Origin of the sequence: Hydrogenophaga sp. (genome assembly GCF_025699295.1) — a bacterium.
Lineage (GTDB): Bacteria > Pseudomonadota > Gammaproteobacteria > Burkholderiales > Burkholderiaceae_C > Hydrogenophaga.
Window position 1 is genome coordinate 1 of the sequence record NZ_JAILWB010000006.1, and the last position, 111,352, is coordinate 111,352.

Here is a 111,352-nt window from a genome sequence, read left to right on the forward strand (position 1 = left end):
TTTCCAGGACCCGCCGGCCATCGCAAGACGCCCCCCAAATGGGGGTAGGTGGGTGTGGGGCGGTGGTAGGGGGTAATCAAGTATTCATTCCAAAGGTTGACCCAGCATGGATAGTCAAACGAAAGCTTGCCCTTGGGGCCCAATCGAAGATTTTCGGACACTCGATGAGTTCGAAAGATTCGTAGCATGGATGCAGGGACAAGTGGGGGCGGGCGCCGCGAAGGAAGTTCCCGTGACGATTCCGTATGTTGGCGCTTCGAGCTTCACCGAGAAGTGGTACGTGCATGTCGCAAGCGGCGGGGTCTGGTGCGTCGCGTCGCCGGGTGGGCCTTTCACAGGCATCTTCGAGCCAGCTCGGTGAAGGGTGGATACCCGAATCAACGAATTTCGCTGTCCGCGATGAGTACATCGTGCTAAAGCCCTTCAAGGTGGAAGAAAGCAGGGTCATGCCATGGTTCGGGCAACAGGGGATGGGAATTCAGTATGAAACCAGTAAAGGCGTGGAAAAAAACCATACAAAAACTCCTTGAAGATAAATTTCTAGAAGAGGTCTCACCATGAAATTTAGAAGCATTGAAGTTGCGGAGTACGTCGCCGACGATTTCGAGCGTCCATTGAGTACGCTTAACCAAGCGGGACTGGATCGTGTCTATTTTCTTGTCAAGAAGGCCTTGGCCGACATTGAATGGCCAGAATGGGAGGTGGCAGGACGACGATTTCATTCCAAAAATGGAAACGAGCCTTTTGGCTTCGAAGACGTGAACGGCAAGCTCTACATCTATTCGGAGGAGCGCGGGATACGCAGTGCGATCGCAATTTTCAAAGATGATCATCTTGCAGCAAAGTATTTCGTCTGGTTGATATCAAAGGGAGAACGTTCGATCAATTGGGATCTATTTCCAGACAAGTTGCCTTGAACGCGTGGCCGAGTTGCTTCAAGCCGAGGTCATTAGCACAGGCCACGGCAGGGCCATGGTTGCAATTCACTACACAATAAGCAGATATTGCCAGTGCCGAAGGAACATCTCAAACCCCAGTGCATCACCGGCGACAGACCTCATATCGACACAAACTAAAAGCTTCTATGGAGCGAGTTCGGCGTTGATCGGCATAGCACACGCTGCGCCTGCGTGTCTGATCCGCGGCATGGAAACCAATGAGCAGACTATAGATGCGTATCACCCAACGAAACAGTGAGCAGGGAAACTGCGATGTCTCATCTTCAGTTGCCCGGGATAAGCAGTACATATCGATGGAATGATGGTTCAGGACGCTGCTCTCCTACCCAATGCTTTAGAGCGTTTGGCTCAGCCAGCAGAGCAAAGAGCATCGCCTGATACAACTGACCTTGCAATTCGAGACGAATGCATCATTGCCAGACCATTCAAGGTTGAAGAAAGTCGATCAATGCCTTGTTTTGGTCAATCTGGAATGGGGCTTCAGTACGAAACGTTCACTGGTGCAAAAATGCCAGTCTCGGAAGTTGTCCTGACTGTGAAATCAATGATGGTGAGATTAGGTAAAAAAATGACAAATTTTATGTTTACTCAAAGCAGCGCGGGAATCGCAGCGTTATTGCGATATTTAAGGATGGCCATATGGCCAAAAAATACTTTGCATGGCTAGTCTCAGAAGGAGAAAAATCAATAGACTGGCCGCTTTTCTTGAAGATGTTGCGTTAGCAGAGCGGCGCGCCACTTGCGGAGCAAGAGATGCACGCATAAACCACATAAACACAACATGACTGCAGGCTCGCGTGCGCCCTTCACAATTAGCCGCACCGACCCCAAATCAAATCGGAAATGAAGAGGGTGATCAATGAATTTGTTGGAACAAATTATCTGAAAAGGGTGATCCCATGAGCATGAAAGCCATTTTTTGTTCCCGAATATGTCGCCGACGAATTCAACCGCCCGCTTGAGCACCCTAGTGAACGCCCAAATGCAGTTGGACTCAGCATTGCACGCGTCTACCGACTGATAGCGGAAGCTCTGAAAGACATCTCTTGGCCAGACTGGGAAATAGAAGGCCGCATGTATCACTCTCCAAACGCCATAGAGCCGTATGGAATTGAATGCACGGACGGCAAGTTCTACATATATGCTGAACAACGTGGTCAACGAAGTCCCATTGCTGTTTTTAAAAGCGCCCATATGGCAGCAAAGTATTTTGTGTGGCTGGTGTCCGGGGAGAAGGCAAAAATAGACTGGTCGTTATTCCTCGACATGGAACCTTGAAAGGAAAGCTATTCGTCCTACGCACGTCAAATAGGAAGGTTATCGACGATATTCCGGCACCTCGCTTCCGTCAAAGCACGACAAGGTTCGATTTCATGACATCAACAATACAAGCGCAACCCATTGCAGTCGAAGAGGGCGCCCGATTTTTTGAAATCGCGGTCAAACATTTCGTCATGGATCCCACCGGCATCCCTGCTGAGTCCTGCCTAGCATGTGCCGCCTGGATGGCCGGCACACTGTTGTTCCGATTGGAAGTAAACCCTGAAATCGATGCGCCACGGGGTAGTATCGTGTTAAACGAGGGTGTCAACCAACGCCTGCCCGAACTTGCTCACTTCGTTACCAAGCATGCTAGCTATGGAATGGCTCCAGACCCCGATATCGATAGAGCCAACCCAAAGGGCAGTTCACCAAAGTTGCGCTTTTCACTCGCGGATACGCAGGACATTTTGGACCCGATCTACCTAAGCTACGCCAAGCGGAGCGACCTTACAGCAGAACAGACACTGCAAGCTGCTGTGCTCGCCACGGCTCTACTTGCCGGCAAAGCTCGACGCGTGTTGGGGCTTGCACTGGTCACACACATTGCGCTTCATTGCATGAGTGAAGCCAGCAAGACGGTCGCTAGAAGGCCGCAAAAGCACGATGAGTATGAGGAGCATTTGTGGCGATTTAACAGCGTCCTGCCCAAGATCACTTTTTTGCAAAGGGTCAGGAGAAGCTTTCGTCAGTTGCTCCACTGAAATTACCCGTAAACAAGTCACAAATAACCCACAAAAAACAGATTCAATGCGCACCCAAGTGTGGAATACAGTCCCCCCATGGACCACAAGCCACTCCGCGCCGTTCTGTTTGACGCCTATGGCACGCTGTTCGACGTCTACAGCGTCGGGCTGCTGGCCGAGCAGCTCTTTCCCGGGCAGGGGGCGCGGCTGGCCACGCTGTGGCGGGACAAGCAGATCGAATACACCCGGCTGGTGACCACCAGCAACCACGGCGCGCACTACCGGCCGTTCTGGACGCTGACGCAGAACGCGCTGGCCTATGCCATCAAGGCGATTGCGCCCGAGGCGCGTGGTGACGGGTGGCCGGCGTTCGAGGAGCGCGCGGGCCGCTTGATGAACCAGTACCGGCACCTGTCGGCCTTTCCCGAGAACCGCGAGGTGCTGCAGGCGCTGCGCGAGCGCGGCATCGTCACCGGCATCCTCTCCAACGGCGACCCGGAGATGCTGGGCATCTCGGTGCGCAGCGCCGGGCTGGAAGGCCTGCTGGACCACGTGATCAGCGTGGACGGCATCCGCAAGTACAAGACCGCCCCCGAGGCCTATGCCCTGGGCGAGCAGGCCACCGGCCTGGCGTGCGCGCAGATCGCTTTTGTCAGCAGCAACGCCTGGGACGCACTGGCCGCGACCTGGTACGGCTACCGCACGCTGTGGGTGAACCGGCTGAACCTGCCGTTCGAGGAGCTGGGCACGCAGCCGCACCGCATCGGCACGAACCTGCGCGACGTGCTGGAGATGCTGTGAACGCCCACCTGCCACGCCCACACCTGTTTTCTTCTCTCTACTGGAGCTTTCCATGACACAACGCACCACGATCCACGGCCTGAAGGTGGCCACCGAGCTGTACGACTTCATCAACCAGCAGGTGCTGCCCGGCACCGGCGTGAACGAAGCGGCGTTCTGGAAAGGTTTTGACGCCATCGTGGCGGACCTCGCGCCGAAGAACGCGGCCCTGCTGGGCGAGCGTGACCGCCTGCAGACCGAGCTGGACACCTGGCACAGCGCCAACCCCGGCCCGATCCGCGACATGGTGGGCTACCGCAAGTTCCTGGAAACCATTGGCTACCTGGTGCCCGAGCCCAAGAAAGTGAAGGCGACCACGAAGAACGTGGACGACGAGCTGGCCGTGCAGGCCGGCCCGCAGCTGGTGGTGCCGATCCTGAACGCGCGCTACGCGCTCAACGCGGCGAACGCGCGCTGGGGCTCGCTGTACGACGCGCTCTACGGCACGGACGTGATTGCCGAAGACAAGGGCTGCGGCAAGACCGGCCCCAAGGGCGGCTACAACCCCAGGCGCGGTGCCAAGGTCATTGAATACGCGCGCCACGTGCTGGACCGTTGCGCCCCGCTGAAGAAGGGCTCGCACGTCGGCTCGACCGGCTACAAGGTCAACAAGGACGGCGAGCTGGTGGTGGGCCTGGCCGAGGGCGGCACGAGCAAGCTGGCCGACAAGTCGCAGTTCGTGGGTTACCAGGGCGATGCCAAGGCCCCCAGCGCCGTGCTGCTCGCGCACAACGGCCTGCACCTGGAGATCCAGATCGACCGCGGCACGCCCATCGGCAAAGGCGACGCGGCCGGCGTGAGCGACCTCGTGGTGGAAGCCGCGCTCTCCACCATCCTGGACCTGGAAGACTCGATCGCCGCGGTGGACGCGGAAGACAAGGTGCTGGCCTACCGCAACTGGCTCGGCATCCTGCAGGGCACGCTGACGGAGTCCGTCACCAAGGGCGGCAAGACCTTCACGCGCGGCCTCAACGCCGACCGCGAATACACCGCGCCCAACGGCAAGAAGAACGCGGTGCGGCTGCATGGGCGCTCGCTCATGTTCCTGCGCAACGTGGGCCACCTGATGACCAACCCGGCCATCCTCTGGGGCGCGCCCGGTTCCACGGAACTCAAGGAGATTCCCGAAGGCATCATGGACGCGATGGTGACCACCGCCATTGCCTTGCACGACCTCAAGCGCACGAAGAAGGACGCGATCCGCAACTCGCGCAAGGGCTCGGTCTACATCGTCAAGCCCAAGATGCACGGCCCGCGCGAAGTGGCGTTTGCCGCCGAGCTGTTCGGCCGCGTGGAACAGGTGTTGGGCCTGCCCGAAAGCACGGTGAAGCTTGGCATCATGGACGAGGAGCGCCGCACCTCCGTCAACCTCAAGGCCTGCATTGCCGCGGCCGCCAGCCGCGTGGCCTTCATCAACACCGGCTTCCTGGACCGCACCGGCGACGAGATGCACACCGCCATGCTGGCCGGCCCCATGGTGCGCAAGGGCGACATGAAGGCCAGCGCCTGGATCCAGAGCTATGAGAAGAACAACGTGATCGTGGGCCTGGCCTGCGGGCTGCGCGGCAAGGCGCAGATCGGCAAGGGCATGTGGGCCATGCCCGACCTGATGAAGGCCATGCTGGAGCAGAAGATCGGCCACCCCAAGGCCGGCGCCAACACCGCCTGGGTGCCCAGCCCCACCGGCGCCACGCTGCACGCGCTGCACTACCACCAGGTGCTGGTGTCGGACGTGCAGAAGTCGCTGGAGAAGATCGACGCCACCGCCGAGCGCGACAACCTGCTCACCGGCCTGCTGACCATTCCCGTGAGCAGCAACCCGAACTGGAGCGCCGCCGAGAAGCAGCAGGAGCTGGACAACAACGTGCAGGGCATCCTGGGCTACGTGGTGCGCTGGGTGGACCAGGGCGTGGGCTGCTCCAAGGTGCCCGACATCCACAACGTCGGCCTGATGGAAGACCGCGCCACGCTGCGCATTTCCAGCCAGCACATCGCCAACTGGCTGCACCACGGCATCGTGACCGAGGCGCAAGTCACCAAGACCTTCGAGCGCATGGCCGCCGTGGTGGACGGCCAGAACGCCGGCGACCCGCTGTACCAGAAGATGGCTGGCAACTTCAAGACCAGCAAGGCCTACCTGGCCGCGCTGGACCTGGTGTTCAAGGGCAAGGAACAGCCGAGCGGGTACACCGAGCCGCTGCTGCATGCGTGGCGGTTGAAGGTGAAGGCTGCGGGCTGACCCGGCATTCACTCAAAACGGCGCCTTCGGGCGCCGTTTTTCATGGCGCCGTTGGGTAACATGCACCCCACACGCCGGCCCGCCCCAGGCCGGCGTTTTCCTGCTCCCACAAAGTCCGCATGCCCCAAGCCAAACTCACGCTCGCCCGCCTCGAAAGCCTGTTGATGACCGCCTGCGACGCGCTGCGCGGCAACATGGACGCGAGCGAGTACAAGGAATACATCTTCGGCATCCTGTTCCTCAAGCGCGCCAGCGACCTGTTTGACCAACGCCAGGCACAGATCCGCAAAGAGGCAGAGACCGCCCAGCTGCCCGAGGCCGACATCGTCCAGTTGCTCGAAGACCCGGACCAGTACTCCGGCAAATACTTCTTCGTGCCCCAGCGCGCCCGATGGAACACGCCTTGGACCGAGTACACCGCGGACAAACACGGCGTACTGCAGGCCACGCACCACCCGGCGCTGAAGCACGTCAAGGAAAACGTGGGTTCGATGCTCAACAAGGCGCTGGAAGCCCTGGAAGACGAGAACGCCGACGCCCTGCAGGACGTGCTCAAGGGCACCATCAACTTCAACCGCAAGATCGGCCAGACCACACTGGACGACGACACCCTGGTCGACTTCATCCAGAACTTCGACAAGATTCCGCTGCGCGACGAAGACTTTGAATTCCCCGACCTGCTGGGCGCTGCCTACGAGTGGCTCATCAAGTACTTCGCCGACTCCGCCGGCAAGAAGGCGGGCGAGTTTTACACCCCGGCCGAGGTGGTGCGCATCTGCGTGGAAATCTGCGACCCGCAGGAAGGCATGAGCGTGTACGACCCCACGGTGGGCTCGGGCGGCATGCTCATCCAGGCGCGCGACTACCTGCGTGAATGCGGGGGCAACCCCGCCGAGCTCTCGCTCAACGGCCAGGAAAAGATGGGCACCACCTGGTCCATCTGCAAGATGAACATGCTGCTGCACGGCATCTCGCACGCCGACATCCGCCAGCAGGACACCCTGCGCGAGCCCCAGCACAAGACCGAGCAGAACGAGCTCAAGCGCTTCGACCGCGTGCTCGCGAATCCTCCATTCAGTCAGAACTACATCAAGAAGGACATGGTCTTTCCCGGCCGCTTCCCGGTGTGGATGCCCGAGAAAGGCAAGAAGGCCGACCTGATGTTCGTGCAGCACATGCTGGCCGTGCTCAAGGCCGACGGGCGGCTGGCCACCGTGATGCCGCACGGGGTTTTGTTCCGCGGTGGTGAAGAACGCGAAGCCCGCAAGCACTTCATCGACCACGGCCAGCTCGAAGCCGTCATTGGCCTGCCCAGCAACCTGTTCTACGGCACCGGCATCCCGGCCTGCATCCTGGTGCTCAACAAGGCTGGCGCCGCGCAACGGCAGCATGTGCTCTTCATCAACGCCGACCGCGAATACCGCGAAGGCAAGGCCCAGAACCACCTGCGCCCCGAAGACATCGACAAGATCGTGCACGCCTACCGCGCGGGGCAAGACATTCCCGCCTACGCCCGCCGCGTGCCGGTGGCCGAGATCAAGGCCGAGGACTACAACTGCAACATCCGCCGCTACGTGGACAACGCCCCGCCGCCCGAGCCACACGACGTGCGCGCCCACCTGCACGGCGGCGTGCCCGTGGCCGAAATCGATGCCCTGGCCCACTTCTGGCGCAACTACGACGGCCTGCGCGAAAGCTGCTTTGCCCTGCGCCCACCCAACGATGCCGTTCGCCCTGAGCCTGTCGAAGGGCTCGCACAAACCTACGCCGACTTCAGCCCCGCCCTGGCCGAGCAACGCGCCATCGCCGAACTCGTCAAACAACACCCCGGTGTGCAGGCCCGCCAACAGGCCTTCATGGCCGCCCTGCAAGCCTGGTGGCAGCAACACCTGCCGCTGGTCGAAGCCCTGGCGCCCGACCCCGCCAACCAGGCGGCCAAGGCGAACAATGTCTACGCTCTGCGCGCCACGCTGCTGGCCAGCATCGAACGGACCTTTACCGGCCCGGACGCACAACAGACCCTGCTCAACCGCTTTCAGGTGCGCGGTGCGTTCGCGAACTACATGCAACAGCTCGCGGCCGACTTCAAGTCCATCGCCGCCAGCGGCTGGGGCGCCGAGCTGATCCCGGACCAGGACATTCTGCAAAGCCAGTTCCCGCAGGTGCTGGCCGAGCTGGAACAGCAACACGCCCGCCTGGCCGAACTGCAGGCCCTGTTCGCCGCCGCGAGCGAAGAAGACTTTGAAGACACGGACGACACCGGCGTGCTGCCCGCCGACGAGGTGAAAGCCCTCAAGACCAGCCTGAAGGAAGCCAAGGGCCAGCTCAAGCTCGCCAAACGCGACCCGGCCCTGGGCGACGCGGTGCAACTGCAGCACGAGGTGGACCGCATCGAGGCGCAGCTGGCGCGCCACAAGGCGCTGGAAGACGAGGCCAAGGCCACCAAAGCGCTCATCAAGAGCACCTCGCAGAACCGCGACGCGCTGGTGGCCCAGGCCCGCGCGAAGATCGGCGCCGACGAGGCCCGCGTGATCATCGTGGAACGCCTGGGCAAGGTGCTGCTGGAGAGCTACCAGCAGTACCTGCGCGCCGACCAGCGCGCCTGCGTGGCCGCGATTGAAAACCTGTGGCGCAAGTACGCGGTGACGGCGCGACAGATCGAGGCCGAACGCGATGCAGCGGCAGCGGAGCTGCAGCGGTTTTTGGGGGAGTTGGGCTATGTGTGAGTGGCCGACGCGCGCGCTCAGTGAACTGGCTGACATCCGGATCAGCAACGTCGACAAAAAGTCGGCTGCAGGGGAAAAGCCCGTACGTCTGTGCAACTACATGGACGCCTACTCGAACGACTACATCCGGTCAGACATTGAGTTCATGGAGGCAACCGCGAGCGCATCGGAAATTGCCCGGTTCTCTGTAGCTGCGGGCGATTTGGTCCTCACAAAGGACTCCGAAACGCCTGACGACATTGGCATCCCCGCTGTGGTCATGGATCAAGTTGACGATCTCGTCTGTGGCTACCACCTTGCGTTGCTGAAGACCAGACTGGAGCTGGTTGATCCGGTCTATCTCTGCAAACAGTTGAGTACCTCGCGAGTTGCACAGTATTTCGGTCAACGTGCGACTGGCTCCACCCGATACGGGCTCCCGAACCGGGCGCTCGCCACTTTTCATATTCCCGTTCCGCCGCTGGCTGTTCAGAGAACCATCGCCCGCGTTCTTCAAACCATCGACACCGCCATCGAAAAAACCGAAGCCCTGATCGCCAAGCACCAGCAGATCAAGGCCGGCCTGATGCACGACCTGTTCACCCGCGGCGTACTGCCCAACGGCCAACTCCGCCCACCCCGCAGCGAGGCGCCAGAGCTGTATCAGGAAACGGCGATGGGGTGGATTCCCAGAGATTGGTCATTGCACCGCTGCGCTGATCTTTGCACTCGTATCTGTGTCGGCATCGTGATCCAGCCCACTCAGTACTACGTTGAAGAAGGCGTTCCGGCTCTGAGGTCGGCCAACGTTCGGGAGGAAGGCATTGACCCGAGCAACTTCGTCTACATCTCTGCCAGCGCCAACCGGCAGTTGGCAAAAAGCCAGCTCAAGGCAGGCGACATTGTTTCAGTGCGTACCGGTTATCCGGGAACGAGTGCCGTTGTGCCGCAAGAGTTCGAAGGAGCGAACTGCATCGACATCCTTATCTCGACACCTGGCGAAAAGGTCCGCTCCGACTACCTCTGTGACTGGATCAACTCATCGTTTGGCAAAGAGCAAGTCCTCAGACAGCAAGGCGGGATGGCGCAGCAACATTTCAACGTCGGAGAAATGCGCGAACTGTTGGTCGCACTGCCCGATCTGGACGAGCAAAGCAGGATCCGCGAGAAGCTGGAAGCTGTCACCCATACGCTGGCAGTCGAACGAGCAAGATTGGAAAAATTCCGCGTGCAGAAACTCGGCCTCATGCAAGACCTGCTCACCGGCCGCGTCCTTGTGCCCGTCGATGAACCGGAGCCCGTGCATGCCTGACGACTATTCCACGTTACTGAACCCAGAGAGGGCGCTCATCTTCCGGATCATTCACCGGGCCAATCTGCCCTGGGTACTGGACCATGGGCTGCACTGTGGCAACGGGGCTATGAAAGCCCCGCAGTGGGTGAGCATCGGCAACGCGGAATTGATCGACAAACGCGCGCACCACCCGGTCAACGCTCCTCCTGGCGGGGTGCTCAATGACTACGTGCCGTTCTACTTCACACCCTTCTCAGTGATGATGCACAACGTCAACACCGGCTGGAACGGGGTAAAGCAGCATCCCAAGCGGGACATCCTGATCCTGGTTTCCAGCCTGCTCCGCATTCAGGCGCTGGGCCTTCGGTTCTTGTTCACCGACAGTCACGCCAACAACAGCCTGGCCCAGTTCTATAGCGATCTGGCTGAAATCGGGGCCGTTGACTGGAAACTGCTTCAGGCACGCGACTTCAAGCGCGACCCAATCAACGACCCGAACAAGGTCAGCCGCTACCAGGCCGAGGCGCTGGTGCACCAGCATTGCCCCATAGAGGGTTTGTCAGGGATCGTCTGTTACCCAGGGGGTGCGAAAATGGAAGCTGAACAGGCGCTGGCAGCTCGGGGTTTGCACCTGCAGGTGGTTGAACGCTCAGGGTGGTACTTCTGATGATCCATTTCACAACTGGCAATTTGCTCGAATCCAAGGCCGAGGCCTTGGTGAACACGGTGAACACCGTGGGCGTCATGGGCAAGGGCATTGCGCTCATGTTCAAGGAGCGCTTCGACGACAATTTCCAGCAGTACGCACAGGCCTGCAAAGGGGGCGAGGTGCACATCGGCCAGATGTTTGTGACCGAACCGCGTGAATTGGACGGCCCGCGCTGGGTGATCAACTTCCCGACCAAACAAAACTGGCGCCACCCCTCGCGCCTTGAGTGGGTGACGGCCGGTTTGCAGGATCTGCGGCGCTTCCTGCTGAACGAAGGCGTCCGCTCGGTCGCGATTCCACCGCTGGGTGCTGGCAACGGTGGCCTGGACTGGTCGTTGGTGCGGGAGCAAATCGAGGCGGCACTGGGCGATCTGGATATCGAGATCACGGTTTTCGAGCCCACCTCGACCTACCAGAACGTAGCCAAGCGGAGCGGTGTGGAGAAGCTCACGCCGGCCCGCGCACTGGTGGCCGAGCTGGTGCGCCGCTACTGGGTGCTGGGCATGGAGTGCAGCCTGCTGGAGATTCAGAAGCTGGCCTGGTTTCTCCAGCGCTCCATCGAGCGCCAGGTTCCGGGGGACAACCCTCTGAAGTTGCAGTTCGAGGCCAACAAGTTCGGCCCCTATGCGCACAACCTGACCAAGCTGCTGGACGGGCTGGACGGGAGCTACTTGCGCAGCGAGAAGCGAATCGCCGACGCGGATCCGTTCGATGTGATCTGGTTTGCCGATGAACGCAAGGACCACGTGCAGGCGTACCTGCGCAGCGAGGGCAAGGCTTACACGGCGGCGCTGGAAGACACCGCGAGGCTGATCGATGGTTTCGAGTCGCCCTTCGGCATGGAGCTGTTAGCCACGGTTGACTGGCTTCTCACGAAGGAAGGTGTCGCACCCACAGTGGAATCTGTTCGAGAGGGCGTGGTTCAATGGCCTCACGAAGGCGGCGCGGCGCGCAAGGCCAAGCTGTTCGACGACCGCTCGATTGGCATTGCGCTTGAACGCCTGACGCAACCTGCTGCATCGCACGTTGATTGACGTGAGCGAGTTGCAGATCGACGTGCGTTGGCGGCCTGAGGGTGCAGCGGTCAACCTCGGCCACGACAAGTCGTTCCGAGGGGACGGGACGTCAGTACTCGCAGAAGCCGTTGCCCACATCGAGCGCAACTACTTGATGCTCACCACCATCAAGCACCCTGATTGCGCCGAGAGCACGCGATTTTGGAACTTTGACCTCTCCGATATCAAAACCGCGCTTGGGAAAGTGGCCACTGGTCTGGGCTCAAAAAATGGCGCAGTTGTTCGGGTTGACGTTGGCTATCAGGCAGTGGCCATCAGCGCATGTGGCGAACTGCCGATCGTCCGAGTTCCAGCGCATCCTCGGGCGAGATCGCCACACAGTGAGTCCGGTGTCGCGCCTTTGGCATGAGCGAATACACCGAAGTCGAACGCCCCTTCCTGGACCAGCTGGCCGCCCAGGGTTGGACGGTGATCGACCAGGGCGCGGGCGTGCCGCAGGACGCCGCGCCCAGCCTGCGCCAGGACTTTCGCCAGACGCTGCTGCCGGGGGTGTTTGACGACGCGGTGCGCGCCATCAACACCACGGCAGACGGCCAGCCCTGGCTGACCGACCGGCAGCTCGACGAGCTGCGCACCCAGCTCACGCGCCACCCCAACCGCACGCTGCTGGAAGCCAACGAGGCGGTACAGGCGCTGCTGTTCAAGGCGCAGGCCGACCGCAACGAGCTGACCGGCGAGGCCGACCCGGTGGTGCGGCTGATCGACTTCCACACACCGGAGAACAACCGCTTTCACGCGATCAACCAGTTCCGCGTGGACACGCCGGGCTGCGTGAAGCAGTGCATCGTCCCGGACATCGTGCTGTTCGTGAACGGCATTCCGCTGGTGGTGGTGGAATGCAAGAAGGGCTCGGAGACCTGCGCCAACCCGATGCAGGAAGCCTTTGTGCAACTGCAACGCTACATGCGCCGTCGCGCGGCGACGGAAGCCGCCGGGTTGAAGGAAGGCGAGCCGCGCCTGTTCCACAGCAACCTGCTGGTGGTACGCAGCAGCGGGACGCAGGCGGACTACGGCACGATCACCTCGGAAGAAGAACACTTCTACGGCTGGAAGACGCTGTACCCCGAGGACGATGCGGCGCTGGTCGGCCTGAACGCGCAGCAGCAGCTGGTGGCGGGCATGCTGACCCAGGGCAACCTGCTGCAGATTCTGCGAACGAGTTCGGTGTGCATGGACACGGACGGCGGCCCGCGCGTGAAGGTGGTGTGCCGCTACCAGCAGTTCCGCGCGGCGGGCAAGGTGGTGGAGCGGCTGCGCTGCGGCCAGACCGCGCTGGAGCGCAGCGGCGTGGTGTGGCACACGCAGGGCTCGGGCAAGTCGCTGACCATGGTGTTTCTGGCCCGCATGCTGCGTGCCAGCCGCGACCTGAGCGACTTCAAAATCGTGCTGGTGAACGACCGCACCGATCTGGAAGACCAGCTGGCCGACACGGCCACGCTGATCGGCGGCAAGGTGAACGTGATCGAGAACCGCCTGGACTTGCGCCACCACCTCGCCAGCGACCGCTCGGACATCAACATGGTGATGGTCCACAAGTTCCAGGAGCACAAGCAGACCCTGAGCAACACGGTGGCCGAGGCGCTGGGAACCTACCTCGCGATGCCGGCGGGCAAGACCTTTGGCGTGGTGAACACGTCCAGCCGCATCGTGCTGATGATCGACGAGGCGCACCGCACGCAAAGCTCGGACCTGGGCGACAACCTGTTCGAGGCCTTCCCCAACGCCACGCGCATCGCCTTCACCGGCACGCCACTCATCACCGAGCGCCATGGCGAGAAAAAGACGCACAAACGTTTTGGCGAGTTGATCGACGTGTACCGGATCATGGATTCCGTGAACGACGGCGCGACGCTGCAGATCCTCTACGAAGGCAAGACGGCGGACACGGCGCTGAACGAAAAGCACGCCTTCGACACCGCGTTCGAGGACCTGTTTCGCGAGCGCAGCGAAGCGGAGCTGCTGGCGATCAGGAAAAAGTACGGCGCGACGGGCGACATCCTGGAGGCGAAGAACCGCATCGACGCGATTGCGCGCGACATCGTGCGGCACTACGTCGACAACATCCTGCCCAACGGCTTCAAGGCGCAGGTGGTGTGCCACTCGAAACTGGCGTGCATCCGCTACCAGGCGGGCATCGATGCGGCGCTGGCCGAGCGGCTAGCGCAGGAGCGAGCCAAGGCCAGGCCCGATGCGGCGCTGATCGACCGGCTGGCTTTCCTGAAGACGGCGGTGGTGATTTCGTCGGACGGCACGAACGAGGCGGCCTTCATCACCCAGGCGCGCAAGCAGGCGGCACAGATGAACGCGGTGGACAACTTCTGCCGCGGCTTTGATCAGACAGACCCCGACAAGGCGAACACGGGCATTGCCTTCCTGATCGTGTGCGACATGCTGCTGACGGGGTTTGACGCGCCGATCGAGCAGGTGATGTACATCGACAAGAAGCTGCGCGAGCACACGCTGCTGCAGGCCATTGCCCGCACCAACCGGGTGAAGAAGGGCAAGCAGCGCGGTTACATCGTGGACTACATCGGCCTGGCCAACCACCTGACCGAAGCCCTGAGCCTGTACGCCGCTGCCGACGAACTGCAGGAGTTGCGGGACGGGATGAAGAGCATCGCGTCGGAACTGCCGGTGCTCGAAGAACGCTACCAGCGCCTGCTGCAGCACTTCGACGCGCTGGGCGTGAAGCACTTCAAGGCCTTCGGGACCGGCTCGCTACCCACCCTGGACGCCGACGCGGCGGTGGTGCATGAAGCGGTGAAGGCGCTGAAGGACGAGAAGCAACGGGCCGACTTCGAGGTGTACCTGAAGAAGTTTTTGATGAGCCTGGACATTGTGCTGCCGCGCCCGGAAGCGCAGCCCTACCGGGTGCCTGCGCGGCGCCTGGGCTATGTGCTGCAGGTGGCCAAGCAACGCTACAAGGACGAAAGCCTGGACTTGGGCAACGCGGGCGAGAAGGTGAAGGCACTCATCAACGAGCACCTGATCAGCCTGGGCATTAACCCCAAGGTGGAACCGGTGGAGCTGCTGGCCGAAGACTTCATGGCCCAGCTGGCGGCGCACTCGGGCAGCAACAGCGAGGCCAAGGCCAGTGAGATGGAGCATGCCATCCGCAAGCACTGCACGGTGCACCACGACGAGGACCCGGCGTTCTACAAAAGCCTGTCGGCCAAGGTGGACGCGCTGATCGAGCAGCACCAGGACCAGTGGGATCTGCTGGCTGAAAAGCTGGCCGAATTGCGCGGCGAGGCCGTGGCCGGGCGCCAGAAGGGTGAAGAGGGCATGGGCCGCGAAGCGACCACGTTTTATGAGCACATTGCTCAGGTGGGCTTTGCCGGCGGCACTGTGGCAGACGCCGACAAGCCGCGTTTCAAGACACTGATGGAGGCGGTGGTGAACCTGCTGCAGGAGACCATCGGCAGCATCGATTTCTGGCAGAACCCGGACAAGCAGAAACGCCTGCGCGGATTGATCAAGACCGAGATCACCAAGACCGGCATTGAAGCGCTGAAAACCAACCGCGAAAGGGTGGCGGTGGAGATCATGCGGCTGGCCAAGAACCGGCACGACGAATTGATGCGCGCTCCACAGGGTGGAGACGCGTAATGCAGGTGCGGCAAGTAAAGGACATTCAGTACCGGCTACTCCCGGGCGCAGAGCGGCAGACCACGGATATCGTGATCGAGCGTGATGGCGCGATCACGGTGCGTCCTCCTCGCCACATGGCTCCCGAGCAGGTGGATGCCACGGTGCTCAGCAAGCGCATGTGGATCTACCGCAACCTGGCCGAATGGCGCGATCTGAACGCCAGTGGCGTGGTGCGCGAGTGGGTGAACGGTGAGACCTTCCTCTATCTGGGCAGCAGCTACCAGCTGCAACTCGTCGCGGAGCAGGATGAGCCGCTCAAGCTGAAAGATGGGCGTTTTCTATTGCTGCGTTCGCTGGTGGAACGTGGGGGTGCGGCGGCGGCACGGGAAGCGTTTGAGCACTTCTATGCCACCAAAGGGCTGGATCGACTGCAACGCCGCGTGGCGCACTGGGCCCCTCGGGTGGGCGTTGCGCCGGGTGCGGTGCTGGTGAAAGACATCGGGTTCCGCTGGGCAACGTGTCAGCCGAGTGGCGATCTGCACTTTCACTGGAGGTGCCTGATGGCCCCTCTGACCGTGCTGGACTACATCGTGGTCCACGAGCTGTGTCACCTGCATCAGCGTGACCACAGCGAAGCTTTCTGGAACGAAGTGGACAAGGTTCTGCCCGACTACCGCGAACGCAAGGAGTGGCTGAGGGCGCGGGGCGCGGCCCTGGACTTATGACCATCCACTACCTGATCTTCGACAGCAGCGACGACGGCGAAGGCACCGGCACCTGGGAGGCCATGGCCAGCGTGCGCGCGGCGCAGTTGCCTGCGGTGCGGGCCGAGGTGCAAGCGGTGCTGGACTGGGCCGAGGCCCACGCGCCGGGGCCGCGCGGGCCGCTCGACGAGGGTGGCGCCTGGGACGCCGACGAACAGGTGCTGGCCGATGACGGCGACTGGACCACCGTGACGCTGACGCTCACCGGTCCATGGGAATGGGGCGAAGCGCTGGTGGCGCACTTTGCGCCGTCGACCGACTGAACAAACCCCTGCGTCAGCGCGTCTTGGCTGCCGCCAGCACCGGTGCCAGCTGCGCCTGCGCCATCAGTTCATCGAACCACACGCGGTAACCGGCGTCGCTCGGATGCAGGCCGTCGGCGGCGTTCAGTTCCCTGGGCCGTTGCGCGAACGGGTCGTTCGCCTTGTCCTTGTACAGGTTCACATACACCGCCTGCTGCCGCGCGGCGGCTTCGCGCACGTAGCCGTGCACCGAGCGCGCACGCGAACTCATGAACCAGGACACGGGCGGGAAGAAGAAGGGCGCGTTGCCGACGTTGCCGGCCGGCATGAGGATGACGCGGTCGGTGGCGCGCGCGCGGGCGAGCGCGGTCACGCGCTCGACGTCGGCGCGCACGGCGTCCAGGCCGCGCAACCGGATCACGTCGTTGCCGCCGGCCTGCACCAGCACCAGGTCGTAGCGCGCGGTGGCGCCCTCGAGCTGGCCGATCACGTCGGCGAAAGTGGCGCCGTCTTTCGCGCGGTTGTCGATGCGCAGCCGGGGATAGGCCTGCGCGAGCAGGCCGGCCAGGCTGGTCCGCGGGCTGCTCGCACCCGTGCCCACGGCGGTGCTGTCGCCCACGATGAGCAGGCGCAGCGCCGCGTCCGCCGGGGTGTGCTGCAGCGGCTCGCTGAGTCGGGCGAGCTCTCCGGCCTTGCCGATGCGCCAGACCGCGCAGCCGGACGTGGACAGCGCCAACACGAGCACAAGCACAAGGAGCGCGGGCACTGGCCAGGATGAGGAGGTCATCGGCCCCAGTCTATGCGCAGACCGGCTGCCGGTCGGAAAGGGAGCGGACGTTCAGCGCCGCGGGGCGCCGCGCGCCACGGTATTGGCCGCCGCCTCGCGCGCGCGCTCCAGCCGCTCGCGCACGTCCGGGTGCGTGCCGGCCAGCATGCGCTGGGCACCTGCGCCACCACCGCCCTGCACGCCATGGATCTTCGCCAGTGCGCTGGCCATGGCGGCCGGGTTGCGGCCCACCTGGCGCAGCAGTTCGATGCCGCGCAGGTCGGCGGCGTGTTCCTGGGCGTGCTGCAGCTCGCGCGCCTCGCGCGCCAGTGGCGAGCGGGGGTTGAACATGTGCACACCCATCTGCTCGCGCGCCTCATCTATGCCCAGCAGCGGCTGGCCCAGGCGCTGCAGCAGGCCGCAGGCTTCCACCAGCGCGTCGTGGCTTTCGATGTGCGCGAGCTCGTGCGCGATGACCGCCGCCAGCTCGTCGTCGTTCAGCGGCGTGGCACCGCGCCACAGCGCGCTGGTGAGGATGACCAGGCCGTGGTTGGCCGCGTAGGCGTTGTGTTCGCGGTCGTCCTCGAAGGCCAGCAGGTGGATGGCCGGGCCGGTACGCAGGCGTGGCGAGGCGGCCACCAGGCTGCGCAGCATGTGGTGCAGGCGCGGCGGCGCGGCCAGCACGGGGTGCTCGTCCATCATGTCGATGAGCTGCATTTCGTCGAGCACGCGCAGCTCATGGGCGCGGTCGGGGTCGCGCAGGCAACTGGCTTGCTGTGCGAGCACCGGCGCGCCAGCCAGCCACACGGTGAGCGCCACACCGCGCAAGACCTGCATGAAAAAACGTGATATACCGTTCATACCGTTTCCCCAATGCCTTCTTTCTACGCCGATTCATCGGCACGGGCCAGTCGGGTTAGCGCCCCCCGGCACACTGGCGCGACGAACGGTGACGCCGCGCCGGCACGGGCTGGCGCGCCAGTTGCTTCGTGCCCCGGCATGACACGCAACCCACCCCAACCCAACCTCGACATCGCCCTGAGCAAGCTCGACAAGGCTTTGCTCAACATCCTGGTGAAAGATGGCCGCGCCTCGTTCGCCGACATCGCGCGCCAGCTCGGCATTTCGCGCGCGCATGCCCGGGCGCGCGTGCAGGGGCTGCAGGCCAGCGGCGTGATCGAGCTGTTCGCCGCCGTGATCAACCCCGAGAAGCTGGGGCAGGTGAACTCGACCTTCCTCGACATCGTGGTCGCGCCCGCGGCCATCGAGCGCATCGCGCAGGAGCTGGCCGACTGCGCGGAGGTGGTGAGCCTGTACATCATGAGCGACCTCAAAAGCCTGCACGTGCACGCGCTCACCGAGAGCCCCGAGGCCTTCGAGGGCTTCGTGCGGCGCCACATCTTCAACCGCCCCGAGATCCTCTCGGTGGACTGCAAGACCCTGCTCACGCGGGTGAAGAACCGGCGCGGCGGCGCGCGTCTGTGAACCCGCCCGGATTGGTGCGCGCGCACCGGCGGCGTGCGCCATGACCGTTTGTGCGCCGCCCGCCGGCCATGGGGGCCGCGGGGCTTCCATGCGGGGCTAGCGGGCTGCGATCGCTTGACAAACGGCACGCCACGCGCGGATCGAAAAACATTCGACACCAGCGTGGCCACGCACAGCGCCCGCCCGCGTGCACCAAGACGGATGAAAACCACCGCCGGCACGCCGAAACCCAGGCAAATCAAGGACTTGACGCGCTCCCCGGGGTGGCATGGGGATTGCGAAAGAGAGGTTCCGCCGCCTTACAAACGGCAGCTTTTTCGTTTCAACCCCTACACCCAGGAGTGCCGCCATGTCCCTCGTCCGCCGCCAGTTCCTCTCTCGCGCCGCCCTCGCCACCAGCGTGCTCGGCGCCCCCATCGTCGCCAGCGCCCAGAGCAAGGGCACGTTCAACTGGAAGATGACCAGCGCCTACGGCAAGGGTTCGCCCTTCTACATGGACGGCCCGGGCAGCGCCACCGACCTGGCCAGGCGCATCAAGGAGATGTCGGACGGCCGCCTGAACATCTCGGTGTTCGGCGCCGGTGAACTGATCCCCGCGTTCGAGGGTTTCGACGCGGTGCGCGCCGGCACGGTGGAGATGAACCACGCCAACGCCTACTTCTGGACCGGCAAGACAGCCGCCGCGCAGTACTTCACCGCCGTGCCCTTCGGCATGAACTTCCAGGGCATGAACGGCTGGCTGTACGACGGCGGCGGCATCGAGCTGTGGAACGAGGTCTACGCGCCCTTCGGCATGGTGGCCATGCCCTGCGGCAACACCGGCGTGCAGATGACGGGCTGGTTCAAGAAGGAGATCAAGACCGCGGCCGACCTCAAGGGCCTGAAGATGCGCATTCCCGGCCTGGCGGGCAAGGTGTACGCCAGCCTGGGCGTGGACGTGAAGGTGCTGCCGGGCGGCGAGATCTTCCCTGCGCTGGAGCGCGGCGTGATTGACGCGGCCGAGTTCGTCGGCCCCTTCCAGGACCGCCGCCTGGGCCTGCAGAAAGCCGCGAAGTACTACTACACCACCGGCTGGCACGAGTCGTCCACCGTGTCGGAGCTGCTGATCAACAAGGCCGCCTGGGACAAGCTGCCGAAGGACCTGCAGGCCGTCGTGAGCAACGCCTCGGCCGCGTGCAACGTGATCAGCGAAGCCTGGTGCCAGAAGGCCAACTCCGAGGCCATGGACGACCTGGTGAAGAACCAGGGCGTGATCGCGCGCCCGCTGCCCGACGACGTCATCAAGGCCTTGCGCACCGAGACCGACAAGGTGCTGGCCGAGCTTGTGGCCAAGGACCCGCTGGCGAAGAAGGTGCACGACTCCTACTTCGGGTTCAAGGCCAAGTACGACCGCTGGAGCGAGATCAGCGAAGAGGCCTACCACACCAGGGTGCGCGGCTGACGCGACGGAGACCGGCACCATGCTCAAGGCTCTGCGGCCGCTGGCCGCGCACATCGAGGGTTTCGTTGACCGCATCGGCGCGCTCACCGCGTGGATCGCGCTGGTCATGATCGGCCTGGTCGCCACCAACGTGGTTCTGCGCTACGCCTTCAGCTTCGGCTCGGTGTGGGCGCAGGAACTGGAATGGCACCTGCTGGCCGCCCTCATCCTGCTGGGCATGAGCCACGCGCTGCAGCGCGGCGACAACGTGCGCGTGGACCTGTTCTACGCGCGCTACTCGCCAGCGCTCAAGCGGGCGGTGGACGTGATCGGTGCGCTGCTGCTGATCACGGTGAGCCTGTTGTTCATCTGGCTGTCGCTGGGCTACGTGGAGCAGTCGCGTTCCATCAGCGAAGGCTCGCCGGACCCGGGCGGCATACCGCTGCGCTGGCTGGTCAAGGCGCTGATTCCACTGGGCTACGGCCTGCTGGTGCTGCAGCAGCTCGCGCAACTGGTGCGCCTGCTCGACACGCCACTGGACAGCACCCGGGAGACCGGCCGTGTTTGAGATGTCGACCTACGCCGTCTTCATGCTGGTCGGCTTCTTCGCGATGCTGATGATCGGCATCCCTGTGGCGATCAGCCTGGCCGTCACAGGCTTCGTATTCGGCTGGCTGGGCTTCGGCACCAGCCTGTTCAACCTGCTGCCCGCGCGCTTCTACGGCATCGTCAGCGGCTACCAGTGGATGGCGATTCCGCTGTTCGTCTTCATGGGCGTGATGCTGGAGAAATCGCGCCTGGCGGACGACCTGCTCGACGTGATGGGCCACCTCGCGGGTGGGTTGCGCGGCGGCATGGCCATCGGCATCGTGCTGTTCGGCGTGCTCATGGGCGCGACCACCGGCATCGTCGGCGCGACCATCATCACCCTGGGCCTGCTGACCCTGCCCACGCTGATCCGGCGCGGCTACGACAAGAGCGTGGCCTGCGGCGTGATCTGCGCTTCGGGCACGCTGGGCCAGATCATCCCGCCCAGCCTGATCCTGATCCTGCTCTCGGACATCATGCAACTCTCGGTGGGCACGTTGTTCGCCGCCGCGGTGGGCCCGGGCATGCTGCTGGCGGCGGTGTACATCGTCTACCTGGTGGTGATGGGCTGGCTGCGCCCGGCGAGCATGCCGCCGATCCCGGTGGCCGAGCGCGACGCGGTCTCGCGCCGCCAGCTGTGGGTGCGCTTCTTCAAGGTGCTGGTGCCGCCGGTGATGCTGGTGGTGGCGGTGCTGGGCTCCATCGTCGGCGGCGTCGCCGCGCCCACCGAGGCGGCCTCCATGGGCGCAGTCGGCGCGGTGCTGATCACCGCGCTGTCGGGCCGCCTGAGCTGGAAGACACTGCGCGAGACCGCGCTGGACACCAGCAAGATCACCGCCATCATGATGTTCATCCTCATGACGGCGCAGGTGTTCGCGCTCTCGTTTCGCGGCCTGCATGGCGAAGACCTGATCGTCTCGATGTTCGACGCACTGCCGGGCGGCACCAACACCGCCATCTGGTTCATGCTGCTGATCATCTTCGTGCTCGGCTTCTTCATCGAGTGGATCGAGATCAGCTACATCGCTGTGCCGCTGTTCCTGCCCATTCTGATCAAGCTGGGCGTGGACCCGGTCTGGCTGGCGATGCTGATCACGCTGAACCTGCAGTCGAGCTTTCTCACGCCGCCGTTCGGCTGGGCGCTGTTCTACCTCAAGGGTGTGGCGCCGCCGGAGGTGAACATCAAGGACATCTACCAAGGCGTGCTGCCCTTCATCGGCCTGCAGTTCCTGGCGCTGCTGCTGTTGTTCCTCTTCCCGCAGATCGCGCTCTGGCTGCCCAGGGCCATTGGCTGGTAGACCCCATGGAACTCTTCCACCAACACAGCGCCGCGTGGCTGCTGGGGCTGGCGCTGGCCCTGCTCGCCACCGGCCTGGTCGCGGGCGTGCTCGCCGGCCTGCTCGGCGTGGGCGGCGGCATCGTCATCGTGCCGGTGCTCTACCACCTGTTCACCCTGCTGGGCATCGACGAGAGCGTGCGCATGCACGTGACCGTGGGCACCTCGCTGGCCACCATCATCCCAACCTCCATCCTGTCCAGCCGCGCGCACCGCAAACGCGGCAGCCTGGACATGGCGCTCATCCGGCGCCTCATGCCGGCGGTGATCGTGGGCGTGGTGATCGGCTCGGTGGCCAGCCGTTACCTCAGCGGCGCGGCGCTCACCGCGGTGTTCGCCACGGTGGCGCTGGCGGTGGCGCTCAACATGGCCTTCAAGCGCGACGGCTTTGCGCTGCGCGACGGCCTGCCCGGCACCGTGGGCACGGCCTTCATCGGCAGCGGCATCGGCGGCGTCTCCACCCTCATGGGCATTGGTGGTGGTACGTTGTCGGTGCCGATCCTCAACGCGTTGCGCGTGCCCATGCACACCGCCGTGGGCACGGGCGCCATGCTGGGCATGGTGATCAGTTTCCCGGGCGCGCTCGCATTCCTGTTCAACGGCCTGGGCATGCCGCTGCGCCCGCCGTTCAGCCTGGGCTACGTGAACCTGCTGGGCATGGCCCTGATCGTGCCCGCGACAATGGCGACCACCGGCTGGGGTGCGACACTCGCGCACCGCATCGATGCGAAGCGACTGCGCCAGGTGTTCGCGGCCTTCCTGGCCCTCACCGCGCTGCGCATGTTCTACGGACTGTTCACCTGAAGACGAGACAAGCAAGATGATCCACACCCTCAAGGCCCTGGGCGGCATGCAGGTCGCGCCCCACCACCTGGCCGCGCAGGCCGGGCGCGACGTGCTGCGCGACGGCGGCAACGCGGTCGAGGCCATGGTGGCCGCGGCCGCCGCGATCGCGGTGGTCTACCCGCACATGAACGCCATCGGTGGCGACGGCTTCTGGCTGATCCACGAACCGGGCCAGCCGGTGGTGGCGATCGACGCCTGCGGCCCGGCCGCCGCCCTGGCCACGCGCGACTTTTATGCAGGCATGGACGCCATCCCTTCGCGCGGCCCCACCGCCGCCCTCACCGTGGCCGGCACCATCGGAGGCTGGGCCAAGGCGCTGGAGGTCGCAGCGCCCTGGGGCACGCCGCTGCCGCTGTCGCGCCTGCTGGCCGACGGCATCCGCCATGCGCGCGACGGCATCGCCGTCACCACCAGCCAGGCCGCGCTCACGCGCGACAAGCTGGCCGGCCTGAAAGACGCGCCCGGCTTCGCGCCCACCTACCTGGTCAACGGCCAGCCGCCCTTGCCCGGCCACGTGCTCAAGCAGCCGGCGCTGGGCCGCACCCTGGCCACGCTGGCCGAGCGCGGGCTGGACGACTTCTACCGCGGCGAACTCGCGCAACGCATCGGCGCCGAGCTGGAGCGCCTGGGCAGCCCGCTGCGCACCAGCGACCTGGCGGCCTATGCGGCGCAGCGCGTCGCGCCGCTGGCGGTGCGCCTGGCCGACAGCACCGTTTACAACCTGCCGCCGCCCACGCAGGGCCTGGCCGCGCTGATGATCATCGGCCTGTTCGAGCGCCTGGGCGTCACCGAGGGCGAGGGTTTTGCGCACCTGCATGGCCTGGTGGAAGCGACCAAGCGCGCCTTCCGCGTGCGCGAGCGCGTGGTGACCGACCCCTGCCGCCTGCCCGCCGATCCGCAGGGCTTTCTGGCGCCCGAGGCGCTGGACGCGCTGGCCCGCGACATTGACATGCAGCGCGCCCTGCCCTGGCCCGACCCGGCCGCGCCCGGCGACACGATCTGGATGGGCGCGATCGACGCACAGGGCCGCGCGGTCAGCTTCATCCAGAGCGTGTACTGGGAATTCGGCTCGGGCACGGTGCTGCAGGACACCGGCATCTGCTGGCAGAACCGCGGCACCAGCTTCTCGCTTGAGCCAAAGGCGCTCAACAGCCTGGAGCCGGGGCGCAAACCCTTCCACACGCTCAATCCCTCGCTGGCGGTGTTCGACGACGGCCGCGTCATGCCCTACGGCACCATGGGCGGCGAGGGCCAGCCGCAGACGCAGGCGGCGGTGTTCACGCGCTACGCACGCTTCGGCCAGCCGCTGCAGCAGGCGGTGAGCGCGCCGCGCTGGCTGCTGGGCCGCACCTGGGGCGACGTGAGCACCAGCCTCAAGCTGGAGAACCGCTTTGACCCGGCGCTGGTGGCCGCGTTGAAGGACGCGGGCCACGTGGTTGAGCTGCTGCCCGAGACCTTCAGCGACACCATGGGCCACGCCGGCGCGCTGGTGCGCCATGCCAGCGGCGTGATCGAAGGCGCGGCCGATCCGCGCAGCGATGGCTGCGTGGCGGCCGTGTGAACGCGCCTGCGAGCGCGGGCGAGCGCCTGCCCTTCATCGACCTGCTCAAGGCGGTCGGCTCGCAGCTGATCGTGCTGCACCACCTGGCTTTCTACGGACCCATGTCCGACTGGACACACCAGCTCGCACCGGGCCTCGTGGCCTGGTTCAGCCAGGACGCGCGCATGGCGGTTCAGGTGTTCCTGGTGGTCGCCGGGTTCCTGGCCGCGCGCAGCCTCGCGCCCGACGGTGTGCCGCGCGCTGGCTCGCCTGCCGTCCTGCTGCGGCAGCGTTATGTGCGCGTCGCACTGCCCTTCATCGCCGCGCTGCTCGTGGCCATGGTGTGCACCGAAGCCGCGCGGCTGTGGATGGCGCCGCACGACTCGTTGCCCGCGCCGCCCGGCCTGTGGCAGTTCATTGCCCACGCGCTGCTGCTGCACACGCTGCTGGACGTGGATTCGCTCTCGGCCGGCGTCTGGTACGTGGCAATCGACTTCCAGCTCTACGCCCTGCTGCTCGGCCTGCTCTGGCTGGCGCGGCGTGCGCCGCCGGGGCCATGGCTGCCGGCACTGGTCGGGCTGGTGGTGGCGGCCTCGCTGTTCCACTTCAACCGCGACGCGCACTGGGACAGCTGGGCGCTGTACTTCTTCGGCGCCTACGGCCTGGGCGTGCTGACCCACGGCGCCACGCGCAGCGACGCGGTCTGGTGCGGCGGTGGCCGCTGGATCATGGCCGCGCTGGTGGCCCTGGCGCTGCTCGCGCTGGTCCTTGATTTCCGCGAACGCATCGCGCTGGCGCTGGGCGTCGCCCTGCTGCTGGCCTGCGCGCAGCGCCAGGGCTGGCTCCACACCTGGCCACGCCACCGCGCGGTGGCCTACCTCGGCCGCATCTCCTACGCGGTGTTCCTGCTCAACTTCCCCGTCGCGCTGGTGGTCAACGCGCTGTTCACGCGCTACGGCAACGCCGATCCGGTCACGCAGACCGTGGGTGTGCTGCTGGCCTGGCTGGCGTGCAACCTGGCGGGTGCGCTGTTCCACCAAGCAGTGGAACAGCGCCTGAGCCGTGTGGGCCGCCGCCGCACGCGACCACCGGCGCTCAGCGCCCGGTGAACCGCGCCGCGCGCTTCTCCTGGAACGACAGCACGCCCTCGCGCGCGTCCGCGCTGTTGGCCAGTCGCCGTTGCGTGGCCTCGAATTCGTCGGCGGCGGCCATGGGCCCCTCTTCCACCGCCTTGCGCGCGTTGAGCCGCGTGGCCACCACCGCCAGCGGCGCCTGCTGCGCAATGGCTTCGGCGATGCGCAGGGCTTCGTCGAGTTCGCCGCCAGCGGGCACCACGCGCTGCACGAAATGCAGGCGCAGGGCCTCGGCGCTGTCGAAGACGTCGGCCGCCAGCAGGTGCAGCAGCGCGTTGCCCAGGCCGGCGCGTTCGGCCATGCGCAGTGTGGCGCCGCCCGTGGCCATGATGCCGCGCTGCACCTCCAGCTGCGAGAAGCGGCAGTCGTCGGCCGCAACCACGATGTCGGCCGCCAGCATCAGTTCAATGCCCAGCGTGTAGGTGATGCCCTTGACGGCCACCACCATGGGCTTGGTGCGCCGCCGGTAGCCGGGGCGGCCCAGGTCGGTCGGGTCCACCAGCCCTTGAGCGATGGCGCGCTCGCCGCGCTGCATCAGCGGCGCGAAGCTGGGCAGGTCGAGCCCGGCGGTGAAGTGGTCGCCCAGGGCATGCAGCACGCCCACGCGAAGCGCGGGGTCGTCGTCGAGCCGGGTGTAGGCCGCGGCCAGCGCCTGCAGCATGGCGGGCGTGAAGCCGTTGCGCTTGGTGGGCCGGTCGATGCCGATCAGCAGCAGGTGGCCGCGCACCTCGGTGCGGATGCGGCCTTCAGCGAGGGTGGGGGTTGCGTCAGTCATGCGTGCCATCGTAGGCTGGCGCGACCCTGTGCACCCATCACATCGGTGACTACACTGCCCCCATGAACGCCCCTGCCAACGCCCTGCCGGACGCCACCCGATGCCCCCTGTGCGGCGGCGACAACCGCTGCGCGATGGAGATTCAGCGCGCCACGGGCGAGGTGCAGCCGCCGTGCTGGTGCGTGGGCACCACCTTCGACCCGGATTTGTTCAAGCGCATTCCCGACGCGGCGCGCGGGCAGGCCTGCATCTGCGCGGCCTGCGTGGCTGCGGCCAGGTCCTAGGTATTCGGGTCGTCGTCCCTGGCGGGCGGCGCGGGCGCCACGCTCATGCTGTGCACCCACTCGCGCCAGATCGCCACCAGCAGCGCCATGAGCACCGGGCCGACGAACAGGCCGACGATGCCCATGGTGGTCACGCCGCCCACCAGACCGAAGAAGGTCGGCAGAAAGGGCAGCTTCACCGGCCCGCCCACCAGGCGCGGACGCAGGGTCTTGTCGACGATGAAGAGTTCGATGGAACCCCAGGCGAACAGGCCCAGGCCGGCCCAGAAGTGGCCCGAGCCCACGAGGTAGAGCGAGACCAGGGTGAACGACAGCGGCGCACCCCCGGGGATCAGCGCCATGAAACCGGTGGCCACGCCCAGCAGCACGGGCGAGGGCACGCCCGCGATCCAGTAGGCCACGCCCAGCACCACGCCCTCGCCCACGGCAATGAGGCCCAGGCCGGTGACGGTGGCGCTGACGGTGGCCGGCACCACGCGCGAGAAGCGCTGCCACTGCAGCGGCAGCAGGCGCTCGCCGACGGTGTCGAGCTGGCCCGCGATGCGAGCGCCATCCTTGTAGACGAAGAACAGCGTGATCAGCATGAACAGCAGCGTGAGCGCCAGGTGGGCCACATCGCCCGTGGCGCTGAGCACCCAGCGGTAGATGTTGCCGATGTGCTGCCCGCTGAGGATCTGCACCCAGTCGCCCAGCGCATGGGGTTCGCCCAGGTGCTCGCGCCAGTAGGTGGCCAGCGTCTCGCCCACCCAGGGCAGGGCAACGATCCAGGCCGGTGGCGGCGCGCCGTGGCGGTTGACTTCGAGCAGCCAGTCCACGAAGGCGCTCGCCTCCTTGAGCGCGTAGTGCAGCGCGATGGTCAGGGGCACGATCAGCACCACGATCACCACCACCAGCGCCAGGCTGGCCGCCAGCGTGGTGCTGCCTCCGCAGGCGCGCACGGTGCGGCGGAACAGTGGCCAGCTCGCGAAGCCGATGATGAGCGCGGCCAGCACCGGCACCAGGAACCCCCGGAAGAAATAGACGCCAGCCGCCACGATCAGCAGCAGCAGGCCGCGAACGATCAGTGAGGCGTGCGGGACAGGGGGCATGGGAACAGGCGGCGCAAAAGGACGGGACGGGGCGGACCCGGGCCAATATACCCGAGCCCCATGGCGCATCGACCCCGGCCGGCGCAGCGCAAACCCGCTAAGCTTGACCGCGCCACCCGCCGCGCCCGCCCATGCCACCAGCCCCCAGCGACTCCTCACTGCCTGCCCTGCGCGAACGCTACGGCGAGCGCTACCGCTGGCTGCTGCTGCTCTCGGTGATGGTGGGCACCATGGCGGCCATCATGTCCTCGACCGTCATCAACGTGGCGATTCCGGACATGAGCCACCACTTCACACTGGGCCAGGAGCGTGCGCAGTGGGTCACCTCGGGTTTCATGGCGGCCATGACGGTGTCCATGCTGACCACGCCCTGGCTGCTGGCGCGTTATGGCTACCGGCGCACCTACGAAGGCTGCATGTGGCTGCTGCTGGCCGGTGGTGTGGCCGGCGGCTTCGCCAACGACTTCCCGCTGGTGCTGGCCGCGCGCGTGGCCGAGGGCCTGGCCGCCGGCGTGGTGCAACCCATTCCGGCCATCATCATCCTGCGCGCCTTCCTGCCGCACGAACAGGGGCGCGCCAGCGGCATCTTCGGCATGGGCGTGGTGCTCGCGCCGGCACTGGGGCCCAGCATTGGCGGCCTGCTGGTCGACGGCTTCGGCTGGCGCTCGATCTTCTTCATGGTGGTGCCGTTCTGCGTCGCCTCGCTCTGGCTGGCGCGCCGCTTCGTGCCCACCACCTCACCGGGCGGCGAGGCCGCCAACCCGCAGGGCGCGGGCCTGGACTGGCGTGGCCTGCTGCTGGCGGCCGCGGGCACGCTGTGCCTGCTCAACGGCCTGGTCGAGTTGCACGGCGGTACCGCACTTGCCGCGGCGACCCTGCTGGGCGGCGCGGCCCTCATCCTGGTGCTGTTCGTCGTGCTGCAGCGGCGCACGCTCAGCGCGCGCCGGGCGCACCCGGCCCAGGGCGTGGACCCGCTGATGAACCTCATGCTGTTCAAGGACCGGCGCTTCGGCATGGGCAGCATCGTCGCCTTCATCTACGGCATTGCGCTGTTCGGCTCCACCTACCTGCTGCCGGTCTACATGCAGAGCGGCCTGGGCCTGTCGGCCTCCCACGTGGGCACCATCCTGCTGCCCTCGGGCCTGGTGCTGGCGGTGGTGATCGCCGGCGTGGGCCGCCTGGCCGACCACCAGCCCACACACCGGCTGGTGAGCATCGGCCTGGTGTTGCTGAGCGCATCGTTCGCGCTGATGGTCACCATCGACCCGGGTCGCCCGGCGCAGGTCATCCCGCTGCTGGTGATCTGGGCGATCCTGGGCCGCGTCGGCCTGGGCTTCATCCTGCCCTCGCTCAACATCGGCGCCATGCGCGGCCTGGAGCGTACCCACATTCCGCAGGGCGCCAGCGTCATCAACTTCCTGCGCATGCTCGGCGGCGCGGCCGGCGTGAGCCTGTGCGGCATCGTGCTCGAATGGCGCCTGGCCGCGCACGGCGCCAGCCTCACCGCCGCCAGCGCCAACGTGCCCGCGCGCGTGGCGGCGTTCGAGGAAACCTTCCTCATGCTCGCGGCCATCTGTGCGCTGGCGCTGACCGCTGCGCTGAAACTGCGGGATGCGCCGCCGGCATCGGGTTCAAAATAGCCGCCATGTGCCAACTGCTCGGCCTCAACTGCGCCACGCCCACCGACGCGTCGTTCAGCTTCACCGGCTTCTGCCAGCGCGGCGGCCGCACCGACCACCATGCCGACGGCTGGGGCATTGCCTTCTTCGAGGGCAAGGGGCTGCGCCTGTTCGTCGACCACCAGAGCGCGGCCGATTCGCCGATGGCCGAGTTCCTGCAGGGCTACCCGCTCAAGAGCCGCAACATCATTGCCCATGTGCGCAAGGCCACCATTGGCGAGGTCGCGCTGGAGAACGCCCATCCCTTCGTGCGCCAGCTCTGGGGCCGGCAGTGGGTGTTCGCGCACAACGGCGACCTGAAGGACTACGACCCGCCACTGCACAGCCTGTTCCGCCCCGTGGGCACCACCGACAGCGAGCGCGCCTTCTGCTGGCTGATGCAGGAACTCGCGAAGTCGCACGCCAGCCTGCCCGACGTGGACGAGCTCACCCTCACGCTGCGCGAGCTGGTGCCGCAGGTGCGCCGTTTCGGCAGCTTCAACTTCCTGCTCTCGAATGGCGAGGCGCTGTGGGCGCACTGCAGCACCAAGCTGCACTGGCTGGTGCGCCAGCACCCGTTTGCCCAGGCCACGCTGATGGACCAGGACTGGACGGTGAACTTCGCCGAACTCAACCACCCGGGCGACCGCGCCGCCGTGGTGGTGACCACACCGCTGACCAGCAACGAGCTGTGGACCGCCTTCGAGCCCGACGAGCTCAAGGTGTTCGTGGACGGCCTGCCCCTGCCGTGACGGGAAACCCCCTGGGCGTTCCCTTGGTACCCCGGGGGGTTACTATCATCGGGCTTCCCCCGGGGCCGACGCCCCCATCGAAAACCAACGAAGGAGACTTTGACATGCAGAGACGACACCTCATCGCTGGCGGCCTGGCCGCTGCCACGCTGCCTGGCTTCGCGTTCGCGCAGAACCTGGAGAAGCCCAAGGCCACCATCGCCGTGGGCGGCAAGAACCTGCTGTACTACCTGCCGCTGACCATTGCCGAGCAGCTGGGTTACTTCAAGGACGAGGGCCTGGACCTCACCATCGTCGACTTCGCGGGCGGCTCGCGCGCGCTGGCCGCCGTGGTCGGGGGCAGCGCCGACGTGGTCTCGGGCGCGTTCGAGCACACCATCAACATGCAGTTCAAGGGCCAGCCCATGCGCGCCTTCGCGCTGCAGGGCCTGGCGCCGCAGATCGTGCTGGGCGTCAACCCCAAGACCATGGCGAACTTCAAGACCGTGGCCGACCTCAAGGGCAAGAAGATCGGCGTGACCGCCCCCGGCAGTTCGACCAACGTGATGGTGAACTTCGTGCTGGCCAAGGCCGGCCTCAAGCCGAGTGATGTGAGCATCGTCGGCGTGGGCGCGGGCAACGGCGCCGTGGCCGCGATGCGTTCGGGCCAGATCGACGCCATCAGCAACCTGGACCCCGTCATCACCCTGCTGGCGCGCTCGGGCGACCTGAAGATCGTCACCGACACGCGCATCGTCTCCGAGGCCGAGAAGGTGTTCGGCGGCCCGATGCCGGCCGGCTGCCTGTACGCGCCCCAGCCCTTTCTGGACAAGAACCCCAACACCGCGCAGGCCATGGCCAACGCCATCGTGCGCGCGAACAAGTGGATCCAGGCGGCCGGGCCGAGCGACATCATCAGCGCCGTGCCAGAGAGTTACCTGCTGGGCGACCGCGCGGTCTACATCGACGCTTTCATGGCCGCCAAGGGCGCACTCTCGCGGGACGGCATGTTCCCGGCCAAGGGCGCGGACACCGCCTTGCGCGCGCTGGCCAGCGTGGACGACAAGATCGCCGCGGCCAAGCTCGACCTGAACGCGGTCTACACCAACGCCTACGTCCAGAAGGCCAACGCAAAATACCCGAAAGGTTGACGTGACGAGTCCTGCGATCGACCTGCAGGGCGTGTCCTGCACCTTCATCAGCAAGGACGACCCCGGCCAGCGCTACACCGCCGTGCGCGATGTGACGCTGACCGTGGGCGCGGGCGAGTTCGTCAGCGTGGTGGGGCCCACCGGCTGCGGCAAGAGCACGCTGCTCAACGTCGCGGCCGGCCTGCTCGCGCCCAGCACCGGAACAGTCAAGGTGTTCGGCGAGGCACTGCAAGGCATCAACACGCGCGCGGGCTACATGTTCCAGACCGAAAGCCTGATGCCCTGGCGCACCGCGCTGGGCAACGTGATGGCAGGCCTGTCGTTCCGTGGCGCGCCCGAAGGCGAGGCGCGCGCGCAGGCCGAGGACTGGCTGCGCCGCGTGGGCCTGGGCGGTTTTGGCGACCGCTACCCGCACCAGATGAGCGGCGGCATGCGCAAGCGCGCCAGCCTGGCGCAGACCCTGGTCCTCGACCCCGACATCATCCTGATGGACGAGCCCTTCTCAGCGCTCGACATCCAGACCCGCCAGCTGATGGAGAACGAGGTGCTCGACCTCTGGGCGGCGAAGAAGAAGGCGGTGCTGTTCATCACGCACGACCTGGACGAAGCCATTGCCATGAGCGACCGCGTGGTGGTGCTCAGCGCGGGGCCGGCCAGCCACCCGATCGGCGAGTTCGCCATCGACATCCCGCGCCCGCGCGACGTGGCCGAGATCAAGACCACGGCCCGCTTCGTCGAGCTGCACGCCGCCATCTGGGCGGTGATGCGCGAGGAAGTGCTCAAGGGCTATGAACAGCAGTTGAAGAAAGTCGCGTGACGGCCATGTGGAACCTCATCAAACCGCAGCCGAAGACGCTGCGCCTGTGGCAACTGGGCCTGCTGGTCGCGCTCATCGTGTTCTGGTACGCCATGACCACGCCGGGGCTGATACCGCCCTTCATGTTTGACAACGACCGCCAGGCCGCCTTCTTCTTCGGCGAGCCGGTGCGCGTGGCCGAACGCATCTGGACCTGGTTCGTCACCGACGCCGACATCTACAGGCACCTGGGCGTGACGCTGACCGAGACCGTGCTGGCCTTTGCCATCGGCGCCATCGGAGGCCTGGGCGGTGGGCTGTGGCTCGCGCTCTCGCCCATGGCCTCGGCCATCCTGGAGCCCTACATCAAGGCCATGAACTCGATGCCGCGCATCATCCTGGCGCCGATCTTCGCTGTCTGGTTCGGGCTGGGCATCGCGAGCAAGGTGGCGCTGGGCGTGACGCTGGTGTTCTTCATCGTGTTCTTCAACGTCTACCAGGGCGTGAAGGAAGTCAGCCCGGTCGTCCTGGCCAACGCCCGCATGCTGGGCGCGAGCCAGCGTCAGTTGTTGCGCCACGTCTACCTGCCCAGCGCGACCAGCTGGGTGTTCAGCTCGCTGCACACCTCCGTCGGCCTGGCTTTCGTCGGCGCGGTGGTGGGCGAGTACCTGGGCTCCAGCCAGGGCGTGGGCTACCTCATCCTGCAGGCCGAGGGCAGCTTCGACATCAACACCGTGATGGCCGGCATCGTGGTGCTGACCGCGTTCGCGCTGGCGCTGGACGCGGCGGTCGGCCGCATCGAGAAGCGGCTGATGAAGTGGCAACCCAAGGTGGGCGAGACGGAGAAACTCTGAAACGCTCCGGCGTCAACCCAGGCCGAAGAAGCTCAGGACGAAGCCCACCACGACGATCAGGCCGACGACATAGATGATGGTGTTCATGACGGTGCTCCTTGTGTGCGCATGCACCCATCGTAGGGTCGCCCGGGCCGGCCGGCGTGTAGGCCATCGCGCCGAAGCGCTGTAGGACGCCGGCGACCTTGCCGCGCTCAGGTGGGGGGCAAGGTCCTGCCTCGCCAGTGGCGAACGGTGAACGGAAACACCGGGTTGTGGTCCTTGACCGAGAGGGCGGCGTCGGGCGTGGAGCCCAGGTCGCCCCACGCGCGTGCGCCACCCCAGTAGCGAAAGCCGTGCTGGAGCACGCTGTGACTCACGCCAGGAATGCCCAGGCCGGTCGTTTCATAAACGCCCTCGCGGGCCGGGGTGCCATTGGCATCAACAGTGAACCAGGGCGTGAAATCGGTGGACATGGCATCGCCTCGCTAAACGAAGACATCAAGAATAGAGCGGACCCCATGAGACCACTGTGCGCTGGCGAACACAAGCCGCCGCACGGACACCCCGCCGGGCGGTCAGGGCGCGAGACAGCGGCTGACGGCGGCTTCGTCCCAGTCGATGCCGGTGCCGGGCTCGTCCGCAACGGCGGCCATGCCGTCGCGCGCCACCATGGGCCGGGCCAGGACCGGCGAGGCCCAGTCGACAAACTCGAGCCAGTGCCGCGTGGGCGTGGCAGCCATCAGGTGCACGCTGACCTCCGGGAACAGGTGGGTGGAGATCGGCATGCCCGCGGATTCCGCGAGCGCCGCGGCCTGCAGCCAGCCGCTGACGCCGCCGATCTTCATCGCATCGGGCATGCCGAAGTCCGACGCGCCGGCACCGAGGCTGGCGGCCATCTCGCCCGGGCCCCACCAGTTCTCGCCGATCTGTATCGGACACCGGGACGCGGCCCGAACCCGGGCATGCCCCGCGTAGTCGTGCGCCAGGCAGGGCTCCTCGATCCAGTACAGGCCCTCGTCGGCCAGCGCCCGCACGCGACGCTCGGCCTCGGGCACGGGCAACGCCTGGTTGTAGTCCGACATGAGATGCACCCCGTCGCCGATGGCGGCCCTGACGGCCCTGACGACCGCGAGGTCCGTGGCCAGGTCCGGGTAGCCCAGGCGCACCTTGATCGCCTTGAAGCCCGCGGCGACCAGCGACTCGGCCTCGGCGGGGGCGGCCTGCGCACCGATCAGCCCGAGGCCGCAGCTGTTGTAGGCCTGAACCGCCACGGGAGCGGCGCCCAGGAGGCGCGCCAGCGGCAGCCCCGCGCACCGTGCCAGCGCGTCCCACGCCGCCATGTCGATGCCGGCCAGCGCCATGCCCACCACGCCCGTCGTGCCCAGCAGCCGGAACCGGGCGTGCAGCAGGCGGTTGATGTCCAGCGGCGCCAGGACCAGGCCGCGAAGCACGGCATCGAGGTTGCCCAGAAGCTCGCACACGGGCTTGAGGACGAGCGGGGTGTAGCAGAACAGGTAGGTGCGCCCGGTCACTCCTTCTTCGGTGTGAAGGTCGATCAGCGCCAGGGGTGCCGTGCGGATGGTGCCGCTGCTGGTTTGCAGCGGCAAGCGCATCGGCACCTGCACCGCGCGCACGTGCAGACCGCGGATGGTGAGCCGGGGAGAAGCGCTCATGTTGAACCCCCAAGGGCAGACAGGACGAAGTGGGTTGCGATGATGCGCTCACCCGATGGCGTGGACAAGCCCCACCTTGCGAACGACCGTGCCCACCTGTGGCAGAGTCCCTGTTGCCCGACAAACCTCATGCGCAAGGGAGACCACCGATTGAATGCCTGGATGATGCTCGGACTGGCCATCGTGGCCGAAGTGATCGGCACCACCGCCCTGAAGGCGAGCGAAAACTTCACGCGCCTCATGCCTTCACTGATCGTGGTGGTGGGCTATGGCGTGGCGTTCTACTGCCTCTCGCTGGTGCTCAAAAGCATCCCGGTGGGCGTGGCCTACGCCATCTGGTCGGGCCTGGGCATCGTGCTCATCACACTGGTGGCCTACCTGGTCTATGGCCAGCACATCGACCTGGCCGGCCTGATCGGCATGGGCCTGATCATCGCCGGGGTGGTAGTGCTCAACGTGTTCTCGAAGAGCAGCGTGCACTGACTCGCGGGCAGCCGCTCAACCTCGTCCCGCGCGGCGTTCCTCGCGCAGCATGAAGAGATACAGCCCCTCGACCTTCTCACGCGCCCACGGTGTCTTGCGCAGGAAGCGCAGGCTGGAGCCAATGCTCGGGTCGAGGTTGAAGCAGCGCACGGGAATGCGCTTGCCCAGGCCGTCCCAGCCGTAGTGCTCCACCAGCGCGGTGAGGATGGCCTCCAGCGTGAGGCCGTGCAGCGGATTCCTGGGCTGTGCCGGCGGGCCCGGCGCTGCGGCCTCGTCCGCGCTCATGGCATGGCCGCTTCCAGGGCGTCGACGAACATCGCCGCCACGTCGAAGCCGGCCTGCTGCTGGATCTCCTGGAAGCAGGTCGGGCTGGTGACGTTGATCTCGGTCACCTTGTCGCCGATCATGTCCAGCCCCACCAGCAGCAGGCCGCGCGCGGCCAGCGTGGGCGCGATGGCTTCAGCCACCTGGCGGTCCGCGTCGCTCAGCGGCTGGGCCACGCCCTTGCCGCCGGCGGCCAGGTTGCCGCGCACCTCGCTGCCCTGCGGGATGCGCGCCAGCACGAAGGGCGCGACCTTGCCACCGATGAGCAGCAGGCGCTTGTCACCCTGCACGATCTCGGGCAGGTAGCGCTGCACCATCACGCTGGTGGCACCGCCCTGGTTGAGCGTTTCGGTGATGGAACCCAGGTTCATGCCATCGGGACCGACACGGAAGATGCCCTTGCCGCCCATGCCGTCGAGCGGCTTGAGGATGATGTCCTTGTGTTCGGCGTGGAAGGCGCGCACTGCCTCCGCCTGGCGCGTGACCAGCGTGGGCGGCGCGAACTTCGCGAACTCCATCAACGCAAGTTTTTCCGGGTGGTCGCGCAGCGCGCGCGGGCTGTTGAACACACGCGCGCCCTCGCGCTCGGCCTGCTCCAGCAGATGCGTAGCGTAGAAGAACTCGCTGTCGAAAGGCGGGTCCTTGCGCATGAGCACCGCATCGAAGCCATGCAGCGGTTCGCGGCCTTCGCGCGTGACGGTGAACCAGGTCTCCGCGTCGCCGGTGAGCGTGACGTGGCGCAGTTGCGCCGTCACGGGCTGGCCGCTCTGCCACTGCAGGTGCTGCGGCTCGCAGGCCGCCAGCGTGTGACCGCGCCGCTGCAGCTCGCGCATCATGGCGAAGGTGGTGTCCTTGTAGATCTTGAAGACTTCGAGCGGGTCGGCGACGACGAGGATGTTCATCTGGCGATTCATTTCTTGGGGCTGAGGGCGTACTGTTGCACAAAGAGCGCGGCGGCGCCGGCGACCACGCCCCAGAAGGCCGAGCCGATGCCGCCAATGACCACGCCGCTGAGCGTGACGAGAAAGGTGATGAGCGCGGCCTCGCGGTGCGTCTCGTCGCGCAGCGCGGCGTGCAGGCCGCCACCGATGCTGCCGAGCAGCGCGATGCCGGCGATCGCCAGCACGAGTTCCTTCGGAAAGGCGATGAGCAGGCCGGTGATGGCCGCGCCGAACAGGCCGATCAGCACGTAGATGCCGCCACACACCACGGCTGCGGTGTAGCGCTTGCGCGGGTCGGCGTGTGCCTCGGGGCCCATGCAGATGGCGGCGGTGATGGCGCTGAGGTTGAGTGCGAACGCGCCGAAAGGCGCGAGAAGCAGCGTGGCCACGCCGCTGAGCGTGATGATCCGGGAAATCGGCATGTCGGTGTAGCCCGCCGCACGGATTGCCGCCACACCGGGCAGGTTCTGCGAGGCCATGGTGACCACGAACAGTGGCAGCGCCAGGCTGGTGAACGCGGCGATGCTGAAGGCCGGGGCGGTGAACACCGGCATGGCGAGTTCGAACGTCACCGCGGCACCGTTGAACTGGCCGCGCACGACCACGTAGATGATCGCCACCAGCAGCGTGAACGGCACCGCGTAGCGCGGCAGCAGGCGCCGGCCCAGCAGGTAGGCGAGCAGCATCAGCAGCACCAGCGGCAGTGCCGTCTGCGCGGCGGCAAAGGCCTGCAGCCCGAAGCGCGCGAGCACGCCGGCCAGCAGCGCGGCGGCGATCGCCATCGGTATGCGGTTCATCACCCGCTCGAACCAGCCGGTGGCGCCCGCCAGCACGATGAGCGCCGCACTGATCAGGAAGGCGCCCACGGCATCGGCCATGGTGAAGCCGCCCGCCAGACCGGCCGTGGCCAGCACCGCGGCACCCGGCGTGCTCCAGGCAATCATGACCGGCTGGCGCAGCACCAGCGAGGGAATGGCCGAACACAGGCCCATGCCCAGGCCGAGCGCCCACATCCACGACGTGATCTGCGCCGGCGTGGCGCCAAAGGCCTGCGCGGCCTGGAAGACGATGGCCACCGAGCTGGTGAAGCCCACCAGCACGGCGACGAAGCCGGCCGTGGCGGCCGAGAGGTTCACATCACGGAAAAAAGACATCGCGCGATTGTGAAGGCACTGGAATCTCCCCTCACTGCCTACGGAGGCGCAGCGTGGGGGCACAACGATTCCGCGCCGGGCCGCCCCAAGCGGAATCAGCCCCCTCGGGGGGCAGCGACCCGCGCAGCGGCGGAGCGTGGGGGCCTAAATTTCGACCTTCGAGCCCAGCTCGATCACCGCGTTGCTCGGCAGGTTGAGGAACTCCGCGGCCGCGCTGGCGTTGTGGTGCATCTGGGCGAACAGCTTCTCGCGCCAGGGCGCCATGCCGCTGCTGATGGTGGGAACGACGACGTCGCGCGAGAGGAAATAGCTGGTCGTCATCGGGCTCACGTCGCAGCCGCGCCCGCGCAGGGGGCCCAGCGCCTCGGGCAGGTCCAGGTCGTTCTTGAAGCCGTAGTTCACCACCACCTGCCAGCAGTCGTGCCCCAGCGGCTCGATCTGCAGCCGCCGGTCCAGCCCGACCCACGGCACCTCGTGGGCACGCACGGTGACGAACAGGTTCTGCGCGTGCAGCACCTTGTTGTGCTTGAGGTTGTGCAGCATGGCGTTGGGCACGGTGCCGGTGTCGGCCGTAAGGAACACCGCCGTGCCATCGACCCGACCCGGTGGCGCGACGAACAGCGCGTCCAGGAAGCTGCCGAGCTCGATCGATTCGGTGTGCTGCTTCTCGGCCATCAGTTCCCGCCCCCGCTTCCAGGTCATCATGAGTGTGAACACCGCGCCGCCGATGACCAGCGGGAACCAGCCACCGGCAAACAGCTTGAGCAGGTTGGAGCTGAAGAAGGCGAGGTCGACCAGGAAAAAGAAGCCGGTGGCGGCGACGCACACCCACAGCGGGTACTTCCAGCTGTAGCGGATCACGAAGAAGGTGAGCACGGTGGTGATGAGCATGTCCAGCGTGACCGCGATGCCGTAGGCCGCGGCCAGGTTGCTGGAGGACTTGAACATCACCACCGCGAGCACGATGGCGGTGAACAGGCTCCAGTTCACGAACGGCATGTAGACCTGACCGGCATGCCGCACGCTGGTGTGCTGGATCTTCAGGCGCGGCAGGTAGCCGAGCTGGATGGCCTGCTTGGTCACGCTGAAGGCGCCGGTGATGAGCGCCTGCGAGGCGATCACCGTGGCCATCGTGGCCAGCGCCACCAGCGGCAGCAGCATCCATTCGGGTGCCATGTTGAAGAACGGGTTCTTCACCGCCTCGGGCCGCGCCAGCAGCAGCGCGCCCTGGCCGAAGTAGTTCAGCGTGAGGCACGGCATCACGACCGCGAACCAGGCCAGGCGGATCGGCCGCTTGCCGAAGTGGCCCAGGTCGGCGTAGAGCGCCTCGGCGCCGGTGACGCACAGCACCACCGCCCCCAGGATGATGAAGGTGGTACCCGGAAACTGCCACATGAAGCGCAGCGCGTGCAGGGGGCTGAGCGCGCCCAGGATCTCCGGGTGGTCCACGATCTGCGCCACACCCAGCGCAGCGATCGCCAGGAACCAGGTGAGCGTGATCGGGCCGAAGAAGCGGCCGATGCCGCTGGTGCCGCGCTTTTGCACCGCGAACAGCGCGAACAGCACCAGCAGCGTGATCGGCACCACGTAGTGCCGGAAGTGCGGCGAGATCACCTCCAGGCCTTCGACCGCCGAGAGCACGGAAATGGCCGGCGTGATCACACCGTCGCCATAGAACAGCGCGGTGCCGAAGATGCCGATGGCCAGCAGCGTGCGGCGCAGCGCCGGCTGGTCCTTCACGGCCGTGGAGGCCAGCGCGAGCATGGCGATCAGGCCGCCTTCGCCGTTGTTGTCGGCGCGCAGCACCAGCACCACGTACTTGAGCGAGACGATGACGGTCAGCGTCCAGAACAGGATGGACAGGATGCCGTAGACGTTCGCGTGGGTGAAGGGAACGTGGCCGGATCCGAAGACCTCCTTGACGGCGTACAGCACACTGGTGCCGATGTCGCCGTAGACCACGCCAATGGCGCCCAGGGTGAGCGCCGCCAGTGGCGATTTGGTAGCTGACACAAAACGACCCGGGTCCGTGGACCCGGGTTTGCGTTGTCGGGGGACTGCAATTCTGCTCCCGGCTGCGGCGCCCTGTCAGCGAACCCGCTCTCTAAACCCCTGCCTTTGCCAGGAATGTTGCAGCGCAGCAACTCATTCGTAGACTTCGGCGTTCGGGTCCGTGGCCTCGAGTTCGTAGCTTGCCGCGAGCATGGCCAGACGGCCGATCACGCCATACATGTAGAAGCGGTTGGGCACACTGGCGCCGGGCTTCACGCCAGGCTGCGGCAGCTGCGCGCTCTGCTCGAAGGCCAGCGGCACGTAGCTGGAGCCGGGCGCGTTGAGGTTCTCGTCCACGCCCCGCGTGGCGTGCACACGGTAAAAGCCGCCCACCACGTAGCGGTCCATCATGTAGACCACCGGTTCGGCCACCGCGCTGTTGATGCGCTCGTTGGTCAGCACGCCTTCCTGGATGATGACCTCGTGCACCGCCTGCCCGGCCTGCGACACGGCCATGCGCTCTTTCGTGGCGGGCGAGAGCTTGTCGATGTCCTTCGCGTCGCGCACGGTCAGGATGCCCATGCCGCCGGTGCCGTTGTCGGCCTTGACCACCACGAACGGCTTTTCGTTGATGCCGTATTCCTTGTACTTGCGCCGGATCTTGCCCAGCAGGGCATCGGCATTGCTGCGCACGCACTCCAGCCCCGCGTCGTCGTCAAAGCTGACCTGGCCGCACTGGCTGAACATCGGGTTGATGAGCCAGTGGTCCATGCCCAGCAGCTTGCCGAAGCGCTTGGACACTTCCTCATAGGCCTTGAAGTGGTGGCTCTTGCGCCGCGTGCCCCAGCCGCCGTGCAGCGGCGGCAGCAGGTACTGCTCGTGCAGGTCTTCCAGGATGCCGGGCACACCCGCGCTCAGGTCGTTGTTGAGCAGGATGGTGCAGGGGTCGAAGTTCTTCAGGCCCAGGCGGCGTTTGCTGCGGATCAGCGGCTCCAGCACCACCTTGTCGCCACCCGGCAGCTCGATGGTTTTGGGCGCCTTGATGTCGTTGGAGAGCGAGCCCAGGCGCACGTTGAGCCCGGCCATGTAGAAGATGCGCTGCAGCTGCGCGAGGTTGCTCAGGTAGAAGGTGTCGGTCGTGCTCTCGGGCACCAGCAGCAGGTTCTTCGCCTCGGGGCAGATCTTTTCGATGGCGGCCATCGCCGCCTGCACCGCCAGCGGCAGCATCTCGGGCGTGAGGTGGTTCCAGCCGCCGGGGTAGAGGTTGGTGTCCACCGGCGCGAGCTTGAAGCCGGCGTTGCGCACGTCCACCGAGGTGTAGAACGGTGGCGTGTGCTCCATCCACTCCAGCCGGAACCAGCGTTCGATCACCGGGGTGGACTCGAGGATGCGCTGCTCGAGCTCGTTGATGGGGCCGGTCAGGGCGGTGACGAGGTGCGGAACCATAGGGGGGAGGGGTATGAGCGGCGGGGAGTCACCCAGTGTAATGGGGGCGCGTGACGGCAATTCAAGGCCGGCGAGCCCCACCTGGGCGGCTGCCTCAGCCGGTCTGTCCGAAGCGTGCCGCCGCCCGCTCCCTCGCCTTCGCCGCCTCCACCTCGCGGTTCTTCGGCGCGGCCGTGGTGCGCAAGGACGTGATGAGCTCGCGCGCCGAAGCGGCCACCTGCTCCACCGCGCGCTCGAACGCGGCCTCGTTGGCCTGTGACGGCACGCTGAAGCCGCTGAGCTTGCGCACGAACTGCAGCGAGGCGTCGCGGATCTCCAGCTCGGTGGCGGGCGGGTCGAAGTTGAACAGGGTCTTGATGCTGCGGCACATGGCGGCGGGCTCCTCAGGTCTGTCGGGCGTCGCGGGCGGCCTGCCAGGCTTCGATGGCCGGCAGCAGCGCCTGCCGGCGCGCCAGGCTGTCCGCGGGCCAGTGCGCCTCACGCTCGTAGTATTCGGGCACCGCCGCCGCGCCCTCGGGCAAGATCACCCAGGGCTGTTTCGACGCCGTGAAGATGTGGATATCCGGCGGCAGCAGGTCCGGGTTGTCCAGCGTACCGACCCGCACGAAAGCGACCGCCGGGCCGGAGCCCGCGTAATGGCTCCAGAGCGCCACCCTGCAGTCCGGGCAGCGCATGATGGTCTGGCCCTGGCCACTGGCCGAGGGCGTGTGCACCGGCTCCGGCGGCTCGCCGAGCACGGTCACGCGGTCGGTCTCGATCATGGCGTTGAGGGCAAACGCCGCGCCCGATTCGCGCTGGCACCAGCGGCAGTGGCAGCAGTGCACGAACAGCGGCGCGCTCTCCATGCGGTAGCGCACCGCGCGGCAGTCGCAGCCGCCTTCGGCCGGAAAACGGGCGTCGTCAGGCGCCATGGCCTGTCCCGGGCGGCGGCGGTCCGCCCTGTCGTTCGTAGCTCACGGTGAGCAACTCCCAGACATGGTTGTCGGGCTCGCTCCAGTAGATCAGGCGACCGCCGAACGCGGGGTTGATCTGGTGATCGTCAGGACCATGCGGCAGGCTGCGGTAGGCCAGACCCGCGTCCTGGATGCGCCCGAGCACGGCGTCGAACACCTCCGGCGCCACGCGAAAGGCGAAATGCAGGCGTGGCAACGGCCCGCTCCATTGATCGAAAGCCAGCGTGAGCCCGTCGTTGACGTAGACCGGCGAGAACGGCCCGATGACACCCTGTTCGGCCCAAGGCACATCCAGCAGGCGCGCGAGCAGGCGGGCCGCCTCGATCCGGTCATGGGACGGCACGAACAGGTGATCGAGCTGGACGGTCGACACGGCAGTGCTTCCTTCCTCCCGCCGCGCGCCGCCCCGGGACTCAGCCCCGCACTTCGCCCTCGCCCAGCACCACGTACTTGAGCGAGGTCAGCCCTTCGACCCCGACCGGGCCGCGGGCATGGAACTTGTCGGTGCTGATGCCGATTTCGGCGCCCAGGCCGAACTCGAAACCGTCGGCGAAGCGGGTGCTCGCATTCACCATCACACTGGCCGAATCCACCTCGCGCAGGAAGCGCTGGGCGTGCACGTGGTTCGTGGTGAGGATGGCGTCGGTGTGGTGGCTGCTGTAGTGGTTGATGTGGGCAATGGCTTCGTCCACGCCCGCCACGAGCTTGATGCTGATGACCGGCGCGAGGTATTCCTCGGACCAGTCGGCCTCGGTGGCGTCCTTCAGGTTCGCGCCCGGCACCGCCGCCAGGATGGCGCGGCTTTCGGCGCAGACACGCATCTCCACCCCTTTGGCCGCAAAGATCGCGCCGATCTTCGGCAGGAACTCCGCCGCCACGCCGCGCGCCACGAGCAGGCTTTCGGTGGCGTTGCAGGGGCTGTACTTCTGGGTCTTGGCGTTGTCGGTCACCTTCACCGCCAGCGCGATGTCGCAGGGGTCGTCCACATAGGTGTGGCAGTTGCCGTCCAGGTGTTTGATGACGGGCACCCTGGCCTCGGCGCTGATGCGCTCGATCAGGCCCTTGCCGCCGCGCGGGATGATCACGTCCACGTACTGCGGCATGGTGATGAGCTGGCCGACGGCGGCGCGGTCGGTGGTGGGCACGAGCTGCACCGCATCGGCCGGCAGGCCGGCGTCCGTCAACGCGCGCTGCACCAGGGCGGCCAGCGCGCGGTTCGACTCGATGGCCTCGGAACCGCCGCGCAGGATGGCGGCGTTGCCGCTCTTGATGGACAGCGACGCGGCCTCGATGGTCACGTTGGGCCGGCTCTCGTAGACCATGCCGAACACGCCGATGGGCACGCGCATCTGGCCCACGCGGATGCCGCTGGGCATCTGCTTCATGCCCGAGATGTCGCCAATGATGTCGGGCATGGCCGCGAGCTGCTCGCAGCCCTGGGCGCAGATCTCGATGACCTTGGGGCTCAGCTTGAGCCGGTCCACCATGGGATCGCTCAGGCCGTTGGCGCGCGCGCGCTCCAGGTCTTTCGCGTTCTCCACCTGCAGGGCCTGCACGTTCTCGCGCAGCAGCGCGGCCAGCCCGCGCAGCGCCGCGAGCTTGGTGGCCGCGCTGGCCCTGGCCATGAGCGCCGAGGCCGCCTTGGCCTGCAGCCCCAGGGTGTTCATGAGTTCGGTGGTGTTGGTGGCGTTCATGGCGGAGATTTTCGCAGAGGGGCGGCGTTTGGGAAGCTGCAGGGGTCAAACGACGGCCGCCGTGCAAATAACAAAGGCCACCCGCAGGTGGCCTTTGTCGTGCCCGTCAGGCGCTCACGCCAGATCGAAGCGGTCGGCGTTCATCACCTTGGTCCAGGCGGCGACGAAGTCCTTCGCGAGCTTCTCCTTGCCGCCCGCGCTGGCGTACACCTCGGCGTAGGCGCGCAGCACCGAGTTGGAGCCGAAAACGAGGTCGTTGCGGGTGGCGGTGTACTTCAGCTTGCCGCTCTTGCGGTCCTTGCCCTCGAACACCTCGGCGCTGGCGTCCACCGGTTTCCACTCGGTGCCCATGTCGAGCAGCCTGACGAAGAAGTCGTTGCTCAGCGCGCCGACCTTGTCGGTGAACACGCCGTGCTGGCTGCCGTCGGCGTTGGTGCCGAGCACACGCATGCCGCCCACCAGCGCGGTCATCTCGGGTGCGGTCAGGGTCAGCAACTGGGCCTTGTCGATCAGCATGGTTTCGGTCGGCGCGACGTCCTTGCCACGTCCGTAGTTGCGGAAGCCGTCGATCACGGGCTCGAGCACGTCAAAGGCATCCACATCGGTCTGGTCCTGCGCGGCGTCCACACGGCCCGGCGCGAACGGCACTTCGACCACCACACCGGCGGCCTTGGCGGCCTGCTCGACACCCACCACACCGGCCAGCACGATCACGTCGGCCAGCGAGGCCTTGCCGCTGGCCTTCTGGATCTCCTCCAGCTTCGCCAGGGTCTTGAGCACGGGCTTGTTGATGGCCCAGCCCTTCTGCGGCGCGAGCCGGATGCGCGCGCCGTTGGCGCCACCGCGCTTGTCGCTGCCGCGGAAGGTGGAGGCCGAGGCCCAGGCCACGGACACCAGCTCGCCAACCGACAGGCCGGCCGCAGCGATCTTGCCCTTGAGGTCGGCGATGTCGGCCGCGGACGGCTTGTGCGTGGCGGCGGGCAGCGGGTCCTGCCAGATCAGGTCTTCCTTCGGCACCTCGGGGCCCAGGTAGCGCGCCTTGGGGCCCATGTCGCGGTGGGTCAGCTTGTACCAGGCGCGGGCGAAGGCGTCGGCGAAGGCCTGCGGGTCGTCATGGAAGCGTTTGGAGATCTTGCCGAACTCGGGGTCGAAGCGCATCGTCAGGTCGGTGGTGAGCATCTTGGGCTTGTGGAACTTGCCCTTGACGTGCGCGTCGGGAATGATTTCCTCGGCGTCCTTGGCCACCCATTGCTTGGCGCCGGCGGGGCTCTTCTCCAGTTCCCATTCGTACTTGAACAGGTTCTCGAAGAAGTTGTTGCTCCACAGCGCCGGCGTCTTCGTCCAGGTGACCTCGATGCCGCTGGAGACGGTGTCCTTGCCGTGGCCTTGCCCATAGTCGCTGTTCCAGCCCAGGCCTTGCGCCTCGATGGCCGCGGCCTCGGGCTCGGGGCCCTTGTGCGACTCGGGCGCGGCACCGTGGGCCTTGCCGAAGGTGTGGCCACCGGCGATCAGCGCGACGATCTCCTCGTCGTTCATGGCCATGCGGTAGAAAGTCTGGCGGATGTCCTTGGCCGCGAGCATGTAGTCGCCGCTGGCGTTGGGGCCTTCGGGGTTGACGTAGATCAGGCCCATGTGGGACGCGCCGAACGGCCCGCCGAGTTCGCGCTTGTCACCAATGCGCTGCGTGGCATCGACGTCCAACCACTTCATCTCGGGGCCCCAGTTCACGTCCAGGTCGGGTTCCCAAACGTCTTCGCGGCCGCCGGCGAAACCGAAAGTGCGAAAACCCATGGACTCCAGCGCCACGTTGCCGGCGAGGATCATGAGGTCGGCCCAGGAAATCTGCTGGCCGTATTTCTGCTTGATCGGCCACAGCAGGCGGCGCGACTTGTCGATGTTGACGTTGTCTGGCCAGGAATTCAGTGGCGCAAAGCGTTGCTGGCCACGCCCACCACCCCCACGACCGTCGATGGTGCGGTAGGTGCCGGCCGCGTGCCAGGCCATGCGGATCATCTGCGGGCCGTAGTGGCCGAAGTCGGCGGGCCACCAGTCCTGGCTGTCGGTCATGAGCTTGACCAGGTCGGCCTTGAGCGCCTTGTAGTCGAGCTTCTTGAATGCCTCGGCATAGTTGAAAGTCTCGCCCAGCGGGTTGGACTTGTTCGAGTGCTGGTTCAGCAGGTCCACGCGCAGCTGTTTCGGCCACCAGTCGCGGTTACTGGTGCCGCCGCCGGCGGCGTGGTGGTAGGGGCACTTGGCTTCTGTCGTGGACATGGCTTCTCTCCTTTTGTAGTGGTGGGATGGATGCGCAGCGACGCCGCGCCGATCGGGCGGCGGGCCACTGCTCTTCTATCACGGGATCGTGACGGATTTGGTGGCTGTGACGGCCTTCAATGCATTGGGAAACCGACAGCTTAGGTCGGTGCGCACCCATCGGCCATTTGATTGTCGGCATCCTCCGAATAGGCATTGCCTATCCATGGATGGGCATTCATGCGTAGTTACCCGAACCGCCGCTGGCGGCACGCGCGCGACACGCCCGCGCGCCCGGCCGGTGCACCATCGTGTCCGCCTGCCATCACCGCGAGACGCCCCATGACCACCGCCCAGTTCCAGGTCCGCAAGGACAGCCTCGACACCGCGCGCACCGTGTTGCTGCCCGACGTGCCGCTCTCAGACGGCCAGGTGCGGGTGCGCATCGAGCACTTCGCGTACACGTCCAACAACATCACCTACGCGGCGTTCGGCGACGCGATGAACTACTGGCAGTTTTTTCCGGTGGCGTCGGCGGACGGTGACGCCACCTGGGGCCTCATCCCGGTGTGGGGCTTTGGCGTGGTGCGGGAGTCGCGCTGCGCCGGGGTGGCCGAGGGCGAGCGCCTGTATGGCTACTGGCCGATGGCCTCCGAGGTGGTGCTGCAGCCGGTGCGCGTGTCGCCCGAAGGCTTCTTCGACGGCGCGCCGCACCGCGCCGCGCTGCACCCGGTCTACAACCAGTACCTGCGCTGCGCGGTCGACCCGCTGCACGATGCCGCCCACGAACCGCAGCTGGCGCTGCTGCGGCCGCTGTTCCTCACCGCCTGGCTGATCGACGATTTCCTGGCCGACAACACCTTCTTCGGCACCTGCGAGAGCGGCCAGCGCGGCGTGATGCTGCTTTCGTCGGCCAGCAGCAAGACGGCGTATGCCACGGCGGCGCAACTGGCCCAGCGACCCGAGGTGGAGGTGGTCGGCCTGACATCGGCCGCCAACGTGGCGTTTTGCGAAAGCCTGGGCGTGTACAGCCGCGTGCTCACCTACGAGCAGCTCGGCACGCTGGCGACCGACACACCCTGCGTCTACGTGGACTTCGCGGGCAACGGCGACCTGCGCAAGGCCATCCATGGCCGGTTGGGCAAGCTGGCCTACAGCTGCTCCATCGGCGGCACCCACGTGGACCGCCTGGCCGGCGGGCGCGACCTGCCCGGGCCGCGCCCGGTGCTGTTCTTTGCGCCGGCGCAGGCGAAGAAGCGCCACGGCGACTGGGGCGCGGCCGGCTTCAACGAACGGATGGCGCGCGCCTGGCATGCGTTCATGGGCCAGGTGAACCAGCCGGCGGCGCCCTGGCTGGTGGTGCAGACCCACCGGGGGCCCGAAGCGGTGCAGGCGGCCCACGCACTGGTGCTGGGCGGGCGCGGCGACCCGCGCCTGGGGCACATGCTGTCGCTGACAGCCTAGACAGCGCCTGCGCCGCTGTCCCCGATCAGCGCGGCTTCTCGAAACCGGCCGCGATCCAGGCCCGCGCGCTGTCCACATTCAACCGGAAGGTGGGTGGCACGGGCACGCGGGCCAGTTCGGCGTCGAGCTCGTCCCACGCGCTCAGTGTCGCGGTGGCACCTTCTTCGTCGGGCACGATGGCCAGCGCGACCCGGATGCGGCGTCCTTCCACGTTCACGCTCACGTTCTTGTTCAGTTCGGCATGCCGCTGCTGCTCGGAACGGCGGATGACCTCCCTGGCGGTTTTCACCAGGGTGTTGAACGCGGCCGTGTCCAGCGGCTTGGGGTTCTTCTTGTCGCGGCCCATGGTCCAGGGCCCGACCAGGGCCGGCTCGGCGCCACCATCGAGGTACATGGCCACCGCCCAGCCGTCGTCGTCTTCGTTCTTGATGACGCGGGCCGTCCAGTGGCCGTCGCTCCAGAGGCGGTCTTCGTGAATGGGTTCGTGTGTGTCGGTTGTCATGGGGTCAAGGGTACAGGCAGAACGCGCAGGCGAAGCGCGGACATTGCGATGTAATCAGGTGCCATGACGCCATCCACCGCCCCCCTGCTCTACAGCTACCGGCGCTGCCCCTACGCCATGCGCGCGCGCATGGCGCTGCTGGTGGCGGGCATCGCGTTCGATGTGCACGAGATCGTGTTGCGCGACAAGCCCGCTGCCATGCTGGCGCTGTCCCCCAAGGGCACGGTGCCCGTGCTTCGCCTGCCCGACGGCAGCGTGCTGGAGCAGAGCCTGGACATCATGCGCTGGGCGTTCGCCGCGCACGACCCCGAGGGCTGGTGGGCCCGCGCGCAAAGCGCCACCCACCTCGACCTGCTTGCGGCGTGCGACGGCCCCTTCAAGCGCCACCTGGACCGGTACAAATACCCCGAACGTTTCGGCGATGCCGGTGACAGGGCGCTGCAACGTGATGCCGCCGTCGAGACGCTGCTGAAGCCGCTCGACGCGCAGCTGCAGCACGCAGCCCAGCTGGGCGGCCCCAATCCGTGCGCGACGGACATCGCCCTCTTCCCCTTCGTGCGCCAGTTCGCGGCGGTGGAGCCGGTCTGGTTCGCGCAACTGCCCTTGCCGGCGCTGAAAACCTGGCTGGAGAACTGGCTCGCACATCCACTTTTTGCAGCGGCCATGGTCAAGCTGCAAAGCGGGAAGGTGGTGCGCTTTCCCTTCTCGTGGCCACCCGAAGGCGTCTGAGCCTTCAGCGCAAGGGAATGGCGGTGGCGCGGTCCACCGCCACCGCCGTCAACGAGTTCTGCGGCGAGCCTTCGATCACGCGGTCCGAGTAGGTGAGGTAGACCAGCGTGTGCCGTTTCGCATCGACCATGCGCACGATGCGCAGCCGCTTGAAGACCAGGCTGATGCGCTCGCTGAAGATTTCTTCCTGCGCCTTGATCGGTTTGGCAATGGCGATCGGCCCCACCTGACGGCAGGCGATGGACGCCTCCGACTTGTCCTCGGCCAGACCAAACGCCCCGGAGATGCCACCCGTCTTCGCGCGCGAGACGAAGCAGGTGACGCCACTCACCCCCGGGTCGTCGAACGCCTCGACGACGATCTTGTGGTTGGGGCCGATGAACTTGAACACGGTACTGACTTCGCCAATTTCTTCGGCGTGGGCAGCGGGTGTGGCCGCGATGGCCACGAACGCCAGAAGAAGGGAGGTGATGGAAAGGGCGAAACGGCGCATGGCGGTCTTCCGGAGAAATTCGAATGGCCACACGGTAGCAGGTCGCCAGCGGCGCGGGCCATCGCGCGCCGAGCTCATCGCAGCCCGCTGGCGCCCTCAGGCGCCGGTCCCTTCCAGCGCGGCCTCCAGGCTGGCCAGGATCTGCGCCCAACCCTGGCGTGCACGGTCGGCGTAGTCCTTCCACTCGGGCTGCATCTCAGCCGTGAGGTGCAGCGTGCAGCCGCCATCGCTCTCCGGGGTGATTTCGATGGTCACGATGTCGAAGGTGGGCGATGCGGCTGGAATCCCGAAGGTGAACACCAGCCGCCGCGGCCGTTCGATGGCGAGGTACTCCCCGGTGTGCTCCACGTCGCCGTCAGGACGCCTGTCGGTCAGAACGAACTGCCCGCCTACGCGTGGGTCGATGTCGCAGCGGACCATCTCGCCGGTGTCCGTCGAGAACAGGAAGCGGCTCGCCAGGCGCACATCGAGCCAGGCATCGAACACCCGCTCGGCCGGTTGGCGGAACCGGTGACGGACAGTGACTGCGAGATGGTCTTCGGTCTTCATGGTCGACGAACTCCTTTGCTTTGCGGGGGTGAAACTGCATCCTCCTCGTCCAGCAGCGCCTGCAAGCGCTGCAGGCGGCCCGTCCAGGCGCGCTGGCGCGACTGAAGCCAGTCCGACGCCTCTGCCAGCGGTCGCGGTTCGAGACGCAGCAAATGTTCGCGCCCCGAGCGGCGGCGCGTGATGAGGCCGGAACGCTCCAGGATGCGGATGTGCTTGGACACGGAGTTGAGCGAGATGTCGAACGGCGCGGCCACCTCGGTCACACGGGCTTCGCCCGAGGACAGCCGCGCCAGGATGGCGCGGCGGGTCTCGTCGGCCAGGGCAACGAACAGGTTGTCGAGTCGGCTGGTGGTCAACGCATTCTTCATTCACCTATTTTGGTGAATATTGAATCATCGGTCAACAGGTCTCGGCCGTTCTTCCTTCATGGGGCGCGAAGCGCCTCATGCGATTCAGCAGCACGTTCCTTGCTCCCTGCAGAGAAAGGCGCGGCCCATCAGGGCGTCAACACACCGTCATGAAGGTGTCGCGTTGCCGTCATGGCCAGCGGACAAGCTGGGCAGCAGGCCCGTGCCGCCCACTGACCGAGCATGGCGCACGTCCTCTGACACCTACGAAAGCACCCTCATGAAGTTGCACACCTCTGCCCTGCTCGCCCTGGCCGCCGCCAGCGTGGGCTTTGCCGTCCAGGCCCAGACCGCCTACCCGGCCACCCTGGCGGGCCACGCCCTGCTGCCCGCGATGACCGTCATTCCCGCGCCCAAGAACGCGCCGGCCGACCTGCGGGTCAGCGGCAAGTTCACCACCGGCAAGCTGGTCGAGAAGATCGGCAGTGTCGAAGGCCTTTCGGCTGGCCGCCCCACCGGTGTGTCGCTGCCCTTCAAGGGCCAGCCCGTTCAGGGCCACTCGGGCATCAAGAAAATGCCCGACGGCACGTTCTGGATCCTCACCGACAACGGCGCCGGCGCCAAGGCCAACTCGCCCGACTTCGCGCTCTACCTCAACCACTACAAGGTCGACTTCAAGAGCGGCCAGTTCACGCGCCTGAAGACCGTTTTTCTGCACGACCCCGACAAGAAGGTGCTGTTCCGCGTGGTGCACGAAGGCACGAAGCAGCGCTACCTGACGGGCGCCGACTTTGACCTGGAAAGCTTTCAGTTCGCCGGCGGATCGATCTGGATCGGCGAGGAGTTCGGCCCCTACCTCATCCAGGCCGACATGAACGGCAAGGTGCAGGCCGTGTTCGAGACACAGGTGGACGGCAAGACCGTGCGCTCACCCGACCACCCTGCCGTCACCACGCCCGGCGCACCGGGCGGCGAAGTGAAGTTCCAGGTCCGCCGCTCCAAGGGCTATGAGGGCATGGCCGCATCGAAAGACGGCAGCAAGCTCTATGCGTTGCTCGAAGGCGCGCTCCACGACGAGGCGACCAAGGGCGCCGAAGCCCTGGACGGCAAGCAATACCTGCGCGTGCTGGAGTTCGACGTGAAGACGGAGCAGTGGACCGGCCGCCACTGGAAGTACGTGCTGGAAGCCAACCACCACGCCATCGGCGACTTCAACATGATCAGCCCGACCGAGGGCCTGATCATCGAGCGCGACAACGGCGAAGGCACGGCCGACAAGGCCTGCCCCGAAGCCACGAAACGCGCCGACTGCTTCCACGACCTGGCGAAGTTCAAGCGCGTCTACAAGGTGGAACTGAGCGAAGCCAACGTGGGCGGCCCCGTGCGCAAGATCGGCTACATCGACCTCATGAACATCGCCGATCCGAACCAGCTGGCCCGCAAGCCGCTGAACAACGGCGTGCTGACCTTCCCCTTCTTCACGATCGAGAACGTGGACATGGTGGACGCGCGGCACATCGTGGTGGGCAACGACAACAACCTGCCTTTCTCCAGCAGCCGCGATCCCAACAAGGCCGACGACAACGAGCTGGTGTTGCTGGAAGTGGGCGAGTTCCTGTCGGCGCGTTGAGCGCACCGCTCGCTCTCATGGCGTTTTCCTGATCGCTCGGCACCTACACGCTGATGCGCCCCAGCAGCGCCTGACGGTCGCCTGGATCGCAGGAGTTGCCTTCGGCGACCACCTGACCGCGTTCGATCAGGTAGTGCCGTGTGGTCAGCTTTATCGCGCGATGCACATTCTGCTCAACGAGGACGATGGGCGTTCCTTCGCGGGACAACTTGCCGATCAGTTCAAAGATCTCGTCAACGATCATCGGCGCGAGGCCCTCCGTGGGCTCGTCGATCAGCAGCAAACGCGGCGTGCCAGCCAGCACACGAGCGATGGCCAGCATCTGCTGTTCGCCGCCTGAGAGAGTTGTGCCCATCTGACGCCGCCGTTCGGCCAGCCGGGGGAAACGCTGGTAAATCTCGTCCAGACGACGACGGGATTCGTCACGGCTGCGCGAGGGGCACTGCATCTGACCCAGGCGCAGGTTCTCTTCGACCGTCAAACCGGGAAAGATGCGCCGGTCCTCGGGCACCAGCCCGATGCCACGGCGGCAGATCTGGTCGGCACTGACGCCATCGAGGCGCTCGCCGTCGAACAGCACCTGTCCGCGCGAGGGGGATACCCAGCCCGCGATGGTCTTGATCACCGTGGTCTTGCCCACACCATTGCGGCCGAACAGGCCGATGACTTCGCCTTTGCCCACGCGCAGGTCGATGCCTTGCAGAACGTGGCTCAGTCCGTAGTGGGCGTGAACGCCTTTGAGTTCGAGCATCAGTGAATCTCCCCGAAGTAGGCGGCCTGCACCGCCGGATTGGCACGCACCTCGGCCGGTGTGCCTTCGGCCAGCTTCTGGCCCTGGTGCATCACGACCACGTGGTCCGACAGTTGCATCACCAGTTCGACGTCGTGTTCCACCAGCAGGATGGACAACCCGTGGTCGCGCGACAGGCCGCGGATCAGCGTCTCGGTCTCGCGTGTGTCGGTGTGGCTCATGCCCTGGGTGGGTTCATCGAGCAGCAGCATGCGCGGTCGCGAGGCGAGCGACACCGCGATCTCCAGGCGCCGCTGCTCGCCGTGCGACAGGTAGCCGGCCAGTTCATCGGCCTTGGCGCGCAGGTCGAACTGGTCCAGCAGCTCGTCGACGCGCTGCCCGGCGGTGGTGCTGTGGGCCAGTGGCCGGAACAGGCCCCGGCCGCGTTCCAGGAACTGCGCGGCCAGGCGCAGGTTCTCGCGAACCGTCAGATCGAAGAACAAGTTGGTGATCTGGAACGAGCGCGACAGACCGCTGGCCAGCAGCTGGTGTGGTGCCTGGCCCGTCACGTCCTCGCCTTCGAAGCGCACGGCGCCGGCCGTGGGCCGGATGGCGCCGCTGATGAGGTTAAACAGGCTGCTCTTGCCCGCCCCGTTGGGCCCGATGACTGCCGTGATGCGACCTGGTTGGGCCTCGAAGCTCACATCGTGCACGGCCTTGAGGGCGCCGAACTGAACGCTCAGCCCCTGCACGGAAAGAATGGCGCTCATGGGCGGGTTTCCTTGCGTGTGCGGCGGGCGTCCAGCCAGCGTTGCAATGCCGGTGCTGCGTAGCCGATCAGGCCGCGTGGCATCACTATCACGACGATCACGAACATCACGCCGATGACGATGTGGTGGTGCGCGGTGAAGGAACCCACCACGGAGCGCAGGCCGGTGAGGATGGCCGAGCCATAGAGCGGCCCGATCAGTGTTCCCGTGCCACCGACGATGACGTTGATGATCGCGTTGCCGGACACTTGGAAGAACATCAGCTCGGGCGAGACGAAACCGCGCAGCATGGGGTAGAGCGCGCCACTGGTGCCGGCGATGCAGGCCGCTGCCACGAAGGCGGCGAGCTTGTAGCGCCACGGGTCGACACCCAGGAAGGCCACGCGGTGCTCGTTGGTCCGGATGGCGTCGAGCTGGCGGCCCACGGGGGTGTCCATCAGGTAGCGCAGCCCCAGGTAGACCGCGCCGATGATGGCCAGCACCACGAGGAAGAAGCCTTCGGGCGTGCCCGAGTTCAGGCCCGGCGCCACGGCAGCGGCGGGCACGCCGATGATGCCGTCGGATGCGCCGAGTTCGCGCGTGTTGTAGATCACCTTGGACAGCACCTGCGCCAGGCCGAAGCTGATGAGCGCGAAATAGACGCCTTTGGAACGGATGGCGATCAGGCCGCCGATCAGCCCGGCCACCATGCTGAACGCCAGCGCGCTGGCCATTGCCAGCCAGAAGGAGTCGCTCCAGTGCTTGAGCACCAGCGCCGACACGTAGGCGCCCAGGCCGAAGAACAGGGCCTGCCCCAAGGGCAGCAGCCCGACCCGGCCCAGCAGCAGGTCCACCGACAGCGCCAGGCCGCCGAAGATCAGGGCTTCGGTGGCCAGGCGCAGGTAGAACACGTCGCCCAGGGCCAGCGCGGTGGCACCGAACAGCAAAGCGCCGGCGAAGAACAGGATGGCCAGCCAGGACGTGGCGGAGCGGCGGGTCGCCGCCGGAGTCGAATGGCCCAGCGCGTTGCGGCGTGGCGCCAGCGTGGAGGAAGATGCCGGTGTGCTCATGTCAGGCGCTCCCGAGTTTTCCGAACAGGCCCTGTGGGCGCCACATCAGCACCAGCACCATGATCCCGAACAGCAGCGGATCGCTCCACACGGGCGAGATGTACAGGCTGGAGATGGACTGCACCTGCGTGAGCAGCAGGCCTGCCAGCACCGCGCCCTTGATGGAGCCCATGCCGCCGATGATCACCACGCTGAAGGCGATGAGCACGAAGTCGCGCCCCATGGTGGGAAACACCGAGTAGATCGGCGCGAGCAGCACGCCCGCGATGCCCGCCAAGGCCACGCCGAAGGCGAAGGTGGCCGCATAGACGCGGTGCACCGGTACGCCCAGCGACGCGCTCATGTGGCGGTCGTAGGCGGCGGCGCGCACCACGGCGCCCACCGAGGTCCGGAACACCAGCAGCCATACCGCGGCGATCAGAACCCCTCCGAACAACATCACGAACAGCCGGTAGTTGGGAAAGAACAGGCCCACCATCTCGGTGGCACCGCTGATGGGCGCCTCCAGGCGCAAGGGGTTGGCGCCGAAGACGATCTTGAGCGCGTCTTCCAGCACCACCGCCACGCCGAAGGTGAGCAGCAGGGTCAGCGTGTGGCGGTCCTTGCTGTGGAACACGCGCTGGATCAGGCCGCGCTCGGTGGCGTAGCCCAGCACCGCCATCAGCAGCGGCGTCAGGACCAGCGCCCACCAGAACGACAGGCCCAGGCCCAGCAGGGCCACGGCCAGGTAGGCACCGATGGCGTAGAACTCGCCATGGGCCATGTTGATGACATCCAGCAAGCCGAAGATGATCGTCAGACCCAGGGCCATCAACACCACGGCCACGCCGATGGATAGGCCGTTGATCATCTGCGGTGCCAGCACGAACTGCAGCCACTCCAGGGCGTTGCTCATGGTGTTGTGCTCCGGGCGTGGATCAGAAGCGGCTGCAGACGTCGGCGCCGATCGCGGCGTCGGCCTTGACCTGGCCCACCACCTCGAACTTGCCGCCGTTCACGCGCATGGCGTACATGTCCTGCATGGCCTGGTGGTCGCCGGCGCGCATGGTCTTGGTGCCCTGCGGCGTGTTCCACTGCAGGCCGCGCATGGCGGTGCGCACCTTGTCGGTGTCGGTGCTGCCGGCCTTCTCGACCGCGGCCTTGTAGAAGAACAGCACGCCGTAGCTGTCGGCGCCGTACAGGTCGGGTGCCGACTTGTTGGCGGCCTCGAAGTCGGCCACGAACTTGCGGTTCTCGGGCGAGTCGATGCTGGTGGCATAGCCCACGCCGGTCACGAAGCCGTCGGCCGTCTTGCCGATGGCGGGCAGGTTCTGCGAGGTCACGGTGCCCGAGGCGCCTACCACCTGCACGTTGCGGCTGATGCCGAATTCGGCCATCTGCGAGAACAGGCGCACGGTGTCGTTGCCCGCCACGGACGTGTAGATCACCGCCGGGCGGGCCGAGCGCATCTGGCCGAAGAAGGGCGAGTAGTCCTTGTTGTCCAGCGGCGCGAACACCTCGCCTACCGACTTCGAGCCCTTGGCCTCGGCGGCCGATTTGAAGGCCGCCACGGTGCTGCGCCCCATCTCGTAGTCCGGGCCGAGGTAGAACACGTTGGCGTTCGGCTTGGTGCCGGCAAGCCAGTCGGCCAAGGCGGCCGACTGCATGCCGGCGCGCGCGTTGACGCGGAACACGTTGGGCGAGCACTTGTCGCCGGTGATCGAGTCGGCGAACGACACGGTGGTCGCGATCAGCCGGTTGTTGCGCTCGGCAAGCTGGCCCACGGCCAGCGTGGATCCGCTGTTGACGGTGCCGGTCAGGAAGTCGACCTTGTTCACCTGGAACAGCTTCTCCGCCTTCTGCACAGCCACGGCGGGGTTGGCCTCTTCGTCTTCGTACACCAGCTCCAGCGGGCGGCCGGCCACGCCGCCGATGGCGTTGATCTGGCGCGCGGCCAGGTCCAGGCCCCACTTCACCTGCTGGCCGATGCCGGCGTAGGTGCCCGACAGCGGCGTGACGACGCCGATGCGGATGGGTTGCGCCTGCGCCAGGGCGTTGCCGGCCAGGCCGGCCAAGGCGAAGGCCAGGGGAAGCGATGCGGTGCGAATGGTGGTGTTCATGTCTGTCTCCTCAAGTGGGGTGGTGGTGGCGGGGAAATCAGGTGCCGTTGAAACGGGGGCGGCGCTTGTCGTGGAAGGCCTCCACGCCTTCGCGGAAGTCGTTCGAGCTGCGCAGGCGCGAGTAGCAGTGCCCTTCCAGTTCGATGGCGATCGACAGCGGCGAGTCCTCGGTGTCGTTGAGCAGCTTTTTGGCGGTGCGCTGGGCCAGCGGCGAGAAGCCGCGCAGTTCGTCGACCAGTGCGTCGGTGGTGGCTTCGAGCTCGGCGTCGGGCACGCACTCGGTGGCCACGCCCCAGTCGCGGGCCTGCGGGCCGGCGATGCGGCGGCTGCGCATCACGATGTCCTTGGTGCGCGTGATGCCGACCATCTTCTGGAGCCGCGCCGAGCCGCCCGAACCGGGGATCTGCCCGAGCTTCTGTTCCGGGAGCGCGTACAGCGTGGTTGGCGTGACCAGGCGGAAATCGCAGGCCAGCGAGATTTCGAAGCCGACACCGAAGCAATAACCGCGCGCGGCGGCGATCACCGGTTTGCTGCAGCGCGCGGGGGCGGCCACGTTCCAGGCCAGCTTGCTCACATGCTCGGGCGAGGCCTCCAGGAAGCCCTTGATGTTGCCGCCGCTGGAGAAGTGCTCGCCTTCGGCGCGCAGCACGATCACGCGCACGTCGTCGTTGGCGTCGAGCGCCTCGAAGGTGATGCGCAGTTGCTCGCGCTGGGTCATCGAGATGACGTTGAACGGCGGCCGGCAGAGCACGATGTCGGCGCGCTGTCGCGCCGGGTCGATCTCGACGCGGTAGCCGTCGAATGCGGCGCTCAGGGTGAGCGCGGGGTGTTTCAAGTCGTTGAGTTGCATGGTGTCCTTTCGAGGAGGGGAGGAACGAAGGAAAGTGGTTCAGGCAGGGGGCACGGCGGGCAGCGGGGGAAGGGCGGCGTCGAACTCGCCGGCCACCAGCTTGCGTCGCAGGACCTTGCCCACGGGGGACTTGGGGATCTCGCGCACGAACACGTATTCGCGCGGTCGCTTGAAGTTCACGAGATCGGAGGCGCGGCAATGCGCGTCCAGCGATTCGGGCGCCACGTTGTCGCGCGCCTTCACGAAGGCCACCACACGCTGGCCCCAGCGCTCGTCCTGGAGTCCGGCCACCGCCACTTCGTCCACCGCGGGGTGCAGCGACAGCACGGACTCGATGTCGACCGGCGAGATGTTCTCGCCGCCGCTGATGATCATGTCGTCCACACGGCCTGTGACGAACAGATCACCTTCAGCGTCCACGTAGCCGGTGTCGCCGGTGAAATACCAGCCATCGCGCAGGCTGCGCGCATTCGCCTCTGGGCGCTTGTGGTATCCCTCGAACGCCTCGTCGCTGAGCAGGTCTGCCACGATCTGGCCTTCCTCATTCGGTGCTGCGACGTCCTCGGGGTTCTTCGCATCGAGCTTGATCACCCGCAGGCGGGTGTTAATGCCGGCACGGCCGGCCGAGCCGGGCTTGCCCACGGCGTTCTGGTTGATCGAGAAGGTGTAGATCTCGCTGCTGCCGTAATGATTCACGAACAGTTCCGGCTGGAAGGCCTGCTGCAAGCGCAACAACAGCGCGTCGTGCATGGGCGCGCCGGCGAAACCGAGCTTGCGCACGGATTGCGTGTCGGTGCGCTTGAACTCGGGGTGCGAGAGCAGGTCGTGGTAGAGCGTGGGGACCAGGTAGAGGTGGCTCACGCGCTCGGCCTCGATCGCGCGCAGCGCGGCCGCCGCGTCGAAGCGCGGCATGCAGACGAAGCGGCCGTCTACCAGCGCCATGGTGAGCAGCGATCGCACGCCCATGGTGTGGTACAGCGGCATGACGCCCAGCGTGCGTTCCCCGTAGCCATAGCGGTTCTGTGCCACGTGAGCCAATGCGGCCACGCGCTCGGCGCGCTGGCGGCGCGGCACGCCCTTGGGTGCCCCGGTGGTGCCCGAGGTGTAGAGCATGAGCGAGAGGTCATCGGCCCGCGCCAGCGGCGTCGGATCCGCGGGATCGGCAAAGACTTGTCCGAAGCGCGGGTCGTCGCTGTCCACGTCACCCACCACCACGCGCATCGCCGTCCGTGCCAGCACCGACTGTGCAACCGCCTCCTGCGACGCCGCTTCGTACACCAGCAGCCGCGCGCCCGAATCGCACAGGGCGTAATCGAGTTCTTCCGGTTTGGCGCGCCAGTTCAGTGGCGTCATCACCAGGCCCGCAAACTGGCAGGCCCAGTGCAGCGTGGCGGCCTCGTGCCGGTTCTGCAGCACGGCGAGCACGTGATCGCCCGGACGCAGACCCAGTGCCGCCAGCCCGCGCTGCACACCACCGACGACGCGGGCCCACTCGGACCAGGTCAGTCGCAGTGCGCCGTCCACCAGGGCGGTGGTGCCGCCGGCGCGGTCCACGCTTTGCAGAAAGGTGCGTCCAAGATCAAGCACGGCTCACCTCCATCACGGCGTTGACGATCGGTGTGTAGCCGGTGCAACGGCACAGGTGGCCGCTGAGCATGTCGCGCACCTCGGCCTCGTCGGGCTGGTGGCCGCTGGCGCGCTGGCGTTGCAGCCAGTCGGCGCTGGACATCAGGATGCCCGAGGTGCAGAAGCCGCACTGCAGCGCGTGGTGGCGCTTGAAGGCGGCCTTGAGCGCGTCCAGGACGGCGTCGTTGCCGGCAGGGTTCTCCACTGTGTCGACGTGCCGACCGTCCACCTGGACCGCCAGCGTCAGGCAGGCGCGGGCGGCCACGCCGTCGATGCGCACCGTGCAGGCGCCGCAGACACCGTGCTCGCAACCCACATGGGTGCCGGTGGCGCCGAGTTCGTGGCGCAGGAAATCGCTGAGCAGCAGGCGGGGTCGGGCCTGGCCGGTGCGTTCGCGGCCATTGAGGTTGAGGCGCACCGTGTGCAAGGCCTCGCGTTCGAGAACGGGGGGGTTCATGTTTGTCTCCTTGCTTGCTCAATGGCTTGGCGCGCGAGACGGCGCAGCAGGTGGCGGCGGGTGGCCGCGCTGGTGTGGGGGTCGTCGCGCACGTCGAGCGACCACGCGAGTTCGTTCAGGGCGTCGTCGAGTGCATCGCCCGCCAGCGGCGGCAGTTCGGCGGCGTGTGGCCGGTCGCCCAGGCCGCCCACCGCCACGCGCAGGCCTTGTGCATGGGCGATCACGGCCACCGCGCACAGCGCGAAGTCGCCGTGGCGGCGTGAGTGCTCCGCGAAACCGAAGGACTGGCCGGCGGCGGGGCGCGCAAAGCTCACGGCTTCGATGAGCTCGTCGGCGCGGCGCGCGGTGCTCAACAGGCCGGTGAAGAAGTCGCTGGCGGCCACCTGGCGGTTGCCGCGTGTGCTGCGCAGGTGCACCGTGCCTTTCAGGGCCACCAGGCACAGCGGCAGCTCGGCCGACGGATCGGCGTGCGCGATGGAGCCACACACCGTGCCACGGTTGCGGATCTGGACGTGCGAGATGTGCGGCATGGTCAAGGCCAGCAGCGGCGGCACGTCGGGGTGTGCCTGCAACTGCGCCTGCGTGACGGCCGCGCCCACGCGCAGTGCACGGGGCTCCACCGTGATGGACGCCAGTTCGGCGCTGCGCGAGATGTCGATCAACAGCGCGGGCTGGGCGAGCCGCATGTTGAGCACGGCCATCAAGGACTGACCACCGGCCAGGATGCGTGCGCTTTCGCCATGGCGCTGCAGCAGCTCGGCGGCGGCGGCGGCGCTGTCGGCGCGCACGTAGTCGAACGCGGCGGGCTTCATGCCTTGACCCCCAGGCGCTGCAGCAGGCGGCGCCACCAGGCCGCGGGCGCGGCATCGCTGCCTGCGGCCTGGCGCCCCAGCGATTCGAAGAGCTGCGCCACGATCACGCGCGCCGCGCCCTCCAGCATGCGGCTGCCCACCATGGCCACCTTGCCGCCCACCTGGGCGCGGTAGTCGTAGTGCAGGCGGGTGCCTGCGGCCGTGGCTTCCAGGCGCACCAGGCCATCGCCCGCGCCCGTGCCCAGGCTGGAGCTGCCGCTGCCGGCCAGCCGCAGCCGATGCGGCGCCTCGATGTCGGAGAGCGTGATGCGCGCTTCGTAGCGCGCCTTGATCAGGCCGATGCCCACCGTCACGTCGGCGCGGTAGCGGTTCTCGCCATCGGCCTGGAGCGCGTGGCAACCCGGGATGACGCGGGCCAGCGCCGCGGGGTCCAGCAGCACGGCGAAGACGCGCTCGGGCGGTGCGGCGATCTCCACCGTGCCTTGCGCGGCGAGCGACAGGCCGTCGCCGGCCGGAGCCGCCGCGGGTGCGGGCGCCACCGGGTGGCGGGGCGCGGGGTCGGCCGTCTGCAGGTGGGCGAGCACACGATCGGGCGTGAGCGGCAGGCGGATGTCGGCCACGTCGCGCAGCGGGCGCAGCGCGTCCGCGAAGGCGTTGGCGATGCAGGGCGGTGTGCTCATGTTGTTGCCTTCGCCCAGGCCCTTGGCACCCAGGGGCGTGAAGGGGCTGGGGGTTTCCAGGTGCACGATCACCGGGTCGGGTGTCTCGCAGGTGGTGGGCATCAGGTAGTCGGCCAGCGTGCCGCTCTGGAAGCTGCCGTCGGCGCCGTAGCGGAACTCCTCCAGCAGGGCCGCGCCCAGGCCCTGCGCAAAAGCGCCCCGGATCTGGCCGTCGGCCAGCGCCGGGTTGAGCAGTCGGCCGGCGTCGTGGGCCGTGATGTAGCGGTCCACACGAACCGCACCGGTGTCGGGGTCGATCTCCAGGCCGCAGACGTCGAACACGAAGCCGTAGGCGGCCGAGGTGTTGACGCGGTCCTGCGGATCGGGCGCGCGCAGGGTCTCGGGTGTCCAGAAGGCGGTCTCGCGCAGCCCCGGCGTCTCGCCCGCGGGCAGCAGCGCAGGCGCCCAGTGCGGACTGGCGGCCAGTCGCGTGAACGGCTGGGTCTGGGCGGGCTGCAGCCGGTTGAACACCTGGCCCTCCTCGAACCCGATGTCGGCGCTGTCGCAGCCCCAGGCCGCGGCGGCGATGCGCGCCAGCTTGTCGCGCAGGCGCTGGGCGGCCAAGTGCACCGTGCCCGCCACGGCACCGGCGAAGCGGCTGCTGTAGTTGCCCGCGGCCACGCTCCAGGCGTCCTTGGCGGTGTCGAACTCCACGTTGACCACCACCTGCGCGGGGTGCAGGCCCAGCACGTCCGCCACCACCTGGGCACACACCGTCATGTGGCCCTGGCCGGCCGGGGCGGAGGCGATGGTCACGTTGACGCCGCCCAGCAGGTCGATGGCGACGGTGGCGCTGGCAATGGCGCCGTTCTTGGGGCCGGCCTTGGCGCGCTGTTCGGCCGTGAGCACGGTGCTGATATAGCCCATGTTCGACACCGAAGGCTCGACGATGGCGGCCACGCCGATGCCGTAGAGCCGGCCCGCGGCACGCGCCGTGCGCTGGCGCTCGGTGAGTTGCATGGCTTGTGCTTCGGCCATGGCCATGTGGGTCAAGCGCGCGTAGTCGCCGGAGTCGAGCACCGCGCCGGCGGCGGCGGTGTAGGGGAAGGCGTCGGCCGGCACGTAGTTGCGCATGCGCAGTTGCACCGGGTCGATGGCCAGCTCGACCGCGATGCGGTCCATCAAGCGCTCCAGCGCGTAGTACACCTGCGGACCGCCGAAGCCACGCACCAGCCCGGTGGGGGTCTTGTTGGTCACCACCACGCGGTTGCGCACCGCCAGGTGCTCGATGGCGTAGGCGCCGGTGAGCGCGCCGTGCATGCGGTAGAAGGTGGCGGGTTCGGGGGCGCGCAGGTAGGCGCCCACCTCGTCGGCCTGGTCGTAGCGCAAGGCCAGCACGCGGCCCTCGGGGGTGACGGCGGCTTCGATGGTGGTCAGCCGCGCGGTGGCCGAGGTGGCGGCGCTCAGGTGCTCCAGGCGGTCCTCGACCCACTTCACGGGCGCACCGGCCTTGCGCGATGCGAGGCACATCAGCACCACATAGGGGAACACCGCCTGTTTGACCCCGAAGCTGCCGCCCGAATCGCGTGGCACGCGGTGGCGCAGCTTGTTGCCGGGTACCTTCAAGGCCATGGCCATCACGGCGTGCAGCGAGAACGGGCCCATGAAATTGGAGAGCACGTCGTAGCCCTCGTCGCCGGGCAGGTGTTCGGCGATCACCACCCCGCATTCCATGGGTGGGCAGCTGTTGCGCGGGTAGTGCACGGTGGTGCGCACGGTGCGCACGCCGGGTTGGGTGAAGGCCGATTCGGGGTCGCCGTAGCGGAACGCGCGGTCCGACACCACGTTGCTGCCCACCGCCTCGTGCAGCGGCGGGGCACCGTCCTGCAGCGCGCGTTCGATGTCCATCACCACCGGCAGCGGCTCGTAGTCGGCACGCAGCAGATCGAGCGCGTCCTCGGCGATGTAGCGGTCTTCGGCCACCACCACCGCCACCGGTTCGCCCACGTGGCGCACACGGTCCACGGCCAGCGCCCAATGCTGCATGGGCTGCTTGACGCCCACCACGAAGGGCTGGGCCCAGGCCTGCACGTCGGCGCCGGTGAGCACCGCGCGCACGCCGGGCAGTGCCAGGGCCGCTTGCGTGTGGACACCGAGCAGGCGGGCGTGCGGGTGTGGAGAACGCAGTACCGCCGCGTGCAGCGTGCCGGGGCGTGTGCCCAGGTCATCGGCGTAGGCGCCGCGGCCGTTCAGCAGGGCATCGTCTTCCAGCCGCTCCATGCGCTGGCCGACCCATGCCTGCCGGGCGGCACCCACCAGATTGGGATCTGCGTGCAATCTTGTCTCCTGTGCCGACGTGGCGGCTGCTGTTCTCGTGCAGCGCCAGTGTCGAAGCGCAGGAGGTGCGCGCGTTATCGCCAGCGTCGGACGAATGACCGTCCGATCTGGCGACTATCCAAAAAGTCTGGTGACTTTGCGGCCGTGCTCAGATCACGTCCGAGCCCGGACCGGCCGGAGGCTCGAACAGGTTGACCTTGCGGCGGTAGTCGCTGGGGGTGATGCCCAGGTGCGCGCGGAAGAAGCGCGAGAAGTGGCTGGGCGCGGAGAAGCCGAGTTCGTGCGAGACATCGCCCACCGATTCCTGGCTGTGGGTGAGCCGCTGCACCGCATCCTCGAAGCGCAGCACATTGGCATAGACCAGCGGCGTTACGCGGGTGTCGCGCTGGAACAGCGTGAAGAAGTGCGCGCGCGACAGACCCGTGGCAGCGGCCAGCCCGTCGACGTCGAGCTCACGGGCAACGTCCTTGCGCATGAGCGCGATGGCCTGGCGGATGCGTGGATCCATTGCAACCGGAGGCTTGCTGCGCAGCAGGCTGGCCAGGTCACGCCAGCCCGAATAGCTCTCGACCACCGCAATGATGAGGTTGAAAAGCAGGTCTTCGAGGCGGCCCGGGGATACCTCGTCGTCCCACCAGAGTTCGAGCACGAATTCCTCGACCATTTTGCGGGTGGCTTCTGTGAGTCGCACGCAGGGCTCGGGAAAGAAACGCGGATGGCCCGACAGTGCCAGCGAGCGCTGCAACTCCGCCAGCCATCCGGGTTCGATGTAGAGCGCCAGGATCAGCGTGCGCGCACCGGGAGGCGCCTCGTGCTCATAGGCGTGATGTTCCCAGGCGTTGACCAGCACCGCGGTGTCGTCCGTGAGCGGCGCACGCTCACCCCGCACGCTGAACGCGCTGTCGGAACCACCGGCCTTGATGAGGATGTGGCAATGGTGATGGGCGTGCCCGACCAGCGGTGCGTCCATGTCGAGCAGCGCAACCCTGCCGAAGCGGCCCTGGAAGATCTTGATGGCTGAGGACAAATTCGAACTCCGAAATCAAAACGATACCGGTATCTGCGGTCACTGGATAGATGCCCTCCAGCCCGGCCACAGACAAACCCAAACAAAAGCCCTGGAAGCACCGCCTCCAGAGCCTTCGCTCTCCTCCCCCTCCTCGCCCACCGGAAACCCGAACACATGGCGCCGCGGCGTCGCCTGTAGCGCGATGCAGCTCGGATGATCAGCGCGTGCCCGCCCCCACCAGCATCTCGCACGGGCCCACGAAACCCTCCGACGGGGTTTCGAAGCGGAGCAAGGCTGCCTCTATTTCCCTCCACGTGTCGGTGCGCTCTTCGTCACTCAAGCTGGCCATCATCTGGTGCAGGGCACCGAAGGACTCGCGCTCGAAGCGCACGCACTCGGCAGCCGTGGGAAGACGCACGGGGGAATCGACCCTGCGCACCTCCACGTTCCGGAAGCCTGCCTGCTCCAGCGTCTTCGCCAGCACGCCTTCAGCCCCCAGCGAGAACGGCCCGGGTTGCCCAGGCAGGGGCGGCGGCAACTGCGCGCGGCGCCGGATGATGCCGACCGGCACGGCGAAGAAGGCGTTGCGATCCGCGGTGGAATACACCACCGCGGCGAAACGCCCGCCCGGCTTCAGCGCATGGCGGATGCCGGCGAGGGCACGCTGCTGGTCGGGAAAGTAGATCAGGCCGACGCGCGACACTGCGGCGTCGAAGGAAGACTCAGGCAACTGGTCGTGGCGCTCGCCATCGAGTTCCCGGGTGTCCACGTTCGCCAGCCCGGCCTGCTCGGCCGCTTGCCTCGCATGGCGAAGGATCGTCGGCGAGATGTCGGTGGCCAGCACGTGACCCGTCGCACCCACGCGGCGCGCGGCGACGAGGGTCTGTTCGCCCGCGCCAGCCGCGATGTCGAGCACGCGCGAGCCGGGGCCAACAGCGGCCATGTCCAGCATGGTTTCGGTTGCGGGGCCGAGCCAGCGGGCCAGCAAGGGGCCCCATCGGTTCCAGGCTTCGGCGGCGTTCTCCCACTGCGCGCGCGTGGTCTGGCGGAACTTCTCGGCGTCGAAAACCGCCGGGGCAGCGGGGGCGGCAATGAGGGCTTCGGTCATGGCAGTGCTCCTTGAAAAAGACCGGTGCGACATGCACGGTCGGTCTTCAAGGTAGGCGCGATGCCGAGCGCCCTCAAGTCCAGAATCTGGAGTAGGCAGACCGGCAGCACGCCGATAGACTGGCCCGCATGATCGACTACATGCAGTTCTGTACCGTCGCCCGGGGCGCCGAGGTGTTGGGCGAGCTGTGGACGCCGCTGGTGGTGCGCGAACTGCTCTGCGGCAGCCACCGCTTCAACGACATCCACCGCGGCGTGCCGCGCATGTCGGCCACGCTGCTGACGCAACGCCTGCGCAAGCTCGAAGAGATCGGCGTCGTCGAGCGGCGGCGCGTCGAGAAAAGCTGGGAGTACCACCTGACGCCCGCGGGCGAAGAGCTGCGACCCATCGTCGTCGGCATCGGCCACTGGGGTGCGCGCTGGATCGGCAGCCGGCTGCGGCGCGAGCAGCTCGACGCGGGCTTCCTGATGTGGGACATCCGCCGCTTCGCGCGCCTGGACGAATTCCCCGATGGCGAGCGCACCGTCGTGCATTTCCGCTTCAGCGATGCGCCGGCGGCCGAGCGGCAATGGTGGCTGGTGGTGGAACACCACGTGGCCGACCTCTGCCGCGACGACCCGGGTCACGACGTCAGCGTGCTGGTGGACTCGACGGTGCGCGCGCTCACCGAAATCTGGACGGGTGACAGCGCCCCGGAGCGGGAGATGCAGTCGGGCGACCTGAAGGTGCAGGGCGCCGGGCGCAACGGCCAGCGGCTCTGGCGCTGGCTGGGGCGCAGCATGTTCGCGCCGACGCGCATGGCACAGCAGCGGTGAATAAGGCTGATGCGCGCCGTGGCGGCGGCCTCAACGCCTGCGTGCCAGCTCGTAGGCCTCACGGGTCTGAACCATGTACACGGCGGGGCCATCCGGTGTCGTGATGGTGCCCTTCTGCACAAAACCCGCCTTCTCGTAGCAACGTATCGCGCGGGGATTGTCCGGCGACGGGTCTGTCTGCACCTTGGTGACGGCGGGGTCGGAGAACAGACGGCTGACCAGCGCCCGCACAAGCGCAGTCCCGAGCCCTTTGTTCAAGTCCACGGCGTTTGCGAGCGATTGGTCAATGCCTCGCACACCGGGATCGGTCTCTTCTTCCCACCAACCATCCCCGCTGCCCATGGCGATGTAGGACTGCGCGTAGCCGATCGGTTCTGTGCCGATCATCGCGATGTACGGGGTGACTCCTTCGGCGGCGAGCGCGCTCGGGCGGTAGTGTTGCCGGACTTCCTCAAGACTCGGTCGTGCTTCCTCTCCGCCCCACCATTCGACGATGTGTGGCCGATTGAGCCACTCGTGGAGCATCCCCAGGTCCGCCTCGGTCATCAAGCGGAGCGTGACGACAGTGCCCATGCTGCGCGGGGCGAGCCCGTCTTTCTGCGTATCGTTCATCGTTGGCGAGAGTAGAAGAAGACATCGGCCATCCGCGGCATGCCCACCTTCTCGTAGAAGGCCACCGCGTCCGGCATGGACGCCAGCACCAGCGTCACGCTTGGGCCGAGGTCGGCACGCACAGCCTGCAGGAGCTGCTGGCCCACGCCCCGGCCCTGCGCGCTTCTGGACACCGCCAGTTCGGCCAGATAGGCCACCCATGCCCCGTCGCTCAGGCAGCGCGCCACACCCAGCAAGCGCCCGTCTGGCGCACGAGCCGACATGATGAGCCCCGCACCGGCCAGCATCTGTCGCAATCGCGGCAAGTCGTCGATCGGCCGCGTCGTCCCCAGCCCCGACTCGATCAGCACGCGCCGGAACTCCTCCAACGGCAGGTCTGGTTCGCGTGCGCAGACGACGGCGCTCACGGCGCCTCCAGTTCGAAGGGCGGAACCACGCGGCCATCGATGTCGGTAAAACCGTAAATCCGCGCCAGATCGCCCACGCGGACCACCTGACCGCTGCGCTCCAGCACCTGGGGATCGCTGGCCAGAGCCACGACCGCACGTCCGATGTAGCGGGGCGACTCCGTCCGGCTCAGCGCCGGCCGTTCGCGCCAGTGTGCCTCGTCGGTCTGGTGGCCCGCCAGGACGAACTCGGTGCGCATCCAGCCCGGGGACAGGGCCACCGAGGCCACCCCATGGGGCCTCAACTCCTGCGCCATGCCGAAGGCCAGCCGCGTCATCGCGGCCTTGGCGAGGTCGTAAAACAGGTTGCCCTGCATGTAGCGGTCGCGGTCCCAGAACGTCGTGGTCACGATCAATCCCCGGCCCTGGCGCACCAGCATCGGCGCGGCCAGCCTGCTGGCGAGCAGGTGATTGCGAACGCCGCGATCGAACATCGCATCCCAATGCACCATCGGGCGTTCCCAGAACGGCGCCTGAAACACGCCATCGAAGGACTCGTGTCCGCCCCAGGCGTTGTTGACGAGGAGATCCAGGCGTCCCTGTTCGCGCTGGACGCGCTCGAAGAGCGCCTTGACCTGCCCTTCATCCGTATGGTCGCAGGCGACGGCAATGCCCCGTCCACCCGCGCGCGTCACTTCTTCGGCCGTCTCATCGATGCTGCCCGGCACCCGGTCCAGGTGCGACAACGATTTGATCTGTTCATAACCCGGCGCAGGCTGTTCGCGCCGGCTGCGTCCGGTCACGTACACGGTGGCGCCGGCTGCGCCCAGTTCTGTCGCGCATCCACGGCCAGCGCCACGGCTGGCGCCCGTTACAACGGCGATGCAATTGGAGAGGCTCTTCATGGTGTGCTGTGGACGTGGATTCTGGTAGCCCTTGACCTTAGGTGATGTTGCCGCTCGTTGTATTGGAAGAATCCGAAACGACGCGCTGAACGAGCTGTTGCGGCGTCAGGCCGCACAAGGCGCGAAACTCGTTGATCAGGTGTGACTGGTCGTAGTACCCGGCGCACAGCGCAATCTCAGCCCATTGGGGCGTCTCGGCCGTTCGCAACAAGCGAAGCGTTCCGTGAAGTCGTTGCAGGCGGCGCCAGACGCTGGGCGCCAGACCGATGTGCGAGGCGAACAGCTGCTGCACGCGCCGTTCGCTGAGGTCCAGTTCGCCAGCAAGTTCCCGCACGGAGATGCCGCCCATCCTGGCGCCAAGGCGTCTTGCCGCGTGCTCCATCAGGTGGCGAGAGGGGTCCGAGGGGCGCTGCAATGCCTGCAGCGACTGAAGGACGTGCCGAACGCGCGTGACGTCGTCGGCTGCCGCCGCCAGTTGGTCGGGTACGTCGCGATGCGCCTTGGGGACGATGTCGTCCCATTGCACGGAGAGCGCCGTCAACTCGTTGGCCGGAACACCGAACAGTCCCAGTGTTGCCCCGGGGTTGAGCGTGATCGATAACCCGTGCATGTGGCCACTCATCGTGAGCAAGACGGGATCGGCCCGTGCCCCTGCGACATGGATGGATGCCGCGCCCCCGTGCAGAACAATGAGGAGACGAGACGCTCCGTCGGGCAGCACGCGCTCGACGGTCTCACGACCGGGCGTGAACCGCTCCTCGTAGGCCATGACATGGGCCACCGCCGATCGCAGGAAGGCCGGCACTGCGAACTCCGTCAGCGTGCTCGCCGGGACCGTGGTCTCGGAGGCGCATGACGGATCGTCTGGCAGTCGAATGAATAGACGTTCAGGCATCGGCGGCTCGGTCACCGCGCAAAGTATGTCAGATGGGGCGGCTGCCGGCCGCCCTGGAAGCACCGCCTCCAGGGCCCCCGCTCTTCTTCCCCTCTTCACCCTCCGGAAATCAGAACGGGTAGTGCCGCGGCGTGGTCTGCAGCGTGATCCAGCGCAGTTCGGTGAACTCGGCGATGCCGGCCTTGCCGCCGAAGCGGCCGATGCCCGAGCCCTTGACGCCGCCGAAGGGCATCTGTGCTTCATCGTGCACGGTGGGGCCGTTCACATGGCAGATGCCGGAATCGATCTTGCGCGCCACGTTGAAGGCGCGCGCGATGTCGCCGCCGAAGACGGCGGCGCTCAGGCCGTATTCGTTGTCGTTGGCGCAGGCAATGGCTTCCTCCACGCCCTTGACGCGCACCACGCATTTCACCGGGCCGAAGGTTTCTTCGTGATAGATGCGCATGGCCGGCGTGACGTGGTCGAGCACGGTGGCGGGCATGAGCGTGCTGTCGGCCTTGCCGCCGCACAGCAGCTTGGCGCCCTTGGCCAGCGCGTCGTCGATGAGGGCATTGCAGTGGTCCACCGTGCCCTGGCCGATGACGGAGCCGAGCACCACGGGCTCGGGCTTGCGCGGGTCACCCAGGGGCAGGTTCTTCGCCTTGTCACTGAACTTCTTCACGAACTCGTCGGCGATCTTCTGGTCCACGATGATGCGTTCGGTGCTCATGCAGATCTGGCCGCTGTTGGCGAAGGCGCCGAAGGCCGCGCCGTTGACGGCGTCTTCGATGTTGGCGTCGTCCAGGATCACCATGGGTGCCTTGCCGCCGAGTTCGAGCACCACCGGCTTCAAGTACTTCGCGCAGGTCATGGCGATGATCTTGCCGACCTTGGTGGAGCCGGTAAAGTTCACGCGCCGCACGGCCGGGTGCGCGACCATGGCCTCCACCACGGCGCCGGCGTCGGCCGGGGCGTTGGTGATGTAGTTCACCACGCCGGGCGGGAAGCCCGCGTCCTGGAAGGCCTCGGCGATGAGCTGGTGGGTGCGCGGGCAGTTCTCGCTGCCCTTGAAGATGACCGTGTTGCCGCAGGCCAGCGGCACGCAGATGGCGCGCACGCCCAGGATGATGGGTGCGTTCCACGGCGCGATGCCGAGCACCACGCCGGCGGGCTGGCGCACGCCCATGGCGAGCGAGCCGGGCACGTCCGACGGGATCACCTCGCCCGCCACCTGGGTGGTGAGCGAGGCGGCCTCGCGGATCATGCTGGCGGCGAGCATGGTGTTGAAGCCAGCCCACATGCCGGTGGCGCCGGTCTCTGCCGCCACGGCCTCGACGAACTTCGGCAGCTTGGCTTCGAGCGCGTCGGCGGCTTTGAGCAACAGCGCGCGGCGTTCGTTGGGGCCGGTTTCGCTCCAGGTCTTGAAGGCTTCGGCGGCGGATTCCACCGCCATCACCGCGTCTGCCGGGCTTGCGGCGGGCGCGCGCGTGGCCACGCTGCCGTCGAGCGGGTTGCGGCGTTCGAAGGTGGCGCCCTTCTCAGCCGTGACTTTCAGGCCGTTGATGAGCATGGACAGGTCGGACATGGTGGTTTCTCCTTGTGTGTGTGGGTGTTCAGGCGGTCGTGGCCACGGCCTTGCGGCGCTGCACGGCGTCGGCTGCGCTGGTGGTGCCGGTGGCGGGGTCCTTGTCGGCGCCGAGGTAGGCCTCGCGGATGACGCTGGAGCGCGCGAGCAGCGGGGCCGGCCCGCTGGCCACGAGCGTGCCGCGCTCCATGACGTAGCCCCGGTCGGCCACGGCCAGCGCCTTCTTCACGTTCTGCTCGACCATGAGCACGGTGGTGCCTGCGTCGGCAATGCGGCGCACGATGGTGAGCAGTTCGTCCACCATCTTCGGCGCCAGGCCGAGCGAGGGTTCGTCGAGCATGAGCAGGCGCGGCGCGCACATCATGGCGCGCGCCACCGCCACCATCTGCTGTTCGCCGCCGCTCATGGTGCCAGCCAGCTGCGTGGCGCGCTCCTTGAGCTTGGGAAAATCCACGAAGGCCTGGGCCAGCCGCTCGGCACGCAACGCCTTGGGCACCAGCCAGCCGCCGAGCTCGAGGTTCTCCGCGACGGTGAGCTGCGGGAACAGCTGCCGGCCCTCGGGCACCAGGGCCACGCCGGCCTGCACGATCTCGTGCGTCTTCTCGGCGAGTTCCTGTCCGTCGAGCAGCACGGTGCCGCTGCGCGGGATGAGGCCGTTGAGCGCCTTGAGCAGCGTGGTCTTGCCCGCGCCGTTGGGGCCGAGCACCACGGTCAGGCCGGGCGGGATGTCGAGCGCGATGTCGCGCAACACCAGGAAGGCGCCGTAGCCCGCGGACAGGCCGCTGACCTTGAGGCGCGCGCGCGCGCCGCCGCCGAGCTCGAAGGGGTTGGGGCGGTACCACATCATGCGGTGGCCTCCGCGTTCTCATCGTTCATCTCGTCACCCAGGTAGGCCTCGATCACCTCGGCGTTGCGCACCACCTCGCGCGGCGTGCCGTCGGCGATCTTGCGACCCTGGTGCAGCACGATCACGCGCTCGACGTGGCGCAGCAGCGTGGTCACGGCGTGTTCGATCCACACCACGGTGAGGTCGAGCTCGTCGCGCAGGCGGCGGATCAGGCGCGCCATCTCCTCCACCTCGTTCTCGGTCAGGCCGGCGGCCACTTCGTCGAGCAGCAGCATGCGCGGGCGCGTGGCCAGCGCCATGCCGATCTCCAGCAGGCGCTGCTGCGAAGGCGTGATGGCCGCGGCCGGCAGATCGGCCTGCGCCGACAGGCCGATGAGCGCGAGGATGCTCTCGGGCGTGCGCAGCACCCAGGGCACCGAAGCCTCTTCGCCCCACAGGATGTACTTGCGCGGGCGGCGGCCGGCGAACTTCAGGCCGAAGGCGATGTTGTCGCGCACCGCCATGTCGCCGAAGACGCGCGGGGTCTGGAAGGTGCGCGCAAGCCCGTGCGCGGCAAAGCGGTGCGGGCCCTTGCCGCCCAGCTCGCGCCCGCGCACCGAGAGCGCGCCGCTGGTGGGCTTGGTGACGCCCGAGATGGCGTTGAAGAAGGTCGTCTTGCCCGCACCATTGGGGCCGATGATGCCGACCAGTTCACCGGGCATGAAGCGCGCGCTGACCGCGTCGACCGCCGTGAGGCCGCCGAAGCGCACGGTGACCTCGCGGGCGTCGAGCAAAGGTTTCTCCCTATCGGTCATGTGTGCTCCCCGACGCGCGCAATGCCACGCGCGCGGCCACCGAGCCCAGAGGTGCCACGGAACCGGCTTTGCCGGGCCGTAGGCGCCGCCCCCTTGAGGGGGTCGCGCGGAGCGTGGCGGGGGTGTTTCTCAAAACACATCGCGACGCTCCCGCAGATCTTTCTCGCGCTGCTTGCGGCGCTTCGTCTCGCCACTCAGGTCGTCCTTCGTCTCCGTCCACCAGGCCCTGGCGCCATCGCGCCAGCCCCGGAAGGTCTCGGCGCGCAGCGAGGCCAGGCCACCCGGCAGGTACAGCACCGAGAGGATCAGCAGCAGGCCGAGCGACATCATGTAGATCTGCGGCACCTGAAGGCGCAGCGTCTCGGCCAGCACACTGAAGACGATGGCCGCGATCAGCGGGCCCCACAGCGTGGCCGCGCCGCCGATGAGCGCGATCAGCACGGTCTGGAAGCCGATGAAGGGGTTGAAGACGGTGTGCGGGTCGATGTAGGTCCAGCGCACCGACATGGCCGCGCCCACCGCGCCGGCCACCGCCGCCGTGAGCGCAAAGCCCGCCGTCTTGACCCAGCGCGTGTTCACGCCCAGGGTCTGCGCGCGCTGCTCGTCCGCGCCGATGCCGAGCATGGCCAGGCCGAAGCGCGTGCGACGGATGGCAATGGACAGCGCCACCGTGATCACCGCCAGCGCCAGCACGGTGAAGTAGATCGTGTCGCGCTCGGGCACGACCATGAGCACGCGGCCCACGGTGCCGGTGACGGTCTTCTCGAAGTAGCTGATGGCGTGGCGGATCAGCTCGGTCATGCCGAAGGTGAGCACCGCGAAGTAGGTGCCACGCAGGTGCAGCACGGCCGCGCCCATGAGCACCGCCACGCCGGCGGCGATGAGCGCTCCCAGCGCGATGGCCTGCGGCCACGACACCTGTTCGAGCAGCACGGCGCTGGTGTAGGCACCGATGCCGAAGAAGGCCGAGGTGGCCAGCGAGAGGTAGCGCGTGGTGCCGCAGAACAGCGCCCAGCTCGACGAGAGCGCGATGTACATCAGGCAGGTCAGCGCCATGGAGACGGCGAACTCGCTGGCGAAGCCGGGCAGGGCCAGAGCCCAGCCGGTCAGGCCGAAGAGCACGAGCAGGTCGCGGATGAGGAACTGTCTTGAAGTCATGCCTTGCGGCTCTTTCGGGAGAAGAGTCCCTCGGGCCGCAGCAGCAGCACGCTGATGAAGACCACGTAGCTCAACAAGGCCTTGAGCGAGGGGTTGGTGAAGTGCATGCCCAGGGCTTCGATCACGCCCAGCAGCAGGCCGCCGGCGAGCGCGCCGCCCATGCTGCCGAAGCCACCGAGCGTGATGACGATGAGCGCGGTGATGGTGTACGGCTCACCCATGGACGGGCTGATGGTATAGGCCATCGAGATCAGGCAACCCGCCACACCAGAGAGCCCCAGGCCGATGCCGAACATGAGCGGGTGCAGCCGCCGGGTGTTGATGCCCATGAGCTGCGCGCCGGTGGGCGACTGCATCAACGCGCGCACGCCCTTGCCCAGCAGCGTGGTGCGCAGCAGCACGATGAGCGCGCCCGAGAACAGCAGCGCCAGGCCGAACACCAGCAGCTTGTTGCCGGCGAACTGGGCGTTGCCATCGGGCAGCGGGATCTGCACCGGTTCGGTCAGGAAGTCGTAGCCGCGCAGGTCGCCGCCCCACATCCAGGAGGCGAAGTTCTGCACCAGGAACATGAGGCCGAAGGCCACCATGAGCCCGCGCGCCTCGAACACGTCCAGGTTGGGTGAGGTGGCAGTAAGACGGCGAAAACACAGCCGGTGCACGACCCAGCCCAGTGCGAACAGCATGCCGAAGGACACCGGCACCATGAACAGCGGGTTCAGGCCGAGCGAGGTCTGCGCCATCCAGGTCAGGTAGGCGCCGACCATGAGGAACTCGCCGTGCGCGATGTTGAGGATGCGCATCAGCCCGTACTGCAGGTTCAGCCCGAGCGCGACGAGCGCGTAGATGCCCCCGGTGATGAGACCGGAGGCGAGGAGTTCGAGCCAGGCGGAGAAAGACATGAGAGTTCAGTGGGCCGGAAACAAACCTCCGTTCGCCCTGAGCTTGTCGAAGGTTTCACCAGCCACGGGGCCAGCAAGGCTTCGACAAGCTCAGCCCGAACGGCTGGAATGCAAGGGAATTTCCGATCATCCTGAGCTTGTCGACGGACAGGCTCAGGACAAACGGCGTGTCACTTCCAGGCGGGTTTGTTCGGGTTCAACGGCGCCGTCGCCACGTTCTTCGGCCACACCACTTCGAACTCGCCGTTCTGCCACTGGCTCACGGTGCCCGGCGTGCCCACGTTCTCGCTGCCGTTGAACTTGATGTCGCCAATGATGGTCTTGTGCGTGGTACCTGCCACGTAGTCGCGGATCGCCTTGCGGTCCAGCCCCTGCGCCTTGACGGCGTTGGTGAGGATCTCCAAGCCTGCCCAGCAGGCGCCGCTGGCCCAGCGGTCCGGTTCCTTGCCGGCGAACTTCTTCGTGTGGGCGTCGAAGTAGGCCTTGGCGCCCGGGCTGGTCTTGCTGTTCCACGAGCCCATGCCCAGCACGCCCTCGGCGCCGGCGGGGGTCATGACGTTGCGGTACAGCTGGAAGGCCGTGCCCACCGAGGCGTAGAAGAACTTCGGGTTGAAGCCGATTTCCTTGGCCTGGCGGCTGGCCAGGATGGTGTCGGGCGGGTAGGTGAAGCCGACGAAGGCATCGGGGTTCTTGTCCTTCATGGAACGCAGCACGGGCGAGAGGTCCTTCACGCCACCGGGGTAGCTCTTGTCCTCCACCAGGGTGATGCCGCTGCCCTGCAGCGCGACCTTGAAGGCGGCGAAGTTCTCCAGGCCGAACAGGTCGTCCACGTAGATCAGCGCCACGGTCTTCACGCCGTTGGCCTTGAACATGTCGACCAGCGCGTTGGTCATGGGCGCAGGCTGCTGCAGCAGCAGGAAGAAGTAGGGCAGCTTCATCTCCACCAGGCGCTTGCTCAATGCGGTCGGTGCGAGAAAGGGGTACTGGAAACGGTTGGCCAGCGGCGCGACGGCGAAGTTGGCGTTGCTGCCCCAGGGCGGCAGTACCAGGTCGACCTTGTCGCTGCCCATGAGCTTTTCGTAGGTGCGCACCACGGTCTCGGTGTCGCTGCGGTCGTCGCTGCTGATGAGCTCGATCGGGCGCTTGACGCCCTTCACGTCCAGGCCGCCGGCGGCGTTCTGCTGCTCGGCCCACAACAGGTAGTTGGGCTCCTGGCTGACCTGCGCGCCACCCGTCCACGGGCCGGTGCGCGACATCGAATAGCCGATGCGCACGGGCGCTGCCTGCGCGAGCAGCTGCGGCGCGAACGACAGGGCGCCCACCGTGGCGGCGGCGCTTTGAATGACCAGACGTCGATTGGGATGATGGGCCATGGCTGTGTCTCCTGGAGTTGTGGTTGACCGGGTGCCCATCGTAGGCAGAAGCGGCCCGCACCGCTATGCTGAAGACGCACGGACTGCTTGCCGGAACGTGCATACCGGTACGGGTTAACCCTTGACCTTGCGCCGCGCGGGCCCGGACACCCCGGCCGATAATTTCTCCCCATCTGCCAGCCCCGGAGCCCCGTCATGCCATCCACGTCCGAAATGAGCACCGACATCGTCGCGCCCGGCGAGCGCGCGGCGATCTGGCGCGACTGGGTGTGGACGCATTTCGGCGGCCTGGAATCCGACCTGTATGGCGACACGGTGTTCGACGGCCACATGCACGCCTCGCACGCGGGCGAGGTGGTACTGACCAAGCTGGAGGCCAACCGCCACCGCGTGCTGCGCAGCCCGAAGCTGGCGCGTGGCAGCGAGCGCGCCTACCTGAAGATCGTCGCGCCCTGGCAGGGCAGTGCGGGCGTGCAGCAGCACGACCGCCAAGCGTGGGTGCGCCCCGGCGGCTGGGCGATCTACGACACCACCGGCAGCTACGAGATCGCCAACCCCGAGCGGGTCGAGCACCTGATCGTGATGCTGCCCAAGGAGCAGCTCACCGAGCGCGGCATCAAGCTGGAGCCGCTGATGGCGCGGCACGTGGGCGGTGTCAGCGGCATCGCGCGCGTGGCGCTGGAGACCATGCGCACCACCTACCAGGAGCTGCCCGGCATGAGCGAAGCGGCCGCGCGCGGCGCGGGCGAACTCATCGTGGAGCTGGTGCGCCTGTCCTTGCAGGAGCTCGCGGGGCGTGAGAACAGCACCACCCAGCTGGAGGCGTTTCGCGACCGCATCCGCGAGCACATCGGCCAGCACCTGCGCGACCCTTCGCTCACGCTCGACCACATCGCGCAGGCGCTCAACTGCAGCAAGCGCCACCTGCACAACGCCTTCAGCGCCGAGGACGACACGCCGGCCCACTACATCCAGCGCCAGCGCATCCAGGCCTGCATGCGCGAACTGGCCCACCCGGCGCGCGCGCACCGCACGATCACCGAGATCGCGTTCTCCTGGGGCTTCAACAACGGCGCGCACTTCAGCCGCGTGTTCCGCGAGCACACGGGGCAGTCGCCGAGCGACTACCGGGAAGCGGCTTTGCGGTCTCGCGCGGCTGCCTGAGTTTTTTGGGCGCGGGGGTGCTTCCCTACCTCACCGAGCAGGCCAGAGACACCTTCATCGCCATCTGCTGCAGCGCCTGCCAGGGATCGGCCGGCCACGAAGGCACCTTCAGACCCTTGACGATACCGTCCACCGTGTGCGCGTCGTCGAGCCAGCGCGAGAGAGTGGCCAGGTTCAGCAGTGGCAGCGCGCGCTCCATGAGCTTTTCCTTCACGCCCCACACCCGGTTCTCGCGCAAAGCCATGGGCAGCGGGCGGCCCGCGTCCATCGCGGTGCGGATGCGGTGCAGCGTGCGGATGTCTTCCGACAGCGCCCAGTGCACCAGCACCGGGGCCTCGCCCTCGGCCTGCAGGCCGTCGAGCATGCGCTGCACGCGCTGCACCTGGCCGCCCAGCACCGCCTCTGCGAGCTTGAAGGCGTCGTAGCGCGCCACGTTGAGCACGGCGGCTTCCACCTGCTCGAAGGACAGCTCGCCCGCCGGGTGCAGCAACGCGAGCTTCTGGATTTCCTGGTGCGCGGCGAGCAGGTTGCCCTCGACGCGGTCGGCGAAGAACTGCAGCGTGCGCTGGCCTTCCTCGCCTGAGACCACGCGCTGGCCCTGCTGCTGCAGGCGCTGCGCGATCCACTGCGGCAGGGCCTTGCGATCCACCGGGTCGAGCTTGATGGTGGCGCCGAAGTTCTCCAGCGCCGCGAACCAGGCGCCCTTCTGCGTTGCCATGTCCAGGCGCGGCAGCAGCACCAGCGTGAGCGTGCTGTCGTTGTCCTGCGCGGCCTGGGCGATCTGCTGCAAGGCCTGCGAGCCGTCCTTGCCCGGCTTGCCCGAGGGGATGCGGATTTCGATGAGCTGCCGGTCAGCGAACAGGCTCATCGAGCCGCCGCTGGCGAGCACCTCGCCCCAGTCGAAATGGGCGCCGGCCACGGTGTGCACCGTGCGCTCGGTGTAGCCCTGTTCGCGCGCCGCGGCGCGGATCGCGTCGGCCGCTTCCTGCACCAGCAACGGCTCGTCCCCGTGCAGCGTGTACAGGCTCCTGAGGCCGCGCTGCAGCTGGGCGGCAAGTTGGGGTGCTGCGATCTGCATCAGGCGCCTGCCTGTCAGAGCGACTTCACCGCCGCCAGCCGGCGCACCACCTGCTGCACCACGTCGGAGGCCATGTCGCGGTAAAGCAGCGCTTCTTCGGCGTCCTTGGAGAGCACCGCCGTCTCGCTGAAGCTCAGGTCGCGTTCGAGCAGCAGCTCGGTGTCGCCGATCAGTTCCTTTTCGTTCGGCGTGCGCAGCCGGAAAGTGAAGCGTGTGCGCAGTTGCAGTTCACGCACCTGGCCGGCTGCGGTCTGGCCGACGGCAAGGCGCTCGCGCTGGTCGGTGATCACGGTCAGCACCACCTGCGCAGGTGCGGCGCCTTCCGGCGGTGTCGGCGTGGCCGAAGTCACCACCTGCAGGCCGTTGACCCGCAGCGCCGAGCCCAGCGCGCTGGCCACCGGCGTGTTCTCGCTGCCGGCGATGCGCACCGACTCGAAAGCGAACGTGGGCGCCTGGCGCAGCGCGAAGCCGCAGCCCGACACACCCAGCACCGCCGTGCCCGCCATCAGGTGTTGCAGCGCACGGCGCCGCGCCAGGGATGTGGGCTGCAGGGGTCTCATGCGGGGGATTCCTCAGACGACGATGTTGACCAGGCGGCCGGGCACGACCACCACCTTCTTCGGCGCTGCGCCCGCCGCCTGCTTGATGAAGGCCTCGCTGGCCAGCGCCGCCGCTTCGATCGCGGCCTTGTCGGCGCTGGCGGCCACGGTGACGCTGCCGCGCAGTTTGCCGTTGATCTGCAGCACGAGTTCGAGTTCGTCGCGCTTGAGCGCGCCCTCGTCGGCCTCGGGCCAGGGTGCGTCGAGCAGTTCGCCCGCGTAACCCAGTTCGGTCCAGAGCGTGTGCGCAATGTGCGGCGTGGCCGGGTAGATCGCGCGCAGCAGGATGCCGAAACCCTCGGCCAGCGCGGCGTTGTCGGCGGCGGAGCCATCGGGCTTGAAGTCCTCCAGTGCGTTGAGCATCTTCATCGCCCCCGAGACCACGGTGTTGTACTGCATGCGCTGGTAGTCGTAGTCCACCTGTTTGAGCACGGTGTGGATCTCCAGGCGCAGCGCTTTTGCGGCCTTGGACAGCGACTGGCCGGACACACCGGCAGCGAGCGCACCCAGGCCACCAAGGGTCGAGAGCTTCACCCCGAACGCCCACACACGGCGCAGGAAACGGTAGCTGCCCTCCACGGCCGCATCGTTCCACTCCAGCGTGGCCTCGGGCGGCGCGGTGAACATGGTGTACAGGCGCGCGGTGTCGGCGCCGTACTTTTCAATGAGGTCCTGCGGGTCGACGCCGTTGTTCTTGGACTTGGACATCGTGCCCACGCCCTCGTAGTCGATCGGCGTACCCACGGGCAGCAGGCCGTCGCCGCTGGTGGCCGGGTTCTTCAGCTTCGCGCCCACGACCTTGCCGGCTTCGTCGAGCACGTGCTCGACATCGTGCGGCCAGAAGTAGTCCTTGCCACCCTTGGCGGTGCGCCGGCTGTAGATGTGGTTGAGCACCATGCCCTGCGTGAGCAGGTGGGTGAAGGGCTCGTCGACCTTGACCAGACCGAGGTCGCGCATGACCTTGGTCCAGAAGCGCGCGTAGAGCAGGTGCAGGATCGCGTGTTCGATGCCGCCGATGTACTGGTCCATCGGCATCCAGTAGTCCGCGCCTTCGGCGACCATCTTTTCCGAGTTGCTCGGGTCGCAGTAGCGCATGAAGTACCACGACGAGTCCACGAAGGTGTCCATGGTGTCGGTCTCGCGCCGCGCGGGCTTGCCGCAGACCGGACAGACCACGCCGGCGTGAAAGCCTTCGTGCTTGTGCAGCGGGTTGCCCGAGCCGTCGGGAATGCAGTCCTGCGGCAGCACCACCGGCAGGTCCTTTTCGGGCACTGGCACCGCGCCGTGTTCTTCGCAATGAATGATGGGGATGGGTGTGCCCCAGTAGCGCTGGCGGCTCACGCCCCAGTCGCGCAGGCGGAAGGTGGTCTTCTTCTCGCCCAGGCCTTTTTCAGCGAGCAGCGCGGCAACCTTGCCCACCGCGACCTTGTAGGCCAGTCCGTCGAGCACGCCGGAATTCACGCACACGCCGTGCTGCTTGTCGCCGTACCAGTCGGCCCAGGCATCCAGGCTGAAGGTCTCGCCTTCGACCGCCACCACCGGCTGGATATTCAGGCCGTACTTCTTCGCGAACGCGAAATCGCGCTCGTCGTGCGCCGGCACACCCATCACGGCGCCGTCGCCATAGCCCATCAACACGTAGTTGCCAACCCAGACGGCCACCGACTCGCCGGTCAGCGGGTGCGTCACGGTCAGGCCCGTGGCCATGCCCTTCTTCTCCTGCGTGGCCAGCTCGGCCTCGGTCGTGCCGCCGGTCTTGCATTCCTCGATGAAAGCGGCCAATGCCTTGTTGCCCTCGGCCGCGTGGGTAGCCAGCGGGTGCTCCGGCGCGACGGCGCAGAAGGTCACGCCCATGATGGTGTCGGCGCGCGTGGTGAACACGTACATCTTGCCGTCACCGATCAGCGCACCGTCTTCGCCTTTGATGGAGTGCGGGAACGCGAAGCGCACGCCTTCGCTCTTGCCGATCCAGTTCTCCTGCATCAGCCGCACCTTGTCGGGCCAACCGTTGAGCGTGGCCCTGGGGTTGCCGATCTGCACGTGGTCGAGCAGCTCGTCGGCGTAGGCCGTGATGTTGAGGTAATAGCCTGGTATCTCGCGCTTCTCGACCACGGCGCCGGTGCGCCAGCCCTTGCCGTCGATCACCTGCTCGTTGGCCAGCACGGTCTGGTCCACCGGGTCCCAGTTCACGACCTGCGTCTTGCGGTAGGCGATGCCTTTTTCCAGCATCTTGAGGAACAGCCACTGGTTCCACTTGTAATAGCTCGGGTCACAGGTGGCCACTTCGCGCGACCAGTCGATGGCCAGGCCCATGGCCTGCATCTGCTGCTTCATGTAGGCGATGTTCTCGTAGGTCCACTTCGCCGGCGGCACACCGTTCTTGATCGCCGCGTTCTCGGCCGGCAGGCCGAAGGCGTCCCAGCCCATGGGCATCAGCACGTTGTGGCCGTTCATGCGCAGGTAGCGCGCGAGCATGTCGTTGATGGTGTAGTTGCGCACGTGGCCCATGTGCAGCTTGCCGCTGGGGTAGGGCAGCATCGAGCAGGCGTAGAACTTCTTCTTGCCCGCGTCTTCGGTCACCCGGTAGGCGTCGGCGGCGTTCCAGTGGGCGTGCGCGGCGCGCTCGACTTCCTTGTGGGCGTATTTGTCTTGCATGAACCAGGGTCCGGGCCTTGCCGGGGACGGGGTGGAAAGAGGGCTGCGCGCTCTGGCGCGGGGAGATGCGGGATTTTAGGCCTTGGCCCGATCCACAGGCCCGCGCCCCACATTCAGCGAACCGCCGCTGGCGCGGTCTCGGCCACGAAACCGATGCGCGAGAGCCCGATGGCCTGCACCAGGCCGATGAGCTGCACCACGCGGCCATAGGGCACGGAGGTGTCGGCGCGCAGCTGCACTTCGGTGGCCGGGTTGTTCCTTGCGGCACGTTCCAGGTGCTGGCGCAGCACGTCCAGGTCCACGGGCTGGCCGTCCCAGTGCACCTGGCCCTGCGCATTCACCTCGATCGACACGACGGCCTCGGGCGACGCCGGAGCCACCGCTTCCGCCCCGGCCTGCGGCAGCTCCAGCGCCAGCCGGCTGGCCATGAAGGGCGCGGCGATGATGAAGATCACCAGCAGCACCAGCATCACGTCCACCAGCGGCGTGACGTTGATCTCGCTCATGGGCCTGTCGACCGCGGAGCGCTCGAGACGGCCGAAACTCATACCTTGTGCGCGAGCAGCTCGCGCAGGTCGCGCGCGAAGCCTTCGAGATCGGCCTCGATGCGCGAGATCTGCCGGCCCAGCACGTTGTAGGCCAGCACGGCGGGGATCGCCACCGCCAGGCCGGCGGCGGTCATCACCAGCGCCTCGCCCACGGGGCCGGAAACCTGCTCGATGCGGAACGCACCGTCCAGGCCGATGCCGGTGAGCGCGTGGTAGATGCCCCAGACGGTGCCGAGAAGACCGACGAAGGGCGCGGTGGACCCGACCGTGGCCAGCAGCACCTGGCCATACTGAAGGCGGTGCAGCACACGGTGCAGGGCGTCGCGCAGCACCCGCGTGAGCTGCTGCGCGCGGTCGCCGGCGGCGGCCAGGGTGTGCGGCGCGGCGCCATCCAGGCTGCGCGCGGCCTGCAGCAGCGGCAATACGAGCCGATGCGGATCGAAGCCGTGCAGGCGGCGCTGGGCGTCGTCCAGATCGGCGGCCTGCCAGAACGCGGCGGTGCTCAGGTGCAGGTCGGTGCGGGCACGGCGCAGCAGCCAGGCCTTCCAGACGATCACGACCCAGCTCGCGACCGACATGGCCAGCAGCAGCAGGGCGACAGCGCGGCCCAGCGCATCGGCCTGGGCGAAGGTCTGCAGGATGCCCGTCGTGGCGCTGGCGTCCATGGCGCTCGAGCCGGGGCCGCGTGCTCAGCGCAAGCCGAGCACGTCGAACATGTCGTACAGACCAGCGGGTTTGCCGGCGAGGAAACGCACCGCGCGCAGGCTGCCCTGCGCGTAGGTGGCGCGGCTGCTGGACTTGTGGGTGATTTCGATGCGTTCGCCGGTTCCGGCGAACAGCACCGTGTGGTCGCCCACGATGTCGCCGCCGCGGATGGTGGCGAAACCGATGGAGGACGGGTCGCGCTCGCCGGTCACGCCTTCGCGCGCGTAGACCGCACAGTCCTTCAGGTCGCGGCCCAGCGCGCCGGCGATCACCTCGCCCATCTTGAGCGCGGTGCCGCTGGGCGCATCCACCTTGTGGCGGTGATGGGCTTCGATGATCTCGATGTCGTAGCCAGTGGCCATGGCTGTGGCGGCCATCTCGAGCAGCTTGAGTGTGACGTTGACGCCCACGCTCATGTTGGGCGCCATGACGATGGGAATCTGCCGCGCGATCTGCGCGATCTCGGCCTTCTGGGCATCCGAGAAACCGGTGGTGCCGATGACCACGGCCACACCAAGCTTTTCGCAAGCGCGCAGATGCGCCATCGTGCCCTCGGGCCGGGTGAAGTCGATCAGGAACTGGCTGCCCGCCAGGCCGGTGGCCAGGTCGGTGGTGATGGACACGCCGCTGGTCTGGCCGGCGAAACCGGCCGCATCCTGCCCGATGGATGGGCTCCCCGCCACATCGAGTGCGCCCGAGAGCGTGCAGTCGCCGCTGGCGAGCACGGCCTCCACCAGCATCTGACCCATGCGACCGCTGGCACCGGCCACGCACACGCGCAGCGCCGCATCTGCTGCGGTGCTCAACGCGTTCTCTCCAGCGGCGGGTAGTTCGTGCCGGGCACGGGCGAGGGCGGCGTCGGCGCCGTGGGCGCGCCGGCATTCTTTTCCTGGAACGCCTTGAGCTGGGCCTCTGTGGCCTCCAGCGGCGGCACCTTGCCGAACGTGCGGCGCGTGTCCAGCGACGCCACGAATTCGGCCTCGCTGGGCAGCTCGTCGGCTTCGAACCGCTCCAGCACGTCGCCCTTGAAGAACAGCGCCACCTTGCGCTGCTGAGGTGCCAGGCCCTGGCGCCTGAAGGTGAAGACGTAGTCCCAGCGGTCGGCGTGGAACACGCTGCTCAGCAGGGGCGAACCGAGCACGTCGCGCACCTCCGCGCGCACCATGCCGGCCTTGAGCGCCTGAAACTGCTCGCGGGTGACCACGTTGCCCTGCACGATGTCGATCTTGTACGGCGTGACCATGTTCGCCACGCTGGAGCAGGCCGGCAGGGCCATCGCGACCACCAGCGCGCACAGGACACGCACCGTGCTCAGGCTGGGCGGCTGGGAATGGACGCGGCGGGGGGTGAGGTGGTGCATGTGACGGACCAGGAATGCGAAACGCCGCGCGAGACACAGGGAGAAACGCCCACCGCGGCGACCGCTGACGATATGATCCGATCATTGTAGCCCCGGGGGTTCGCGGCCCAGCGTGTCCCGGCCCGCGCAGCTCCAACCTCTCGCACCTGCCGCCATGACCAACATCGAAGAACTCAAGAGCACCGGACTCAAGGCCACCTTGCCCCGGCTGAAGATTCTGGAGGTGTTCCAGAGCGCCAAGCAGCGCCACATGACGGCCGAGGACGTGTTCCGCGTGCTGCTTGAGGAGCGCTCCGACATCGGCCTGGCCACGGTCTACCGGGTGCTGATGCAATTCGAGCAGGCCGGCCTGCTCACGCGCAGCAACTTCGAGTCAGGCAAGTCGGTGTTCGAGCTCAACGAAGGCCAGCACCATGACCACCTGGTGTGCCTGGACTGCGGCCGGGTCGAAGAGTTTTTTGATGCCGAGATCGAGAAACGTCAGCAGATGGTGGCCAAGAGCCGCGGCTTCGTGCTGCAGGAACACGCGCTCTCGCTCTACGCAAACTGCAGCAAGACCGACTGCCCGCACAGGGGCCAGGGTCACGGCCACGGCCACACACACCGCGTGTCATAAGCACGCACTGCGATCGCATCCGGAAACATCGCGGAAGCGGATCCGTCAGGCCGCGTGTGTTGTCCCCTGACGGGGGTTGACGCCGAAGGCAACGCGGGGGTGCGCTTCTTTACTCACCGCGTGCCATGGCCGCGCGGTGGCGCGAGACGAATTCCTGATAGGTGTCGATGCCGCGCAGCTGGAGAATGGTGTTGCGCACGGCGGCCTCCACCAGCACGGCGATGTTGCGCCCCGCCACCACCTGGATCACCGCCTTGCGCACCGGAACGCCGAGCACGTCCTGGTACAGCGGCTCATGCGGCATGCGCTCGTAGTCGCGCTCCATGGTCTCGCGGCGCACCAGATGCACGATGAGCGAGAGCCGCATCTTGCGGCGCACCGCGGTTTCGCCAAAGATGGCCTTGATGTCGAGCAGGCCGATGCCACGCACTTCCAGCAGGTTCTGCAGCAGCTCGGGGCAACGGCCCTCGATGCTGGTCTGGTTGATGCGGTAGAGGTCGACCGCGTCGTCGGCCACCAGGCCGTGCCCGCGTGAAATCAGCTCCAGCCCCAGTTCGCTCTTGCCCAGGCCGGACTCGCCGGTGATGAGCACGCCCATGCCCAGGATGTCCATGAACACGCCATGCATGGAGGCACGGTCCGCGAAATGGCGCGAGAGATAGGCGCGCAGCACGTCGATGACGAAAGCCGCCGACTCCTGCGTGGCGAACATCGGAATCTGCGCGCGCTCGCACATGGCCGTGAGCGCATCGGGTGCGGTCTGGCCGTCGGCCACCACCAGCACCGGTGGCTCCAGCGTGACGATGCGAGCCACGCGGCGGCGGTTGTCGTCTTCGTTCGGGCTGGTGAGGTAGGCGACTTCGCGCTCGCCGAACACCTGCACGCGGTAAGGGTGGATGTAGTTCAGGTAACCGACGAGGTCGGCACCCGAGCGTGCGGCCCGTATCGCGACTTCGTCAAAACGGCGCTCGGAAGCCCCGAGGCCCGCGATCCATTGCCATTTCAGGGCGTCCCGATGGTCCTCGAACAGGACATCGGCACTGACCACGGTGGGTTTCAAAGCGGGCGACCGGCCGCCGGGCCGCTCCAAGGCTGGTCAGCCCCTCCGACGGACAGCGACCCATGAAACGGTAGAGCCTGGGGGTTCAACGCTATGCCGCCGCGTGGGCCGATTGCCAGGAGGTGATGAGCAGGTGCAGGGCGGCGGCGTCACCGGACGCCTTCATCTGCTCGCGCAAGGCACTGTCGCTGAGCAGTTCGGCGATTTCCGACAGGATTTCCAGATGCTTCTGCGTGGCCGCCTCGGGCACCAGCAGGAAGATCATGAGTTGCACGGGCTGTTCGTCGGGCGCATCGAAACCGATCGGGCTGGCGAGCTGGAACACGGCGGCCAGCGGCTGCTTGAGGCCCTTGATGCGGCCGTGAGGGATGGCCACGCCATGGCCAAGGCCGGTGGAGCCCAGGCGTTCGCGGGCGAACAGGCTGTCGGTGATGAGTGCACGGTTGAGTCCGTGCAAGGTCTCGAAGAGCAGGCCCGCTTCTTCGAACGCGCGTTTCTTGCTGGAGGCGTCGACACTGACGAGCACCTGCGCGGCGGGCAATATGGCGGAGAGTCGGTTCATGGGGGCCCTTTCGGACCGCAAATTATGCCGAGTTGGCATCCCTTGGCTAGACTGCGGGCACAAAAAAGCCGCTTGACATATCGAGCGGCTTGTTGCAATGCAACATTTATCACGCTCCCTTTGGACAAGGGTAGCGGCATTCGTCACATCAGGCGTTTGACCGTGCCGTGATGATGGTCTTGCGTCTTGTCCTTGTAGCGCAGCACCTGACGGTCCAGCTTGTCGGCGAGTTCGTCCACGGCGGCATACAGGTCGGCATGCACGCTTTCGGCGAACAGGTCGCGACCTTTGACGTGGACATTACATTCGGCCTTCTGTCGCAGGTCCTTTTCCTTGAGGTTGTCCACCGTCAACAGCACCTTGATGTCGACCACCTGGTCGAAATGCCGGGAAATGCGCTCCAGCTTGGTGGTGACGTAGCCACGCAAGGCGGGCGTGACCTCGAGGTGATGACCGCTGATCGTCAAGTTCATACATGAACCTCCTGTTTGCTCCGGGTTGACACAAGCCGCCTGGGGCAAGACCTCCCGACGGCCACGGGGATGTCTTGAGCCCACTATGCCCACGAACGTCCACTGGCGCAAGCCTGCGCAGCGCAACAAGACGTGAAAAGCAAACCTTGTCATTCAACCGCCCGGACGGACGGGCGCGGCACTGGGCAGTTTGTCACAGCGTGGTTAAGCTACGGCGATGCATCCGGACCCTTCGCTGTCTTCGCGCCTGCTTCACGAACAGGTCCGGCTGCTGGCCCGCAACGTGCCGGCGCTGATCGTCGGCACACTCCTGCTGGCGGCGGGTACCGCTGGTCTGCTGCTCCTGAACGACCACCCGGCGCATCTGGTCGGGGCCTGGCTGGCGGCCATGACGCTCCTGTGCGCCGGTCGCTGGCAACTCGCGCGCCACTATGTGCGCGCTGCGCCCGGCGTGCAGCAGACGCCCCCGTGGGCAAGGCGGTTCGTGGCGGCGTCGGGGCTGGCGGGCGTGGTCTGGGGCTCGCTGGCCTGGTGGTTCTTCACACCCGATGCGCCGTTTTCGCTGGCGGTCGTGGCCATCGTGCTGATGGGCATCCTGTCGAGTGCCACCCAGTCGCTCGGGCCGTACTTCCCGGCCCATCTGGCGTTCGGCCTGCCCTGCGTGCTGCCGTTTGCGCTGCGGTGCTTCCTGGCGGGCGGATCGCCTCTGGTGACGCTCGGTGTGCTCAGCCTGCTCTTCCTGCTCATGGCCGAGTTGTTTGCGCGCCGCATTGCGGGGGCGATCGCAGACGCACTGCGGCTGCGCTTCGAGAACGAGGCGCTGATCGAACAGGTCATGGCCGAAAAGGAAAGGGCGGAGGCGGCCAACCGGGCCAAGACAGGCTTTCTGGCCGCCGCCAGCCACGACCTGCGCCAGCCGATCCACGCAATAGGGCTATTTGTGCCGGCCCTCAAACGCATGGCTCAGGAGAACCGCGTGTCCACCGGCGCGCTGACCGTGGTCGCCGACCGGATGCAGTCGGCGCTGGACGCCATGGGGGAACTGCTGAGCCGTCTGCTGGACCTGTCCAGGCTGGACGCGGGCGCGGTGCAGGTGCACGCGCAGGACATGCCACTCGCGCCCCTGCTGGCTTCACTGTCAGACGAAGTGGCCGAGCCGTGCGAAGCCAAAGGCCTGAGACTGCGGGTGCGCGACAGCGGGCTGTGGGTGCGCAGCGATCCGGCGGTGCTGCGCACCATCCTGAGCAACCTCATGGGCAACGCCGCACGCTACACGAACCGCGGTGGCCTGCTGGTAGCGGCGCGCGCTCGTGGTGACTGCGTGGAGATTCAGGTGTGGGACACCGGCATCGGCATCGCGCCCGACGAATCCGCGCGCATCACGGAGGAGTTCTTCCAGGGCAGGAACAGCCGGGCAGACGCCCGCCAGTCACGCGGCTTCGGCTTGGGCATGTCGATCGTGAACCGATCGGCCGAACTGCTGGGCGCCGAGTTGCGCTGGCGCTCCGAACTCGGGCGGGGATCGATGTTCGCCGTGCGCCTGGCGCGCGCAGCGCCGCCCGACAAGCGCCCGACGCAGCAGGGCGAAGCCACCGCCACCGACGCTTCCCAGCCGGCCCTCATGCCGCCGCCGGCGCAGCCCCGTGCGCTCACGGTGCTGGTCGTCGATGAGGACGAGGACATCCTGACGGCCATGTCCTTCCTGCTGCGCAGCTGGGGGCACATCCCGCTGCTCGCGGCCGACCTCGCGCAAGCCGTGCAACTGGCCGCCTCACACAAGAACACCCTGGACGCTGCGCTGGTGGACTTCCACCTCGCCCGCAACGAGAGCGGCCTCGCGGTGGCCGAGCAATTGCGCGCCTGCGTACGGCCCGACCTGCCGTTGGCCATCGTCACCGGAGACACCACGGCCGATGTGATGGCTGCGGTGCGGGCGGCGGGGGCGACGATGATGCACAAGCCACTGGAGCCATCGGTCCTGCAGCTGTTCATCACGGGCCAGCGCTGACCGCCGCGCCGATGTGTCGCAGGCCGATCGGCCAAAACGCCCGCCTGTTCCGGTGGACAACCCACGGGCCCGCCCTGCCGGCACACTGTGAAGCCATCGTTGCGAATCCGGAAGACCCATGTCGCTCGACACCCTGATCACCCACAACACCTTGCTGCCCCACCCGGAAGCCGCGCAGCAGGATGCCTGTGCGCTGGTGCTGATGGGCGGCGGCGCGCGAACCGCCTACCAGGCCGGCGTGCTCAAGGCCTTGGCCGCCATGCAGCCAGCGGGTGCCACGGCCTTCCCGTTTCTGTGGCTGTTCGGCACCTCGGCAGGCGCGCTCAACGCAGCCTATCTCGCCAGCCTGGCGCGCCAGGGCCTCTCGGCACTCCCGCAGCTCGCGCAGTTCTGGAGCAGCCTGCGCTCGGAACAGGTGTACCGCATCGAGGCGCCCGGGTGGGTGCGCGCCAACCGCCTGGTGGCAGGCTGGACGCTGGCGCGCCAGGTCAAGCGCCACCGCGCGCTGCTCGATACCCTGCCGCTGGTGGACACACTGCACCGCGCCATCGACCTGCAAGGCCTGGAGATGGGTCTGGCACTGGGTGCGATCCGTGCGCTGGGCGTCACGGCCTCCAGCTACACCTCGGGTGAACACTGGACCTTCTGCCAGACGGCGGCGGACGACACGGCGCAGCCCTGGCACCGGCCGGGCCGGCGCTCGGAGTTCCAGCCCATCACCATCGAGCACCTGATGGCGTCCAGCGCCATCCCCTTCCTGTTCCCCTCTGTGCCCCTGTGGGTGGACGGGCACAAGGAGTACTTTGGCGACGGTTCGATGCGCCAGCTCTCGCCGCTGTCGCCCGCCATCCACTTCGGTGCGCGCCGGGTGCTGGTGATCGGTGTGGCCCAGCCACAGCGCTCGGGCATGGGCGCGAAGGCTCAAGGCGACCCCACGGCGGGCACGATCGCTGGTCATGCCATGGCCAGCGTGTTCCACGACACCCTGCAGGCCGATGTGGAACAGGCGCAGCGGGTGAGCCAGACCCTGCTGCGGCTGCCTCCCGCCCTGGCCGGCGTGCTGCCCTACCGCCCGGTCGACGTGCTGGCCATCCAGCCGAGCTTTTCGCTCGACGAGCTCGCGCACAAGCACATCCGCGAACTGCCCGCGCCCACCCGCAACACGCTGGCGGGGCTGGGCGCGCTCGACACCGCGCGCGGCGCCGCCGGCAGTGCGGCCGCGCTGGCCAGCTACCTGCTGTTCGAACCGGGCTTCGTGCACGCGCTGATCGAGCTCGGCGAACATGACGCCTGGCGCCGAAAGGACGAGTTGATGCGCTTCATGGCGCCCCTTGCGCCAGAACATCCAGCTGCAGTGGCAGTGCCATAATCCCCCGGTTGAACAAGTCTTCGGAGATCACCATGGAAAGCACGCCCCCCAGTTGCGTGCTTTCAGCCGCTCCCCTGACCGCTTTCTGATCGCCATGCCGGGCGCGGCTGGCCGGGCAAGCGGGCGGCAAGCCGGCTGGAAGCACCCCGCTCCGCCCCCCGGGCCCGCCATGGCAGCCCGGCCTTTCAGACTGCAGTTTTCGCCGGGAGCGCCGCATGCTCAACGTATTCACCCTGGCCAATGGCCGCCTGTTCCAGGAAGAGATCGAGTCGCTCGAAGAGCTGGCACGCTTCAAGCCGATCTGGGTCGACCTGGAAGACCCCACCCCCGAAGAGCGCCGCTGGGTCAAGGAGCACTTCGAGCTCTCGATCCCGGCCGACGCGATGGACGAGGACATCGAGGAGTCGGCCCGCTTCTTCGAGGAAGACAACGGCGAGCTGCATGTGCGCAGCGACTTCCTGATCGACGACGACGAAGATCCGCGCGCGGTGCGCGTGGCCTTCATACTCAATGAGCACAACGACACGCTCAAGAGCCAGGGCGTGCTGTTCTCCATCCACGACGAGGACGTGCCGGTGTTTCGCCTGCTGCGCATGCGCGCGCGCCGCATGCCGGGACTGATCGAGGACGCCAAGGACGTGCTGCTGATGCTGTTCGACGCCGACGCCGAGTACTGTGCCGACACACTGGAGGACATCTACGACGAGATCGAGACGGTGAGCCAGAAGGTGCTCAACAGCAACGCCTCGGACAACCTGCTGAGCGAGGCGCTGTCAGCGATCGCGCGGCACGAGGACATGTCGGGCCGCATCCGTCGCAATGTGATGGACACGCGACGCGCGGTCAGTTTCATGATGCGCAGCCGCCTGCTCAGCGCCGAGCAGTTCGAGGACGCACGCCAGATCCTGCGCGACCTGGACTCGCTTGACGGACACACCGCCTTCCTGTTCGACAAGATCAACTTCCTGATGGACGCGACCGTCGGTTTCATCAACATCAACCAGAACAAGATCATCAAGATCTTCTCGGTGGCCAGCGTCTCGCTGCTGCCCCCGACGCTGGTGGCCAGCAGCTACGGCATGAACTTCGCCTTCATGCCCGAACTGCAATGGCAGTACGGCTATCCGCTGGCGCTACTGCTGATGGTGCTCTCTGCCGCGCTGCCGATGCTGTACTTCCGCAAACGCGGGTGGTTGAGATAAGCCCTCCCGCGCCGGGCTTCGCCCGTCACCCCCTCAAGGGGGCAATGCCTGCGGCCCGGCAAAGCCGGCACCGCGGCATCCTGGATGGCATCACTTCTTTCTCAGCAGCGTTTCGATGATCGCACTGCTGTAGCGTCTCGCGACCTCGCGCAGGAAGCGTGGAAAGTCCACGTGCGCGGCATCGTCGGCGCGATCGGAGATGGTGCGCACCACGGCGAGCGGTACGCCGTAATCGTGGCACACCTGTGCGAAGGCCGCACCCTCCATCTCCACCGCGAGCGCATCGGGCAGCACGTCGCGCAGCGCCTGGCTCTCGGCGGTGGTCGCGACAAAACGGTCGCCACTGATCAACAGCCCCTGGTGGCAGCGAGGCGCCTGCAGACCAAACGTTGTCAACACATCGGCACCGAGTTGCGAGGGCAACGCACTCAGCACGAGCGCGCTCGCGCTCGCCAGTCGCGCGGTCTGCACGGCGTCGGCCTCGAATGTGGCGCGCCCGTAGCCGGGCACCTCATGGCGCGGAAAGATCGGCGAGGCGTCCATGTCGTGCTGCAGGAAGCGCTGCGCCACGACCACATCACCAACGTTGACGCCATCCCCCAGACCACCGGCCACGCCAGTGAACACGATGCTCTGCACGCCGAACCGTTCGATCAAGGACGTGGCTGTGGTGGCCGCGGCAACCTTGCCGATGCCCGAGAGCACAGCGACCACGTCATGCCCATGCAGGTGTCCGCGCCAGAAGCTGCGCCCACCGACGACCTGCTGCCGCTCGTCCGGCATGAGCTCGAGCACGGCGGCCAATTCCTCGTGCAGGGCGCTGACGATGGCGGTGGTGGTCACAAGGGGCTCCTTCGGCAATGCAACAAAAAAGGCGGCCGAGGCCGCCTTTCATTGTCGCGCAGCGACGACCTACTTCTTGTCCCTCAGCTCGCGCCGCAGGATCTTGCCGACCGGCGTCTTGGGCAGTTCGGTGCGGAACTCCACCACCTTGGGCTGCTTGTAGCCCGTGAGGTGGGCCTTGCAGTAGTCGCGCACCTGGGCCTCTGTCAGACTCTCGTCCTTCTTCACGATCACCAGCTTGACGGCCTCGCCCGACTTGTCGTCGGGCACGCCGACGACGGCGCACTCCAGCACACCTGCGAGCTGGGCCACCACGTCCTCCACCTCGTTCGGATAGACGTTGAAACCGCTGACCAGCACCATGTCCTTCTTGCGGTCCACGATCCTGAAGTAGCCACGTTCGTCCATCACGCCCACGTCGCCACTCTTGAAGAAGCCGTCAGCCGTCATGACCTTGGCCGTTTCGTCAGGACGCTGCCAGTAACCGGCCATGACCTGCGGGCCCTTGATCGCGATCTCGCCAGGCTCGCCTACGGGCACTTCGTTGCCGTCATCGTCCAGGCACTTCATATACGTGTTGGGCAGGGGCACCCCGATGGTGCCGCTGTATTCGGCGCTGGTGGTCGGGTTGCAGCTGGCCGAGGGACTGGTCTCGCTCAGGCCATAGCCTTCGCAGATCGGGCAGCCCGTCTTCTCCAGCCAGAGCCTGGCCACCGCGCTCTGCACCGCCATGCCGCCACCCACCGAGACCTTGAGGTTGCTCCAGTTGACGGTGTTGAAGTCAGGGTGATTGGCCAGGCCGTTGAACAGCGTGTTGACGGCCGGGAAGCTGTGGAAGGTGTGCTTGCTCAGCTCCTTGAGCACCGCGGGCAGATCGCGCGGATTGGGGATCAGGATGGTCTTGCCGCCGGTGCGCATCGCCAGCATCATGTTCACGGTGAACGCAAAGATGTGATACAGCGGCAGTGCGCACACGCTGGTGGGCTGCTCACCTGCGGGCACCTGCTTCATCACCGGGTCGTTCCAGGCTTCGGACTGCAGCAGGTTCGCGATCACATTGCGGTGTTGCAGCACGGCGCCCTTGCTCACGCCCGTGGTGCCACCGGTGTATTGCAGCACGGCCATGTCGTCGGGCTTGATGTCCGGGCGCTTGAGCGTGCCGCGCGTGCCCTTGGCGATCGCGTCGTTGAAGCGCACGGCCTGCGGCAGGTTGAAGGCCGGCACCATCTTCTTGACGCTGCGCACCACGTAGTTCACCAGCGCGCCCTTGAGCAGGCCCAGCCGATCACCCATGGCTGCGAGCACGACATGCTTTGTCGGCGTGTTGGCGATGCACTGCTCCAGCGTGTGGGCGAAGTTCTCGATGATGACGATGGCCTTGGCGCCCGAGTCCTTGAGCTGGTGCTCCAGTTCGCGCGGCGTGTACAGCGGGTTGACGTTGACCACCACGAAACCGGCGCGCAGGATCCCGGCCACCGCCACCGGGTACTGCGGCACATTGGGCATCATGATCGCGACACGGTCGCCCTTGACCAGTCCCAGGCCCTGCAGATAGGCAGCGAACGCCTGCGAAAGGCTGTCGGTCTGAGCGAAGCTGACGTCCTTGCCCATGAAGCTGTAGGCGGTGCGGCCTGCATGCTTCTGGAAACTCTCCTCCATCAGGTGCACCAGCGAAGGGTACTGCGCCACGTCGATATCGGCCGGTACCCCGGCAGGGTAGGCACTCAGCCAGGGACGGTTGGCCGTCGGTTCGGTCATTCGGAATCTCCTCGTTCTTGTGAATACGGCAGCCGCGCATTGTCCGTGGGAAGCGAGGCGCGGGGCCTCGTGTTTTTCCCTTACGCGGGTCTGACAGACTACCCCAAAAACGCCCGCCAGGACGCCGCGCCAGTCTCACCAAGCATGCGAACTGACATGGGTTGTGAGGCTTTCGGGCTACTCGATCGCCTTGGTCATGTCCTCGACGACCTTCTTGGCATCGCCAAAGACCATCATGGTCTTGTCCATGTAGAACAGCTCGTTGTCCAGGCCGGCATAGCCCGCGGCCATGGAGCGCTTGTTCACGATCACCGTCTTGGCCTTGTAGGCCTCCAGGATGGGCATGCCGTAGATCGTGCTGCCCTTCTGCAAGGCTGCCGGGTTCACCACATCGTTGGCGCCAAGGATGATGGCCACGTCGGCCTGGCCGAATTCGCCGTTGATGTCCTCCATCTCGAACACCTGGTCGTACGGCACCTCGGCCTCGGCCAGCAGCACGTTCATGTGGCCCGGCATGCGCCCGGCCACAGGGTGGATCGCGTACTTCACCGTGATGCCTTTTTCGGTGAGCTTGTGGGCCAGTTCCTTCACCGCGTGCTGCGCGCGCGCCACGGCCAGGCCGTAACCTGGCACGATCACCACCGTCTCGGCATTGCCCAGCACGAAAGCCGCGTCGTCGGCGCTGCCGCTCTTGACGTTGCGCTGCACCGCGCCGCCTGCCGCCGCCGCACCGGCCTCGCCGCCGAAGCCACCCAGGATCACGTTGAAGAACGAGCGGTTCATCGCCTTGCACATGATGTAGGAGAGGATCGCACCCGACGAGCCCACCAGCGAACCGGCGATGATCAGCATCGAGTTGTTCAGGCTGAAGCCGATGCCGGCCGCAGCCCAGCCCGAGTAGCTGTTGAGCATGGACACCACCACCGGCATGTCCGCGCCGCCGATGGGGATGATGATCAGCACGCCCAGGATGAAGCCCAGCGCGATCACGAGCACGATGTCGATCCAGCTCTGCGAATGCCAGAAGCCGAAGATGAAGAAGACCGTGGCCAGGCCCAGCAGCAGGTTGAGCTTGTGCTGGCCCGCGAACTGCACCGGCGCGCCCTGGAACAGGCGGAACTTGTACTTGCCCGAGAGCTTGCCGAAGGCGATCACCGAGCCACTGAAGGTGACCGCGCCGATGAAGGCGCCCAGCGCGAGCTCGATGCGGTTGCCGCCCGGAATGGGATCGCCCTGGGCCACGATGCCGAAAGCCCAGGGTTCGGCCACCACGGCCACCGCGATGCAGACCGCAGCCAGTCCGATCATGCTGTGCATGAAGGCCACCAGCTCGGGCATCTTGGTCATCTCGACCCGCTTGGCCATGATGGCGCCGATGGTGCCGCCCACCAGCAGGCCGCCGAGCACCCACACCATGCCCTCGGCCTTGCCGCCGGCGAGTTCGACGATGAGCGCGGCGGTGGTGAGGATGGCAATCGCCATGCCGCTCATGCCGAAGAGGTTGCCGCGGATGGATGTGGTGGGGTGGGACAGGCCCTTCAAGGCCTGGATGAAGCAGACGCTGGCAACGAGGTACAGCAGCGTGACGAGGTTCATGCTCATTGGGCAGCCCCTTCAGCGGCGGGCGCCTTGCGCTCTTTCTTCTTGAACATCTCCAGCATGCGCCGCGTGACCAGGAAGCCGCCGAAGACGTTGACCGCCGCCAGCGCCACCGCCAGCACACCCATGGCCTTGCCCAGGTTGGTCTCGGTGAGTGCCGCGGCCAGCATGGCGCCGACGATGACGATGGCCGAGATCGCGTTGGTCACGGCCATCAGCGGTGTGTGCAGCGCCGGCGTGACGTTCCACACCACGTGGTAGCCCACGTAAATGGCCAGCACGAAGATGATGAGGTTGAGCACGGTGGGGGATACGGCTTCCATGGGATCTCCTCGGTTCAGGTTTTCTTGATCTCGTTGATGCGGTTGCCATCACCGAGCAGCACGACGCGCGGCTTCCAGCCGTCCACGGCCGCGTCGTCCACCGGCGCGTAGGTGCAGATGATCAGCAGGTCACCCACATGCGCCTTGCGCGCGGCGGCGCCGTTGAGCGAGATGGCGCCCGAGCCGCGCGCGGCCTTGATGATGTAGGTGGAGAAGCGCTCGCCGTTGTTGACGTTGTAGAGCTCGATCTTCTCGTACTCGCGCATGTCGGCGGCATCGAGCAGGTCCTCGTCGATGCCGCAGGAGCCTTCGTAGTGCAGGTCGGCCTCGGTCACGGTGGCGCGGTGCAGCTTCGCGCGCAGCATCACGCGGCTCATGTGCGCTTGACCTCGCCGTTCTGCGTCATCAGGCAGGCGGCCACGATGTCGTCTTCCATGTCCACGTGCAGCGCGCCGTCCTTGTTGACGATGAGCTTGAGGAAATCGAGCACGTTGCGCGCGTACAGCGCCGAGGCGTCGGCGCCCACCATGGCGGCCAGATTGGTCTCGCCCACCAGGGTCACGCCGTGCTTGACGACGGTCTTGTCGGCCTCGGTCAGCGGGCAGTTGCCGCCCACGCCATCGGCTCCCTTGCCCGCGGCGATGTCCACGATCACGCTGCCCGGCTTCATGGACCGGACCATGTCCTCGGTGATCAGCACCGGCGCGGCACGCCCGGGGATGAGCGCGGTGGAGATGACGACGTCGGCCAGCGCCACGCGCTTGGCAACCTCGGCCTTCTGGCGCTCCAGCCAGCTCGGCGGCATGGGTCGCGCGTAGCCACCCACGCCCTCGGCCGCCTCCTTCTCCTCGGCCGTCTCGTAGGGCACGTCGATGAACTTGCCGCCCAGCGACTCGATCTGTTCCTTCACGCTCGGGCGCACGTCGGAGGCCTCGATCACCGCGCCCAGGCGCTTGGCGGTGGCGATGGCCTGCAGGCCGGCAACGCCCACGCCGAGGATGACCACGCGCGCGGCCTTGACCGTGCCCGCTGCCGTCATGAGCATGGGGAAGAAGCGCTGGTAGTGGTGGGCGGCCAGCATCACGGCCTTGTAGCCAGCGATGTTGGCCTGAGAGGACAAGACGTCCATGCTCTGCGCGCGCGTGGTGCGCGGCGCGGCTTCCAGCGCGAAGGCCGTGAGCCCGGCGCTGGCCATGCGCTGCAGGCCAGCGGCGTCGAAGGGGTTGAGCATTCCCACGACGGTCGCACCCGACTTCATCTGCGCGAGTTCGTTATCGAACGGTGTACGCACCTTGAGCACCAGCTCGCAGCCCAGCGCGCCGGCCGCATCGGTGATCTCTGCGCCCACGGCGCTGTAGGCCGCGTCGGTGGCACTGGCAGCCACGCCTGCACCCGACTGAACACGCACCGTGTGTCCCTGGGCCACGTACTTCTTCGCCGTCTCCGGCGTCACGGCCACGCGGGTTTCGCCCACTGTGGTTTCAGCGGGTACGCCTATCTGCATGAAGGTCTCCTCACTCGCGGGTTGGATGAAACTTCGGGCGAGCTTACCTGAAAGCCATTGGGCGGCCCATGGGGCAGCACCATAATGCGCGCCATGGAACCCCGATGGAAACCGAGCGTCACCGTGGCCGCCGTGATCGAGTGTGATGGCCGATACCTGCTGGTGGAAGAGCACACTGCAGAGGGCCTGCGCCTGAACAACCCGGCGGGCCACCTGGACCCGGGCGAGAGTCTGCTGGATGGCGTGGCGCGCGAGACACTGGAAGAAACCACGCACCGCTTCACCCCCACGGCCCTGGTGGGCGTCTACCTCTCGCGCTTCCAGCGCGAGGGCCGCCACGGCGCACCTGATGAAGACATCACCTACCTGCGCTTTGCCTACTGCGGCGAACTGGGCGAAGCGGTGGCCGGGCGCGCGCTGGACACCGGCATCGTGCGCACGCTCTGGATGACGCCTGACGAGGTCCGCGCGAGCGCCGCGCGCCATCGCAGCCCGTTGGTGCTGCGCTGCATGGAAGACCATCTGGCGGGCCAGCGCCACCCGCTGTCGATGGTGTTCACCGACCCATCGGTCACCGCCGATCCCTCGCCTCGCTGAGGACCGAGCCTGGGTGTCAGGCGTCCGCCGACGGCGACGCGCCACGAGGCGCACCCCTGACCAGAGGCGCGCGCAACAGGAAGCACGGACCGCGACCCGGCACGAGGCCGCCAGGGTGGCCGGCCAGTTCAATGACGCCGTCGGGGACACCTGTGTGCGCATGGTGCACGGCACTCCAATTCCTGGCGGCGACGGCGGCCCCGGCTGCGGGTTCCACAAGACCTCGGGCTGAATCGCGACCAAGCCAGCCACCGCGAAACGCGGCTTTGTTCAAAACGTGTGGTCCGCGCCATACCACCACTGCAGTATTTTCAATGCCCCCCTGACGTGCAATGCCTGATTGCACCCCGGACAGAGAAATTCCGCACAACTTCATTTGCTGCCTGCGGCTGCCAGCATTCGCTGAAGGAATGCGGCGGAAAAATACTGCCCATGTGGTATGTGCTCTGCTTTCCAGCAAAACTAACATCCCGCCCCGCGTCCGTAGTTCATTGAATTTCATGGTTTTTCTCAAGAATATGTCGGAAATCGCGCCGACAACCATGAACAAGAAGATCTCAATATGCCCCCCCGCTTCAGCTTGACCCACCATTTCACCATTGCAAGTCTCATTGCATTTGCACTGGTTGCAATCACACTGATTTATTTCCAGATTCGCCAATCCGGTTTCTTCCACCACATCCAGCAGAAAGAAATTCAATTGGCGCAGGAAATGCAGGATGAGCTGATTGCCCGCGTGGAATTGACCGCTCGCCAGAACCTGCTGGACAGCCAGGAGCATGGTCAGACCAACCTGGCGCGGATGTTCTCCAACGCACTCTGGAACAGCGATTTCGCCCCGTTCATGGAACAGGTCCGGGGCGTTGATTTCAACCATTGCCGCTTCCTGCGAGACAGCGCGGGCGGCGCAACCATGCCGCCTCCGGGCGAAGGTGCCAGGGCGTGCTTCGCAGCCCAGGGGGACCTGATCCGTGCGATGCCGCGCTTTGCCTCGCTGGACGCGAAGGTACGCGCTGCCATGCGGGGCACTTCGGTCTTCAGGATCGCGGTGTACGACCTCCAGGGCGTCACGGTCTATTCCTCGGAACATGCCCGGATCGGAGACGACAGATCCACCAGCCCGGGCTGGCTCGGCGCCGCACGCGACGGCAGGGTGATCAGCACGCTGACGCACGGCGAGAGACCCAGCGCCTCGCAGGGCGGGGTGGAAAGCCGCGATCTGATTGCCAGCTACCTGCCGCTCAAGGCACCGGGTTCCGACAGCCCCGTGGGCGTCATCAAGGTCGAGACGGACATCACGCCGTTCCTGCGACAGATTCAGGCCACGTCCCTGGCCTTGCGGCACACCGCCGACAACCGCCAGGAACGCGCCGCGCGGAAGGCGCTGGACATCCGCGAGCAGGTCGACCAGGGCGCGCGCACCCAGCTCGTGGTGCTCGCGACGCTGCTGGCCATGTTGTATCTGGTGCTGCTGGCCATCGTTCGGCGGGCACAGAGGTTGATCGAAAAACAGGCGCAGGAGAGCGACGCGACCAAGCAGCGCATGGCCCAGACCGAGAAGATGACCTCGCTGGGGCGCATGGTGGCAGGCGTGGCCCACCAACTCAACACGCCGCTGGCGTTCTCGAAAAGCAACGTGTTCATGACCATCCAGGCGCTTGACAACATGGTGCCCGCCATCGAAAGCAGCGCCCGCATGCTCGAGAAGGAGGTTGCGGGAGACCCGGACGCAACGCAGCCGCATGATCTGGACGGGCTCGGCATCGGTTCGTCGCTGGGCCAGATTCCCGACGAATTGCGCACGGCACAGGAGATGCTGGGTGATGTGCTGATGGGCATGGACCAGATGCACGAACTGGTCGACAACCTGCGCGCCTTCACACGCGTGGACCGCACCAGAACCACCCAGGTTGATCTCAATCGCACGCTCTCCGCCGTGGTGTGCGTCGCCCGCTCGGTGGTGTCCACCAAGGTCCGCGTGGCCGAGGCGTTCCAGGACGTGCCGCTGATCGACTGCAACGTGTCGCAGCTCAACCAGGCGTTCCTGAATCTGATCATCAATGCCGCTCAGGCCATTCGAGGCGCCGGCACCGTCACCGTGGCCACCAGCGTCGAGCAGGGCGAGGTGTGTGTCGAGGTCGTGGACACCGGCTGCGGCATTCCAGACCGCATACTGCCTCATATCTTCGACGCCTACTTCACCACCAAGCCCGCGGACGAAGGCACAGGCCTTGGGCTGGCCATCACCAAGGATGTCGTGGACCAGCACGGTGGCAGGATCGAGGTGGACACCCAGGAAGGCGTGGGCACGCGCTTCCGGGTCTTCCTGCCCCTGTCTGCAAGGGGGACAGCGTGAACGTCGGCGTCACCAAGCCCCATGTGCTCTGCGTGGACGACGATCCCAACGTGCTGCGCGCGCTGCAGTGGTTGCTCCGGAGCCAGTTCACGGTGTCCACCACAACCGATCCGCAGGAAGGTCTTGCGCGCCTGCGCGGGCTGCCGTTTGAAGTCGTCATCAGCGACCATCGCATGCCCGGAATGCCCGGCACCGAATTCCTGCAGCAGGCCCGGATCGAGTCGCCCAACACCATGCGCCTGTTGCTCACCGGCTTCTCGGACTTCACCGACGTCATGGACTCGGTCAACGCCAGCGAGGTGTTCCGCTTCATCCAGAAGCCCTGGGACAACCAGGTGCTGCTGGACACCATCGCCTATGCCGCGCTGGTGGCTCGGCACCTGCCCCTGGACGGTTCGGCCGGGGTGTTCAGGACGAAAAAGGGCAGCGACATCCAGGTCACCGGAGACGAAATTGTTCTGTTGCTCGACCCCGACCCCCTCTCCGAGCAGCAACTGCGCAAGGCACTGGGCGAAGACATGGTGATGTGCTGGGCCAGGGACATGGCCGAGGCGGCCGACTTGCTCACGCACCATCGAGTGGCCGTGCTGCTGCTGGAAACCCACGTCGGCCCGGCGCCCACCCTCGACCTGATCCGCGCGGTCAAGCGCAGCCAGCCCGAGATCGTTCCCATGGTGCTCAGCGCCGAACGCGACAGCCACGCGATCCGCAGACTGATCAACGAGGGCCAGATCTATCGCTTCCTGGGCAAACCGGTCGGTCCCCGCTACGCCCGGCGGATGGTCCGCGCGGCACTCGCGAAGCACCGCGAGCTGCTCGCGCACCCGCTGCGCGCCGCCCGCCATGCGGTGCAGGACCCACTGCCGCCAGGCCACGGGCGCGCCGGCGCACCAGCATCCCCGGCGCAACGGTAGCGAACTTGCGGCCACTGCGTGGCCGCTCCCGCCGTCGGGGCCTCATGCACTTTGGTGGCCATGGCATACAGTTGCAGCCTGAGCCCGCCCATTTCCATGAACGCCACCACCGCACCAGCCGACCCACCGCCGGGTGTTGCCCGCAGCCCTGCGGCGATCCGCCTGCTGCCGCCCGACGACGCGCTGCGCACGGAGTTGCACAACGAGGTGCACGCCCGGCCCTCGGCGCGCATCCGCCTGCCCGCACTGATCGTGTTCGTGGCCGTGCTCAACGAGGGTGTCAGCCGCGAGCAGGAATGCGAACATCTGCGCCGCCTGCCCGGCCAGCAGGGGCTTTTGCCCGAACAACTGCGCGGCAACTTCCTGCGCCTGCGTTTCGACGAACACACGCTCAAGTGGGAACGCCACACGGAGTTCACCCGCTATTCCATCGTGCAACCCCTGCCGGCGGGTGCCGGTCTGGGTGCCAGCGACCCGGCGCTGCTGGACGCGATCGTCGCCCCGCCCGGGTGGCTGGCCGACATCCCCGGGCGCACGGTAGCGGCGATCAAGCTGGTGATGCTGCAGGCCGATCTGCCGGGTGCCAGCGCCGACGCCCAGGCCGCTCTCATGGCCCCTGCCCAGCACTGGTTCGGCGGGCGTGCCGTGCTCGCCTCCCAGCTGGGCGGCGGCCATTCCTGGGCGGTCACCGACTTCCGCCTGCATCCCTCGGGTTTCGAGCGCATGCTGGTGATCGCACCCACCGGCACCAGCGACTCGAGGGCCGGACGCATCTCGCAGCGCCTGCTTGAACTCGAAACCTACCGGTTGATGGCGCTGCGTGGCCTGCCAGTGGCCAAGGCGCTGGGGTCCATGCTGGCGCAAGCCGAAGCCCAACTCGCCGGCATCACCGCGCGGCTGGAGGGCAAGTCCACCTCCGAGCAGGAACTGCTGGACCAGCTGGTCTCGCTGGCCGCACGGGTCGAACGCGCCATCGCGGAGAACACCTACCGCTTCGCGGCCACGCGCGCGTACGACACGCTGGTGGCGCAGCGCATCGCCGAGCTGCGCGAGATGCCCATTCCCGGCACACAGACCATTGGCGAATTCATGCAGCGGCGCCTGTCACCGGCCATGGCCACGGTCGCGGCGAGCGCGCAACGCCTGGCCTCCCTGTCCGAACGCATCTCGCGCGCCAGCGCGCTGCTGCGCACGCGGGTGGACATCGTCACAGAGGCGCAGAACCAGCAGTTGCTGGAGAAACTCACGCGCGGCCAGGCCATGCAGCTGCATCTGCAGACCACGGTGGAAGGCCTGTCGATCGCCGCCATCTCGTACTACGTGGTCAGCCTGCTGCTCTATGTGGCCAAGGGTGCCAAAGCCGCCGGCCTGCCGCTGCAGCCCGAGGTGGCCGTGGGTGCGCTGATTCCCCTGGTGCTGTGGGCCGTGTGGCGCACCACGCGGCGCATACATGCGCGCCTGGGCTCGCCCGGCGATTCCGGGCACTGAGCCGCGGCGGGCGGCACGGGTCAGGCGACGACGGATCTCGAACGCTCGGTCTGCTCAGCCGCGATCGAGGCCGCATCGCTGGTGATCACGCCGCCCCCCAGACACACCTCACCGTCGTAGATCACCGCGCTCTGCCCGGGCGTCACGGCCCACTGCGATTCGGTGAACGCAAGCGCGAAGCCGGCGCCGCCATCGGCCTCGAACCGGCAGGTCGCGTCGGCCTGGCGGTAGCGCGTCTTGGCGGCCAGCTCGCCATCGGCGGGCGCGTGGCCCGACACCCAGCTCGCGTCCTGCGCACGCAGGCGCGGTGTGAGCAGCCAGGGGTGGTCGTGCCCCTGCACCACCCAGAGCGTGTTGGTCTGCACGTCCTTGCGTGCAACGAACCAGGGCGCGTGATCATTGCCGCCCTTTTGCGCGCCCTTCTCGCGCACGCCACCAATCCCGAGACCCTGGCGCTGGCCCAGCGTGTAGAAGCTCAGGCCCACATGCTGGCCGAGCACGCGGCCTTTTGCGTCCCTGATCGGGCCCGCCTCTTTCGCGATGTAGCGGTTGAGGAAATCGCGGAACGGCCGCTCGCCGATGAAGCAGATGCCGGTGCTGTCCTTCTTCTTCGCGTTGGGCAGGCGGATCTCGGCGGCGATGCGGCGCACCTCGGTCTTGGGCAGCTCGCCCACGGGGAACAGCGTCTTCGACAGCTGCGCCTGGTTCAGGCGGTGCAGGAAGTAGCTCTGGTCCTTCAGCGGGTCCAGGCCCTTGAGCAGTTCGAACGCCCCGTGGCGTTCGCGCACGCGGGCGTAGTGGCCGGTGGCGATCTTCTCCGCGCCCAGGCGCATGGCGTGGTCGAGGAAGGCCTTGAACTTGATCTCGGCATTGCACAGGATGTCCGGGTTGGGTGTGCGCCCCGCCTGGTACTCGCGCAGGAATTCGGCGAACACGCGGTCCTTGTACTCGGCCGCGAAGTTCACGTGCTCGATCTCGATGCCCAGCACGTCCGCCACGCTGGCGGCGTCCAGGAAGTCCTGCCGCGTCGAGCAGTACTCGTCGTCGTCATCGTCTTCCCAGTTCTTCATGAAGATGCCGATGACCTCGTGCCCCTGCTGCTTGAGCAGGTGCGCACTCACCGCGGAGTCCACGCCTCCGCTCAGTCCCACCACCACGCGCTGTTTGCTTGCCATGGCGCGATTATCCCAGCGGGGCCATGGCCCCGCATGGCGCGGGGCCGCCGCTGGCGCACGCGCACCCCATGGCACACTGCGCCGATGCCGACGATCACCATCGATCCCGCCGAGGTCGAGTTCACCGCCATCCGCGCCCAGGGCGCTGGCGGGCAGAACGTGAACAAGGTCTCCAACGCGGTGCACCTGCGCTTTGCCATCCACGCGTCCTCGCTGCCCGAGGCAGTCAGGGCACGCCTGCTCGCGCTGAGCGACCAGCGCATCACCACCGAAGGCGTGGTGGTCATCAAGGCGCAGACCAGCCGCAGCCTGGAGCAGAACAAGGCCGAGGCACTGCAGCGCCTGCAGGCGCTGGTGGACAGCGTGGCCACCGTGCCCAAGGCGCGCAAGGCCACCCGGCCGACCTACGGCTCCATGCAACGCCGGCTCGAAGGCAAGGCCACGCGCTCGACGGTGAAGCAATTGCGCGGCAAGGTGCGCGGCGTCGACTGAACGCCATCGACTCGGTTCGCTTAAGGTTTTTTTAGGGTTCCTTTAAGCGCTATTTAGCAGCGCGGCGCGCCACCGGTTCCTAGACTGCCTTCCCATGACACGTGGCGCATGGGGCGCCCCGGTCAACACGAGACGATCCGGGCCCGGCCCGCACAAGGAACCCACATGCAACACCACGCAATCGAGATGGCGCACGTCGTCGCCACCACCCGCACCGGCGAAGGCCGCTTCAACCTGTACGCCGGCATCCACAAGGCCCTGCGCGCCTTCATGGCCGACACTCTCATGCGGGTTGGCCGCACCGACCCGTTCGACGACCTGGAGGTGGCTGCCACCGCCGCGCAGGTGGTGGAGCTGATGGACCTCTGCGCTGGCCACGTCGAACACGAGAACGGTTTCGTGCATCCCGCCCTGGAGGCGCGCTGCCCGGGCGTGGCCGGCCCCGTGGCGCAGGAGCATGAGGGCCACCGCCACCACATCGCCCACCTGCGCGGCGTGGCCCGGGCGCTGGCTGACGCCGACGGCGCGCAGCGCGGCTCGGCGCTGCACGCGCTCTACCTGGGCCTGGGCCTGTTCCTCGCGGAGAACCTGCAGCACATGCACGCCGAGGAAACAGTGCACAACCCGGCGCTGTGGTCGGCTTATAGCGACGCAGAACTCATCGCCATCCACGACGCCCTGCTGGCCACCGTGCCGCCGGCCGAGATGATGCTGGTGATGCGCTGGATGCTGCCCCAGCTCAACGCACCCGAGCGGCTGGAAACCCTGAAGGGCATGCGCGCCGGTGCACCGGCGCCGGTGTTCGAGGGCATGCTGGACGCGCTGCGTGGGCTGCTGCCCACGGGCGACTGGGCCAAGCTGGCCCGCGGCCTGGGCGTGCCGGTCGTTCCCGCCCTGATGAGCGCCTAAGCCGCCACCTCTTCCAGCTCGACCGGGCCGAAGACGTCGAAACGGAAACAGCCGCGCCCGGTCTTCTGGATGCGCAGTTGCGGGCACTGCTCGGCCAGCCGGCGGTGCAGCAGCCACAGGCGGGCCTCGAGGTTGTCGGCCACGTCGGGCAGGCGCAGCGAGGCGTCCAGCCGCAGCTCGCGGTTGGTGAACTCGCTGCGGCCATGGCGCTGCCTGTCCTGCAGCAGTTTCCAGAGGATGGCGCCGGCCACGCCCTTGATCAGGTAGGTGTGGTTGACGAACACGCTGTCGTTGCTGCGATAGTGGCGCACGTGCAGCGGCGGCCCGCCAGGCACGGGCGCCTGCGCTGCCGCGCCTTGCGCGGGCTGGGCTTCGTCGCAGGGCGCCTCGGCCTCGTGCATCAGGTCGATCGCCGCGCCGAGCTGGCCGCCCAGCGCCACCAGCAGGTCCTCGTCTTCGTAGCTGAACTGCATGTCCAGGTGACCTTCGACGAACAGCACGCCGAGGACGCGATCGGCAGAGAGCAGGGGCACGGCCAGCTGGCTGTGCGGCTCGGCCAGTCCGGGGTAGGGAATGTCGGTGCCGGGCGGGCCGCTGCCCTCGTCCACCAGGCTGTCGCGCATGGCACGGCTGTAAAGATAGGCGCTGGCCATGTGCATGATGCGCACCGGCGTGCGCTCGCGCGCGGCCACCCCGATCACGCCGTCACCCAGCGCGATCTCCGAGCCCACGCCCGAGGTGGCATAGCCGCGGCTGGCGATGGTGTACAGGCCCTGCGTTGCGGTGTCCAGGATCAGCACCATGGCGTGGCGCATGGCGAGCTCGGTTTCCAGCGTATCCAGCGCCGCCTCCAGCAGCTCGCCCAGGCTGCGCGCCGCCGACAGGCGGGTGCTGGCGCGGCGCAGCACGCCCAGCGGATGGGGCCGCTCCCGCGGCGGCGGCAGTGCCTCGGCCAGGGGCACCTGCGGCAGGCGTTCGACCTGGAGCACCTCGTGGATGTCGGAGCCGAGCAGGCGAAACACATCGGCCATGCCGGTGTGCGAGGCGATCCCCGCCAGCTGCGCCTTCATGCTCTCGAACACCGGCCCCTGCGTCTCGGTGCGCAGGTAGCGCAGGTGCAGGCGGTAGAACACCGCGTTCAGCGGGTTGAGCACCAGCAGCGTCGAACGCGGGTGGGCCAGCAGGTTCTGGCGCGTCTTGTTGAAGAACTGGAACGACAGCGCCACGTGACGCGCATCCACGTAATGGACCTGCGAGAGATAGGCCACGTTGGGCGTGCCGTCCGGCGCGGCGGTGGCCATCATGGCCGGAATCGCGCCTTCCAGGCAGGGGCGCACCTCTTCCAGGTCCGCGCCGGTCATGTCCCGCCCTCGATGGCGCGACCGGCCTTGGGGCCGGGGGTCTGGTCGAAGGCCTGATCGGGCTCGAACTCGATCGCCACCACGTCGTCGAGGTTGTGGGCCAGCATGGCGCGCGCATACACCGGTCCGAAGCCGATGAGCGTGAGCTCGCGCTCCATGCCCTTGAGGTAGTGCTGCAGCACCGGCGCGTCGTCCTCGCGCGCCTCGCGCAGGCGCGCGCCACGGGTCTTGAGCTGCACCGTGCGGTGGCTGCTGGGCTGGCTGAACACCGCCGCCAGCCGTCCGCTGCGGGCCACGTCGCGCAGCAGCTGGTCCGACTGGCTGCGGCACAGGTACACCGTGACCAGGCGACCCTGCGCGCTCACCTGGCTGCCCACGGCGCGCATGACGCTGGGGACCAGCTCCGCGTCGCAGCTGCTCACGATGACCGATGCCCCGCCCTCCATCATGGCCAGGTGTTCGGGCGACAGCAGGGAAGGTGCGTTGGGTTCCACTGGGGACACGGCGAAGGGGAGAGCGCAGGACGGTCGGATCATAGCGAGCGCCTCTCTGACCGCCTAGGTGGGGCTGTTTCCAGGTCGGCTTGCAATTTCGCACAAGTGTGCCAAAATCCGCCGCATGGACGCCCGGACCCAGAAAAGTGAAATGACGCGCGCCGCCATCGTCGGCGCCGCGCTGGATCTGGCCGCGTCCGACGGGCTGGAGGCCATCACCCTGCAGGCGGTGGCCGACCGGATCGGCCTGTCCAAGAGCGGCGTGTTCTCGCGCGTCGGCTCGCGCGAGGCCTTGCAGAAGGCGGTGATCGAGGAGTTCGGCCACCGCTTCCTGGCCGACGTGTTCGTGCCTGCCATGCAGTCCCCCAAGGGCCTGCCCCGGTTGAGCGAGATCGTGCGGCGCTGGTTCATCCGCCTGCGTGACGTCGAAGCGCACACCGGCTGCCTGTACACCTCGGGAGCCTTCGAACTGGACGACCGCGAGGGCGAGCTGCGCGACCTGCTGCTGGGCGAGGTGACGCGCTGGCGCGCGGCGCTGCGGCGCACCGTGCTGCAGGCGGTCGAGGCCGGTCACCTCCGGCCGGACACGGACGCCGAACAGCTGGTGGGCGAGATTTGCAGCCTGTCGATCGGGCTGGTACACGACGTTCGCTTCCTGCGCGACCCGAGGGCCACCGAGCGCGCCCAGGCTACCTGGGCGCGGCTGGTGGGTACCTACCAGATCTGAGTTCCTTTTTTTCCCCTTGTTTCGCACGGTTGTGCGAATTTTTTGGATTCACCCCTTTGCCACAGGAGCACCCCATGAGCACCTCGCCCCAACAAACCGCATCGGCCTACTACGACGCCAACCCCGGCACGCGCTGGTTGCGCTGGGCACTGGGCCTGTCCGAACGGGTCTGGCCCGCGCTGGCCGTGCGCGGCGCGCTGCGCCTGTTCGGCACGCCGCTGCCACCCAAATGGCTCTATCGGCGCCAGCCCGCGCTAGGCACCTGGCGGGTCATGGCCTGGGCCTTCGAGGACGCCAGCCTCACGCTGTACCAGCCCCCGCCCGGACCGCACGGGCCGGTGGTGGTGCTGCTGCACGGCTGGGGCGGCCATGCGGCGCAGATGCTGCCGCTGGCCGACGCCCTGGCACAGCGCGGCCTGCGCCCCCTGCTGGTGGACCTGCCCGCCCATGGCCGTAGCCAGGGCCGCACCAGCAACCTGCCGCAGTTCGCCCGCGCCATCGAGTACCTGACCGCGCGCCTGCAGCAGCAGGGGCATGAGGTGCGCGGGGTGGTGGCGCACTCGCTGGCGGCCAACGCCCTGGCCTACGCCGCCGCGCGCGGCCTGCCGGTGGCGCGCATCGCGCTGCTGGCGCCGCCGGCCTCCCCCTACGAGTACACGCGCCTGTTCGCCAAGGTCTTTGGGCTGAGCGAGCGCACGCGTGCCGGCCTGCAGCAGCGGGTGGAGGCCCGCGAAGGCATCCTCATGCGCCAGTTCGAGCCGGCCGCGGTCGGCCCGCGCGTGGCCAGCCCCACGCTGATCGTGCACGACCGCGAGGACCGCATCAACCGCTTCGCCGACGCCGAGGCCTACCGCGACGCGATCCCCGGTGCGCGGCTGATCGAAACCAGCGGGCTGGGGCACACCCGGCTGTTGCGCGAGGCGGCCGTCACCGCCGCGGTCGTCGAGCACATGCAGGGCTGAGCACCCGCACCGGCTTCACCTCAGCGCGTCGCTGGGCGCGCGGCTGTGCTCGTTGTTGGTGTGCACCAGCAGGCGCAGCAGCTTCATGAATTCGGCGCGCTGGCGTTCGGTCAGCGGCGCCAGGATGTGGTCCTGTGCCTGCAGCATGGCCGGCACGGCCGCGGCCAGCACGGCCTGGCCGGCGGTGGTCAGCGTGAGCTGGCGCGCGCGCCGGTCCTCGGGCGCGGTGCGGCGCTCGACCCAGCCACGCGACTCCATGCGGTCGACCACGCCGCCGGTGGTGGACGCGTCCAGCGCCACCGTGCGCGCCAGCGTGCGCTGGTCGATGCCGGGATTGTTGGCCACGGTCTGCAGCACGCCGTACTGCACCGGCGTCAGGCCCAGCTCACCCATTTCCTGCAGGAAGATGCCCACCGAGATCTGGTGCAGGCGCCGGATGTTGTGACCCGGCAGGTGGTCGATGTCGATGGCCTGCGGCGCGCGGTGTTTCATGGCGGAGAACGGGAAGGGGCGGAAGCGTCCGGGTGACGGACGGGGCTTGCCGGCATGCTAGCACCGCGCCTACAATAAGTACACATATCATCAGTATGCGGCACAATTGCAGGAGACAGGCATGAACCCGGAATCCCTGGAACACCCCGTGCTCGTCGCCGGTGGCGGCATCGGCGGCCTGGCGGCGGCCCTGGCCCTGGTGCGGCAGGGCTTTCGCGTCAAGGTGCTGGAGCAGGCGCCCGAAGTGGGCGAGATCGGCGCCGGCATGCAGCTGGGGCCGAACGCCTTTCACGCCTTCGACGCACTGGGCGTGGGCGAGCAGGCGCGCGGCAAGGCGGTCTACACCGACTTCATGGTCATGCACGACGCGCTCGACGAGTACCAGGTGGGCAAGATCCCCACCGGCGAGGCCTTCCGCCAGCGTTTCGGCAACCCGTATGCGGTGATCCACCGCGCCGACGCGCACGGCGCCTTGCTCGATGGCGTGCAGGCCAGCGGCCAGATCGAATTCCTCACCTCCACGCGCGTCGAGCGCATCGATCAGGACGCGCAGGGTGTGACGGTGCACGACCAGCACGGCAACACCCACCGCGGACTGGCCCTGGTCGGCGCCGACGGGGTGAAGTCGGTGGTGCGCCAGCAGTTCGTGGGCGATGAGGCGCGCGTGACCGGGCACGTGGTTTACCGCGCGGTGGTCGACAAGGCCGACTTCCCCGAGGAACTGCGCTGGAACGCGGCCAGCATCTGGGTCGGCCCCAACTGCCATCTGGTGCACTACCCGCTGCGCGGCGGTGAGCAGTACAACGTGGTCGTGACCTTCCACAGCCGCGAGCCCGAGCAGTGGGGCGTGACCGAAGGCAGCAAGGCAGAAGTGCAGAGCTACTTCCAGGGCATCTGCCCCAGGGCGCGCCAGCTCATCGACCTGCCAAAGAGCTGGAAGCGCTGGGCCACGGCCGACCGCGAGCCGATCGGCCAGTGGAGCTTTGGCCGCGTCACGCTGCTGGGCGACGCCGCCCACCCGACCACGCAGTACATGGCGCAGGGCGCATGCATGGCGATCGAGGACGCTGTGACACTGGGCGAAGCCTTGCGTGTCCACAACAACCATTTCGAGCAGGCTTTCGACCTCTACCAGCGCTCGCGCGTGGCGCGCACGGCGCGCATCGTGCTCAGTTCGCGCGAGATGGGTCGCATCTACCACGCCAGCGGCGTCGAGCGCCTGGTGCGCAACGACCTCTGGAAGGGCCGCACACCTGAGCGTTTTTACGATGCCATGGAGTGGCTGTACGGCTGGAACGTGCAGAACTGCCTCGCCTCTCCCCACTGACACCTGCAGCTTTTCCCGTTCGGACTGAGCCTGTCGAAGTCCTCGCGAGCCCTTCGGCAGGCTCAGGGCGAACGGGATCAGAGGTCTGCGAAAAAGCCATCGAAGCCCCACCCCGGAGACACCATGAACGACCTCGGACGACTCGAAGACCTGCCCGCCGACTACGTGGCCGATTTGCGCGCGCTCAACCTGGTGCCGCTGTGGCCCAGCCTGCGCGGCGTGCTGCCCCCCACCATCCCCACGCGCCAGACGCAGGCCACGCACTGGCCCTACAAGACCATCAAGCCGCTGCTGCTCAAGGCGGGTGAGCTCACGCCCATCGAGAAGGCCGAGCGCCGCGTGCTGGTGCTGGCCAACCCGGGCCACACGCTGGAGAAGATGCAGGCCAGCGCCGCCATGTACCTCGGCATGCAGCTGCTGCTGCCCGGCGAGTGGGCGCCCAGCCACCGCCACACACCCAACGCGGTGCGCATGGTGGTCGAAGGCGAGGGCGCCTGGACCACGGTGGACGGCGAGAAATGCCCCATGAGCCGTGGCGACCTGATCCTCACGCCCACCGGCCTGTGGCACGAACACGGCCACGACGGCAGCGAGCCGGTGATCTGGCTCGACGTGCTGGACCTGCCGCTGGCCTACTACCTGGAAGTGAGCTACCACCTCAACGGCGCGCGCCAGGCCGTGAAGCCCGGCCAGGGCGAGCGCGCCTATGCGCGCGGCGGCGTGGTGCCCACACCGGTCTTCGGCCGCAGCGGCCGCCGCTACCCGATGCTGCGCTACCCCTGGGCCGACGCGAAGGCCGCGCTGGAGTCGCTCGCAGCCGACCGACCCGACGTGGACGCGGTGCAGGTGACCTATGTCAACCCCGAGACCGGCGAAGACGTGGAGAACATCCTGGGCTTTCACGCGCTGATGCTGCGCCCGGGCCAGACGCTGCAGCTGCCCGCGCGTTCACCCGCCGTGGTCTACCACGTGATCGAAGGCGCGGCGCGCGTGGCCACTGCAGCGCAAGGCTTCGACCTGGTGGAAGCGGATACCTGCTGCATTCCGGGCTACACCGCCACCACGCTCACCAATGCCTCGGCCGCCGCGCCGGCCTTCCTCTTCATCGCCGACGAATCGCCGCTGCACCGCAAGCTCGGCGTGTACGAAGTGCGCCCCGACAACCAACCCTCCATGCCCTGAGCGGCCACCACCCGATGACCACCTACCTCTTCCCCCCACCTCCCGTCGCGTCCCTGCCCGTGCGCGGCAAGACCGAGCACTTCCCCGTCAACCGCCTGTTCTTCGTCGGCCGCAACTACCACGCGCACGCGGTGGAAATGGGCAAGCCGGTGGACAAATCGGTCGAGCGGCCGTTCTACTTCACCAAGGCACCGCAGACGCTCACGCTCTCGGG

General features: G+C 67.1%; 111 protein-coding genes (1 of these 111 cut by a window edge). 48 read left to right on the top strand and 63 right to left on the bottom strand.

The window, feature by feature from the left end:
• Positions 1 to 284 precede the first annotated feature (284 nt).
• The 14 genes from K5880_RS07340 (at position 285) to K5880_RS07405 (ending at position 16,446) form a co-directional block, all read left to right on the top strand.
• Positions 285 to 530: a glycohydrolase toxin TNT-related protein gene (locus K5880_RS07340; protein ID WP_297650326.1), complete on the top strand. Its 246-nt coding sequence runs from the start codon at positions 285 to 287 to the stop codon at positions 528 to 530.
• Between the two features lie 27 nt (positions 531 to 557).
• The gene (locus K5880_RS07345; RefSeq protein ID WP_297650328.1) at positions 558 to 917 is read left to right on the top strand and encodes a hypothetical protein; all 360 of its coding nucleotides are present in this window, start codon (positions 558 to 560) and stop codon (positions 915 to 917) included.
• Positions 918 to 1,257: 340 nt separating this feature from the next.
• Positions 1,258 to 1,626 (top strand): hypothetical protein, encoded by a 369-nt coding sequence (locus tag K5880_RS07350; protein WP_297650330.1) that lies wholly within the window; start codon positions 1,258 to 1,260, stop codon positions 1,624 to 1,626.
• A gap of 706 nt (positions 1,627 to 2,332) precedes the next feature.
• On the top strand, positions 2,333 to 2,983 hold the full coding sequence (locus K5880_RS07355) for a hypothetical protein (RefSeq protein ID WP_297650332.1): 651 nt from the start codon (positions 2,333 to 2,335) through the stop codon (positions 2,981 to 2,983).
• A gap of 78 nt (positions 2,984 to 3,061) precedes the next feature.
• Entirely contained in the window at positions 3,062 to 3,766 is a 705-nt protein-coding gene (locus K5880_RS07360; protein ID WP_297650334.1) for a haloacid dehalogenase type II, read from the top strand.
• 52 nt (positions 3,767 to 3,818) lie between these two features.
• Entirely contained in the window at positions 3,819 to 6,044 is a 2,226-nt protein-coding gene (locus tag K5880_RS07365) for a malate synthase G (RefSeq protein ID WP_297650336.1), read from the top strand.
• A 119-nt stretch (positions 6,045 to 6,163) separates the two neighbouring features.
• Complete coding sequence (locus K5880_RS07370; protein WP_297650338.1) at positions 6,164 to 8,770, top strand: N-6 DNA methylase; 2,607 nt, start codon at positions 6,164 to 6,166, stop codon at positions 8,768 to 8,770.
• Entirely contained in the window at positions 8,763 to 10,061 is a 1,299-nt protein-coding gene (locus K5880_RS07375; protein WP_297650340.1) for a restriction endonuclease subunit S, read from the top strand. Before K5880_RS07370 ends, K5880_RS07375 begins: the two co-directional genes overlap by 8 nt.
• Positions 10,054 to 10,710 (top strand): DUF4433 domain-containing protein, encoded by a 657-nt coding sequence (locus K5880_RS07380; protein WP_297650342.1) that lies wholly within the window; start codon positions 10,054 to 10,056, stop codon positions 10,708 to 10,710. The genes K5880_RS07375 and K5880_RS07380 overlap by 8 nt, the downstream gene beginning before the upstream one ends.
• On the top strand, positions 10,710 to 11,786 hold the full coding sequence (locus K5880_RS07385; protein WP_297650344.1) for a macro domain-containing protein: 1,077 nt from the start codon (positions 10,710 to 10,712) through the stop codon (positions 11,784 to 11,786). Before K5880_RS07380 ends, K5880_RS07385 begins: the two co-directional genes overlap by 1 nt.
• Before the next feature lies 1 nt (position 11,787).
• Positions 11,788 to 12,177, top strand: a complete 390-nt coding sequence (locus K5880_RS07390; RefSeq protein WP_297650346.1) for a hypothetical protein — start codon at positions 11,788 to 11,790, stop codon at positions 12,175 to 12,177.
• Positions 12,174 to 15,437, top strand: coding sequence for an HsdR family type I site-specific deoxyribonuclease (locus tag K5880_RS07395; protein ID WP_297650348.1), 3,264 nt, complete (start codon positions 12,174 to 12,176; stop codon positions 15,435 to 15,437). The genes K5880_RS07390 and K5880_RS07395 overlap by 4 nt, the downstream gene beginning before the upstream one ends.
• Positions 15,437 to 16,144, top strand: a complete 708-nt coding sequence (locus tag K5880_RS07400; RefSeq protein ID WP_297650350.1) for a SprT family zinc-dependent metalloprotease — start codon at positions 15,437 to 15,439, stop codon at positions 16,142 to 16,144. Before K5880_RS07395 ends, K5880_RS07400 begins: the two co-directional genes overlap by 1 nt.
• Positions 16,141 to 16,446 carry a hypothetical protein gene (locus K5880_RS07405; protein WP_297650351.1) on the top strand — a complete coding sequence of 102 codons (306 nt, stop codon included), beginning with the start codon at positions 16,141 to 16,143 and terminating at the stop codon, positions 16,444 to 16,446. The genes K5880_RS07400 and K5880_RS07405 overlap by 4 nt, the downstream gene beginning before the upstream one ends.
• Positions 16,447 to 16,459: 13 nt before the next feature.
• Here the strand turns inward: K5880_RS07405 and K5880_RS07410 are convergent, their stop codons facing one another.
• On the bottom strand, positions 16,460 to 17,212 hold the full coding sequence (locus K5880_RS07410) for a GDSL-type esterase/lipase family protein (RefSeq protein ID WP_297650353.1): 753 nt from the start codon (positions 17,210 to 17,212) through the stop codon (positions 16,460 to 16,462).
• Between the two features lie 51 nt (positions 17,213 to 17,263).
• Positions 17,264 to 18,028 carry a M48 family metalloprotease gene (locus K5880_RS07415; RefSeq protein WP_297650356.1) on the bottom strand — a complete coding sequence of 255 codons (765 nt, stop codon included), beginning with the start codon at positions 18,026 to 18,028 and terminating at the stop codon, positions 17,264 to 17,266.
• A gap of 162 nt (positions 18,029 to 18,190) precedes the next feature.
• Between K5880_RS07415 and K5880_RS07420 the strand changes: the two genes are divergently transcribed.
• From K5880_RS07420 to K5880_RS07450, 7 genes are all read left to right on the top strand, one after another.
• Positions 18,191 to 18,676, top strand: a complete 486-nt coding sequence (locus K5880_RS07420; RefSeq protein ID WP_297650358.1) for an Lrp/AsnC family transcriptional regulator — start codon at positions 18,191 to 18,193, stop codon at positions 18,674 to 18,676.
• A gap of 349 nt (positions 18,677 to 19,025) precedes the next feature.
• On the top strand, positions 19,026 to 20,117 hold the full coding sequence (dctP, locus tag K5880_RS07425; RefSeq protein ID WP_297650359.1) for a TRAP transporter substrate-binding protein DctP: 1,092 nt from the start codon (positions 19,026 to 19,028) through the stop codon (positions 20,115 to 20,117).
• A gap of 19 nt (positions 20,118 to 20,136) precedes the next feature.
• Positions 20,137 to 20,664 (top strand): TRAP transporter small permease subunit, encoded by a 528-nt coding sequence (locus K5880_RS07430; RefSeq protein WP_297650360.1) that lies wholly within the window; start codon positions 20,137 to 20,139, stop codon positions 20,662 to 20,664.
• 1 nt (position 20,665) lies between these two features.
• Positions 20,666 to 21,982 carry a TRAP transporter large permease subunit gene (locus K5880_RS07435; RefSeq protein WP_297650717.1) on the top strand — a complete coding sequence of 439 codons (1,317 nt, stop codon included), beginning with the start codon at positions 20,666 to 20,668 and terminating at the stop codon, positions 21,980 to 21,982.
• A gap of 5 nt (positions 21,983 to 21,987) precedes the next feature.
• On the top strand, positions 21,988 to 22,824 hold the full coding sequence (locus K5880_RS07440) for a sulfite exporter TauE/SafE family protein (RefSeq protein WP_297650361.1): 837 nt from the start codon (positions 21,988 to 21,990) through the stop codon (positions 22,822 to 22,824).
• Between the two features lie 16 nt (positions 22,825 to 22,840).
• On the top strand, positions 22,841 to 24,427 hold the full coding sequence (locus K5880_RS07445) for a gamma-glutamyltransferase family protein (RefSeq protein WP_297650362.1): 1,587 nt from the start codon (positions 22,841 to 22,843) through the stop codon (positions 24,425 to 24,427).
• Positions 24,424 to 25,515 (top strand): acyltransferase family protein, encoded by a 1,092-nt coding sequence (locus K5880_RS07450; RefSeq protein WP_297650363.1) that lies wholly within the window; start codon positions 24,424 to 24,426, stop codon positions 25,513 to 25,515. Before K5880_RS07445 ends, K5880_RS07450 begins: the two co-directional genes overlap by 4 nt.
• Here the strand turns inward: K5880_RS07450 and K5880_RS07455 are convergent.
• Positions 25,502 to 26,314 carry a crotonase/enoyl-CoA hydratase family protein gene (locus K5880_RS07455; RefSeq protein WP_297650364.1) on the bottom strand — a complete coding sequence of 271 codons (813 nt, stop codon included), beginning with the start codon at positions 26,312 to 26,314 and terminating at the stop codon, positions 25,502 to 25,504. The two genes, K5880_RS07450 and K5880_RS07455, sit on opposite strands and share 14 nt — an antisense overlap.
• 62 nt (positions 26,315 to 26,376) lie before the next feature.
• Between K5880_RS07455 and K5880_RS07460 the strand changes: the two genes are divergently transcribed.
• Positions 26,377 to 26,598, top strand: coding sequence for a cysteine-rich CWC family protein (locus K5880_RS07460; protein ID WP_297650366.1), 222 nt, complete (start codon positions 26,377 to 26,379; stop codon positions 26,596 to 26,598).
• Here K5880_RS07460 and K5880_RS07465 read toward each other — a convergent pair.
• Positions 26,595 to 27,686, bottom strand: a complete 1,092-nt coding sequence (locus K5880_RS07465; RefSeq protein WP_297650368.1) for an AI-2E family transporter — start codon at positions 27,684 to 27,686, stop codon at positions 26,595 to 26,597. The genes K5880_RS07460 and K5880_RS07465 overlap by 4 nt on opposite strands.
• A gap of 131 nt (positions 27,687 to 27,817) precedes the next feature.
• On the opposite strand from K5880_RS07465, the gene K5880_RS07470 reads away from it, so the two are divergent.
• The 5 genes from K5880_RS07470 to K5880_RS07490 all read left to right on the top strand — a co-directional run bounded on the left by K5880_RS07470 (position 27,818) and on the right by K5880_RS07490 (position 32,876).
• A complete protein-coding gene (locus K5880_RS07470; protein ID WP_297650370.1) occupies positions 27,818 to 29,326 on the top strand; it encodes an MFS transporter in 1,509 nt (502 codons plus the stop codon).
• A gap of 5 nt (positions 29,327 to 29,331) precedes the next feature.
• Positions 29,332 to 30,096, top strand: a complete 765-nt coding sequence (locus K5880_RS07475; protein ID WP_297650372.1) for a class II glutamine amidotransferase — start codon at positions 29,332 to 29,334, stop codon at positions 30,094 to 30,096.
• Between the two features lie 104 nt (positions 30,097 to 30,200).
• Positions 30,201 to 31,226 (top strand): ABC transporter substrate-binding protein, encoded by a 1,026-nt coding sequence (locus tag K5880_RS07480; protein WP_297650374.1) that lies wholly within the window; start codon positions 30,201 to 30,203, stop codon positions 31,224 to 31,226.
• 1 nt (position 31,227) lies between these two features.
• A complete protein-coding gene (locus K5880_RS07485; RefSeq protein ID WP_297650376.1) occupies positions 31,228 to 32,043 on the top strand; it encodes an ABC transporter ATP-binding protein in 816 nt (271 codons plus the stop codon).
• Between the two features lie 5 nt (positions 32,044 to 32,048).
• Positions 32,049 to 32,876, top strand: coding sequence for an ABC transporter permease (locus K5880_RS07490; RefSeq protein ID WP_297650378.1), 828 nt, complete (start codon positions 32,049 to 32,051; stop codon positions 32,874 to 32,876).
• 194 nt (positions 32,877 to 33,070) lie between these two features.
• On the opposite strand, the gene K5880_RS07495 is transcribed toward K5880_RS07490, so the two are convergent.
• Both K5880_RS07495 and K5880_RS07500 read right to left on the bottom strand, forming a co-directional pair.
• On the bottom strand, positions 33,071 to 33,331 hold the full coding sequence (locus K5880_RS07495) for a hypothetical protein (RefSeq protein ID WP_297650380.1): 261 nt from the start codon (positions 33,329 to 33,331) through the stop codon (positions 33,071 to 33,073).
• A 102-nt stretch (positions 33,332 to 33,433) separates the two neighbouring features.
• Positions 33,434 to 34,531, bottom strand: coding sequence for an enolase C-terminal domain-like protein (locus tag K5880_RS07500; protein WP_297650382.1), 1,098 nt, complete (start codon positions 34,529 to 34,531; stop codon positions 33,434 to 33,436).
• A 150-nt stretch (positions 34,532 to 34,681) separates the two neighbouring features.
• Here K5880_RS07500 and K5880_RS07505 point away from each other — a divergent pair, with 150 nt between their 5' ends.
• Complete coding sequence (locus K5880_RS07505; protein ID WP_297650718.1) at positions 34,682 to 35,014, top strand: SMR family transporter; 333 nt, start codon at positions 34,682 to 34,684, stop codon at positions 35,012 to 35,014.
• A gap of 15 nt (positions 35,015 to 35,029) precedes the next feature.
• On the opposite strand, the gene K5880_RS07510 is transcribed toward K5880_RS07505, so the two are convergent.
• The 10 genes from K5880_RS07510 to katG all read right to left on the bottom strand — a co-directional run bounded on the left by K5880_RS07510 (position 35,030) and on the right by katG (position 45,789).
• Positions 35,030 to 35,299, bottom strand: a complete 270-nt coding sequence (locus tag K5880_RS07510) for a VF530 family protein (RefSeq protein ID WP_297650384.1) — start codon at positions 35,297 to 35,299, stop codon at positions 35,030 to 35,032.
• Entirely contained in the window at positions 35,296 to 36,240 is a 945-nt protein-coding gene (gene gshB / locus K5880_RS07515) for a glutathione synthase (protein ID WP_297650386.1), read from the bottom strand. Before gshB ends, K5880_RS07510 begins: the two co-directional genes overlap by 4 nt.
• 8 nt (positions 36,241 to 36,248) lie before the next feature.
• Complete coding sequence (locus K5880_RS07520; RefSeq protein WP_297650388.1) at positions 36,249 to 37,433, bottom strand: benzoate/H(+) symporter BenE family transporter; 1,185 nt, start codon at positions 37,431 to 37,433, stop codon at positions 36,249 to 36,251.
• Positions 37,434 to 37,577: 144 nt separating this feature from the next.
• Positions 37,578 to 39,446, bottom strand: a complete 1,869-nt coding sequence (locus K5880_RS07525; RefSeq protein ID WP_297650390.1) for a potassium transporter Kup — start codon at positions 39,444 to 39,446, stop codon at positions 37,578 to 37,580.
• Between the two features lie 132 nt (positions 39,447 to 39,578).
• Entirely contained in the window at positions 39,579 to 40,871 is a 1,293-nt protein-coding gene (gshA, locus tag K5880_RS07530) for a glutamate--cysteine ligase (protein WP_297650392.1), read from the bottom strand.
• 94 nt (positions 40,872 to 40,965) lie between these two features.
• A complete protein-coding gene (locus tag K5880_RS07535; RefSeq protein WP_297650394.1) occupies positions 40,966 to 41,241 on the bottom strand; it encodes a DUF2277 domain-containing protein in 276 nt (91 codons plus the stop codon).
• 13 nt (positions 41,242 to 41,254) lie between these two features.
• The gene (locus tag K5880_RS07540) at positions 41,255 to 41,782 is read right to left on the bottom strand and encodes a GFA family protein (RefSeq protein WP_297650396.1); all 528 of its coding nucleotides are present in this window, start codon (positions 41,780 to 41,782) and stop codon (positions 41,255 to 41,257) included.
• A complete protein-coding gene (locus tag K5880_RS07545; protein ID WP_297650398.1) occupies positions 41,772 to 42,197 on the bottom strand; it encodes a VOC family protein in 426 nt (141 codons plus the stop codon). The genes K5880_RS07540 and K5880_RS07545 overlap by 11 nt, the downstream gene beginning before the upstream one ends.
• Positions 42,198 to 42,237: 40 nt before the next feature.
• Positions 42,238 to 43,518 (bottom strand): glutamate-5-semialdehyde dehydrogenase, encoded by a 1,281-nt coding sequence (locus tag K5880_RS07550; RefSeq protein ID WP_297650400.1) that lies wholly within the window; start codon positions 43,516 to 43,518, stop codon positions 42,238 to 42,240.
• Between the two features lie 114 nt (positions 43,519 to 43,632).
• Positions 43,633 to 45,789 (bottom strand): catalase/peroxidase HPI, encoded by a 2,157-nt coding sequence (gene katG / locus K5880_RS07555; protein WP_297650402.1) that lies wholly within the window; start codon positions 45,787 to 45,789, stop codon positions 43,633 to 43,635.
• Between the two features lie 321 nt (positions 45,790 to 46,110).
• Here katG and K5880_RS07560 point away from each other — a divergent pair, with 321 nt between their 5' ends.
• The gene (locus tag K5880_RS07560) at positions 46,111 to 47,232 is read left to right on the top strand and encodes a DUF2855 family protein (protein WP_297650719.1); all 1,122 of its coding nucleotides are present in this window, start codon (positions 46,111 to 46,113) and stop codon (positions 47,230 to 47,232) included.
• Between the two features lie 25 nt (positions 47,233 to 47,257).
• Here the strand turns inward: K5880_RS07560 and K5880_RS07565 are convergent, their stop codons facing one another.
• The gene (locus K5880_RS07565) at positions 47,258 to 47,734 is read right to left on the bottom strand and encodes a hypothetical protein (RefSeq protein ID WP_297650404.1); all 477 of its coding nucleotides are present in this window, start codon (positions 47,732 to 47,734) and stop codon (positions 47,258 to 47,260) included.
• Between the two features lie 63 nt (positions 47,735 to 47,797).
• Here K5880_RS07565 and K5880_RS07570 point away from each other — a divergent pair, with 63 nt between their 5' ends.
• A complete protein-coding gene (locus K5880_RS07570) occupies positions 47,798 to 48,463 on the top strand; it encodes a glutathione S-transferase (RefSeq protein WP_297650406.1) in 666 nt (221 codons plus the stop codon).
• A 4-nt stretch (positions 48,464 to 48,467) separates the two neighbouring features.
• On the opposite strand, the gene K5880_RS07575 is transcribed toward K5880_RS07570, so the two are convergent.
• The 3 genes from K5880_RS07575 to K5880_RS07585 all read right to left on the bottom strand — a co-directional run bounded on the left by K5880_RS07575 (position 48,468) and on the right by K5880_RS07585 (position 49,873).
• Positions 48,468 to 48,956, bottom strand: a complete 489-nt coding sequence (locus K5880_RS07575; RefSeq protein ID WP_297650408.1) for a CreA family protein — start codon at positions 48,954 to 48,956, stop codon at positions 48,468 to 48,470.
• A gap of 96 nt (positions 48,957 to 49,052) precedes the next feature.
• Positions 49,053 to 49,505: an SRPBCC domain-containing protein gene (locus tag K5880_RS07580; RefSeq protein ID WP_297650409.1), complete on the bottom strand. Its 453-nt coding sequence runs from the start codon at positions 49,503 to 49,505 to the stop codon at positions 49,053 to 49,055.
• Positions 49,502 to 49,873: a metalloregulator ArsR/SmtB family transcription factor gene (locus K5880_RS07585; protein ID WP_297650411.1), complete on the bottom strand. Its 372-nt coding sequence runs from the start codon at positions 49,871 to 49,873 to the stop codon at positions 49,502 to 49,504. Before K5880_RS07585 ends, K5880_RS07580 begins: the two co-directional genes overlap by 4 nt.
• A 259-nt stretch (positions 49,874 to 50,132) precedes the next feature.
• Between K5880_RS07585 and K5880_RS07590 the strand changes: the two genes are divergently transcribed.
• Positions 50,133 to 51,482, top strand: a complete 1,350-nt coding sequence (locus tag K5880_RS07590; RefSeq protein WP_297650412.1) for an esterase-like activity of phytase family protein — start codon at positions 50,133 to 50,135, stop codon at positions 51,480 to 51,482.
• Between the two features lie 43 nt (positions 51,483 to 51,525).
• Here the strand turns inward: K5880_RS07590 and K5880_RS07595 are convergent, their stop codons facing one another.
• From K5880_RS07595 to K5880_RS07650, 12 genes are all read right to left on the bottom strand, one after another.
• Positions 51,526 to 52,233, bottom strand: coding sequence for an ABC transporter ATP-binding protein (locus K5880_RS07595; RefSeq protein WP_297650414.1), 708 nt, complete (start codon positions 52,231 to 52,233; stop codon positions 51,526 to 51,528).
• Entirely contained in the window at positions 52,233 to 52,982 is a 750-nt protein-coding gene (locus tag K5880_RS07600) for an ABC transporter ATP-binding protein (protein WP_297650416.1), read from the bottom strand. Before K5880_RS07600 ends, K5880_RS07595 begins: the two co-directional genes overlap by 1 nt.
• Positions 52,979 to 54,031, bottom strand: a complete 1,053-nt coding sequence (locus K5880_RS07605; RefSeq protein WP_297650419.1) for a branched-chain amino acid ABC transporter permease — start codon at positions 54,029 to 54,031, stop codon at positions 52,979 to 52,981. The genes K5880_RS07600 and K5880_RS07605 overlap by 4 nt, the downstream gene beginning before the upstream one ends.
• Position 54,032: 1 nt before the next feature.
• The gene (locus K5880_RS07610) at positions 54,033 to 54,926 is read right to left on the bottom strand and encodes a branched-chain amino acid ABC transporter permease (RefSeq protein ID WP_297650421.1); all 894 of its coding nucleotides are present in this window, start codon (positions 54,924 to 54,926) and stop codon (positions 54,033 to 54,035) included.
• A gap of 22 nt (positions 54,927 to 54,948) precedes the next feature.
• The gene (locus K5880_RS07615) at positions 54,949 to 56,130 is read right to left on the bottom strand and encodes an ABC transporter substrate-binding protein (RefSeq protein WP_297650423.1); all 1,182 of its coding nucleotides are present in this window, start codon (positions 56,128 to 56,130) and stop codon (positions 54,949 to 54,951) included.
• A 37-nt stretch (positions 56,131 to 56,167) separates the two neighbouring features.
• On the bottom strand, positions 56,168 to 56,980 hold the full coding sequence (locus K5880_RS07620; RefSeq protein ID WP_297650425.1) for an enoyl-CoA hydratase/isomerase family protein: 813 nt from the start codon (positions 56,978 to 56,980) through the stop codon (positions 56,168 to 56,170).
• 39 nt (positions 56,981 to 57,019) lie between these two features.
• Entirely contained in the window at positions 57,020 to 58,567 is a 1,548-nt protein-coding gene (locus K5880_RS07625; protein WP_297650427.1) for an AMP-binding protein, read from the bottom strand.
• Positions 58,560 to 59,063, bottom strand: a complete 504-nt coding sequence (locus K5880_RS07630) for a (2Fe-2S)-binding protein (RefSeq protein ID WP_297650429.1) — start codon at positions 59,061 to 59,063, stop codon at positions 58,560 to 58,562. Before K5880_RS07630 ends, K5880_RS07625 begins: the two co-directional genes overlap by 8 nt.
• Positions 59,060 to 59,875, bottom strand: coding sequence for an FAD binding domain-containing protein (locus K5880_RS07635; protein ID WP_297650431.1), 816 nt, complete (start codon positions 59,873 to 59,875; stop codon positions 59,060 to 59,062). Before K5880_RS07635 ends, K5880_RS07630 begins: the two co-directional genes overlap by 4 nt.
• Positions 59,872 to 62,814, bottom strand: a complete 2,943-nt coding sequence (locus K5880_RS07640) for a molybdopterin cofactor-binding domain-containing protein (protein WP_297650720.1) — start codon at positions 62,812 to 62,814, stop codon at positions 59,872 to 59,874. The genes K5880_RS07635 and K5880_RS07640 overlap by 4 nt, the downstream gene beginning before the upstream one ends.
• A gap of 205 nt (positions 62,815 to 63,019) precedes the next feature.
• Positions 63,020 to 63,898: an AraC family transcriptional regulator gene (locus tag K5880_RS07645; RefSeq protein ID WP_297650433.1), complete on the bottom strand. Its 879-nt coding sequence runs from the start codon at positions 63,896 to 63,898 to the stop codon at positions 63,020 to 63,022.
• A 199-nt stretch (positions 63,899 to 64,097) separates the two neighbouring features.
• Complete coding sequence (locus K5880_RS07650) at positions 64,098 to 64,988, bottom strand: class I SAM-dependent methyltransferase (RefSeq protein ID WP_297650435.1); 891 nt, start codon at positions 64,986 to 64,988, stop codon at positions 64,098 to 64,100.
• Between the two features lie 128 nt (positions 64,989 to 65,116).
• On the opposite strand from K5880_RS07650, the gene K5880_RS07655 reads away from it, so the two are divergent.
• Positions 65,117 to 65,803 carry a helix-turn-helix domain-containing protein gene (locus K5880_RS07655; RefSeq protein ID WP_297650437.1) on the top strand — a complete coding sequence of 229 codons (687 nt, stop codon included), beginning with the start codon at positions 65,117 to 65,119 and terminating at the stop codon, positions 65,801 to 65,803.
• A gap of 30 nt (positions 65,804 to 65,833) precedes the next feature.
• On the opposite strand, the gene K5880_RS07660 is transcribed toward K5880_RS07655, so the two are convergent.
• The 10 genes from K5880_RS07660 to K5880_RS07705 form a co-directional block, all read right to left on the bottom strand.
• Positions 65,834 to 66,376, bottom strand: a complete 543-nt coding sequence (locus tag K5880_RS07660) for an AacA4 family aminoglycoside N(6')-acetyltransferase (RefSeq protein ID WP_297650721.1) — start codon at positions 66,374 to 66,376, stop codon at positions 65,834 to 65,836.
• Positions 66,377 to 66,411: 35 nt separating this feature from the next.
• Complete coding sequence (locus K5880_RS07665) at positions 66,412 to 66,822, bottom strand: GNAT family N-acetyltransferase (protein ID WP_297650438.1); 411 nt, start codon at positions 66,820 to 66,822, stop codon at positions 66,412 to 66,414.
• Positions 66,819 to 67,706, bottom strand: a complete 888-nt coding sequence (locus tag K5880_RS07670) for an SDR family oxidoreductase (RefSeq protein ID WP_297650439.1) — start codon at positions 67,704 to 67,706, stop codon at positions 66,819 to 66,821. Before K5880_RS07670 ends, K5880_RS07665 begins: the two co-directional genes overlap by 4 nt.
• Positions 67,707 to 67,743: 37 nt before the next feature.
• The gene (locus tag K5880_RS07675) at positions 67,744 to 68,616 is read right to left on the bottom strand and encodes an AraC family transcriptional regulator (protein WP_297650440.1); all 873 of its coding nucleotides are present in this window, start codon (positions 68,614 to 68,616) and stop codon (positions 67,744 to 67,746) included.
• Between the two features lie 94 nt (positions 68,617 to 68,710).
• Positions 68,711 to 70,165: an aldehyde dehydrogenase gene (locus K5880_RS07680; protein ID WP_297650441.1), complete on the bottom strand. Its 1,455-nt coding sequence runs from the start codon at positions 70,163 to 70,165 to the stop codon at positions 68,711 to 68,713.
• Positions 70,166 to 70,193: 28 nt separating this feature from the next.
• Positions 70,194 to 71,012, bottom strand: a complete 819-nt coding sequence (locus K5880_RS07685; protein WP_297650442.1) for an ABC transporter ATP-binding protein — start codon at positions 71,010 to 71,012, stop codon at positions 70,194 to 70,196.
• Entirely contained in the window at positions 71,009 to 71,806 is a 798-nt protein-coding gene (locus tag K5880_RS07690) for an ABC transporter ATP-binding protein (RefSeq protein WP_297650443.1), read from the bottom strand. Before K5880_RS07690 ends, K5880_RS07685 begins: the two co-directional genes overlap by 4 nt.
• A 129-nt stretch (positions 71,807 to 71,935) precedes the next feature.
• Complete coding sequence (locus K5880_RS07695; RefSeq protein ID WP_297650444.1) at positions 71,936 to 72,964, bottom strand: branched-chain amino acid ABC transporter permease; 1,029 nt, start codon at positions 72,962 to 72,964, stop codon at positions 71,936 to 71,938.
• Positions 72,961 to 73,863 (bottom strand): branched-chain amino acid ABC transporter permease, encoded by a 903-nt coding sequence (locus K5880_RS07700; RefSeq protein WP_297650445.1) that lies wholly within the window; start codon positions 73,861 to 73,863, stop codon positions 72,961 to 72,963. The genes K5880_RS07695 and K5880_RS07700 overlap by 4 nt, the downstream gene beginning before the upstream one ends.
• 170 nt (positions 73,864 to 74,033) lie before the next feature.
• Positions 74,034 to 75,236, bottom strand: a complete 1,203-nt coding sequence (locus K5880_RS07705; protein ID WP_297650446.1) for an amino acid ABC transporter substrate-binding protein — start codon at positions 75,234 to 75,236, stop codon at positions 74,034 to 74,036.
• A gap of 195 nt (positions 75,237 to 75,431) precedes the next feature.
• Here K5880_RS07705 and K5880_RS07710 point away from each other — a divergent pair, with 195 nt between their 5' ends.
• A complete protein-coding gene (locus tag K5880_RS07710) occupies positions 75,432 to 76,400 on the top strand; it encodes a helix-turn-helix domain-containing protein (protein WP_297650447.1) in 969 nt (322 codons plus the stop codon).
• Between the two features lie 25 nt (positions 76,401 to 76,425).
• Here K5880_RS07710 and holA read toward each other — a convergent pair whose 3' ends face one another.
• From holA to bamE, 7 genes are all read right to left on the bottom strand, one after another.
• Positions 76,426 to 77,478, bottom strand: coding sequence for a DNA polymerase III subunit delta (gene holA, locus K5880_RS07715; RefSeq protein WP_297650448.1), 1,053 nt, complete (start codon positions 77,476 to 77,478; stop codon positions 76,426 to 76,428).
• A 14-nt stretch (positions 77,479 to 77,492) separates the two neighbouring features.
• On the bottom strand, positions 77,493 to 78,038 hold the full coding sequence (gene lptE, locus K5880_RS07720; RefSeq protein ID WP_297650449.1) for an LPS assembly lipoprotein LptE: 546 nt from the start codon (positions 78,036 to 78,038) through the stop codon (positions 77,493 to 77,495).
• Between the two features lie 12 nt (positions 78,039 to 78,050).
• Positions 78,051 to 80,732: a leucine--tRNA ligase gene (gene leuS / locus K5880_RS07725; protein ID WP_297650450.1), complete on the bottom strand. Its 2,682-nt coding sequence runs from the start codon at positions 80,730 to 80,732 to the stop codon at positions 78,051 to 78,053.
• A 113-nt stretch (positions 80,733 to 80,845) separates the two neighbouring features.
• Positions 80,846 to 81,238, bottom strand: coding sequence for a biopolymer transporter ExbD (locus K5880_RS07730; RefSeq protein ID WP_366882659.1), 393 nt, complete (start codon positions 81,236 to 81,238; stop codon positions 80,846 to 80,848).
• Between the two features lie 38 nt (positions 81,239 to 81,276).
• Positions 81,277 to 81,945 carry a MotA/TolQ/ExbB proton channel family protein gene (locus K5880_RS07735; RefSeq protein WP_297650454.1) on the bottom strand — a complete coding sequence of 223 codons (669 nt, stop codon included), beginning with the start codon at positions 81,943 to 81,945 and terminating at the stop codon, positions 81,277 to 81,279.
• Between the two features lie 24 nt (positions 81,946 to 81,969).
• Entirely contained in the window at positions 81,970 to 82,791 is an 822-nt protein-coding gene (gene dapB / locus K5880_RS07740; RefSeq protein ID WP_297650456.1) for a 4-hydroxy-tetrahydrodipicolinate reductase, read from the bottom strand.
• Positions 82,788 to 83,345, bottom strand: a complete 558-nt coding sequence (gene bamE, locus K5880_RS07745; RefSeq protein ID WP_366882662.1) for an outer membrane protein assembly factor BamE — start codon at positions 83,343 to 83,345, stop codon at positions 82,788 to 82,790. Before bamE ends, dapB begins: the two co-directional genes overlap by 4 nt.
• A gap of 154 nt (positions 83,346 to 83,499) precedes the next feature.
• Here bamE and fur point away from each other — a divergent pair, with 154 nt between their 5' ends.
• A complete protein-coding gene (gene fur, locus K5880_RS07750) occupies positions 83,500 to 83,961 on the top strand; it encodes a ferric iron uptake transcriptional regulator (protein WP_297650458.1) in 462 nt (153 codons plus the stop codon).
• Between the two features lie 109 nt (positions 83,962 to 84,070).
• On the opposite strand, the gene hprK is transcribed toward fur, so the two are convergent.
• The 3 genes from hprK to raiA all read right to left on the bottom strand — a co-directional run bounded on the left by hprK (position 84,071) and on the right by raiA (position 86,056).
• Complete coding sequence (gene hprK / locus K5880_RS07755) at positions 84,071 to 85,021, bottom strand: HPr(Ser) kinase/phosphatase (RefSeq protein WP_297650460.1); 951 nt, start codon at positions 85,019 to 85,021, stop codon at positions 84,071 to 84,073.
• Between the two features lie 91 nt (positions 85,022 to 85,112).
• Positions 85,113 to 85,583, bottom strand: a complete 471-nt coding sequence (locus K5880_RS07760) for a PTS sugar transporter subunit IIA (RefSeq protein WP_297650462.1) — start codon at positions 85,581 to 85,583, stop codon at positions 85,113 to 85,115.
• 143 nt (positions 85,584 to 85,726) lie between these two features.
• Positions 85,727 to 86,056, bottom strand: a complete 330-nt coding sequence (raiA, locus tag K5880_RS07765; RefSeq protein ID WP_291113681.1) for a ribosome-associated translation inhibitor RaiA — start codon at positions 86,054 to 86,056, stop codon at positions 85,727 to 85,729.
• Between the two features lie 217 nt (positions 86,057 to 86,273).
• On the opposite strand from raiA, the gene K5880_RS07770 reads away from it, so the two are divergent.
• The 3 genes from K5880_RS07770 (at position 86,274) to corA (ending at position 90,635) form a co-directional block, all read left to right on the top strand.
• A complete protein-coding gene (locus tag K5880_RS07770) occupies positions 86,274 to 88,064 on the top strand; it encodes an ATP-binding protein (RefSeq protein ID WP_297650464.1) in 1,791 nt (596 codons plus the stop codon).
• A gap of 118 nt (positions 88,065 to 88,182) precedes the next feature.
• Positions 88,183 to 89,433, top strand: coding sequence for a patatin-like phospholipase family protein (locus K5880_RS07775; protein ID WP_297650466.1), 1,251 nt, complete (start codon positions 88,183 to 88,185; stop codon positions 89,431 to 89,433).
• A gap of 215 nt (positions 89,434 to 89,648) precedes the next feature.
• Positions 89,649 to 90,635, top strand: coding sequence for a magnesium/cobalt transporter CorA (gene corA, locus K5880_RS07780; protein ID WP_297650468.1), 987 nt, complete (start codon positions 89,649 to 89,651; stop codon positions 90,633 to 90,635).
• Positions 90,636 to 90,725: 90 nt separating this feature from the next.
• Here corA and K5880_RS07785 read toward each other — a convergent pair whose 3' ends face one another.
• From K5880_RS07785 to K5880_RS07810, 6 genes are all read right to left on the bottom strand, one after another.
• A complete protein-coding gene (locus K5880_RS07785; RefSeq protein WP_297650471.1) occupies positions 90,726 to 91,478 on the bottom strand; it encodes a 5'-methylthioadenosine/adenosylhomocysteine nucleosidase in 753 nt (250 codons plus the stop codon).
• Between the two features lie 69 nt (positions 91,479 to 91,547).
• Positions 91,548 to 93,236, bottom strand: a complete 1,689-nt coding sequence (locus K5880_RS07790; RefSeq protein ID WP_297650473.1) for a long-chain-fatty-acid--CoA ligase — start codon at positions 93,234 to 93,236, stop codon at positions 91,548 to 91,550.
• A 177-nt stretch (positions 93,237 to 93,413) separates the two neighbouring features.
• On the bottom strand, positions 93,414 to 94,838 hold the full coding sequence (locus K5880_RS07795) for an NAD(P)(+) transhydrogenase (Re/Si-specific) subunit beta (RefSeq protein WP_297650475.1): 1,425 nt from the start codon (positions 94,836 to 94,838) through the stop codon (positions 93,414 to 93,416).
• The gene (locus K5880_RS07800; protein WP_297650478.1) at positions 94,835 to 95,158 is read right to left on the bottom strand and encodes an NAD(P) transhydrogenase subunit alpha; all 324 of its coding nucleotides are present in this window, start codon (positions 95,156 to 95,158) and stop codon (positions 94,835 to 94,837) included. The genes K5880_RS07795 and K5880_RS07800 overlap by 4 nt, the downstream gene beginning before the upstream one ends.
• Before the next feature lie 14 nt (positions 95,159 to 95,172).
• Entirely contained in the window at positions 95,173 to 95,535 is a 363-nt protein-coding gene (panD, locus tag K5880_RS07805; protein WP_297650480.1) for an aspartate 1-decarboxylase, read from the bottom strand.
• On the bottom strand, positions 95,532 to 96,662 hold the full coding sequence (locus K5880_RS07810) for a Re/Si-specific NAD(P)(+) transhydrogenase subunit alpha (RefSeq protein WP_297650483.1): 1,131 nt from the start codon (positions 96,660 to 96,662) through the stop codon (positions 95,532 to 95,534). Before K5880_RS07810 ends, panD begins: the two co-directional genes overlap by 4 nt.
• A 93-nt stretch (positions 96,663 to 96,755) precedes the next feature.
• Between K5880_RS07810 and K5880_RS07815 the strand changes: the two genes are divergently transcribed.
• Entirely contained in the window at positions 96,756 to 97,259 is a 504-nt protein-coding gene (locus tag K5880_RS07815; protein WP_297650485.1) for an NUDIX hydrolase, read from the top strand.
• Between the two features lie 16 nt (positions 97,260 to 97,275).
• On the opposite strand, the gene K5880_RS07820 is transcribed toward K5880_RS07815, so the two are convergent.
• Positions 97,276 to 98,136 (bottom strand): hypothetical protein, encoded by an 861-nt coding sequence (locus K5880_RS07820; RefSeq protein WP_297650487.1) that lies wholly within the window; start codon positions 98,134 to 98,136, stop codon positions 97,276 to 97,278.
• A 36-nt stretch (positions 98,137 to 98,172) separates the two neighbouring features.
• On the opposite strand from K5880_RS07820, the gene K5880_RS07825 reads away from it, so the two are divergent.
• From K5880_RS07825 to K5880_RS07835, 3 genes are all read left to right on the top strand, one after another.
• Positions 98,173 to 99,615 (top strand): ATP-binding protein, encoded by a 1,443-nt coding sequence (locus tag K5880_RS07825; protein ID WP_297650489.1) that lies wholly within the window; start codon positions 98,173 to 98,175, stop codon positions 99,613 to 99,615.
• Positions 99,612 to 100,529: a response regulator gene (locus tag K5880_RS07830; RefSeq protein WP_297650490.1), complete on the top strand. Its 918-nt coding sequence runs from the start codon at positions 99,612 to 99,614 to the stop codon at positions 100,527 to 100,529. The genes K5880_RS07825 and K5880_RS07830 overlap by 4 nt, the downstream gene beginning before the upstream one ends.
• Before the next feature lie 96 nt (positions 100,530 to 100,625).
• Positions 100,626 to 102,017 (top strand): DUF3422 family protein, encoded by a 1,392-nt coding sequence (locus tag K5880_RS07835; protein WP_297650492.1) that lies wholly within the window; start codon positions 100,626 to 100,628, stop codon positions 102,015 to 102,017.
• A gap of 20 nt (positions 102,018 to 102,037) precedes the next feature.
• On the opposite strand, the gene mnmA is transcribed toward K5880_RS07835, so the two are convergent.
• Positions 102,038 to 103,192 carry a tRNA 2-thiouridine(34) synthase MnmA gene (gene mnmA, locus K5880_RS07840; protein WP_297650494.1) on the bottom strand — a complete coding sequence of 385 codons (1,155 nt, stop codon included), beginning with the start codon at positions 103,190 to 103,192 and terminating at the stop codon, positions 102,038 to 102,040.
• 84 nt (positions 103,193 to 103,276) lie between these two features.
• On the opposite strand from mnmA, the gene arfB reads away from it, so the two are divergent.
• Both arfB and K5880_RS07850 read left to right on the top strand, forming a co-directional pair.
• Positions 103,277 to 103,684 carry an alternative ribosome rescue aminoacyl-tRNA hydrolase ArfB gene (gene arfB / locus K5880_RS07845; RefSeq protein WP_297650496.1) on the top strand — a complete coding sequence of 136 codons (408 nt, stop codon included), beginning with the start codon at positions 103,277 to 103,279 and terminating at the stop codon, positions 103,682 to 103,684.
• A gap of 165 nt (positions 103,685 to 103,849) precedes the next feature.
• The gene (locus K5880_RS07850) at positions 103,850 to 104,593 is read left to right on the top strand and encodes a hemerythrin domain-containing protein (protein ID WP_297650498.1); all 744 of its coding nucleotides are present in this window, start codon (positions 103,850 to 103,852) and stop codon (positions 104,591 to 104,593) included.
• Here K5880_RS07850 and K5880_RS07855 read toward each other — a convergent pair.
• Complete coding sequence (locus tag K5880_RS07855; protein WP_297650500.1) at positions 104,590 to 105,954, bottom strand: GAF domain-containing protein; 1,365 nt, start codon at positions 105,952 to 105,954, stop codon at positions 104,590 to 104,592. The two genes, K5880_RS07850 and K5880_RS07855, sit on opposite strands and share 4 nt — an antisense overlap.
• Positions 105,951 to 106,457, bottom strand: coding sequence for a hypothetical protein (locus tag K5880_RS07860; RefSeq protein ID WP_297650502.1), 507 nt, complete (start codon positions 106,455 to 106,457; stop codon positions 105,951 to 105,953). Before K5880_RS07860 ends, K5880_RS07855 begins: the two co-directional genes overlap by 4 nt.
• 115 nt (positions 106,458 to 106,572) lie before the next feature.
• Here K5880_RS07860 and K5880_RS07865 point away from each other — a divergent pair, with 115 nt between their 5' ends.
• Both K5880_RS07865 and K5880_RS07870 read left to right on the top strand, forming a co-directional pair.
• Positions 106,573 to 107,175, top strand: a complete 603-nt coding sequence (locus K5880_RS07865) for a TetR family transcriptional regulator (protein ID WP_297650504.1) — start codon at positions 106,573 to 106,575, stop codon at positions 107,173 to 107,175.
• A gap of 74 nt (positions 107,176 to 107,249) precedes the next feature.
• Positions 107,250 to 108,137, top strand: a complete 888-nt coding sequence (locus K5880_RS07870) for an alpha/beta fold hydrolase (protein ID WP_297650506.1) — start codon at positions 107,250 to 107,252, stop codon at positions 108,135 to 108,137.
• 15 nt (positions 108,138 to 108,152) lie between these two features.
• Here the strand turns inward: K5880_RS07870 and K5880_RS07875 are convergent, their stop codons facing one another.
• Positions 108,153 to 108,629: a MarR family transcriptional regulator gene (locus K5880_RS07875; RefSeq protein ID WP_297650508.1), complete on the bottom strand. Its 477-nt coding sequence runs from the start codon at positions 108,627 to 108,629 to the stop codon at positions 108,153 to 108,155.
• A gap of 121 nt (positions 108,630 to 108,750) precedes the next feature.
• Here K5880_RS07875 and K5880_RS07880 point away from each other — a divergent pair, with 121 nt between their 5' ends.
• The 3 genes from K5880_RS07880 to K5880_RS07890 all read left to right on the top strand — a co-directional run.
• The gene (locus tag K5880_RS07880; RefSeq protein ID WP_297650510.1) at positions 108,751 to 109,956 is read left to right on the top strand and encodes a 3-hydroxybenzoate 6-monooxygenase; all 1,206 of its coding nucleotides are present in this window, start codon (positions 108,751 to 108,753) and stop codon (positions 109,954 to 109,956) included.
• A 123-nt stretch (positions 109,957 to 110,079) separates the two neighbouring features.
• Positions 110,080 to 111,138: a cupin domain-containing protein gene (locus K5880_RS07885; RefSeq protein ID WP_297650512.1), complete on the top strand. Its 1,059-nt coding sequence runs from the start codon at positions 110,080 to 110,082 to the stop codon at positions 111,136 to 111,138.
• A 14-nt stretch (positions 111,139 to 111,152) separates the two neighbouring features.
• Positions 111,153 to 111,352, top strand: the 5' portion of a protein-coding gene (locus K5880_RS07890) for a fumarylacetoacetate hydrolase family protein (RefSeq protein WP_297650514.1). The gene runs 502 nt beyond the window's last position; 200 of the gene's 702 nt are visible here — the first part of the coding sequence; its start codon is at positions 111,153 to 111,155; its stop codon lies off the right edge, out of view.

Excerpts from the sequence above, each read along its gene's own strand:
- K5880_RS07340 (WP_297650326.1), top strand. The coding sequence starts at position 285 with ATGTCGCAAGCGGCGGGGTCTGGTGCGTCGCGTCGCCGGGTGGGCCTT.
- K5880_RS07345 (WP_297650328.1), top strand. The coding sequence starts at position 558 with ATGAAATTTAGAAGCATTGAAGTTGCGGAGTACGTCGCCGACGATTTC.
- K5880_RS07350 (WP_297650330.1), top strand. The coding sequence starts at position 1,258 with ATGATGGTTCAGGACGCTGCTCTCCTACCCAATGCTTTAGAGCGTTTG.
- K5880_RS07355 (WP_297650332.1), top strand. The coding sequence starts at position 2,333 with ATGACATCAACAATACAAGCGCAACCCATTGCAGTCGAAGAGGGCGCC.
- K5880_RS07360 (WP_297650334.1), top strand. The coding sequence starts at position 3,062 with ATGGACCACAAGCCACTCCGCGCCGTTCTGTTTGACGCCTATGGCACG.
- K5880_RS07365 (WP_297650336.1), top strand. The coding sequence starts at position 3,819 with ATGACACAACGCACCACGATCCACGGCCTGAAGGTGGCCACCGAGCTG.
- K5880_RS07370 (WP_297650338.1), top strand. The coding sequence starts at position 6,164 with ATGCCCCAAGCCAAACTCACGCTCGCCCGCCTCGAAAGCCTGTTGATG.
- K5880_RS07375 (WP_297650340.1), top strand. The coding sequence starts at position 8,763 with ATGTGTGAGTGGCCGACGCGCGCGCTCAGTGAACTGGCTGACATCCGG.
- K5880_RS07380 (WP_297650342.1), top strand. The coding sequence starts at position 10,054 with ATGCCTGACGACTATTCCACGTTACTGAACCCAGAGAGGGCGCTCATC.
- K5880_RS07385 (WP_297650344.1), top strand. The coding sequence starts at position 10,710 with ATGATCCATTTCACAACTGGCAATTTGCTCGAATCCAAGGCCGAGGCC.
- K5880_RS07395 (WP_297650348.1), top strand. The coding sequence starts at position 12,174 with ATGAGCGAATACACCGAAGTCGAACGCCCCTTCCTGGACCAGCTGGCC.
- K5880_RS07400 (WP_297650350.1), top strand. The coding sequence starts at position 15,437 with ATGCAGGTGCGGCAAGTAAAGGACATTCAGTACCGGCTACTCCCGGGC.
- K5880_RS07405 (WP_297650351.1), top strand. The coding sequence starts at position 16,141 with ATGACCATCCACTACCTGATCTTCGACAGCAGCGACGACGGCGAAGGC.
- K5880_RS07410 (WP_297650353.1), bottom strand. The coding sequence starts at position 17,212 with ATGACCTCCTCATCCTGGCCAGTGCCCGCGCTCCTTGTGCTTGTGCTC.
- K5880_RS07415 (WP_297650356.1), bottom strand. The coding sequence starts at position 18,028 with ATGCAGGTCTTGCGCGGTGTGGCGCTCACCGTGTGGCTGGCTGGCGCG.
- K5880_RS07420 (WP_297650358.1), top strand. The coding sequence starts at position 18,191 with ATGACACGCAACCCACCCCAACCCAACCTCGACATCGCCCTGAGCAAG.
- dctP (WP_297650359.1), top strand. The coding sequence starts at position 19,026 with ATGTCCCTCGTCCGCCGCCAGTTCCTCTCTCGCGCCGCCCTCGCCACC.
- K5880_RS07430 (WP_297650360.1), top strand. The coding sequence starts at position 20,137 with ATGCTCAAGGCTCTGCGGCCGCTGGCCGCGCACATCGAGGGTTTCGTT.
- K5880_RS07435 (WP_297650717.1), top strand. The coding sequence starts at position 20,666 with ATGTCGACCTACGCCGTCTTCATGCTGGTCGGCTTCTTCGCGATGCTG.
- K5880_RS07440 (WP_297650361.1), top strand. The coding sequence starts at position 21,988 with ATGGAACTCTTCCACCAACACAGCGCCGCGTGGCTGCTGGGGCTGGCG.
- K5880_RS07445 (WP_297650362.1), top strand. The coding sequence starts at position 22,841 with ATGATCCACACCCTCAAGGCCCTGGGCGGCATGCAGGTCGCGCCCCAC.
- K5880_RS07455 (WP_297650364.1), bottom strand. The coding sequence starts at position 26,314 with ATGACTGACGCAACCCCCACCCTCGCTGAAGGCCGCATCCGCACCGAG.
- K5880_RS07460 (WP_297650366.1), top strand. The coding sequence starts at position 26,377 with ATGAACGCCCCTGCCAACGCCCTGCCGGACGCCACCCGATGCCCCCTG.
- K5880_RS07465 (WP_297650368.1), bottom strand. The coding sequence starts at position 27,686 with ATGCCCCCTGTCCCGCACGCCTCACTGATCGTTCGCGGCCTGCTGCTG.
- K5880_RS07470 (WP_297650370.1), top strand. The coding sequence starts at position 27,818 with ATGCCACCAGCCCCCAGCGACTCCTCACTGCCTGCCCTGCGCGAACGC.
- K5880_RS07475 (WP_297650372.1), top strand. The coding sequence starts at position 29,332 with ATGTGCCAACTGCTCGGCCTCAACTGCGCCACGCCCACCGACGCGTCG.
- K5880_RS07480 (WP_297650374.1), top strand. The coding sequence starts at position 30,201 with ATGCAGAGACGACACCTCATCGCTGGCGGCCTGGCCGCTGCCACGCTG.
- K5880_RS07490 (WP_297650378.1), top strand. The coding sequence starts at position 32,049 with ATGTGGAACCTCATCAAACCGCAGCCGAAGACGCTGCGCCTGTGGCAA.
- K5880_RS07495 (WP_297650380.1), bottom strand. The coding sequence starts at position 33,331 with ATGTCCACCGATTTCACGCCCTGGTTCACTGTTGATGCCAATGGCACC.
- K5880_RS07500 (WP_297650382.1), bottom strand. The coding sequence starts at position 34,531 with ATGAGCGCTTCTCCCCGGCTCACCATCCGCGGTCTGCACGTGCGCGCG.
- K5880_RS07510 (WP_297650384.1), bottom strand. The coding sequence starts at position 35,299 with ATGAGCGCGGACGAGGCCGCAGCGCCGGGCCCGCCGGCACAGCCCAGG.
- gshB (WP_297650386.1), bottom strand. The coding sequence starts at position 36,240 with ATGAACATCCTCGTCGTCGCCGACCCGCTCGAAGTCTTCAAGATCTAC.
- K5880_RS07520 (WP_297650388.1), bottom strand. The coding sequence starts at position 37,433 with ATGTCTTTTTTCCGTGATGTGAACCTCTCGGCCGCCACGGCCGGCTTC.
- gshA (WP_297650392.1), bottom strand. The coding sequence starts at position 40,871 with ATGGTTCCGCACCTCGTCACCGCCCTGACCGGCCCCATCAACGAGCTC.
- K5880_RS07535 (WP_297650394.1), bottom strand. The coding sequence starts at position 41,241 with ATGTGCCGCAGCATCAAGACCCTGTTCAACTTCGACCCGCCCGCCACC.
- K5880_RS07540 (WP_297650396.1), bottom strand. The coding sequence starts at position 41,782 with ATGGCGCCTGACGACGCCCGTTTTCCGGCCGAAGGCGGCTGCGACTGC.
- K5880_RS07550 (WP_297650400.1), bottom strand. The coding sequence starts at position 43,518 with ATGAACGCCACCAACACCACCGAACTCATGAACACCCTGGGGCTGCAG.
- katG (WP_297650402.1), bottom strand. The coding sequence starts at position 45,789 with ATGTCCACGACAGAAGCCAAGTGCCCCTACCACCACGCCGCCGGCGGC.
- K5880_RS07560 (WP_297650719.1), top strand. The coding sequence starts at position 46,111 with ATGACCACCGCCCAGTTCCAGGTCCGCAAGGACAGCCTCGACACCGCG.
- K5880_RS07565 (WP_297650404.1), bottom strand. The coding sequence starts at position 47,734 with ATGACAACCGACACACACGAACCCATTCACGAAGACCGCCTCTGGAGC.
- K5880_RS07570 (WP_297650406.1), top strand. The coding sequence starts at position 47,798 with ATGACGCCATCCACCGCCCCCCTGCTCTACAGCTACCGGCGCTGCCCC.
- K5880_RS07575 (WP_297650408.1), bottom strand. The coding sequence starts at position 48,956 with ATGCGCCGTTTCGCCCTTTCCATCACCTCCCTTCTTCTGGCGTTCGTG.
- K5880_RS07580 (WP_297650409.1), bottom strand. The coding sequence starts at position 49,505 with ATGAAGACCGAAGACCATCTCGCAGTCACTGTCCGTCACCGGTTCCGC.
- K5880_RS07585 (WP_297650411.1), bottom strand. The coding sequence starts at position 49,873 with ATGAAGAATGCGTTGACCACCAGCCGACTCGACAACCTGTTCGTTGCC.
- K5880_RS07590 (WP_297650412.1), top strand. The coding sequence starts at position 50,133 with ATGAAGTTGCACACCTCTGCCCTGCTCGCCCTGGCCGCCGCCAGCGTG.
- K5880_RS07595 (WP_297650414.1), bottom strand. The coding sequence starts at position 52,233 with ATGCTCGAACTCAAAGGCGTTCACGCCCACTACGGACTGAGCCACGTT.
- K5880_RS07600 (WP_297650416.1), bottom strand. The coding sequence starts at position 52,982 with ATGAGCGCCATTCTTTCCGTGCAGGGGCTGAGCGTTCAGTTCGGCGCC.
- K5880_RS07605 (WP_297650419.1), bottom strand. The coding sequence starts at position 54,031 with ATGAGCACACCGGCATCTTCCTCCACGCTGGCGCCACGCCGCAACGCG.
- K5880_RS07610 (WP_297650421.1), bottom strand. The coding sequence starts at position 54,926 with ATGAGCAACGCCCTGGAGTGGCTGCAGTTCGTGCTGGCACCGCAGATG.
- K5880_RS07615 (WP_297650423.1), bottom strand. The coding sequence starts at position 56,130 with ATGAACACCACCATTCGCACCGCATCGCTTCCCCTGGCCTTCGCCTTG.
- K5880_RS07620 (WP_297650425.1), bottom strand. The coding sequence starts at position 56,980 with ATGCAACTCAACGACTTGAAACACCCCGCGCTCACCCTGAGCGCCGCA.
- K5880_RS07630 (WP_297650429.1), bottom strand. The coding sequence starts at position 59,063 with ATGAACCCCCCCGTTCTCGAACGCGAGGCCTTGCACACGGTGCGCCTC.
- K5880_RS07635 (WP_297650431.1), bottom strand. The coding sequence starts at position 59,875 with ATGAAGCCCGCCGCGTTCGACTACGTGCGCGCCGACAGCGCCGCCGCC.
- K5880_RS07640 (WP_297650720.1), bottom strand. The coding sequence starts at position 62,814 with ATGGAGCGGCTGGAAGACGATGCCCTGCTGAACGGCCGCGGCGCCTAC.
- K5880_RS07650 (WP_297650435.1), bottom strand. The coding sequence starts at position 64,988 with ATGACCGAAGCCCTCATTGCCGCCCCCGCTGCCCCGGCGGTTTTCGAC.
- K5880_RS07655 (WP_297650437.1), top strand. The coding sequence starts at position 65,117 with ATGATCGACTACATGCAGTTCTGTACCGTCGCCCGGGGCGCCGAGGTG.
- K5880_RS07660 (WP_297650721.1), bottom strand. The coding sequence starts at position 66,376 with ATGGGCACTGTCGTCACGCTCCGCTTGATGACCGAGGCGGACCTGGGG.
- K5880_RS07670 (WP_297650439.1), bottom strand. The coding sequence starts at position 67,706 with ATGAAGAGCCTCTCCAATTGCATCGCCGTTGTAACGGGCGCCAGCCGT.
- K5880_RS07680 (WP_297650441.1), bottom strand. The coding sequence starts at position 70,165 with ATGTCCGACCTGTCCATGCTCATCAACGGCCTGAAAGTCACGGCTGAG.
- K5880_RS07685 (WP_297650442.1), bottom strand. The coding sequence starts at position 71,012 with ATGATGTGGTACCGCCCCAACCCCTTCGAGCTCGGCGGCGGCGCGCGC.
- K5880_RS07690 (WP_297650443.1), bottom strand. The coding sequence starts at position 71,806 with ATGACCGATAGGGAGAAACCTTTGCTCGACGCCCGCGAGGTCACCGTG.
- K5880_RS07695 (WP_297650444.1), bottom strand. The coding sequence starts at position 72,964 with ATGACTTCAAGACAGTTCCTCATCCGCGACCTGCTCGTGCTCTTCGGC.
- K5880_RS07700 (WP_297650445.1), bottom strand. The coding sequence starts at position 73,863 with ATGTCTTTCTCCGCCTGGCTCGAACTCCTCGCCTCCGGTCTCATCACC.
- K5880_RS07705 (WP_297650446.1), bottom strand. The coding sequence starts at position 75,236 with ATGGCCCATCATCCCAATCGACGTCTGGTCATTCAAAGCGCCGCCGCC.
- K5880_RS07710 (WP_297650447.1), top strand. The coding sequence starts at position 75,432 with ATGCCATCCACGTCCGAAATGAGCACCGACATCGTCGCGCCCGGCGAG.
- holA (WP_297650448.1), bottom strand. The coding sequence starts at position 77,478 with ATGCAGATCGCAGCACCCCAACTTGCCGCCCAGCTGCAGCGCGGCCTC.
- lptE (WP_297650449.1), bottom strand. The coding sequence starts at position 78,038 with ATGAGACCCCTGCAGCCCACATCCCTGGCGCGGCGCCGTGCGCTGCAA.
- leuS (WP_297650450.1), bottom strand. The coding sequence starts at position 80,732 with ATGCAAGACAAATACGCCCACAAGGAAGTCGAGCGCGCCGCGCACGCC.
- K5880_RS07730 (WP_366882659.1), bottom strand. The coding sequence starts at position 81,238 with ATGAGCGAGATCAACGTCACGCCGCTGGTGGACGTGATGCTGGTGCTG.
- K5880_RS07735 (WP_297650454.1), bottom strand. The coding sequence starts at position 81,945 with ATGGACGCCAGCGCCACGACGGGCATCCTGCAGACCTTCGCCCAGGCC.
- bamE (WP_366882662.1), bottom strand. The coding sequence starts at position 83,345 with ATGCACCACCTCACCCCCCGCCGCGTCCATTCCCAGCCGCCCAGCCTG.
- fur (WP_297650458.1), top strand. The coding sequence starts at position 83,500 with ATGACCAACATCGAAGAACTCAAGAGCACCGGACTCAAGGCCACCTTG.
- K5880_RS07760 (WP_297650462.1), bottom strand. The coding sequence starts at position 85,583 with ATGAACCGACTCTCCGCCATATTGCCCGCCGCGCAGGTGCTCGTCAGT.
- raiA (WP_291113681.1), bottom strand. The coding sequence starts at position 86,056 with ATGAACTTGACGATCAGCGGTCATCACCTCGAGGTCACGCCCGCCTTG.
- K5880_RS07770 (WP_297650464.1), top strand. The coding sequence starts at position 86,274 with ATGCATCCGGACCCTTCGCTGTCTTCGCGCCTGCTTCACGAACAGGTC.
- K5880_RS07775 (WP_297650466.1), top strand. The coding sequence starts at position 88,183 with ATGTCGCTCGACACCCTGATCACCCACAACACCTTGCTGCCCCACCCG.
- corA (WP_297650468.1), top strand. The coding sequence starts at position 89,649 with ATGCTCAACGTATTCACCCTGGCCAATGGCCGCCTGTTCCAGGAAGAG.
- K5880_RS07790 (WP_297650473.1), bottom strand. The coding sequence starts at position 93,236 with ATGACCGAACCGACGGCCAACCGTCCCTGGCTGAGTGCCTACCCTGCC.
- K5880_RS07795 (WP_297650475.1), bottom strand. The coding sequence starts at position 94,838 with ATGAGCATGAACCTCGTCACGCTGCTGTACCTCGTTGCCAGCGTCTGC.
- K5880_RS07800 (WP_297650478.1), bottom strand. The coding sequence starts at position 95,158 with ATGGAAGCCGTATCCCCCACCGTGCTCAACCTCATCATCTTCGTGCTG.
- panD (WP_297650480.1), bottom strand. The coding sequence starts at position 95,535 with ATGAGCCGCGTGATGCTGCGCGCGAAGCTGCACCGCGCCACCGTGACC.
- K5880_RS07810 (WP_297650483.1), bottom strand. The coding sequence starts at position 96,662 with ATGCAGATAGGCGTACCCGCTGAAACCACAGTGGGCGAAACCCGCGTG.
- K5880_RS07815 (WP_297650485.1), top strand. The coding sequence starts at position 96,756 with ATGGAACCCCGATGGAAACCGAGCGTCACCGTGGCCGCCGTGATCGAG.
- K5880_RS07820 (WP_297650487.1), bottom strand. The coding sequence starts at position 98,136 with ATGGTTGAAATCAACGCCCCGGACCTGTTCCATGAACGGGGCGAAATC.
- K5880_RS07825 (WP_297650489.1), top strand. The coding sequence starts at position 98,173 with ATGCCGCCTCCGGGCGAAGGTGCCAGGGCGTGCTTCGCAGCCCAGGGG.
- K5880_RS07835 (WP_297650492.1), top strand. The coding sequence starts at position 100,626 with ATGAACGCCACCACCGCACCAGCCGACCCACCGCCGGGTGTTGCCCGC.
- mnmA (WP_297650494.1), bottom strand. The coding sequence starts at position 103,192 with ATGGCAAGCAAACAGCGCGTGGTGGTGGGACTGAGCGGAGGCGTGGAC.
- arfB (WP_297650496.1), top strand. The coding sequence starts at position 103,277 with ATGCCGACGATCACCATCGATCCCGCCGAGGTCGAGTTCACCGCCATC.
- K5880_RS07850 (WP_297650498.1), top strand. The coding sequence starts at position 103,850 with ATGCAACACCACGCAATCGAGATGGCGCACGTCGTCGCCACCACCCGC.
- K5880_RS07855 (WP_297650500.1), bottom strand. The coding sequence starts at position 105,954 with ATGACCGGCGCGGACCTGGAAGAGGTGCGCCCCTGCCTGGAAGGCGCG.
- K5880_RS07865 (WP_297650504.1), top strand. The coding sequence starts at position 106,573 with ATGGACGCCCGGACCCAGAAAAGTGAAATGACGCGCGCCGCCATCGTC.
- K5880_RS07870 (WP_297650506.1), top strand. The coding sequence starts at position 107,250 with ATGAGCACCTCGCCCCAACAAACCGCATCGGCCTACTACGACGCCAAC.
- K5880_RS07875 (WP_297650508.1), bottom strand. The coding sequence starts at position 108,629 with ATGAAACACCGCGCGCCGCAGGCCATCGACATCGACCACCTGCCGGGT.
- K5880_RS07880 (WP_297650510.1), top strand. The coding sequence starts at position 108,751 with ATGAACCCGGAATCCCTGGAACACCCCGTGCTCGTCGCCGGTGGCGGC.
- K5880_RS07885 (WP_297650512.1), top strand. The coding sequence starts at position 110,080 with ATGAACGACCTCGGACGACTCGAAGACCTGCCCGCCGACTACGTGGCC.